Origin of the sequence: uncultured Fibrella sp., assembly GCF_964250085.1 — a bacterium.
In the GTDB taxonomy this organism is placed as follows: domain Bacteria; phylum Bacteroidota; class Bacteroidia; order Cytophagales; family Spirosomataceae; genus Fibrella.
Genome location: NZ_CAXUEC010000002.1, coordinates 1 through 115,343, shown reverse-complemented (window position 1 = coordinate 115,343; position 115,343 = coordinate 1). Strand labels below are relative to the sequence as shown.

The following is a 115,343-nucleotide window of genomic DNA, read 5'->3' as shown; positions in this document are numbered from 1 at the left end:
ACAATTAACGAATACATCGATATGGCAAAGAGCTACAGCACGCCCAAAAGCGGTACCTTTGTCAACGGAATTTTAGATAACTTGTCGGCCAAATTAACCGCCGACGGGACACTCCGAAAGAGTGGCCGTGGTTTGATCGATAACAAATAAGGAGGGTATGGCAGCGTGCGCACAGCCGGTCGATCTGGCAACGTACCTGCACTAACCACTGACAACTAACGACTAACGTAATGAGCAGATCAGGACGTGATTTGGCGTTTTTCCTAACCGGAATAGCCACAGGAACTATTGTAGGCCTTTTGTATGCCCCTGAAAAAGGCGAGATCACCCGCGACCGGCTATCATACCGGCTTTCCAAGTACCGGGAGCAACTCGAACAGGTACTGAACGAGTTGATGAACTCATCTGAGTTGCCCGAGAACTTTCAGAAATCAGAAGGGCAGCGCGTTGTGAATGATGCCCGCGAAAAAGCGGAGCGTCTGCTGGAAGATGTTGACCGATTGATGGCCCAAATTAAACAACAGGGCGCATAAGCTGCCATAACTATGACCTATTCATTGAGTCGGATGAGCTTACTGGCGGCACTGCTTGTGGGTTTACTTGGGCAAAGCGGCTGTAGTAACAAACGCGATGGTAATGGCCAGCCTGTTGGCGAGCAAAACGCCATTGCGGGTAAAGGAGCCAAAATCGAGTTTGTCGAGAAAGGAATTCATGACTTTGGGCAACTGACAGAAGGCGACACCGTCGAATACCTCTATAAATTTGTCAATAAAGGCGAGTTGCCGCTGGTGATCAACAACATCACGGCCTCCTGCGGTTGCACAACGCCCGACTGGCCCCGCGAGCCGGTGGCGCCCGGTGAAGAGTCGGCTGTTCGGGTACGTTTCAATAGCCGGGGTAAGCAGGGCGAACAGCACAAGACGGTAACCGTTTATGCCAATACCGAGCCGGCTACGACGAATATTGAATTCAAGGTGATGGTCAACCCCAAAACCGACACGGCAAAGAAAGCCAACTAAGCCTTACTTCCACCGCCCGTTGCCGCCATTTTGGGCCGTAACGGGCTTTTTATCTCCCAAACACAATGCACACGGTATTGGCGCAAGCCACCAGTCAGATTCCTCAGGGTATATTCACGTTCGCCCTGTGGGGTGGCGTGTTGGCGGTCATGTATTTCTTCATGATCCGGCCACAGCAGAAAAAAGCAAAAGATCAGAAGAACTTCGTCAGCAGCATGAAAAAGGGCGATTCGGTGGTGACCATCGGCGGCTTGCACGGTAAAATTGCATCGGTAGATGCGACTACCGTTACGCTGGAAGTAGATCGCGGCACCAAGCTGACGTTCGAGAAATCGGCCATCTCACGGGAAGCGACAGTAAAGCCTGACGGGGAGAAAACCTTGTAATAAACTTGTCATTAGTGGTCAGTTGGCTTTGTCGTCATTACTTGTCATTCGTAGTAGAAATGATCAATGACAAGTAATGACGGCAAAGCCAACTGACAGCGAAACGCACTGACCATTTATCCAAAGAATGAACGCTGAGGTAAACGTACCCAAACAGCCATTTAATCCGGGCAAGTGGCTGATCTGCTTTGTTGGTGCTGGCTTATTCTGGATCATGAACGCCCTGAATAAAGAAGGGTATTCGCTGAATGTTGAATACCCGGTTCACTTCCAGTTCAACGATCTGGAATATATCCCGACGACTGCCCTGCCCCGAACAGTTCGGGTCAATGTATCGGGCGATGGGTGGGATTTACTCCGTCTATCCTGGCTTCCCTTTCGGACAGAGCCGGTCAATTATGCAGTGAATAACCCGATGCGGGCCTCAATCATCAACACCTCGGCCATGACCGCCGCACTGGCTGATCAGGTTAAAAGCCTGAAAGTGAATTATGTAGTGGCCGATACACTCGAAATTAATTTTGATCATCGGATCACAAAGACAATTCGCCTGATTCCCGACAGTACACATATCGACTTGCTGCCCCGCTATGTAGTGTCGAGCGTGATCAATCTAACGCCCGCTACCATAACCGTTCAGGGACCGGCCCGTCTGTTAAGGGGATTCAGCGATACGTTGCTGGTTAAAATTCCTGGCCGTCGGGTTGCTGCAAACTACGACGAAGAACTGCCCATAACGGCTTACAAACATCCGCTGGTACAGCGTAGTTCCGATAAGGTATTTGTCAGCTTTGAAGTGGGCGAATTACTGTCGCCCTTACCTTCCGACAATAAAAAAGGTAACCGGTAACCAGAATCCTGTTGCCACAAAAATGGCTTCTCCTGCACAGGAGAAGCCATTTTTTACGACTAGACAAATCGAATTAGTATTACCTGGTAAATCTGGATTTGATCAATCCCTGCTTCTTGAGGCTCACATACACACCCAGGTTATCGGGGTATAAGTCGCCTTTATCGTAGGCGAAGGTGGTGCTGAGCACCGAACCGCCAAGCCAGTCCAGTTGCGAGACAAGTCCCAGGAAACCCGAAAACTGAGTTGCCGAGATAGGCTCATCATACGTACCTGCGTTCTGGCTGTACGAGAACCTGCCCGTGAAGCCAATCCCTGGTGCCACCGAGCCAGCCAGACCAATATGGTACACGTGTACCCGGTTATTATTGGTGAAGAAAGCACCCGGAAAACTAGCAGGCAAATCGGTTGCCGGGGCAATAAACGGCGTACCAATCGTACGCCCATGTGTCGACCAGCCATCGCGGTATTGACCGTGATTGAAGTAGTTGTCGCGGCCTCGCTTGTTAGGATCGCTCTCGGTGAATTCACCCCCTCCCTGGCTATACGTATTCAGGAATTCCAACACGGCCTTATCGAACCGGAACCCCCGCTGGTAGGGCCGTTTATTCTGGATCTTGATGCCGTTGAGGCCATCTTCAATATTGATGAGGTAAAACAGCGACCCGTCTTCATAAATACTTTGCCGGTAAAGCAGCACATCGAACGAACGAGCCCGGATGGTCATGCCAAGATCGATCGTGCCCAGGTGATTACCGATCCGGTTACCGGCATCGAAGGGGCTGTATTTGGTGGTGTCGACCCGGCGATTGCCCAGGCTGTTGCCCAGCGCAATGTCTATGTAGTCATGAAAACTGGCCGGAAGCTGGCTATTGCGGATGAATTCACCGGGAAGCGTTTCGTTATTTCCGCCCCATTGTACCTGGTGATTCATGCCACCATAGAAGGCCACTTTCCAGTTTGATTTGCCTAAGCGGAGGTAAAGCGCCTTCTGATGCAGCATCGACCCTTTAATGAATCGATCGTATTCAAACCAGCCCTGTGCCCAGAAAGCATTGATGGCCAGCGCTTTGCCAAGTGGCCGCCAGCCGTCTGTACCGAATTGGATTTTCAGCGGCGGCAGAGCGTTGCCCGACCAGATGTAGGAGCCGGAAGACACGGTTGAATCGACCAGGCCAATGATCTCGCGACGACGACCCGCATATAATTCTATACCCCGGTATTTCACTTTTGCGTAGGCTTCGGGTAGAATAAAAGAGACGTCACGGTTCAGGTTCGCACTGTTAAGGACCATATCAACGCCCCAGCCCCAGTCTACGCGTCGTCGAACCGCCCGAAGGCTGTCGATTTTTGTTTTTGGGGAGCCGTAATAGTCAACCCGAAGCCCGCCGCGAAGCGTTACGACGGGGGAGAAACTGGCCGCATCGGTTCTGGGAACGATGCCGTACTGGTTGGCCCGTTGCCAGAATGGAATCTCGCCCTGAACGGGCAGGTAGCTACCCAGTTCTAGCTGATAGCCAACGGGTTTGCGGGTTTGGCCAGCCGCTGTGAGGCTACAGAGGACTAGCAGGAGTAGAAGCCGCATGGAACTATTTTTCGATAAGATAGGTAATGGCGAGTACGTATTGCTCAACAAAGAGCAAGTTATAAGCGGTTGATTGGTAGCTGGTTAGCTAACTGCGCACGTTGGTTTTTTGGTCCTGTCCAAATCAGTCATGAGTAGGCGATGAGGGTGGTACAAAATCCAGGCCAAAGGGCTGGTCGATGCAGGACGGAACGGTCGGCTCGCTGAGTAATTCGATAAATGACCCCAATCTGCTTTTTGAGTGGGTAAAATGACTCAGTCGGGCATTGACTTTTCGAGCCTGTGGCCATACATAAATCGACCAAAAAAGTGCCGTGCGGGGCGTAAACTGTCGGAAGGCCGTCAATATTGACCTACCTTTGTTTAGCTGATTCGATCACCTGCCTGCCGCGTTACCACATGCGATTCAGGAAGTGGTCGGTGACGGCAAAAAAGTATGTCAACAACCAGAAAACCTGGTGGCCTGCGATCTGGCAGCCGGTGATCCCTGAGTAGCCTGCTGCCAGGGCTGGATGCGTACTTAACCAATTGACGGTCATTCATAAATAAGTAACGTTCTGCACAAATGGAACAACCCAATAACGACGAGCTGCTGCGAATCATCGATTTGCTCAACACCACATACGAAGGCGAAGAAGCCTGGCATGGCCCTTCGCTGGCCGAAGTCATGCGTGATGTAACGCCCGACATGGCTAGCCTCCGAATTTCGCCCAACACCCACTCGATCGCCGAGCTGCTGTTCCACATGACAAGCTGGCGGATCTTCTGCGTGAAAAAAATGCAGGGTGATGGCGAATTCGATATTCTGACGCCAGAAAAGAACTTTGGTCAACTGCCCGAAAAAATTGATGATTTCGAGTGGGAAGCCCTGCAAATGGAATTGAGCCTGAGCCAGGAAGAATTGATCAATGAACTCGACAAGCGCGACGACGACGAGTTTCTCGAAGAAATCGTGCCTGGTCGCGACTATACGTACTATGATCTGCTGCACGGGATCATCAACCACGATATCTACCACGGCGGTCAGGTGATGATTCTGAAAAAAGCACTGACATTCAAAGCCGCGGGGGCCAGCCGTTTCCGCGATGACGACGATGATTTCGGCTCATCTTATGAGCGTGAAGATTATTACTAGATTCAATGATCAGTTATCAATGATCAGACTTGCCTGGGTACGTTCCAGTACACAAAGTAGGCGCTCTTCAGCGGAACCATTGATAACTGATAATTGACATTGTTAATTGACGTTAACATTTCTGCCGCTTGCCAACTCAATTACATCGAACAGATTCTGCTTCGCTCGCCGCACCGTCGTTATATACGTTGCCATTCTGGCTGCTGTGTCTGAGTAACTTTCTATTTTCGGCCAGCTTCTCGATGATGATTCCCGAGCTGCCCGACTACCTGACCAGGCTCGGTGGCCGTGAATACATCGGGCTAATCATTGCGCTTTTTACGCTAACCGCAGGCATCTCCCGGCCATTTAGCGGTAAAATCACCGACACCGTGGGGCGCGTGCCCGTCATGGCCTTTGGCTCGGTGGTCTGCTTCCTCTGCGGGTTGCTCTATCCTTATCTGATCACGATTGCTGGTTTCCTGACCCTCCGTCTGGTTCATGGTTTCTCGACGGGCACCAAACCCACCGCCACCTCTGCCTACGTGGCCGACGTGGTTCCAGCCGACCGGCGGGGCGAGGCTATGGGCGCACTGGGCCTGTTCACCGCGACGGGTATGTCGCTGGGGCCGGTAATTGGTAGTTTTCTGGTGAATAATGCCAGCATGAATACCATGTTCTATACCTCGTCGGGCTTCGCACTGATGTCGATTGGTATTCTGTTACGCCTACCCGAAACGCTGGAGAACCGGCAGCCCTTCCGGTTCAGCCTGTTCAAGCTTCGCTCCGACGAATGGTTCGACATGGGAGTATTGCCGCCTTTTTTCGTGCAACTGCTTAATTCATTCGCGTCGGGCGTGGTCATTATTCTGGCCCCGGCCCTTAGCCAATCGGTGGGCGTGACCAACAAAGGCTGGTTTTTTGCCGTGTACACGCTGGCGTCTCTGGTGGTACGTCTGCTGCTTTCCAAATCGTCGGACCGGTATGGGCGGGTGCCCGTCATGATCGGCGCCACGTCGGTACTGGCGGTGGCAATGCTCATGCTGGCGCTAACCAATTCCGTAAGTTTATTTTACGCTTCGGCCATCGTGTATGGTATGGCCTGGGGAATGAACTCACCGACGCTGCAAGCCTGGGCCGTTGACCTTAGCGACGAAGCCACCCGTGGCCGCGCGATGGCTACGCTCTACATCGCCCTGGAGTTGGGCATCGGCTTAGGTGCGCTGGCGGCGGGCTGGTTCTTTACGCACATGGCGGCGCAGGCGCTCACCGTAGCCTTTAGCATTTCGGGAGGGTTAGCGGTGTTGGGCGTAGTGTATTTATTTACAGTGAAGTCTAAAGTCTACTGAGGTGTATTGACGTTCAATGCCTAAAGGCCAATGTTTAAAGCTGCTTTGCTTTACAGCCATCAGCGGAGCAACTTTGGCCCTTGGACTTTAACGATTAAACGTCAGGCTTCACACTCAATCTCAATTCCAATGATTCGTATTTTTCAGCAGGATGAAACCGCCGTACGAAAGATTCGGGATTTCGACTCATTTCAGGATACGGAACGTACACTTTGGGTGGACCTCCAAAATCCGACGCCCGACGAGATAAAAAGCGTGGAGGATAAGTTCGACGTTAGCTTTCAGTCGCAACAGGAGCAGGCCGAGATCGAAAGTAGTTCGCGCTACATCGAAGAAGAAGACCTGCTGGTGGCTAACTCCAACTTCCTGATTCCCACCCGGAACCACGAGTACAAGACGGTACCGGTCAATTTTCTGCTGAAAGATGATGTGCTGTTCACCTATCGCTTCGCCGATCTGAAGTCGTTTGCTGATATGGTGAAGAAGATCAAATCGAAACGGGCTGTTTTCAGCGATGGTGCCCAGATCATGATTGCCATCTTCGAATCCCGAATCGATTATGACGCCGACCTGGTTGAATCGCTCTCGTCGCGGGTGAAGGAGATTAACAAGCAGCTCGACCTCGATTCGAAACTGGATCGGGAAATGCTGCTGTTGATCAACGATTACCAGGAGCTTACCATGTCTATTCGGGAGAATGTGGTTGATAAGCAGCGTGTTATTTCGGCCATGATCCGGTCCAACGGCTGGTTTACGTCGGAAGAGCAAACCCGATTACGTACCGTGATCAAAGACATCAATTCGCTGATCGATCATACGAATTTTATCTTCGAGCGGCTCGAATTCCTGCAAAATACTTTTCTGGGTCTGGTGAATCTGGAGCAGAACAACATCATCAAAATATTCACCGTATTATCGCTGGTGCTGTTGCCGCCCACGCTCATTGCCAGCATTTACGGCATGAATTTCGCCAACATGCCGGAGGTAGGCTGGAAATACGGGTACGCCTTCGCCCTGGGCCTGATGGCCATTTCGTCGGGCCTGACGTACTATTTCTTCAAGAAGAAAAACTGGTTGTAACGAGCGGTCAGGTACGTTCCTGGCTGTAGTCAACTTCACGCGCCACCAGCACCTTTGCCGTAACAAGCAACTGACCCACATGCCGCATGGAATGTTCAGCGGCGTGGAAGAGTAATCCACCAACGGTTGAAGGGAGGCCAGCGCGGCCAACGGGGCGGAAATCGGGCAACGTACCTGGATCAACCGTGCTCAGGTACGTTACCGTGCGCTCGGTCTGGGTACGTAGTTGCGCAAGCAGATCGGCAACGGTTTGCGGCCCATCGCCTGGCTTGCCTTCCTGTTTCAGGTACGCAAATTGCGCTTCCGATAGGGCTTCGTGACGGGCGTAGGTGAGCATGCGGTCCTGAACGCCCGCTATATGGTGCAGGTGAAACCCCACCGAAGCCAGTCCGGCGGGGCGTTCCCAGAGCAACGTACCTGGGAAATCAATTAGTGCGTTTTCAGCGTCGAGGCAAACCTGCAACAGGGCGTGAGCAGCGGGTTGTAGCAGCGCAGGTACGTTTGGCAGTGGCCCCCGCAGCCATATTTCGGGTTGATTCATGGGGAATAGTTAATGTTTAACGTTTGAGCATGAACGTTAAACTTTTACCGTATACAAGCCGTTTCCTAAGTATATGGAAACGCTAGAAAAAATCCGTAAGGCATACACTGAGTACGTCCTTGAAAACGGCAAACAACCCACCTCCGTCTTCCAGTTCGCCAAGAAGCTGAAACTCTCAGAAGCCGAATTCTACGACTATTACGCATCCTTCGACGGCATTGAAGCCGATGTATGGCTCGCCTTTTTTGCCGATGCGAAAAAGGCCGTCGAAGCCGATGACACGTATCAGGCGTATTCGGTTCGCGAGAAACTGCTGGCGTTCTACTACACCTGGATCGAAATGCTGAAAGCCCAGCGCAGTTTTGTCGTCTATAGCTACGGCAGGCTGAGGAACACAGCCGACGACATGGCTGCTGCGTCGCCAATTGGCAAGGCAGGCATGATGGGACGTAGGCAGACGAGGAATCCACAGGTACTGATGCCTTTCAAGGAGGCCTTCTATGATTTCGCACGCGATTTGCTGGCCGAAGGCCGCGAAAGCCGCGAAGTAGAACCGCGCCCCTTCCTGACCGACCGTTATCCGAACGCCCTCTGGACACAAACTCTGTTCATCCTGGATTTCTGGGTACGTGACGCCAGCAAAGGATTCGAGAAAACCGATACAGCCATCGAAAAATCCGTCAACACAGCCTTCGACCTTATCGGTCGCTCACCCCTCGATACCCTGTTCGACTTCGCCAAGTTTGCCTATCAGAATCGATAATAAATAGTACGCGGGTTGGGCGGATTAACCGGATTTGCGCAGATTCTTGGATTAAAACAGATTTGCTTTGTTCCAGTCTGAAGAATCTGCTTAAAGCTAAAAAATCTGTGTACATCCGTTTTATCCGCCTACTCCGCGTACCATTAATCCGTCAGTAATTAGCCCTTTTGGCCTTATGAAAACCCAAAATTCAGTTCCGACCAGCAAAGTTGCCCGCGCCAGCCAGTTTGTTAAAGCCGGTGTGAAAGTGGGCGGCAACTACATTAAGCACTACTCGAAACGGCTTGTCGACCCGACCATGACGAAAGACGAGTTGCATAGTGACAATGCCGCCGACATCTACGATGCACTCAGCGAACTGAAAGGGTCGGCCCTGAAAATGGCGCAGATGCTGAGTATGGACCGGGGTATGCTGCCCACGGCCTACAGCGATAAGTTTGCCATGTCGCAGTACTCGGCACCGCCCCTGTCGGGACCGTTGGTGGTGAAGACATTCCGCACTTATTTCGGCAAATCGCCCAACGATCTGTTCGATAAGTTCGACATAAACTCGGTCAATGCGGCGAGTATCGGGCAGGTGCATTCTGCCTGGAAAGACGGTAAGAAACTGGCCGTTAAAGTACAATATCCTGGTGTTGCCGACAGCGTGACGTCGGACCTGCGCATTGCCAAACCGCTTGCCGTCCGTTTACTGAACCTTGACGAGCGTCAGATCGACCGGTTTATGGGCGAGGTGGAAAGCAAACTGCTGGAAGAGACCGACTACGACCTTGAGCTAAAACGATCGGTCGAAATATCGGAAGCCTGCGCGCACATTCAGGGGCTGGTATTTCCGAAGTATTACCCCGAACTGTCGAGTAAGCGTATTCTGACGATGGACTGGCTCGACGGCCTGCACCTCAAAGAATTTCTGGCGACGAACCCGAGCCAGGAAGTGCGTAACCGGATTGGGCAACTGCTTTGGGATTTCTACGATCATCAGATTCATACCCTTCGCCAGGTGCATGCCGATCCGCACCCTGGTAACTTCCTGATGCGGGCCGACGGTACGATGGGCGTGATCGACTTTGGCTGCGTGAAGGTGATTCCTGACTATTACTACGATAACTATTTCCAGCTCATCAACCCCGACACGCTGAAAGATGAAGCCCTGACCCAGCAGATTTTCCAGAATCTGGAGTTTTTGGTGCCGCAGGATTCGCCCCGTGACCGGAAGTTTTTCTCCGATCTGTTCATGCAGATGATCGATATGCTGGGCGAGCCGTTTGCAGTTGATCGGTTCGATTTTGGCAATGATCAGTACTTCACAAAGGTCTACGATTTTGCCGATAAGCTGTCCAAAATGGACGAATTGCGCTCGTCGAAAGTCGTGCGCGGCTCGCAGGATGGACTGTACGTAAACCGTACGTATTACGGCCTCTACGCCATGCTGAACGAGCTGAAAGCCGAGGTTATCACCAACAAGCCCGAGTGGTTGAAACCGAAAGAAGTAGCTACCGTTTAGCTGAATTGACACCCCGGCGAAAGCCCGCTAATCCGTGATTGGCGGGCTTTTCTGCATAAACAGGTTAATTAGTACCTTTACGCCCTACTGAATAGCACATGAAAAAGACCCTCCTTCTCCAGATTGCATTGCTTTTGTCGAGTTTATACCCGGCTTTCTCGCAAACCAATCCAGCCAAAGGCTGGGTAAGCCTGTTTGATGGCAAGACGCTGACTGGCTGGAAAGCGGCCGAAAATCCAGGTACGTTCAGCGTGCAGGATGGTGCTATCGTTGTGGCTGGCCCACGCGCACACCTGTTCTACGAGGGACCGGTGAATAATCATAACTTCAAGAATTTTGAGTGGAAGGCGCAGGTCAAGACCACGGCTGGGTCAAACTCAGGCATGTTTATTCACACCGCGTATCAGGAAACGGGCTGGCCTGGCAAAGGCTATGAAATTCAGGTGAACCAGACCCATACCGACTGGCGAAAAACGGGTAGCGTGTATGGCAAACAGGATGTAAAAGAAACGTTTGTCAAAGACGACGAATGGTATACCGAACAGATCATTGTAAAAGGTAATCAGGTGACCGTTCTGATCAACGACAAGGTGATCAACTCGTACACCGAACCCGACACTATCAGCCAGGGAACGGGCACGCAGAAGTTGAGCAGCGGCACCATTGCCCTGCAGGGACACGACCCGAAAAGTAAAGTTTATTTCAAAGATATTCAGGTGCGCGTCTTGCCCGACTAGTGCTGCTGTCTACTGCCCACCACCGATGAAGCCTCGATTCGACGATATTTTTATGGAATTGGCCGTGAATCTGGCCAAACGGTCCCATTGCATCAAAGCGCAGGTAGGGGCCGTGCTGACCAAGGAAACGCGCATTATATCCATCGGCTATAACGGTCCGCCCGCCGGGACGCACAACTGCGACGACGAGTTTCCCGAAGTGGGCTGTCCCCGCGACTCGAAAGGGTCTTGTTCATTGGCGCTGCACGCCGAGCAAAACGCCATTCTATATGCCGCAAAAAACGGTTCAGACATCGAAGGGGCAACGATCTACGTAACGTTATCGCCCTGTATTGCCTGTGCCCGGATCATCTACAGCATGAAAATCAGCCGGGTCCTGTACCTGCATTCCTACGCCGAATACAAAGGCATTGGCTCCGATGAAGGCGTCGACTTTCTGACGAAGTTTGGTGTGGAAGTGGAACGATACGTACCTACATCGGGCTTTTTATTGCAAGATCAGGCGCGACCGCCTCAGGTTCCGCTGGCCAGTGCACGTCCTGCATGAATATACTTGCCCATGCCTGGCTGTCGGGGCGGAACGACGACTACCTGATCGGTAATTTCATCGGTGATTTCATCAAAGGTGACCCGACCGCTCCCCGGCACAGCCTACAGCCACTCGAAGTCGACGGCATCCGCATTCACCGGGCCATCGACGCGTTTACCGACGCGCATTCTGAGGTACAGGCGGTGCGTACGCTGCTATACCCGCGCTGCCACAAGTATGCGGGGGTAGCCGTCGACGTGTTTTTCGACCATTTTCTGGCAACTCAATTCAAAGAAGTCACCGGCGATAACCTGGATGAGTTTGTCGGGTACGTCTACCAACTGCTACGTACCCGCGCCGATCGCCTGCCGCCCCGCGCCGCCCGCATGGCCCACTACATGATGGAACAGGACTGGCTACGACACTATAAAACCACGGCGGGCATCGACCGGGCGCTGTTGGGGCTATCTCGACGTACCCAGTTCCCGTCGGGCCTGGACACGGCTGTTGAGGATTTAGTGATCCATTACGACACCATCAACCTGCATTTCCTGCGTTTCTGGCCGCAGTTGATGGCACACATTCGGCAAACGATAGCTGAACTCACGTAAGCGATCGCCAAACCAGACTGGCTACGCCCCGACCAGGCGTCTGCGTTGCGTGGCATCGTTGCCGGGAACGATTGCGTAAAAAAAAGGCAACCGCTTCTTGAATAAGTGATGAGATAAGGGTCTCTTTAACATCCAGTTCTCCAACTAAATGGAGTGGACGGCACACGTTGTGCCCGGCGTACTCGTCTTTTGCTTCCCGACAATACCATGAAGAAACGCGTAGGATTTACCCTTTTGGTCGTTGCCATGGCCTTCCGTGCCGCCGCAGAGCGGGCACCGGAGCTGCCAAAAATAAGTGCTCCGACTTTTAAGAAAGACACCCTGTCAATTAGCCGTTTTGGCGCAGTCGCCGATGGACTGACAGTGAATACGGCGGCTTTCACCAAAGCAATTGACCAGTGCAGCAAAGCGGGTGGCGGTGTGGTGCTGGTGCCGCGCGGTCTCTGGCTGACTGGCCCGATCATGTTGAAAAATAACGTTAACCTGCATCTGGCCAAAGGAGCACTGCTGCAGTTCAGCAACCAGCGAGACGCGTACCCGTTGGTGGCGACAACCTGGGAAGGGGAGGACGCTATTCGCAATCAGGCTCCTGTTTCGGGTGTCGACCTCGAAAATATCGCTATCACCGGCGAGGGTATTCTGGATGGAGCCGGTGATGCCTGGCGCATGGTGAAGAAAAGCAAACTTACGGCCGACCAGTGGAAAAAACTGGTTGCTTCGGGAGGCGTGCTAAATGACAAGCAGGATACCTGGTATCCATCGGCCCAATCGCTCAAGGGTGGTTCCATGACGGTTAAAGGCGGTCAGGACAAGGCGTACTACGAGGATATCAAGGATTTTCTGCGGCCAAACATGGTTAGCCTGACGCGCTGCAAACGTATTCTGCTGGAAGGTGTGACATTCCAGAACTCACCGGCCTGGTGTTTGCATCCGCTTCTCTGTCAAGATATTACGCTGCGGAACGTAACGGTCAAAAATCCCTGGTATGCCCAGAACGGCGACGGTCTGGACCTGGAGTCGTGCAAAAACGGACTGGTCGAAAATTGTCTGTTCGATGTCGGCGATGATGGTATTTGCATCAAGTCGGGGCGGGATGAGCAGGGGCGCAAGCGCGGCGTGCCCACCGAAAATATTATTGTTCGGAATTGCAAAGTGTACCATGCCCACGGTGGGTTTGTGATTGGCAGCGAGATGTCGGGTGGGGTGAAGAACCTGTTTGTATCGAACTGCACCTTTATGGGTACCGACGTTGGCCTGCGTTTCAAAACGGCGCGGGGCCGGGGCGGTATCGTGGAAAATGTCTTTATCGACGGCATCGACATGACGGATATAGCCGGTGAAGCCATTCTGTTCGATATGTATTATGCCGCCAAAGACCCGGTGCCGCAGCATGGAGAATCGAATGAACTGCCTGCCATTCCGGCGCAGCCACTATCGGAGGGTACACCGCAGTTCCGGTCGTTCGAGATTCGGAACGTGACCTGCAAAGGGGCCGAAACCGGCATCATGGTTCGGGGCCTTCCCGAAATGGCGGTGCGTGATATCCTGATCGAAAACGCGGTCTTGCAAAGTCGGAAGGGGCTCATCTGCATCGAAGCCGAGCGGATTCAATTGAAAAACGTAGCCCTGATCACGCCCGCCAAAACGGTAATGCAAATTCAGAACAGCCGGAACCTGACCTTCGATACCATTCGCTACAACGAGGGCACAGACCTGCTAATGTACATTTCCGGCGACCGGTCGAAAGACATAAAGCTACTGAATACCAATACGTCGCGTGCCAAAAAGGTAGCCGAAGCCAGCGCCGGTGCTCCCGGCAACGCGCTGACGATGAAGTGATCTGTTGGTGGTTGATTGGTTATTGCTTCGCGCTACCTTGCCCGGACGCTGAGCCTGTCGAAGTGCCCGACGCGCGAAGCAATAACCAATTAATTAATAGCCTCAACCATACTGCGCTGTGATGATTCGCGAATGACCATCCGGGTTGGTATCCTGATGATGCCGGGCTGAGGAATTTTCTGCTTGCCTTCGATCATGTTGAATAAATGCTCGGCGGCAAGCTGGCCGATTTCCATCGCAGGCTGTTCCACGGTGCTCATAGACGGTGACAGGAGATTAGCGACGGTAATGTTGGTGAATCCGATCAGCGAAACCTGTTCAGGAATGGCAATTTTACGTTTCCGAAGGGCTTCCAGACAACCCAGCGCCAGCCGGTCACTGGCGGCGAAAAAAGCGTCGGGTGCCAGTTGAAGCAACTCATCTACAATAGGACCGACTTCATCCTGCCCAAAGCCAGCGTACCTGACCAGGGATTCATCATACGGAATACCATATTGCTCAAGGGCGGCCCGATAGCCCGCGAGCCGTTCCTGGGTGATCGAGATATAAGGCGGAATGGTCAGATGGGCAATGCGCCGCCGACCGGTCTGAATCAGGTGTTCCGTAGCGGCGAATGCCCCGGCAAAATTATCGGCGGTGACACTCGGCGAATCCAGTTCTTTCGATACCCGATCGAACAGGACGATCGGGAGCTTCTTTTCCTGCAACTCGCGCAGATGCGATACGTCGGACGTGCTACTCGACAGGGAGATCAGCAACCCATCGGCTTTCCTGGCAACGGCCTGCTGTACCGTCAGAATTTCCCGCTCATACGACTCATGGGTTTGAAAAATAATGACGTGGTAGCCCCGATTGTAGGCCACAGCTTCGATCCCGTTGATCGTCTGCGAAAAGAAATTATTCGCGATTTGAGGCACAATGACCCCGATTACCCGGCTGCGGTTTTCTTTCAAGCTAAGCGCAATCGGATTGGGGCGGTAGTTGAGTCGCTCGGCATATTCGATCACCAGTCGCTTGGTTTCCGGATTGATCTCATAGCTGTCCCGTAGGGCCCGCGACACGGTCGATGTCGACAGATTCAGCGCACGGGCAATGTCTTTTATGGTGATGGTGTCCAAGAGCGTATATTGGTAAAGTACAACTATGTACTTGTTGACGAAGTTATGATTAAATAAGGATTAGCACCAGATCAACTACTCATTTTAAGCCGCCTACGGCCATTTTCAAAATCCGGTAACGTTCCCGATAACGTTTGCATGAATAAATTTCCCAAATAATTTCTATCTAAACTAATAACTGTCTAATCTTATCCGGTTGCCAGATTACTTGGTGCTGTTATGTGATTTTTTTATTTCTCCAAAAAAGACAATTTGTCTAATTCATATTATGTACGCTACAGCTCAGTTGAAACACTGGCTGTTTGCACCTACCGGCATAAGACTTGCAAACCAGTATGAATAGTCTCTCCAAGCAATCGCTCTCAACCTTCGAGTTCCGACCGGACATCAGCCTTCCCGCCGAATCACTCTTTGCCTTACCCGAACGGGTGCTTCAGTTTGGAACGGGCGTGCTGCTTCGGGGCCTGCCCGACTACCTGATCGACAAGGCTAACCGGCAGGGAATTTTCAACGGTCGTATTGTGGTGGTAAAATCGACCGATGGGGGAGACATGACCGCTTTTGCCCGGCAGGATAATCTGTACACGCTCTGCATTCGGGGGGTAGATAATCAACGGCTCGTTGAAGAAAACGTAGTATGCTCAGCCATCAGCCGGGTGCTGTCGGCCAAACACCACTGGAACGAGGTGTTGCGGGTAGCTACTAGCCCCGATTTGCAGCTTGTTATTTCCAACACCACCGAAGTGGGTATTCAACTGGTTCAGGACGATATTTTGCAGGGGCCGCCGGTATCGTTTCCGGGCAAGCTACTGGCCGTTTTATACGCCCGATACAACGCGTTTGCAGGCGATCCAACCAAAGGGCTGGTCATCGTTCCAACCGAACTGATCCCCGATAACGGCACCAAACTCAATGATATTCTGCTTGAACTAGCCCATATCAACGGCCTGGACGGGGCCTTCATCGACTGGCTCGAAACGGCCAATACCTGCTGTAACTCGCTGGTAGACCGCATTGTACCCGGCCGACCCGATCCTGCCACGCAACACGCCCTGACCGAAATGCTGGGTTACGAAGACGATCTGCTCACCATTTCGGAGTCGTACCGATTGTGGGCGATCGAGGGCGACGAGCAGGTAAAAAACGTATTGTCGTTCCATCAGGCCGACGACGGCATTATCATTCGACCCAACATTGATCAGTTCCGTGAGCTCAAACTGAGGCTGCTCAATGGCACCCATACGCTCAGTTGCGGCCTGGCGTTCCTGAGCGGCATGGACACCGTTCGTGAAGCGATGGAAGACGATGTGCTGTCTGCGTTCATGCAGAGCGTTATGCTGGCCGAACTGATTCCTGGTATTCCCTACTCGGTCGATGAGAAAGTAGCACAACGATTTGGCTTTCAAGTACTTGACCGGTTCAGAAATCCCTTTATCGAGCACCGGTGGCTGGCGATTACCATGCAGTATTCGGCCAAAATGCAGATGCGGAACGTACCTACGTTGCTCCATTATTACCGCCAACTGAACGTAACGCCGCGGTACGTGACCATCGGTTTTGCGGCCTATCTGCTGTTTATGCGGGCCACTCATCAGCAGGACGATACCTGGTATGGCGAACGCAACGGCGAAACGTACCCCATTTACGACGATCAGGCCAGCTATTTCGCCGGTTTGTGGGCACGCCTCACACCGCAGGAACTCACCACAACCGTACTCCAGAACACATCGCTCTGGGGACATGATTTAACCCAGTTACCGGGCTTTGCCGTTGTCGTTGCGAGCCATCTGACGCAACTCGTAGAACGCGGTGTACGGGCAACATTATCCGGCTATTTTACTACGGCTGAAGCCGTAACCGTATGAGCATGAATGTAGTAAAAATTCACCCCGACGATTCGGTCCTGGTTGCACTTGCCGACCTGGAACCGGGCGAACGGGTACCCAATAATGGAACGTACCTGGCCGTGACAGAAGCGATTCCGGCCAAACATAAACTGACAATCAATGAATTAGCACCCGGTGACCCGATCACAATGTATGGCGTGCTGGTTGGTAAAGCGAAGCAGGCGATTCAGGCGGGCGGGCGGCTGACGACGTTTAATGTCCAACACGCCACCAACAGCTACGACCTGGGCACCGAACCGGCAACCTGGACAGCCCCGGCTGTTGACCACTGGCGCGACCAGACGTTTATGGGCTATCACCGCTCCGACGGGCGGGTGGGCACGGCCAACTACTGGCTGGTGATTCCGCTGGTGTTCTGCGAAAACCGGAACATTCAGGTGCTGAAAGAAGCGCTCGTAACCGACCTGGGGTATGGTCAGCAACGTACCTGGCAAACCCAAACGCAGGAGCTGATGGCACTGGTACAGGCTGGCCGAACCGTGGAAGAGGTATTACAGGCCGATTTGCAGGCGGCTGAGCAGTCGTCGGGTACAAAGCAGCGCTTGTTCCCAAACGTAGATGGTGTGAAATTTCTGTCGCACGAAGGCGGGTGCGGTGGTACCCGGCAGGATGCCCAGGCCCTATGCGGACTGCTGGCGGGCTACATCACGCACCCCAACGTGGCGGGGGCCACGGTGTTGAGCCTTGGTTGTCAGAATGCGCAGGCGACCATGTTGCAGGAAGAGATTCTGAAACGGAGCCCAACCTTCGATAAGCCGTTGTACATGCTTGAGCAACAGGCGATTGGCACCGAAGAGGCGTTGCTCGGTCAGGCATTGCGGCAAACATTTGCCGGGCTAATGCAGGCCAATACGCTGGTTCGTCAGCCCGCGCCCCTGAGTAAACTGGTCATTGGCCTCGAATGCGGCGGCTCCGACGGCTTTTCGGGAATTTCGGCGAATCCAGCCGTTGGGCACGCGTCTGATCTGGTTGTTGCCCTCGGCGGCACCGTCATTTTATCCGAATTCCCTGAACTATGCGGCGTTGAACAGGAACTCTGCGACCGCTGTGTAGATACGGAAACCGCCCGCCGGTTCCGCGAGCTGATGAGCACCTACGCCCTACGCGCCAAAGAAGCGGGGTCAGGATTCGACATGAATCCGTCGCCGGGCAACATCCGCGACGGGCTGATCACCGACGCTATGAAGTCGGCGGGGGCGGCGAAAAAAGGCGGTACGGCCCCCATCGTCGATGTGCTCGATTACCCTGAACTCGTCACGAAGCCGGGACTGAACCTGCTTTGCACACCCGGTAACGACGTAGAATCAACTACGGCCGAGGTTGCTTCCGGGGCCACTGTGGTGCTGTTCACAACGGGCCTGGGCACCCCGACGGGCAATCCCATTGCGCCGGTTGTTAAGATCGCCAGTAACACGGCCCTGGCTCGCCGAATGCCCGACATTATCGACATCAATACCGGCAGTATCATCGATGGTGAAGAAACCATTCAGCAGGCCGGCGAGCGGATGTTGGCGTACATCATTGGCGTGGCAAGCGGCAAAACCGAGGTTGCCGCCGTTCGCCACGGTCAGGATGATTTCATACCCTGGAAACGGGGCGTTTCCTTATAAAAATGAAAGGGTGAACGTACTCTTTATAGCCGACCACGTAACGCGGACTTTAGTCCGCATGGCCGCTCAAAAATGCGGACTAAAGTCCGCGTTACGTGGTCGGCTATAAAGAGCACGTTCATTTATGTATTCTCTCACGCTTTACTGATGAAAAAGCTATTTCTAAACGATACCGACTTTTTGCTGCAAACCGGCACGGCTCAGCAACTGTATCATTCATTCGCTAAGTCGATGCCCATTATCGACTACCATTGCCACCTGCCACCTGATCAGATTGCCGATGATAAGCAATTTGGAAATCTGACGCAGGCCTGGCTTTACGGCGACCATTATAAGTGGCGGGCTATGCGCACAAACGGGATCAACGAGCGGTTCTGTACCGGCGATGCACCTGACTTCGACAAGTTTCAGAAGTGGGCCGAAACGGTGCCCTACACCCTTCGGAATCCACTTTACCATTGGACGCACCTGGAGTTACAACGGTATTTCGGCATCAATGAAACGCTGACTGGCCAGAATGCCCGGCGCATTTATGAGACCTGCACCGAGCAACTGCAATCACCAACGCACTCGGTTCGGAATCTGCTGCGCCAGATGAACGTAGAAACCGTTTGCACCACCGACGATCCGGCCGATTCGCTCGAACATCATCGGAAAATCGCGGATGAGCAGGCGGCTGGTTCCGACTTTACGATCAATGTGCTGCCCACGTTCCGGCCCGACAAGTCGATGGCGGTTGAGCACGCGGCTGAATTCAACAGGTACGTTGCCCGGCTGGAGGCAGCCGACAACTCGTCGATTACTACGTTCGATGACTTTCTGGGTACGTTGGCCCGGCGGCACGATTACTTTGCCGGGATGGGCTGCAAACTGTCGGACCACGGTCTGGAGCAGATCTATGCCGCCGACTACACCGAAGCCGCCGTTCGCGCCATCTTCGATAAAGTGCGCTCTGGCGTAGACTTGTCTGGTCAGGACGTGCTGACGTTCAAATCGGCGATGCTGGTGTATCTGGCCGAAATGGACTGGGAGAAAGGCTGGACGCAGCAATTTCACCTTGGCGCGCTCCGTAACAACAACAGCCGTATGCTGGCGCAACTTGGCCCCGACACGGGCTGGGACAGCATCGGCGATTTCTCGCAGGCCCGCGCGCTGGCTCGTTTCCTCAACCGGCTGGATACCAGCGATAAGCTCGCCAAAACGATCCTGTACAACCTCAATCCCGCCGACAACGAGATTATGGCCACGATGATCGGCAACTTCAACGATGGCTCGGTGGCAGGCAAAGTACAATTCGGCTCTGGCTGGTGGTTCCTCGACCAGAAAGAGGGTATGGAACGCCAGATGAATGCGCTGTCTAACATGGGCTTACTGAGCCGATTCGTGGGTATGTTGACCGACTCCCGTTCTTTTCTCTCGTATCCCCGCCATGAGTATTTCCGGCGTATTCTCTGCAACCTGTTTGGCAATGATATGGAGAACGGCGAACTGCCCGACGACATGGAATGGATCGGTGAGGTGGTTCAGAACATCTGCTACGGAAATGCCAAAACGTATTTTGGCTTCAGCAGCAAGCCACTGGCGGCGGTCGTATAAATCAGTTCTTTTGTGGTCATATATGACCACAAAAGGAAGCACCCTTTCCTCTAAACCCTCATGACCAAACCTCTGGGAAACTACCGCTGGACTATTGTAGCGTTGCTGTTCTTTGCTACGACCATCAACTACCTCGACCGGCAGGTGGTTGGCTTATTAAAACCAGCCCTCGAAAAAGATTTCCACTGGTCGGAGCTGGACTTCAGCCGGATTGTGCAGGTTTTCTCGGCGGCCTATGCCGTTGGTCTGCTTGTATTCGGGCGCGTCATTGACCGCATTGGTACCAAACTGGGCTACACCATCTCCATCGTTTTCTGGAGCATTGCCGCCATGCTCCACGGACTGGCTACCAGCACGACCGGGTTTATCTTCGCCCGAATTGGGCTGGGTTTAGGCGAAGCGGGTAACTTTCCGGCGGCGATCAAAACCGTTGCCGAGTGGTTTCCAAAGCGTGAGCGAGCGCTGGCAACGGGTATTTTCAACTCCGGGGCCAATATCGGTGCGGTGGTAGCACCCATTGCTGTCCCCTGGATATTAGGGCTTTATGGCTGGGAAATGGCTTTCATCGCCACGGGAGCTGTTGGCTTCGTCTGGCTGATCTTCTGGCATTTTACCTACGAAATTCCGGCCAAACAGGCCAAACTGTCAAAAGCAGAATTCGATTACATTCATAGCGATAACGAAACTACGCCCGACGACGAAGCCGACCACGGCAAGCCCGTTTCGTGGGCCAGGCTCCTGAGCGTTCGCCAAACGTGGGCATTCGTATTTGGCAAAATGTTGACCGATCCCATCTGGTGGTTTTTCCTGTTCTGGCTGCAAGACTACTTCGCCACGACCTTCCACCTGGATGTGAAAAAACCTAACCTGTATCTGGCCGTTCTCTACACCCTGGTGAGTATTGGTAGTATTGGCGGCGGCTACCTGTCGTCGTGGCTCATTGGTCGCGGCTGGACCGTTTGGCGCGCGCGGAAAACGGCGATGTTCATTTTCGCCGTTCTGGTTCTGCCTGTTATCGCCGTCCGTTTCGGGCCGGGCATCTGGGGAGCCGTTGCGCTCATCGGCCTGGCCGGTGCTGCTCACCAGGCCTGGAGCGCCAACATTTTTACCACGGCTTCCGATATGTTTCCCAAGCGGACCATCAGTTCCATTGTTGGGATTGGCAGCATGGCCGGTTCGATTGGCGGGATTATTTTTCCGGAAATCGTTGGCCGTATTCTGGATACCTACAAAAAAGCGGGCGACGCGCAGGGTGGGTATGGCATTATCTTCCTGATGTGCGGATCGGCCTACATGGTTGCCTGGGTTGTGATGCACCTGCTCACGCCAACCATGAAGCCGGTTAACCTGGGCGAACCCGAATCTGAGCCAGTAGCTTAAGGCTGAAATGTAGACAACGTACCCGTATCGGTGTAACCCCCAACCCCCTGAAGGGGGCTAAAGCTCCGCATCATTACGTGGCGGAGCTTTAGCCCCCTTCAGGGGGTTGGGGGTTACACCGATACGGGTTAGGGGGTACGCCGATACGGCATATTAGAATAATTATATTCAAAAAAGGGTATCGATGCTACCTCGTCTGAAACCCTATATTATATTTTCATGCGGATCATCTACGATTATTCCCATAGATCCGTTGAAAATTTCTTTTTGGCATCGTTCCCGGCAACGATTGCGTAAAAAAAGTCAATAGTATACTTGTTCCTTACTATTCAACGGGCAAATTTTAATACTGTCATAATCTACATTAACTGCATCATCAACTCTGATAAGTACAACTTGTCAGCATGTCTGTCAGTCACCTGTATCTATCCGTTGTCCGCGTAAAAGGCGGTTACACTTATTGCCTTATGAATAAAACCATACGATTACTGGTACTGCTGCTGGGAATTTTACCAGCGGCCTACGCTCAACAGACCCGTCAGATCACCGGTCAGATCAAAGACAATGCCACGGGCACCACTTTGCCGGGTGTTTCAGTCGTGCTGAAAGGAACATCCGTGGGGGCCACGTCTGATGCCGACGGGAAATATAGTATCCGTGTGCCCGATAAAAGTGATGTCAAACTGTCGTTCAGTTTCATCGGCTACGTGTCGCAGGAAGCCAGCGTAGGCAACCGAAACACGCTCGATATGTCGCTGGTAACCGATGAGAAAACGCTGAACGAAGTGGTGGTCATTGGCTATGAGGCCGTTAACCGCCGCGATGTGACGGGCTCGGTATCGTCGGTCAATAGTCGGCAGATTCGGGACGTACCCATTACCAACGCCGCCGAAGCAATTACCGGCCGCCTGGCGGGCGTGCAGGTAACTACGGCGGAGGGTGGACCGGGTGCCGATATCCGCATCCGGGTACGTGGCGGTAACTCCATCACGCAGGATAACTCACCAATTTATGTGGTCGACGGTATTCAGTTGGATAATGCCCTCAACACGATCAGCCCGCAGGATATTGCCAGCATCGACGTGCTGAAAGACGCCTCGGCTACCGCCATCTACGGCGCGCGTGGTGCCAACGGGGTTGTAATCATCACCACCAAATCGGGTAAGACAAACACCCGAACGACGGTTACCTACAACGGGTCGTTTGGTTTCCGCGAGAACCTGAAGCAACTGCCCGTTCTGAAGCCCTACGATTATGTGCTCTATCAGTACGAACGTACCCGGGGCAACGCCACCGACAGCTCGACCTTTGCCCGGCAGTTCGGCTCAACGTTCGATACACTGCAGGTCTACAAAAACTCGCCATTCATCGACTGGCAGGATAAAGTATTTGGTCGCCGGGCTGGTTATCAAAACCATAACGTGTCGATCAACGGTGGTAACCAGCAGACGAGCTACAACCTCAGCCTGACGAATAACAAAGAAGACGGGATTCAACTCGGCTCGGCCTTCACCCGGAACCTGGCCAACTTCAAACTTGATCATTCGGTGAACAGCAAGTTCAAAGTGGGCGTGGTCGTGCGCTACATCGATCAGCGCATCGACGGAGCCGGAACAACCACCAGCGGAACGGCCGGTACGAACCGCCTTCGTCAGAGTATTCAGTACCAGCCACTTGATCTGCCTACGCGCCCTGCATCGAACATTGACTTCGACGAAGATTACTACATCGCCACCCGCCTCACCAACCCCGTTACGCTGACCGATGCGGAATACCAGAAGCGGTTTACCAACGGCATTAACCTGAGTGGCTATGCCAGTTACGAGATTCTGCCCGGCCTTATATTCCGAACAACGGCAGGCTACAGCAACAACGTGGACCGCACCGATCAGTTCTACAGCAAGATCACGGGTACAGCCCGTAACTACGCCGGTTTGCCCGTGGCGATCATTCGTAACAGCACGGCCATCACCATCAATAACTCGAACGTGCTGACTTACCGGAAATCAGGTTTTGGCGGTGGTAAGCACGACATCGACGCGCTGCTCGGTCAGGAAACGTACGAAACCAACGGGCGGTCTGTTGGCCTGGAAACGCGCTACTTCCCGTCGGAAATTTCGCCTCTGAAAGCACTGGCCAATATGAACCTGGGCTCGCCGCCAACCGGTGCCATTCAGCCACAGCCAACCAGCAGCGAATACCAGAACCGGCTGCTGTCGTTCTTCGGCCGCCTGAACTACACCTACGATAAAAAGTACCTGGCCACGGTAACCTTCCGGGGTGATGGATCGACCAAGTTTGCGCCGGAGAGCCGGTGGGCGTACTTCCCATCGGGGTCACTGGCCTGGCGTTTCTCGCAGGAGGAGTTCATGAAGTCGCTGAAGTTTGTGGATGATGCCAAACTCCGGGTGAGCTACGGGGCCGCCGGTAACAACCGCATTGGTGATTACCTGTACGCCCAGCTTTATAATACGTCGGCGCAATATGCGTTGGGCGAATCGGTGCTGCCTGCGTTCTCGCCGGTATCGCTGGCCCAGCCAAACCTGACCTGGGAAACGACCTATTCGCGCAACATTGGTCTTGACCTGAGCTTGCTGGGTGGTCGGGTTCAATTCTCAGCCGACTACTACCAGAACACGACCAAGAACCTGCTCGTGAACCTGCCCATTCCGTCAACGTCGGGCTACACCACGCAGATCAGGAACGTGGGAGCCACCTCCAACCGGGGTCTTGAATTTCAGTTGAGCGGCACGGTGCTTCGCGCCGGTGATTTCAACTGGACGGCCAACGCCAACATCTCCTTCAACCGCAATCAGGTCGACGATCTGGGGCCTGTGTTGCAGCAAACCACCAATTCGGGCTGGCAGGGTAGCGATGGCGCCGATGACTACATCCTGAAAGTGGGCCAGCCCGTTGGGTTGATGTACGGTTTCGTAACCGATGACTTCTATAAAGTGGATGACTTCACCTACAACGCCACCACACGTACCTACACCCTGAAAGAAGGTGTGCCTGATGGAACCTCAATTTTTGGTGCGCCACAGCCGGGCACGATCAAGCTAAAAGACCTGAACGGCGATAACAAGATACGGCTGGAAGACGACCGTACCGTTATTGGTGATGCAAATCCGAAGCATATCGGCGGTATGAATAACCAGTTCAGCTACAAAGGTTTCGATGCCAGTATCTTCGTAAACTGGGTGTATGGCAACAGCGTATACAACGCCAACAAAATCGAATTTACGTCGGGCTATTACACCAACATCAACATGCTGGAGGTGATGAACAACCGCTGGCGGACGATTGACGACAAAGGCGTTGTGGTGAAAGATCCGGCTGCATTGGCCGCCCTGAACGCCAACGCGCAAATCTGGCAGCCGATCACCAACAACCGGCCTTACCTGCACTCGTGGGCCGTTGAAGACGGGTCGTTCCTGCGCATCAACAACGTGACGCTCGGCTATTCGCTGCCGAAAGAGATCGTTCGTCGGGCGAAGGTTCAGAATGCCCGCTTCTACGCGACCGTCAACAACCTGGCTACGCTGACCGGCTATTCGGGATTCGACCCGGAAGTAAATGCCCGCCGGTTTAACCCGCTCACCCCGGGCGTTGATTTTGCGGCCTACCCCCGCGCCCGGACGTTTGTTTTTGGTGTTAACCTTACTTTCTAAAAATCTGCCAATAAGATTTTGATTTGACATGAAAATCAACCGATTATATAAAATTCTTATAGGGACTACGTTGTTTTGCTCGTCGCTGACGGCCTGCAAAAGCTACCTGGACCTGGAGCCCATTTCAGAGTTCGACAACCAGGCCGTTTTCTCGAATGTCAGCAATGCCACGCTGGCCGTTCTGGGGGCGTATGACCTGCTCTCGGGCGATAACACCTACGGTATTCGCATCAGCCTGTACTATCCCTACGATTCAGACGAAATGATGGTAAGCGGGGCGGTCGACAATGGCCGTCGCGGTATCGGGCGGTACAATGCGCTGGCGGGGAACACTGAAATTGCCAACCCCTGGAACAACCTGTATCAGGGCATCGAACGGGCCAACCTCTGCATCGACCAGATTCCGAAGATGGATCTGTACAAAACGGGTTCGGCGGCTGACCAGAAAGAACTGCGTCGGTTACACGGCGAAGCGCTCACCCTGCGGGCGCAGTATTACCTGGAACTGATTCGGAACTGGGGCGACGTACCTGCGCCGATGATTCCTGCTTATCAGCAAACCAACCTGTTCATAGAGAAAGAAGACCGCGACAAAGTATACGAGCAACTGATTGCTGATCTGAAAGTAGCGGCCGACCTGCTACCCTGGCGCACGGATGCCGGTGCCCGCAACGAACGCATTACGAAGGGAGCCGCTAAAGCCCTGCGCGCCCGCCTGGCCCTGTATCGGGGTGGCTACTCGCTCCGCCGTGAAAGTAAGGTGATGGAACGCCGCGCCGACTACGCTACCTATTACCAGATTGCCCGCGACGAAACCAACGACCTGATGCAACGCCGGGATCAGCACACGCTGAACACCGACTACGTAGCCCTGTTCAAAACGTATGTGAATGGCCTGGCGCCCGACCCTGCTGCCGAAATCATGTTTGAAGTAGGATCGGCCGGTGGTAGTGCCCAGTCGGATAGCAAACTGGGTTATTACAACGGCCCACGTCTGGATGCCGCCTCGCGCTACGGACAGGGCGGCGGCGGTATCAACCCGTTGCCAACCTATTTCTACGCGTTCGACTCAACCGACGTTCGGCGCGACGTGACGATTACGATTTACCAGGTGCTGGCTACCAACCTGAAAAGCCCACAGCGGTTGACCACCATCACCGACGGTAAATTCCGGCGCGACTGGCGGAACCCGATCCTGTCGGGTACGTCGCAGAACCTGGGTTACAACTGGCCGCTTATTCGCTTTTCGGATGTGTTGCTAATGTTTGCCGAAGCAGAAAACGAGTTGAAAGGTGGCCCAACGGCTCAGGCTATTGCGGCGTTTGAAGAAGTTCGGAAACGCGGTTATGCGGCAAAAACAGCCCTGATCGGTACGACACCCACCACGAAAGATGCGTTTTTCAACGCCATTGTAAACGAGCGGTTGCTGGAATTCGGGGGCGAAGGCATCCGTAAATACGACCTTATTCGCTGGAATCTGCTGAACACGAAGATTGTGGAAGCGCGCGCTAACCTGACCGATATGCAGGCGGCAAAGGGCAAATACGCCAACGTACCTCAGTACCTGTTCTGGAAAAATAACGGCGAAGAAATCCAGTTCCTGAATTCGTTCTACAAGGCAAACACAAGCACAGCCAACATAGCCGGCTGGACCCGGCTCGACTGGCGGCAGAATATTACGGCGACCTACATTACCTCGGTGGCGCAGTATTTCACGCCGAACAAAAGCGAGTTATTGCCCATTAACCAGTCGGCCCTGGACGCCAATCCAAAGCTGAAGCAGGACTACGGCTACTAAGCAACAGGCGTTGAACTGGCGCTATAGGCTTCGCGAGTCGTGCCCTTCGACTAGGCGTCCCCGACAGGCTCAGGGTGACAAGAAATTCAGGTACGTCCATGATGACCTTGAGTGGGATTGTCACCCTGAGCCTGTCGGGGACGCCTAGTCGAAGGGCACGACTCGCGAAGCCTGGGAAGCCAAGCTTCCCTCGTAACCGACGTGCTGCTTTCCCATCGAATAGCCGGATAAATACACTCACCTACAACTCTCTTCTATGCGCTACAAAGCAGGCCTGACAGTATTCGTAATGGCCAGCCTTCCGCTAGTCAATGCGGTGATGGGCGTTACCTTAGCTGCCTGTAAATCGGTGGCTTTACCTGCCGCACAAGCGCAGCTTGCCGAGGTAATTGTTGACTCAACCGCCGAGCGGATGCTGCTGTATCAACGCAATAACGGCGGCTGGCCGCAACCGGGCGGTAACGCCATCAAGTATGAGCTTGTGCTGACACCGGTGCAGACGAAAAAGCTGCTGGCCGACAAAGACAAGCTCGACACGACGATCGACGACAAGGCAACCACGCGCGAGATCAACTACCTGGTTGAGGCATACGGCAAAACCCGGAATGAAGCCTACCGAAAGGCGGCCGAGCAGGGCATAACGTACCTGCTTCAGGCACAGAATGCGAAAGGCGGCTGGGGACAGTTTTACCCCGATTCGAGTTCGTATCGCAAACAGATCACCTATAATGACAACGCGATGATCGATGTGATGTGGGTGATGAAGCGAACCGCCGAAAAGGCAAACTCCTTTGCGCTGCTGGATAAATCGCTGGCCCCCAAAGCCCAGCAGGCCGTTGACAAAGGCATTGAGTGCATTCTGAATTCACAGTATATCCAGCACGGAAAACGAACGGCCTGGTGCGCTCAGCACGACCGCATTACCCTACAGCCAGCAAACGCCCGCGCCTTTGAACTGGCTTCGCTCAGCGGGAGCGAAAGTGTGGGCATCACCGAGTTCCTGATGACGATACCAAACCCGTCTGACCGGGTCAAGCAGGCAATCCAGGCGGCGGTGACCTGGCTCGATTCGGTGAAGTTGACGGGTATCAATACAAAAACGATTCAGGACGCGAGCCAGAAATCAGGGAAGGATGTTGTGGTGGTTCAGGAGCCGGGCGCCGTTAAGTGGGCGCGTTTCTACGAACTTGACACCAACAAACCGTTCTTTTGCGGGCGTGATGGGGTAAAGAAATACAGCCTCGATCAGATCGAAAACGAACGTCGGGTGGGGTACGGCTGGTACGGCACCTGGCCCGCCAAACTCATCGCCAGCGACTATCCGGCCTGGCAGGCTAAATGGATGAAATAAGTGAGACGAAGCGGCCAATCAACCATGTTCAACAGTTGTAGAGTAGTAGATGTATTAGTTCTGAAACTGTGGTTTTGTCTGGCATTGTTGCCAGGTACGTTGCTGGCCCAGAAGCAGCGGATCACGGTGGCGCAGGATGGCAGCGGCGACTTCTCCACGGTCCAGGCTGCGCTCAATACGGTGCCCGCCAACAATAGCAACCGAATATTGATTCTCATCAAGAAAGGCACGTATAAGGAAAAGCTCCGGCTCGATTCGACGCAGCATATGGTGACCATCATTGGCGAAGACAAATCGACTACCGTGCTCACCTATGATGATTTTTCGGGAAAAACCATGCCCGATGGCACTAAACTCCGTACCTCGACATCGGGGTCTTTCTACATCTTCGGCAACGACTTCCGGGCCGAAAACATAACCTTCGAAAACACCGCCGGGCGTGTAGGGCAGGCCGTAGCTGCGTTCGTTACCGGCGACCGGGCGGTGTTCGTCAACTGCCGTTTTCTGGGCAATCAGGATACGCTCTACACCGGGATGCCCGGCCAGTATGGGCGGCAGTATTACAGGGATTGCTACATCGAAGGCACGGTCGACTTCATTTTCGGCTCAGCCACGGCGGTGTTCGATCACTGCACGATATTCAGCAAGAAAAACGGGTCGTATATCACGGCTGCCTCCACGCCTGAGGGCAAGCCGTTTGGGTATGTCTTTCTGGAGTGCACCTTGACCAGTGACGCGCCCAAAGCCAGCACGTACCTGGGCCGACCCTGGCGCGATTTCGCTAAAACGGCCTTCATCAACTGCCAGTTGGGCGAACACATCCGGCCCGAAGGCTGGCATAACTGGGATAAGCCCAACGCCGAGAAAACGACGTTATATGCCGAATACAGGTCGTCGGGGCCGGGCGGCGATGCCAGTCAGCGCGTGGCGTGGTCGAAGCAGTTGAGCCGCGATGAGGTTAGTTCGTACAAACCCGGTGTTATTCTGGCTGGAACCGATAACTGGAAACCAAATCTGAAAACCACGAAAGTTGCCTTCTGACGAAAGCACCAATCACCGTTTACGTTAATTGAAACAGCCATGATCCATCACCCTCTTTCCCGGTTCTGCGCCGCGCTTTGCCTACTGATATTGGTGGCGTTTACCCCCTTACCCGGCCACATTACGGTCTACCTGATCGGCGATTCTACGATGTCGATCAAGCAGGTGAAGGCTTACCCAGAAACGGGCTGGGGCATGCCCTTCGCCACGTTTTTCGACGAAAGCGTAACGGTCGATAACCGCGCGATGAATGGACGGAGCACGAGATCGTTCATCGAAGAAAACCGGTGGCAACCCGTGGCCGATCAACTGCACGAAGGCGACTACGTGTTTATTCAGTTCGGCCATAACGATGAGGTGAAAACAAAGAAGACCTACACCACAGAGGCCGACTACCGGACCAACCTGATTCGATTCATTACCGAAAGCCGGGCCAGAAAGGCGATTCCCATCTTGCTGACGCCCGTTGCCCGCCGCCAGTTCGACGAGGCGGGTAAGGTGCAGGAGACCCACGCGGTCTATTCTGAACTGGTGCGGGCGGTGGCCAATGAGTACAAAACACCACTTATCGACTTAGATAGGCAAAGTCAGGAATTGTTGCAACGTTTTGGCGTCGAAAATTCGAAGCTACTTTACCTCCAGGTTGAACCCGGTGAACATCCGAATTACCCTGAAGGCAAAGTAGACAACACGCATTTCAACGAACTCGGAGCCCGTAAGGTGGCGCAACTGGTGCTGGCCACTATCAAGTCGCTAAAACTCGAACTGGCCGACCGGATTGTGAAGAAAGACGTAAAGTGATTAGCTTAATGTAGTCTCGGGTTGGGGGTAAAACGGAAGGAAATCTGAGACATTAAGCGACTACTTACAAACGCATAAAACCAGTCATTATCAATGAGAAAGTTGAGTCGTCTGTTCTGGTTAGTGAGCCTCTGCTGCTGTGGAACAACTGCTTTTTCTCAGTCGGTGAACGGCCTGACCGGTAAGCGGGATACCTCGTTTACGACCTGGGGTTCGTACCAGAAAATAAAAGGTAGATTTCCCGATGTCCGCTTCGTTTCCACAACGCTGCCTGCCGGTGTAACGGCCAGAATGGACCTTGTCTATTGCCGACAGAATGGCCGCGAATTGCATCTGGACGCGTTTTATCCTACAAAAACAACCAGTCGTCAGCTACGGCCAGCCGTGTTGCTTATTCACGGTGGCGGGTGGCGTTCGGGCGACCGGTCGCAGCATGTTCCGATGGCGCAGCAGTTGGCCGCGGCTGGGTACGTTGCCGTAACGGCCGAATATCGGCTATCTACGGAGGCGCAGTATCCGGCGGCCGTGCATGACCTGAAAGCGGCCATTCGGTGGCTGCGTGCCAATGCCCGTCAGTACGCCATTGACACCAATCGAATAGCGACGCTTGGTTTTTCGGCGGGCGGGCAACTCGCGGCGTTGCTGGGTGCTTCGGGCAACGTACCTGCGCTGGAAGGAACCGACTGTAATCAGCGCCATTCCACGGCAGTGCAGGCAGTTGTGGACATGGATGGGCTGCTCGCCTTCGATCATCCTGAGTCAGGCGAGGGCGATGATAGCAAATCGACATCGGCGGCGACGTACTGGTTTGGTGGTCCGAAAGCGCAGACGCTGGCCTTATGGCACGAAGCGTCGGCGCTGACGTATGCGAAGCAACAAACCGCGCCAATCCTGTTCATCAACAGTTCGGTAGATCGTATGCATGCCGGACGCGACGACCTGCGCCGGGAGCTAACCGCCCGAGGTATTTATTCGGAGGTACACACATTCCCCGACGCGCCGCACGTATTTTGCCTGTTTCATCCCTGGTTCGAACCGACGATGGCCTACACCATTACCTTTTTGAACAAGGTATTAAAAGCAAAAAGCTGATCCGCCCGGATTCGGCAAACTGACGCTATTTTCTTTCTTTTTCCACTACGTATACAATGATGCTTAAAACCCGCCTTTTAGTTAGTTTGCTGTTTGTCAGCCAGTTTGTACTGGCCCAGTCCAAGCAGCCACAACCCTGGTCGCAGCGTATGCTGGCCACGATCATGACCAACAACCCCGATTCGCTGGCCTATGTGAAAGAAGGGAAAGACGCTCGCTGGGAGTATGAAATGGGCGTTATTCTGGAGGCCACCAAACAGGTCTGGTACCGCACGTCCGATGATCGGTATTTCAATTACATCCAGAAAAATATGGACAGGTACGTGTCTGCCGATGGGGATATACGTACCTACAAAAAGAGCAACTTCAACATCGACTACATCACGCCGGGCCGGTCGTTGCTGCTGCTGGCGCAGCAAACCTTACCGGGTAAAGAAAAGTACAAAAAAGCGGCCGACATGCTCAGGCAGCAACTAGCCGAGCATCCGCGGACGAAGGAAGGCGGCTTCTGGCATAAGAAGATTTACCCCAACCAGATGTGGCTCGATGGGCTGTACATGGCCGAGCCGTTCTACGCCGAATACACCCGGTTGTATGGCGGGGCCAATGAAGAACGCGATTTCAACGACATCGTGAATCAGTTTGTCTGGATGGAGGCGCACGGCCGTGACCCGAAAACGGGCTTGCTCTATCACGGTTGGGATGAAAGTCGCGAGCAGAAGTGGGCCAATAAAGAAACGGGTCAGTCGCCCAATTTCTGGAGCCGGGCAATGGGTTGGTACGCGATGGCCCTCGTTGATGTATTGGATTACATGCCGCCGACGTACCCACGCCGGGCCGAACTGATCGCCATTCTGAACCGCACGATGCCCGCCATTGTAAAATTCCAGGACCCCGCCTCGGGCTGCTGGTATCAGGTGACTAATCGCCTCGGTGATAAGGGAAACTACCTCGAAGCGTCGGGTACGGGCATGTTCGTCTACGCACTTGCCAAGGGTGTACGCATGGGCTACCTGCCTGCGTCGATGATGGTGCCGGCCCGGAAAGGCTACGACGGCATGCTGAAGCAATTCATATCGACCGACGAGAAAGGCCTGATTCACCTCGAAAAAACGGTGCTTGTCAGCGGCCTCGGCGGTACGCCATACCGCGACGGTAGCTACGAGTATTACCTGAGCGAAAAGCTTCGGCAGGACGATCTGAAGGGCGTTGGCCCCTTCATCATGGCCAGCGTGGAAATGGAGATTGCCCAGGAAAACAGCCTCGGAAAAGGCAAAACGGTGGCGGTCGATAACTACTTCAACCATGAGTTTCGCAAGGGTGCATTGGGCGAGCAGGAGCCTTTTCACTACCTCTGGGACGATAAAATGCACTCCGGTTTTTACTGGTGGGGAACGGCTTTCCGCAACCTGGGGGCCAAAACAACGACCATTGCGGCCGCGCCAACCGCCGCAAATTTGAAAGGGGTAGACGTCTACATTATCGTTGACCCGGATACGCAGAAAGAAACAGCGAAGCCAAATTTCGTCAGTGAAGCCGACAGCAAAGCCATTGCCGATTGGGTGAAAGCGGGCGGAACGCTGGTGTTGATGGCGAATGACACGGCCAACTGCGAACATCGGCATTTTAATCAGTTGGCGGCTCAGTTCGGTATGCAGTTTTTGCCCGCCAATATCAACATGGTGCAGGGGACCAAATGGGAGCAGGGCCTGGTCAACATTCCGGCAGGTACGTCGCTGTTTCCCGAAACCCGCTCGGTTTACATCAAAGAACTGTCGCCTATCGCCGTGTCTGGTCCTGCCAGAGCCGTGGTGTCGAACGCAGGGAACGTGATCATGGCGACGGCCAAGGTCGGCAAAGGAACCGTCTTTGCGGTGGGCGATCCCTGGCTCTACAACGAATACGTAGATGGCCGCCGGATTCCGGCCCAGTACGAAAACTACAAAGCAGCGAAAGAGCTGGCTGGCTGGTTGTTGAGTGGGAAGAAGTAGGTAACACGGACTTCAGTCCGTTTTTGTCTCTACAGAAACGGACTGAAGTCCGTGTTACAGTGGCGTTACCCGGATGTTTTTCTGCTCGATGCGGGACAGTTCGGGTAACTGGTTGGCTTCGTAACGTTTGTCATACGTACCTACCGAGGTTGTGTCTTTATCGTCGCCTTTGTAGTTGATGTAATCCTGAAAGCGAATGCCGCCCACGGTTTGCGGGTTGATGGCTTTGCGGAAACGGGGGCCACCTTCGCTGTAGGCCAGGTAGTCCATCGTGTGCGTTTGCTGATTGAACCAGTAAACGAACGTGTCGCCGTGGTCTTTGCCGCCACCGTCGGCCTTGAAACGTACCTGAACCTTATCGTAACGTTGCCCGCCAATCTGACTCTCGCCGACATACTCGGCCAGTACGGCGGGGTCGCGTAGTTTGAATGGCAACAGGACAAAATAGGCCACTGAGTTGACTGCCCGGCTGTATTTACCGATCTGGGCGGTGTCCAGCGTTTGAGGCTTGTTGTTCAGAAAGCGGGCAAACGAATCGTTGGTCAGCACCTCGCGGATGCGCACACCGGCCGAGTCACTGTGGGTACGTTCGTAGGTGAAGCGGCCGCCCTGTTGTTTAAGCGTCAGGTGAAACTGCCGAAAATCGAATTCGATGCGCTTGTTCTGCCAGGCATCGCCCCCGTGCGCCTCAATGGCTTCATCAATAATAGTTTGGGCGTTTTTGGTTGGCTTGCAGGCGCCAAACAGCAGCAGAGTCAGCACTGCAACGAGTAGATAACGAGTTGCGTGAACAGGCATAGATGAAATAGAAAAAAGGTAGGAAGCGCAATGAAAGATCACTCATTTAATCCGGCTGTCGAAGCGGAACGGTTCAACGGCGGTGATTTCAATAAACGCGAAATCGGGGTGCTGTGGATTCAGCAGGTAATTGTATTCGGCAGGCACAATGGCCGACGGCACCCGTAAAATGGCCGATTTGCGCGCTACGAGCCAGGCATCGCCCTGCTGCTGGCAATAGCTATACTGCTCGTAATCGTCCCAGTTGGGTGGTAACGTACCCAGCTCGATGGTCTGGATCGGTAGCATGTCGGGTACGTTGATGCAGATGGTACGGAAGTCGGCCTGAAGACCGCGCCCTGTTCGGTGTACCACGTTTTCGAGGCACGCCAAGGCCCTCGATGAGGCGGTGTAGATCATGAATCGGTCGGCGGAGTTCCAGCGGGCGGCCCGGCCTGAGGCAACCAGGCTATTGGCCCATTTCGCCAGTGTGATGCGGTAAATCTCCATTCAGATCAGGCCAGGGCACCAAATTCGATCCGCGTTAGCTCATCGTCGATCAGGTCAATGCCGCCAGATGTTTGCATCAGATCGAACGGTCGTTGATTGGCCAGGCCATAGGCGGGTGCGTCGAGCCAGCTTCTGAACTCGGCAATACTCCCGAAAATGGCTTCCCCATGTTGAAAGAGCGCCAGCATTTTCAGGGCCAGTTCACCGGTGGTGGGGCTTAGTTTACGCTTGGTTTCTTTATACCGCAACATGGTTTTCAGTGAGGTGTCGAACAACGGAGCGATCTCCTCCCGCTTATAGCCCGACAACTCAGCCAGATCGAAAAACAGTACGGCATCGACCCCCCGGCGCGACGACAGAACGATCGAAATTTTGTCGCGAATGAGCGGTTCGTAACGCCCGAAAACTGATTTACGCATTGCCTTAGTAGTCATTGTGTTATAGCCACAACGTGAAAATAGGGAAGTTTGTCCCAAAAAAAAAGACAAAAGTAAAGATCGTGCAGATCGTACCTTTGTAGCCTGATACCAATTGGTTACCACTAACGATTTCTGCTTTTGTCAGCTTCAGTAGATACGCTTCTCAAAGACATTCGCAACAAGCGAATTGCACCCGTTTACCTCATCCACGGCGACGAGCCGTTTTACCTCGACCGCATTGCCGACGAACTGGAGAAAGTGGTTGTACCGGTGGCCGAGCGGGGCTTCAACCAGTTTGTACTCTTCGGAAAAGATGCCGATATAGGGACGGTGCTGAATAATGCCCGCCGTTATCCGTTCATGGCCGACCGGCAACTGGTGCTGGTGAAAGAGGCGCAGCAACTGGTTGGTATTAAGGACAAATCGGGGCAGCAATTGCTGGAAAGCTATGCGATGGAACCGCTGGGCAGCACCGTTCTAGCCATTTTCCATCAGGAACCGCTCGACGAACGAAAGGGCTGGGTGAAAGCCTTTGCCAGCAAGGGTGTATTGCTGGGGGTGAAAAAGCTGTACGAAAACAAACTCGTGGATTGGGTGGGTGATTACTGCCGGGGGCGGGGCGTGAAGATCAGCCCCAAGGCCTGCCAGATGCTCGTTGAATCTATCGGGAATGACCTGAAACGGATGGCGAGCGAAGTGGATAAAATGCTGCTCAACCTGCGCGTCGACGAGGAGATTTCGGCCACTACCGTCGAGCGACTGGTTGGCATCAGTAAGGAATACAACGTTTTTGAACTCCAGAAAGCGCTGGCGCAGCGCGATGTGGTGAAGGCCAACCGCATTGTCGATTACTTTGGGCGTAATGCCAAAGACAACCCCGCCGTGGTGGTGCTGGCGCAGTTATACCAGTATTTCAGCCGGGTGTTGCTGGTGCAGGCGAGCAAAGACCAAAGCGAGCGCGGGCTGGCGTCGGCGCTGGGTGTGAACCCATTTTTCGTTAAAGATTACCTGTCGGCTGCCCGCGCCTATCCGCTGGTCAAAGTAGCGGATATTATTCACGCCATTCGTCGGGCCGACGCGCAATCGAAAGGAATTGACACGCCGACCCTCTCCGAGGGCGATATTCTTCGCGAACTGGTGTTTACTGTATTGCACTAAGTTGCTGATTCACAGCAGACCACGGGTTGTTGCAGCCACTTGGTATTGTTAGAGATGCCCGATCTTATCAGCGGTGGGTCTGGGGAAATTGTAGCGGAATATGGGCGGCAGTTCGTAGGTATGATCAATATTGATCAGTTCGGTTATCAGTCCTGTGTTCAGCCCGAATACCCAGCCATGAACGAGGGGGCGCTGGTCGTTGCGCCAGGCCAACTGAACAACTGCCGTACGAACAATATTCATGACCTGTGCTACCACGTTTAGTTCAACCAGCCGATTGCTACGGCCATCCTCCGTGTCGATGGCATTGATCTCCGCTTCATTGAGCGCGTAAACGTCCCGGATATTTTGTAACCATTTGTTAATCAGGCCCAGATCATCCTGCGTCATGGCTGCCTTGACACCCCCGCAACCATAATGGCCACAGACAATAATGTGTTCTACTTTCAGTACTTCTACCGCGTATTGCAACACGCTCTGGAGGTTCATGTCGGTATGAACGACCATATTGGCGATGTTGCGGTGTACAAAAATCTCACCTGGTTTTGCCCCCGTAATACTTTCGGCCGGTACGCGGCTGTCGGCACAGCCAATCCAGAGAAATTTAGGTTTTTGCCCCTCTGCCAGGGTGCTGAAATATGAATTGTCGGACTCTAACTGTTCCTGAACCCAGGCTTTATTCGCCAGTAATAGCTTCTCGTAAGCTTGTATGGTCTTTGGCATAATTCTGTTTTAAAAATACTTCGTTTAATTCGTAATGAATTCCCTGCATACTGGCTGTCTCCGTGAAATCGGTCAGCATATTTACGATATCATGGTCGATAAAACTTGCCTGACGGCCATCGACATACACGATATCTCCCTGTTTCAGGCCTCGAAGCGTCTCTTTTAACTGTGGTTTACTCAAAAAGTAAATGTCTTTCTGAAACTTGATGAGGACTTTATTGCCATCCCGAACCACCCGGAAAGTGGATTGCGAATTGGTGTAAAGCACGTATAATAACCCAATTACTGTACCGACCGAAATCCCGATGAGCAGATCGGTGAAGACAATCCCAATCACCGTGACAATGAAGGGAACAAACTGATTCATGCCATCGCGGTAGATGCTCATAAAGAGTGATGGCTTAGCCAGTTTGTAGCCCACAGTCATCAGCAGTGCGGCCAGGCAGGACAGGGGAATGTAGTTGAGCACCGACCCGGCCAGGGCTACTGCACTTAGCAGCAGCACGCCGTGCGTCATGGCCGACACTCGTGTTCTACCCCCGCCAAACACGTTGGCCGACGTGCGCACGACCACCGATGTGATCGGCAGGCCTCCAAGCATGCCCGACGTCAGGTTGCCAATACCTTGTGCTATCAACTCCTGATTGGGTGATGATGTTCGTCTAAGCGGGTCGAGCCGGTCGGCCGCTTCAAGATTCAGCAGGGTCTCCAGACTGGCAACCAGGCCAACCGTAGCAGCTACGGTGTATACGGCCGGGTTGGTGAGAATAGCGAAGTCTGGAAAACTGAATACAGCCGTTACCTTCTGCCCGACTTTAAACACCGGAATCCTGACCATATGCGCGTTGTTGTCGCCCAGATACCAGTCGGGATAGTATAGTAAGTACAGTTGATTGAGTGCTACCCCGATGAAAACAACCGTCAGCGCAGCGGGCAGGTTTTTGAAAAACTTCATGCCTCGTCCGGCGTTGCGTTCCCAGAATATGAGCACGATGATCGAGATAATACTGATCAGCACCGCTCCGGGACTAGCCGTAACGATAGCGCGGTAAATTTCGGAAATCGTGTTTTCGCCATCCGCCAGTTGACTGAATTCAAACTCGCCTTCGTAGTCATTATCGCGGCCCAGGGCGTGCGGAATTTGCTTGAGTATAATAACGATGCCAATTCCGACCAGCATGCCCTTGATGACACTATCGGGAAATAAGCTGCTGAAACGCCCGGCTTTTAGCAGGCCAAGGCCCAGTTGGAAGATTCCCGCCAGAATAACCGCTACCAGAAAGGCTTCGAATGAACCCAGCCTGATAATCGAATCGGCCACGATGACAGCCAGGCCTGCTGCCGGCCCGCTTACGCTTAGTTCAGAACCCGATAGCGCCCCCACAACCATACCGCCGATGATGCCTGCAACAAGCCCCGAGAATAAGGGCGCCCCAGACGCCAGGGCAATGCCCAGACACAGTGGCAAGGCAACCAGAAAGACAGAGATACCGGCTGGCAGATCATACTGAAGTGTTGACAGCGTATAGCGCCTCAGCGTTTTTAGTGGATTGACCAATTGCATAAGTAACCTGTCGAGTAAGGTGGGAGTCGACCCTTCATTTGGGTGAGCAAATTAAGCGAAGTAATCCATTATTAAAATAAGGTTAAAGCCAATCGGCTTTTAACTGATAAAATCTGATTTGATCAGACCTCAGGTACGTCTCTTCGCCAAAATGAGGCGTTAAAAATTAGGCGCAATGTTAATCTGGCTATATGCACATTTCTTTGTGCGGGCGTTATATCTTACTCTTTATATATGTAATTGATATGAATTTGGGCACAAAAAAGCCCCGGATCATGGAATCGGGGCTTTCTTTATTTCATTGGTTTAACCTTTCCCGTAACGTCAATTAAGACGTAACTGTTTTCGTACATACGTTGGATTTACCCGGTTTAGATGCCAGGCATATCGATTTTTTTTAGGTCACACGAAGTCTGATTGTTCCAAAAATACTTGGTTATGCGTTGTTGTCGGTGTTAAGTAGCGGTCTCATCATCCATAGGATCAAGACCGCAAATGCGGCGAAAGCTACTAGTTCATACATAACGTTTAAGGTTTATATGATAACGTAAAATTACTTTGCTGAATTACAGGCTACCAGAAAAACGGATTTTTTAAGCAAAGTTAACTAGCTATATATGCCACATATTCCGTGCCAGTGTATAGTAGTTATACTACAAATGGTATATAATAAAACATACGGAAAAATTAGTTTTGGAACGGTCTTTGATGTAGACACATAAAGATAGATTGTTTATAAGCTTTCTTCGCTTGACAGGAGCGACGTTGGTTTTACTGACCACATAAGCAGCCATTTATTCTGTGAGCACAGGTGTACAATGCCCCAAATGTCGATCTTATCAGTTGTCTGGCAAGATAATACGAATCGAAGGCCGACAGCGGGTAGAAGACATTGTGTTTACTGGTGGCATTGATTCACTGGCCGGGTTATACCATAACCGTAGCATTCAGGTGACGTGTATTACGTGTGCCTATGAGTGGTATCCGGCAAAATGGGTACTCAAAGAAAGACTTCGGAACCGTCAGCAAAAGTTTGACCATGAGAAGCGCTGGAAAACTGCTTTTTATAAAGCTGTAGAGCTGGACGATCGGAATGAAGCTGCCCGCCTTCTGGAGAAGGAACGCGCCCATCTATTTACTCAAATGGGGATTCGCCGAGCGTATTATACGCTGAAGAAGGAAGACCGATCTTCTCTCATCTTCATGGCTAGCTTCATGGTTCTATGTCTTAGTCTGGTTGCTGGTCTACTCTTTGGCTTCGCTACGTAGCTAGTTGGGTATTACTATCCGGGCGAAGGCTTACTTGTCGACTACAAGATACTTTCTTAATTCCTCCATCATTGGTGAACTGGGATAAAGAAGTTCTGCCGCCTCGGTGTATTCCTGAATCAGATAGTGCTGGTAAAGAAGAAAGCGCACCGCTCGTCTGATTGTCTCCTCGTCTAGTTTTGTCCGTTGGCTAATGTCGACAATACTGCCTGGCGAATCTCGTACAGACAGAAGAATCGCCCGTTCAATCGAGCTAAAAGTAGTTATGTCTCGCGTATTCATTTACTTATAGTTGGATCGCGAGTGAAGTGCAAATGACATGCCAGTGTCTGAAACTGGCAATATGTTCATCTTATGGAGTGATCGTTAAAGTTGATATATTCTATTGATAATGAGGAAATTAAGTATAAATAGTCCAGTGCTTTTTGATCAATTAAGTGCCATAAAATCAAATTATAATTGATTATAGACCACTGAAGGCCGACTGGAGGTGTTGTGGTGCAGTCGTTTAGGTAAGAAAGCGTACGTTTTGCAGGACAAGTAACGCCTGAGTTTGTTAGATAGGCAGGAAATCAACAACAGACAGACGACGAATGGAAACGACTACAATTATGCTTCTGATCCTGGCAATGCTAATTGGACTGGGCTATGCCGGGTACGTTTGGGCTAAACGTCGTACTACTGTTCGGTCAGATTTGGTTGATCTTGACCGGCAGGAAGATGCGTATAGGTACGGATTTCTTGATCGGCTAGGGCGACGGGTCAAGATGGTGAAGACGAGGTGGCTCAAACGGCGGAAAGCATGAACAAGACCAGCAGGCATACCTGGATTGGGAAGTATGCCCGCTGGCCAGGTACGTTATTCTTTCTCGTTTCTACGCAGCAGCAAAACAACCGCCGTGACGATACCCGCCCCAATTAGCGCCTTCTGAATCAGCCCTTTGCGGTCGTATTTCCAATCAGCTTTCATACCCTTTTCGGCAAAAATATTAGGCACGCGGCCTTGCTTCAGGTCGTCCAGGATACCTTCGACCACGTTGACCCGATCAGCAAGTAGAAGCGGGAGCCAGTGGGCATAGGATGATTCACTATACCTGAAGGCATACCGGCGGATGGCTCCACTCAAACCGGAAGGTGGCGTAGACGTACCAAATACGGCACTTACATTGGGCCGCTCAATGGATTGCAGTACTTCGATGTCGATCGGTTGCTGGGTTGGCCGTTCCCAGGTGTAGCCCCGTTGTTCGGCATCTGTACGATCTTTCATCGGGTACGTCGGATCGTTTTTTGGGTTTGCATCGATTCCCCAGCCCGGAATATGGGCGTAGTCGTTGGCTTTCTTTTGTGTCGTTTCCATAGTTGATCGGCTTCACTGGCGAGCAGAGGGAGGAATAAGTACGGGTTTAATGCAGTTGTCGAGCTTATTGGCGAATATGTTATACCCTTCGGCTACTTCTTCCAGCGGTATCCGATGGGTGATAAGTGCCTTCGGATTAAGGATACCGTTCTGCACGTGTTCGATGAGCCGGGGCAGGTGGCGCTTCACCGATGCCTGATTACCACGGATGGTCAGCCCTTTGTTTAGCACATTACCAATCGGTACCAGGTTGTCTGTTGGGCCATATACGCCCACAATAGACACGATTCCCCCTTTTTTGACCGAGTTGATTGCCCAGTGCAATGCAGTAGCTGAACCAGCCTGTAGCAGCGTTTTCCGGCCGGTAATCGTTTGCAGGGCACTGCCCGCTGCTTCGGCACCAACGGCGTCGATACAAACATCGGCACCCATCCAGTCGGTAGCTTTTTTGATGAACACAACCGGATCGTCAATTTCTGTAAAGTTGTACGCTTCGCAGGGGGCATAATTTCGGACGAACTCAAGCCGGTATTCGTACTGGTCGAAGACGATGACCCGGCCTGCCCCGAAGAGCCAGGAGCACCGGGCGGCCATAATACCCACCGGCCCTGCCCCGAAAACAACCACTGTGTCGCCGGGCTGAATACCGGCCATCTCGGCGGCCTGGTAGCCGGTGGGCACCACATCGGTCAGCAACACGGCATCATCGGGGTCCATACCTTGAGGAATAACGGTTGGCCCCACATTGGCATACGGCACCCGAACAAACTCGGCCTGCCCCCCGTCGTATCCCCCGGCGATGTGGGCGTATCCATAGAACCCACCTACGGCTGTTGCTTCCGGGTTGGACTCGTGGCAATTGCCGAATAAGCCTTGTTGGCAAAAATGACACTTACCACAGGCAATGTTGAAGGGCACGATCACCGTATCGCCCACTTTAACTTTGTGTACTTCCGGCCCAATCTCTTCGATTACTCCGATGAATTCGTGGCCGAAAGTCATGCCCACGCGCGTATCCGGCACATTGCCGTTATACAAATGCAGGTCGGACCCACAGATGCAGGAACGGGTCACCCGGACAATGGCATCCTCGGGATGCTTGATTGTGGGCATGGGCTTTTGATCGATGCGGACCCGTCGGGGGCCACGATAGTTCATAGCTAGCATAAGGCTAATCAGCTTGATTGTTAGGGGCTATCGGCAACACAGGCCTGTGTTGCTTTCAGTAACAAACCTGAATCAAAAGATCAGCGCCAATTCGCTCTGGAAAAGTAAGGCTATGGTACAGGCATCCAGGCTGGTTACCGACCGTCTACCGGTAGCCAGGTACGTTGTGACTGCATGCCTGGTCGACCAAGAATGCCAGTAGCTAAGCTGCTCCAGTTACTGATTAGGAACTGAGGCTCCTGCCGCCCGTAAGTGGGCTTGTATATGCTGAGCGTACGCGGCCTCGTCCAGCAGTTCAATCTCCTGCTGGCTGAAGAAACCGACGACTACATCGTTAAACTGGTTGTAATGGTATTCTTCCAGCCAGTTCTCTCCCTCGGTTTCACTCAATTCAAAGCTTACCAGTTGGGTACTCAGGCTGTAGTACAGTTTGAAGCGCCTGGTGTCGGTTGGGGGCAGGGGCTTACCCAGTTTGGCATTCTCAAAAGCGCTGCGCACTTGTTGCGCTATATGGGCTATTTGATCATCAGGTAGATTGTGGGCTGTCACAGGCTGCTGATTCAGGAATAAACGGAGCGGCTGGTAAGTAAGTCAACCAGCCGTGGTGTGTAGAACTTGATTACTAAAGGTAGGCTAAATGTTGCTCGTTGGTTCCTGTTTCTCAGGCAATAGCCAATTATTAGTGACGTATATAGGTAAACTAATGCGGTTTTATGTAGCATGATTAATCGGTTCATGTCTAACTAGAAGTCACCACGTGTAATAGGGGCCTGGTTTATCTTCATGAAAACATGTGCTTGAGCCACAATCAATTGAGAGAGATAAGTGTCTTAGTAACGAACGGCCTAACATCTGGCCAACTGCTGAATGTAGATCGTTATTTACCAGAAAGTAACCAGTACATTCTGCTCAGCGACGGCTCTGGTTGGGAGATACTTTTTACGTTGAATACGGGCCAGGTACGTTACTACATGGAAGACAAGCCAGCGCATCCACATAATATATTCCTGTTTGTTGACCGGTGCCGAGAGTTGGGCCTACTTTATTAATGCTTCTGGTATGGCGGATTCTAATTCGGTACGTTACCAAAAACAATGTCTGGTTTAAACAGTTATTTATGTACCTGAAAAGTAGACTAAGAAACCGGCGTCAAAAGCACCCGGCTTTTAACCATATTCATCCAACTACTTAAGACCAGTACAGTATCATAACGCCCCTGAAGGACACTTCCTTCAGGGGCGTTATGTGTTTATTGATTACTGAGGGCTGTAACTGATTGAGGTATATCCAGTTCATGTACTGTCGTCTCTTCTACCAAAACAGGCAATAATGCGCCCAATCGGATTGATAAAAAGCTGTAAATCAAGCTGGTATTTCCATACCTGGGAGCCTGTTTATTTCCTGATATAGCCAGCAATGACTAGGAGAGATGAACGGACAGCGTGTTGTTGAAGAAAGATGATAAATGCGGCGTCAACCGACGTATAAACCAGCCATCTTATTTAGTTTAGCCGATACCGGAGTTGTGTGCTAACAAAAAGACCGTTACGAATTTTAGTCGTAACGGTCTGATTATCAGTGTAGCGGGGAGCAGGATCGAACTGCCGACCTTAGGGTTATGAATCCTACTCTATTTGGTTTTATATGGTCTTATATGTTTTTATATGTCTAATAGTCAACAATTTATGAATTTATAAAACCATCAGAAACCAGATCAAATCGCTGTTTGTTGTACCTATGTTGTACCCAGTGAATTGTTGTACCAGCAAAATTTTGGGTCAGCTCTTTAAACTAGCGTCATACAATGGCTTCTTCAATCAAGATTGTCTTGCGTAAGAAACAAAATCAAGATGGCACTTTCCCCATCGCCATTCGCATTACCAAAGACCGTAAGTCAACCTATACTTATTTAGGTTATAGTGTGGCTGAGAACCAGTGGGATGCCAAAGAGCATAAGGTCAAAAAGAGCCATCCCAATTCAACCCGGTTGAACAACCTCATCGAGAAAAAGAAATCGGAACTCAGCGATAAGCTGATCGAACTGCAAGTTCAGCAAAAGGACACGTCGGTTGGTGCCATTCGCAAGCAGATCAAACCCAAACAAAACGGTTCCTTTTTTGCGCAGGCTAGTGCCTACATTGATAACATGCGTAAAGAGGGAAAATATAACCGGGTATTAACGGAAGAGGCCCGAATCAAGCACTTTAGATCGTTCTTGGATGAAGGGGATATTACCTTCCCGGAGATCGACGTTCCCTTGCTCAACCGCTTTCGTGCCTATCTGAAAAGTGAACGAAAAATCAGTGAGCGCACTATCATCAATCACCTGATACTCATCCGCACCGTCTATAATCAGGCGATTGCAGGCAATGTTGTGGACCGGAAACATTACCCGTTTGGCAAAGGGAAGATTGGCATCAAATTTCCAGATTCAATCAAACTCGGCCTGGTGCCAAAGGAGGTTAAGGCCGTAGAAACGCTTGATTTGTCGGATAATGCCTATCACAACCATGCGCGTAATATCTGGCTTATTGCTTTTTATTTTGCCGGGATGCGTGTATCAGACGTCTTACGATTAAAATGGGCCGATTTTCAAGACGACCGGCTGCATTATACAATGGGCAAGAATAAAAAAGCGGGTTCGCTGAAAACGCCAGACAAGGTCCTCAGCATTCTTAGCCAGTATCAGGATCACCCGAAGAAACATGATCTGATATTTCCCGAGTTAAAAGTCTTGGATGATTTTGGCGATACCTATAACGTTCAACGCAAAATTTCCTATGCCGTGAAACGGCTCAATGCAGCCTTAGAGGAAGTAGCCAAACGTGCTGAGATCAGCAAGCCATTGACGATGCACATTGCACGACATACATTTGGCAATATTTCGGGAGACAGGATACCCATCCAGAAACTGCAAGAACTGTATCGTCATTCCAGTGTCACCACCACAATTGGCTACCAGAGTAGTTTTATCAACAAGACTGTTGACGATGCGCTAGACGCGGTTCTGATGATGGAGTAGAGATCATTATTATTTAAGTTCGCTTTTACTGGATTTTCCAATTTGAAAAGCGTTTGTTAAAACCTTATTTTGATGCAGGTCATAAGGTTCCGGATAGGGAATGGGAACAGTTTTTTCTGATTTGAATCCTGATGATATGCCCATCTTACAAGCAGAGGGTCGGGGATTCGGATCCCTCAATTACCACACTGAAAATCAAGCACTTACGAGATAAAACTTGTAAGTGCTTTTTTATTTGCACAAGGGTTTAAGAACAATTTTAAAACTTATGCATGCCGTTGTATCCTTTCCTCATCCCTAAGACGACTGTGCGTTATTGGTCAATTTATACTTCAGAATAAATTGATCGGGAATGTACCAATAACATAAGGATTTTCAGTCCTTAAATAATTGGTTTCATGTGGTCTCATGTAACTGATTATGAGTACTTTAGTCATCACATAGAAGCACAAGATTCCGGGTCAAACCACCACTTGTTGTAGGATTGTCGTAGTAGCATGGCGACTGTCAAAATTATATTACGTAAGGAGTAGAAACAGGACGGCACGTTTCCGCTCGCCATACGGATCACCAAGAACCGTAAATCCTCTTACATTTATTTAGACTACAGCGTAAAAGATGATGATTGGGACGAGGATGCGCATCGCGTCAAAAAATCACATCCCAATTCAAAATGGCTCAATAACTTCCTCCTGAAGAAGCTGGCTGATGCCAATGACCTCTCGCTTGAGCTGGAATCCCAGAAATCGCATGTGTCCTCCCATGCAGTCAAACAGCGCATCAAACCATCCGCTGGCTCGACTTTCAACGCGCAGGCTGACCTTTACCTTCAGCGGTTGAAAGAAGCCGGAAAGTATAATCAGTACACAGCCGATAAACCACGGGTCAAGCATTTCAAAGAGTTTATCAAGGAAGATATTGGGTTTCCTGATATCACGGTATCAATCCTTGAACGGTTTCATGCTTACGTGAAAAACAAGCTCAACCTATCCGAACGGTCTGCTGTCAATCACCTTGTCATGATGCGTTCGGTATTCAGCCATGCCATCAAAGAAGGCATCGTTGATCAAAAAGTTCTACCCCTTTGGCAAGGGCAAGATGAAAATCAAGTTTCCCGATACATCCAAGGTTGGCCTCAGCCTCGATGAAATCCTACGCCTTGAAACCGTAGCACTTGATGGTGTACCCCATCATGCCCGCTGTTCTCATACTACTTCGCTCGAATGCGGATCAGTGATGTACTCCGTATCCGGTAGAGCGATTTTCAGAATGACCGTCTTTATTATGAGATGGGCAAGAATAATAAAGGAGGCTCACTCAAGACACCCGAGAAGGCTGCTCTGATTATTGAGCAGTATCAGGCATTCAAACGCAATAAGGATGATTTGATTTTACCGGAGTTGAAAGAGGTAGACTTTAGCAACCAGTTTATTGCATCTAGGACAATTGCGTTCAGAACAAGTGCGATTGATAAATGCCTTAAAAATTATGTTGCGCCAGCAGCGGAGATCGACAAAAAGCTGACCATGCATTTAGCCCGTCATTCCTTCGCGCAGGTTGCAGGAGATAAAATTCCCTTGCAGATATTGCAAAAGCTTTACCGGCATAGCAGCATTATCACAACAATGGGCTATCAGTCTAACTTTACGACACAGCAGGCTGATGAATCACTAGATAAAGTGTTGAACAATAAATAAACTAATGTAGACAGATTGTATACATGACTTTCTACTATAGGTACTTTACCTACGATCCTGTTGTATAAATGCACATAAATAAATGTTTATACTTTCAAATCTACCAGAATATAAGTTTAGATAGATCTAATTCGCTTTTGGGAAGATGACACAAAACGCTTAATTTACCTGCTCTAACTTCCACACGTATCCATGCAACCAAAAGTATTTGTTTCTTATTCAGAAAAAGGTCAATCTGAACTTATCAAGAAATTCATTGGAGAGATAAAGGGTGTAATCATTGATAATGACTGTGTACCAGTTGACCCTATGACTGACCGTGATATCGGTAGTATCAAGGAAAAGGTTGAAGAAGACATTCGTAGATCAGATATCCTATTTGTAGAGGGTACATTACAGATACCAAATGTCATGTACGAGATAGGGTATGCTGAAGCTTCCGGCAAACCTTATCTATTATTCGTGAACGACAATATATTGACTGACGAAAAACTTAGAGAGCATCGCGAATTTTTGGGTATTCAAAAAAGAAGAATGGCATCTGATTTAGGGGACAAAGAATATTTTAAATACCCTAGTAAAATAGATGATTCAGAAGGGTGGTCTAAATTTAAAAATGAAGTTGGAGAAATGCTCACTAAACTTAAAAAGCATGAGCTTTCTTCAAAAAAAATACAGTTAGTTAGAAGTCAGCAAGAGCTGAGGCTTGAAGTTGCAGAGATTGGTAAACTTCACAATCATTCACACCCAATTATTGGCCTTTTAGCTGGCTGGTTCGATCGGATTGTTAAAGACTTAAAAGATGGTGGAAGAGACTCATTTGAGATTGACTCAGATTATTACCAATCATGTCTATCTTATTTTAGTCGTGAAGGCGATAAAATAGTAGCTGTTGCTGATTTGGATTTCGAGCCTTTTTGGCTAGACAACCCAGACCCTCTCAATACAAGAGTTTCAGAGCGCATTTTTCTCTTAAAATGGAGTGATTTACATGACGATTATTTACTAGATAAGCAGTATAAAATTCTCGCGAGCCAAGCAAAAGAATATAATCTTTACGTTAGCTCAGCTCCCGAAATTTCACTGATTCAGAGATTCCTCCCCGACACCATCAGTTGGAATTTTTTGTTAATTGAGCCAGATCTAGTTGGCTATTATGTTTTGCAAAATGGGAGAAAACTTCTAAAAATCCGAAAAGACAGGAATATTTTCGAAGACATGAAAAGTGTTTACTCCGAACTTAAACAAGATGCTCTGAGAATTGAGCGGGGTAGAGACTATCTCTCACTAAAAAAAGCTTACATTGAAAAGAAGCAAATCGGAGCTTGGAAGGAGGAATATAGTCAGGAAGTTCAAGACAGACCATCTGAGTATTTTGATCTTTATAAAGAGCACATCATGTGCTGGATACCACAATATAATGGACTAATTGAGCATTGCTCAAACGTTACTCAAGTAGAAATTCTCAAGATACTTCGTGAAAGTGATACCAAACTTAAGGTTTTAGAGATTGGGTACGGTGACGGCGCCTTAACTGGTAAACTGCTAAATTGGATTGATACAATTAATCAACCAATGCATATCATGCAGGACAATATTATTCAATACATGGGAGTAGATCCAGCTCAACGCCGATGGATAAATAGTCTGCGTGAAAACTTGGGATTCGAATTATATGACCGTTACCACAATTCTTTTTTAGAAGGTGCAGCCTGGGATGCTTTAGACCCAATCACGATAGCCAATAAACCATACAACGTAATTTGTGGATCACTTGTATTACACGATATATTAGAACACGACAATTCGAGAATTAAGATAAATGAAATGCTTTCAAGCAGGATGTATGGTCATCTAGCTCAATCTGGAAGTGTCATTTTCGCAGACGTTTTCTTTGACGGAGATAAAAAGAGGCAAGATTACGAAGATTGGAAAAAGTGGATGAGGAAAAACTTACCAAACAACGAAGTTGAAAATTTCTTTGAGAGAAATCCGGAAATGATTAATTTCTTATCTACGGAAGAGTTTAGCAGTATCGCTAAAAGCCACAATTATGAGATTGAAGTAATTAAAATCCCTAGGCGACTGCGATGGAATCCATTTAAGGTAATTATCTTACGTGATAAGCGATAACAATCTTTCAACATCGTTCTAGCTCTTTCATCCTGTGTTATGCAAGTCATATGTCTAGAGGATGCTGCATTCTATGCCCTAATTGATGAAGTCGTGGTTCGGCTACGTGAACAGTATGGGCCGGCCAACGACAAGTGGGTCTCTGATGAAGAAGCTATGCACCTTCTGAATGTTAAATCGAAAACTACGCTGCAAAAACTACGCGACGAGGGGAAGATCCGCTTTTCACAGCCGCAAAAGAAAATCATTCTCTATGACCGCGATTCAATTAACGCCTATCTGGAACGAAACGCCCGCAACACATTTTAACGATGGACGAGCAAGAAAAAATAGAGCCCGACTATGTGAAGGGCTTCAATGAGGGCTATACCATCGCCAAACACATGCCGGAACTGGCTGAGCGATTAGCGAATATCGACAGTGATTTCGTCCGGTTGGCTGGCTTCAAGGCGGGACGAGAACAACATCAGGCTGAAATGACCCGTGAGCGTCTACCGGCCTGGCTGACTGGAGACCGTCCGCAAAAAGGTGATATCAACCCCTCAAAGGGAAAAGACCGCGATAGGGAACCCGACAAAGATTAATACCCAAATCCGTTAGTCACGTTCTTTATCAGTCTTACGGTTACGCATCGGCTCAGGTGTTTTCTCCGTTTTTTCGGTCGCTTTTGTGTAGCCTAGTGACATTGAGAAACGGGCCGACATCGACATGCCATCCTGCTCTTTTTTGTCGGGCGTGGGTAATGTCTCTTTGGATACCTCTTCACGCTTAGTCACAGCGAGAATGAGTTTGGCATCCATGTAATTCTGTAATTTCTCGATGTCTTTGGGAGCAGTTTGTTCTTGTGCCAACTCCTCTTTGCTCATACCGCGAAACGGATTGGGAAAGAGACTCTCGCGGACAGTGTCACGGACAACCCGACCAGCTTTGTTATCGCTATTCCGCGTATCCTGTTCTGTTTTTGCCAGCGTATCAGTTTTAAGCGTATCTATTTGCTGTTGTGCGAAGCTCACAGCCTGATCCCGCGACCCTGGCTGACGTGACCTCAAAAAGCCGGGCGGGCTCAGGGTTAAATCCGGCCCCCGATCCTGACGCATGTTCTTGATCTGCTCATCCAGTGCCTGGATGCGCTCTGTGGTTTCCGCTAAACGCGCTTCGGTATGTTCGTAACCTTCCGGAAAACGTGATTTTGTATCATCATTCTGGCTCATCTCCTCGATTGTTTTTAGTTGATGCTCAGTACGCTTATGCTAATATAGACATAAGCTTGATGCGTTTCGTACAGGGAGTGTAAAAATGAGTTGGCAGCAAACACTAACGGGCGTGAGCTTCAGTAGCGATGCGCAACACGCTCAGGTTCTTTCGAATGACGACGTTGAAGAAGGTCGTGTCGGCAGCGTAAAATGGAATGATCTGCTTGTTCATGCGACCGCATTCCCTGAGCTTAAAGATACAGCCCACGGCCTGATCAAGATTCATTTGGGCTACCTGCCGATGGAAAGCGTTCTTATGCCATTTGAGGCCTATTTGCGGGCTTTGATTCATCAGCATTGGCAAGGGGCAATCGAGCAGGAAGACTTCTTGGATCAGATCGAAGATCATATCAAACTGATCCGCAACGAGGATATGAAATACAACACGTGTCAGACCTATGACGAGGCCATCTACCGCAACTACGAGAATACTTATTTACCCTATGGGTATGTGGTCAGAGATCGTCTCAGTCAGTTTTTGGGATACGTGCCTCAACTTGAACACTCAGTGATCGCTGAATTATGGATGCGGGGTATTATGGCCGACGATACGTTTCAACTCGCTGACACGATTGATCCGGTTGATATTCGGGCAATGACGCTTATCAAATACCGCGAGGTGTTGCTTACACAAGGGCAAGTGCCCGCTGATGAGTCACCTCTTTGGGCATAACGGTGCCTGCTATGCTATAAAATTCGCCTAATACCGATTATGTGAAATTATTTGATAGACCCTTTTACCCATCCTTATCGAGTTGATCTCTTGCCGCATTTATCCTCTTAACCCACAATTTGTCGTTTACATGAACTCTCAAATAGTGTAGCGTGTTGCGCTACAGAATACAGAATAATAGAGAGCCCATGAAACAGCATGTTGTAACTGAAGAACACCCGGGCGAGTACGTTCGAGAAAATATCCTAAATCCTAAAAAGCTGACCGTTACCGGAGCGGCGAAAATATTGGGTATTGGAAGACCTGCTTTGTCGAATTTTCTGAATGGTAATGCGTCGCTTTCACCAGATATGGCGGGCCGACTTGAACGAGCCTTCGGCATTCCTGCACAAAAGCTGCACGATCTACAAGCTACCTTCGACGCTCAGAAAACAAAGGGTGCACCAGCTAACACGAAAGCATATGTGCCGCCATTTCTTAGTATCGTCGCAAATGAAATTGAGGCTTGGTCCTCCAGCATTGCGGCTCGTTCGCGCCTCTCTGTTCTTTTGCGTAGGCTGGTAAATTCAACCGGCATTGGACTAACCAAAGTCAATTTCCCTGGCAATGACGATTCACAGCGCCCTGGCTGGGATGGTTTTGTCAACGCGAATGAGGGGACACCGTGGATACCAGAAGGTGCCTCCGGCTGGGAATTTGGTTGTAATAAAGAACCTAAAAGCAAAGCCGATGATGATTATAAAAAGAGTGTAGAGGCTTTAGCGAAAACAGATCGCAGCCAGATCACATTTGTCTTTGTGACTCCGCGCCGCTGGCTTGGAAAAGAGCAGTGGGTCTTGGACCGAAAAAAGGAAGGCCATTGGAAAGATGTTCGTGCGTATGATGCGAGTGATCTTGAACAATGGCTGGAACAGTCAATTGCAGGTCAAGCTTGGTTTGCTAACGAAACAAAACGACCTGCAAATCATACGCGGTCGCTTGATCAGTGTTGGGCTGATTGGTCGGGTGCTGCTTTTTCTCTTTTGCCCGGTTCGCTGTTTAAAACGACGGTGGAAGAAACAAGAAAGCGTATTCAAGATAAACTGGCAAAGCCTCCTGGAGAGCCGATTGTAATTGCAGCTGATTCAACTGAGGAAGCTGTTGCCTTTTTAGCCGAAGTTTTTAATGACGCAAGCGAGGAGCTAACACCTTACCGTGATAAGGTTGTTGTTTTTGATCAGCCGGGAGTATTACCCAGATTGGCCACCGAATCACCGGGTTTTATTGCAGTCGCAACCACACGAGATGTTGAACGTGAGCTTGCACCTTTTTGTCGTGTTCTACACACTTTCGTTGTTTATCCTCGCAATGCAATAAACATCGAACCTGATGTTTTACTGGAGCCGGTAAATTACGACACGTTCCATGCCGCTCTGGAAGAAGCCGGATATGAACGGGATGACATCAATAGGCTCGAAAAAGAATCTGGCCGATCCTTAACTGTCTTGCGAAGAAGACTATCAAAAGTACCAGCTGTTCGTACTCCTGCTTGGGCTGTTGATCAGGTGACTGCAATGGGTATTATTCCCTTTATGTTCGCGGGGGCTTGGAGTTCCACTAACCGGTTTGATCAGGACATCTTGTCATTTCTGGCACAAAATACTGCTTATGGCGAACTTGAAAAGCGACTTCAAGGACTTGCACAATTGAATGATGCACCAGTTTGGTCAGCTGGTACGTATTGCGGTGTTGTTTCAAAGATTGATAGCCTATTCGCTATTAGTGGGATGATTACTCGGACTGAGCTGGAAACCTATTTCGAGGTTGCTGAACGAGTTCTTTCGGAAGATGACCCATCATTAGATCTCCCTGAAAAGGATCGTCTATTCGCCTCGCTACGGGGTAAAACCCGGGAGATTTCTGGGACGTTGCGGCAGGGAATTTGTGAAAGTCTTGTTCTACTGGCAGTTCACGGTAATACGCTCTTCCAAAAGCGGTTAGGGATTGATATCGAAGTAAAATCGATTTTGTTGATCCGTAAATTGCTTGGACATCCGCTCAGCGTTCGCACGTTGGAGTTGCATGATCGTGATCTACCAACCTATGCGGAAGTGGCACCTGATGAATTTCTCAAGATCATTGAAAAAGATTTAAAATCTTCCGAGCCTGCGTCATTAGCGCTTATGCGTCCTGCTGACACGGGAATTTTTGGTCGATGCCCCCGGACAGGTCTGTTATGGGCCTTAGAAAATCTAGCGTGGTCTCCGGTTACGCTATCGAGGACTATATTAATTCTCGCACGACTGGCCGAAGTTAAAATTGATGATAAGTGGGCTAACAAACCAATCTCCTCTCTTAAGTCAATTTTCCGTTCATGGATGCCCCAAACTGCTGCCAGCATCGATAAACGCATAGCGGCAATGGAGCTTTTGGCTAAACGTCATCCCAAGATCGCTTGGGATATATGTGTTGCTCAATTTGGTCATTCGGACAATACAGGTAGCTACACGCACAAGCCACGTTGGCGAGATGAAGCCCGCGGGTCTGGGAATCTCGCACCAGAACAAGAGCGGCACACCTTTGTGGTCAGGATGGTGAACATGGCTTTAAGTTGGCAGACGTATGATCAATCTATGCTAGGCGACCTGATCGAACGGCTTTACTCTGTGGAAGAGTCATGGCAAGAGGATATTTGGATGATCATCAAAAACTGGGCAGCTACAGCAAACGATTTCGAGAAAGCCTGGGTACGCGAGAAAATTCGAGTGACGATCATGTCTCGACGTGGTGTGGCGAAGAATAAAAAGAAAAATTTTGATGGGCTTCAAGCCACTGCCAAGGCGGCCTATACTGCTTTGGAACCGACGGATATACTGAGTAAATATGAATGGCTCTTCCGAGACGCATGGGTGCAAGAGTCATACGATGAACTGCATGATAGTGACCTCAACTATGAGCAAAGAGAAGAACGCATTGCGCAAATAAGGGCTAACGCTCTTCAAGAGGTACTGGCCGAACGGGGTATTGATGGTATTTTAACGCTGGCAGAAATGGGTAAAGCTCAATTCCAAATAGGAGCTATCACTTCCGCCAGGGTTTTATCCACTCTGGAGATCACAAACTTCATCATAGACCTGAGTAAATCGAGTGAAAACGCCGATTCTTGGACCTACAAAAGTTTAGTTACAGGTGCGCTTTGGAGTATTAGAGACGATGTTGCTAGAACGGAATTACTTTCCACGGCAAAAGGCAAATTGTCGTCAGAAGATTTTGTGAAGTTATTAGAACGAGCCCCTTTTTCATCGGCGACTTGGTTACTTGTTGATGAATTGGATGAATTGCATCAGAAAGTCTACTGGCGCGAGGTTGTTCCATCATGGAATGGTCAAAATGATGATGAACTAAACGAATTAGTCGATAGGCTTTTAGCCTACAAACGGCCCCGAGCTGCATTCAACTGTGTCCAGTACAAACTTAAAAGTCTAAGGCCTACAGTATTATTCCGATTGATGGAAGGCTTAGTGACAGATGGAGACGAATTAGAAGGCCACTATCAACTCGATTCCTATTACCTTGGAGAAGCTTTTGAGGTTTTAAATGCAAGCGCTACTTTCTCGGTGGAACAGATGGCTGGGCTTGAATTTTCTTATCTTGATATTCTTAGTCAGTCACGAGGAAGCAGTTCGAATCATGGTATTCCAAATCTAGAAAAGTACATTGAAGATCATCCTGAATTTTACGCTCAGGTTGTAGCTTGGCTTTACAAACGTGAGGATGGAAAAGACGATCCTGACGAACTTCAGCTAACTAATTTATCTGCTCGCCAACACCGAGCAAATAAAGCCTACAAGTTTATCGAAGCTCTAAGGCAGTTGCCAGGCCGAAACAAACAAGGTGATATCGATGCTAATTTTCTCTTGCGTTGGGTAAACGCCGTTCGTAAATTCTGTGAAGAATTGGGGCGTCAGGACGTTGGGGATCTGTCACTAGGTAGCTGGTTTGCAAAAGCTCCAAAGGGAGATGATGAAATTTGGCCCTGTGAGCCATTGCGACAGCTCTTAGAAGAGGTTCAGTCTGAAAAGATGTCAGATGGTATCACAATGGGCCTTTTTAATGCCCGTGGGGTCCACTTCCGAGGCGAAGGTGGTAATCAGGAACGCGAGTTGGCAGCTATGTATCGGCAATGGGCTTTGGCTCTGGAATTCTCGTTTCCTTTCGTTGCCTCATCTATTCTTGAGCGTATGGCAGAACGATACGACAATGATGCTCAAGATGAGGACATAAGGGCGGTTGTCAACAAACGGTTGATCTAACTATACCTATCATGAAGGCTTATTTTGTTCCAGAACGAGTGCAATATTCCAATCAATGCTAGATAAACGGTTTGCGATAGTTTGTAACGTTCTCAGCACGTCCGGGCCGGTTAGGAAATCGCCATATACCAGATTTGTGAATTCACCATTGTATAACCGATGGCTTAATCTGTCTATCTTATTGAAAGTCAAGACTTAGTTAACAGGCGTATTGGGATGGTTTCCTTAAACTTCCATCATTTTAGTTTGTCAGGATATTTCACCTCTTTACTCTTATTAAATTCTATAGAGGTTCTTCTGTCTGAAGCAATTCCCATAGATCTGTAGTAAATTTCTTCGTACGGCCGCCTATCGAACGTGAATTTACAAAACAGATGAGGTTCTGAGTAATATTCGTCGCCGTCTACTTTGTAGCCAACGATATTATAATACGGAACGCGACCAATACGCATGCCCCTAACGACTTTAAACTTAGAGTCGTTTCTACGTGCATCATTGCGATCCGTTAAAGCCTCCCATTGGCCATCGGCATTCATTAAAATATCAACACCAATGCCTGCACTCAACCAAAACTCAACCCCATTGTGATACGTATTATAAAAGAAAGTTGGAAACCAGGCAGATAAAGTTTCTTTCCACTCAGGGTAAGTAGTGTCGTCCACCGAATGAATAAAAACCTTCGTCGATATGAAGCGGTGGTAAGGTTCATACATTAATCTTTCCCATTGGTTTCTGTCTTTGACCCTAACATGGTTAATTATGTCTTTATGGAACTTCTTTTCCATCGATAGACCAGCTTTGATCTTAGTTGCATTATCTCTAACACTTTGCCCTAGCTTCACACCGAAATAAACGAATAACAAATCCTGGTGATCTTTATAAAGCCTAGCTTCCAGGGGACCTGCCGCCCAAACTTCAGTTTCCTGAATGCCTTTGCTCTTGGCATAGGTCTGGCAGTACTCATAGTTTGCCCTAGTCAAATCACAGGCAATTATGATCAATAGTTTATAAGGCAGTACCTCGTTTTTACTCACCTCATCAATGATGTGGGTAATATCTGTTTTTATAATGGCCGTGTATCGCTTGCATTGAATGAACCACACCCGGCTCTCTTGTCCAACTTGCTGGACAGCATGAATATCAACCCCGCCATCTGCGCCTTTGCGGCCAAAGTGATTGAGCTTTTTCCATTCGTAAAGGCGGGCGACTAGATTAAGACAGAGATCTTCAAACCGAAGGGGGTCAAGGTCTGTAAAATGTAACTTATTTATTGTTCGGGTTGGCTGATGAGCCATAAAGTGTACATTGCTAGTGAGTAAGCATCGGCTTGAAGATGACAAAAATAGTTAGCAAAGACCAGCCTGTTTCATAATATCCGTGAATAAGATGACTTTGTTGCGATCTGCTTTGCAGAACAGGAATGGATCCACATCTTTCGCCATATCATTCATATCCAACGTTTCGCAGTGAGCAAGTAACCGTTCTTTTAATAGTGTAAGATTCTCTATCCCCGCTTTTTGAACAAAGTAACGGTAATCCGGCTTGATGCCCAGACCAAGCAGAAACACAACATCATAGAAATCACGACCCTTGTTGCGTGGGCGGTTGAGGATGACGTAGAACTTCTGGGCCAGCATAATGTCTGTAGGCGTCGTAAAAATGCGGGCAATTGTATCGAAGCGATTGAGCAGGACGGTGTTTGGCTTAAAGTTGAATTGTTGCGCTTCCGTATCCAATTGGATCAGAATCTTTTCCTGTTCGTATCCCGATAACCTACGCTCAAACAGCATCTTGGGAAAACGGATGTAGCAATGATACGCGCCTTTATTAATGGTTTTAAACTCGACCGTATAGCCCTGAAGCTTTAGCCCTTCTGCGATGACGGCTAATCCTTGATCAAACTGTTCAGCGGTAATGTTGAAGTTGTCAAAATCTAAATCCTCTGAAAATCGCTGATAATCATGGATTAGCCGCAGGCACGTACCCCCAGAAACGCGAACTGATTGCGGAAATCACTGTTGAACAGAATTTCCAATATGCGGCATTGCAGGTACTCACGCAGCATTGACCGCTTGGCCTGTTGCACGTGACTTGGGAAGAACGGCTGGATAGATTGCAGGTTAAGCATTAGCTATCTGCCTTATAATGTAATGGGACAAGTCAGTCACCCGTTGGTTACCGTAGAAAGCCGCGTATTCTTCGATAATAGCTGTTCACGCAATATTTGCCAAAATGGACCAGTCAATGCGTAGTCCGTCAATGTCAGCCTTATCACGCCAGTGAGAATTGAGGTAGAGCGTGTCCAGAAGAGCCTTTCCCGGCTCGGCAATGAGTACGGGTTTATTCTCCCATCGCTCGATACGGTAACCAAAAAATAAGGCAGGCTTAATGTGCTTGTAAATTATCTCCCCTATCGGCGTCTCAAAGGACTTGGTCTTGTGAGTCGACACCGAATACGTCTGGTAGACACCCTCTGGGATCAGCCCGTAATGGCTCAAAGCTGTCCAGAGCGAAATATAGGAATTGCGATAAATCCGATTGGCCATATAGAACGCCAATTGTTCCGTTACGGGTTGATGCGTCCAGCGGTAAAACCTTTTGAATATAGTCTTTCTCCTGCCAGTCGCTCAAACGTCGGAGATGGAAGCCAGGAAACGCCTTTCTCGGTCCGCCTGTTGCTTCCTATAGTTTTGCATCATTATAAGGGCTTTATCCTGGCTTTCTGAAATGTCCGGTTTCTTCTCGGCCTGAGGCAGATCAGGCTCATTGAGATAGTTTTTTTTGCTCTTGTTCGAAAAGAGTTTGCATCGCGTCGCGCTGACGCTCGAAATCAGCTTGTAGCCGTTCCATTTAACCCTCATAACGCGTTTGGTCGAAATGATTGCCTTGCAGCTTTTTGATGGTAGCCTGATCGGCATAAAATCGCTGATGAAGCTTTCCAGCTCTTTGTCTTCCTGGGCTGAGAGGTCGCTATAGGCCATCACTGAATTCGGTCTGCGTGTCAACGACGATATAAGCAAACTGAGAGCTCTATTTATATCTACACCAATTTACTATACTCATGTGCTAGATACAATCATAGGACTTATTAGTTAAAGGATTGCCGTGATTTTCGCATGCGTTTCAATCTTCAATTGTCTAAACTCAAATTTTGGAAAGTGTTTTGATCCTATAAACTTGAAACGTATACCAATCATCTAGCTACGCAGTTGATAGCAGGCAGAGAGTAACTTACTCCTAACTGCCAATACAGAACGTAGTCTAAACCAATTTAGATGTTATCTTAGAAAATAAGACGGAATATAATTTTGGCCAAGATACTAAAAGGAGGTATTTATTTTGTTAGTCTTAAATAATTTAACTAATATTGAGCTATAAACGCTTTTAAAAGGCACAAAACACTACTATATCATGGAAAATAAAGTAGCTTCTAACAATCAGCAAGTCAATGAACTCGCTCAAACGCTAAAGCAACATGCACCATCTCATCCAGCTCTAAACAGGATGAAAGCTAAATTGGTAGGGACTGGGGGCATTCAAGCAATTTCAGGTTATGATCGCATGCATCACCGCCATAACCGCGCATAACACTCCAAGAAGTGTAAAATTAAAATTATGAGCTTGGCCGACAGCTTTGCTGTCGGCTTTTTTTCTACTATAGATGAACGCATTAGCTCCCTCTATTAATAGTTTTCTGATCAAAATTGCTTCACGGTGCAATTTGAACTGTGATTACTGCTATATGTATCAGCATTTAGATCAGAGCTGGAGGCAGCAACCTGCGATCATGAGCGAAGATGTGTTACGTCAGTTTGGTAATCAACTGGCCACTTATGTACAAGAAGTAGCTCTTCAACGTATCATCGTTATTTTTCACGGCGGCGAGCCACTGTTAGCCACTACAGTTAAATTGATCGAAGCTAGTGAGATTATTCGGCAGTCTTTACCCTCAACAGTTCAAGTTGACTTCACTATACAAACGAATGGCGTCTTGCTTACCCGTGTTGATGTCGAGCAATTTGCTAAAAATAATATTCAAGTATCTATAAGCTTAGATGGTCCAGCTTGGCTTAATGACCGACACCGTCCTGATCACAAAGGCCGTTCATCTTTTCAAAAAACGATGAACGCAATCACTCTTTTGCAACAATATCCGACTGTTTATGCTGGCTTGATAGCTGTCATTGATGCCGATAGTCAACCTGAAGAGATGCTAAGTTTCTTCTCAGTTTTAAATCCTCCATCATTAGATTTCTTATTGCCTGATGCGAATTACAGCACTCTACCCAAAAATCGCGATACGAATCCGGATTTGTATAAGGAGTGGCTACTTCGATGCTTCGACGTATGGTTCGATAGCTACTCACATCTGAGAATTCGCACCTTTGAAGCAATCTTAAATGGATTAATGGGTCTACCAAGCGAAACTGATGCCTTCGGTTTAGGCGATGTTAGCATGTTAACGCTAGAAACGGATGGCACATACCATGACTTAGATGTGCTGAAAATTACTGGGGAGGGGACCTCATTAAATATTGGCAACGTTTTTACAACTTCTATTTCTCAAGCTGCCAATTCCGCAGCTCTTCAAAAACACCGCTCGCTGCTAACCAAAGAGGGGCTATGTCAGAAATGCCAAGAATGTAGATGGGTAGAATTGTGTGGAGGTGGTGCAGTGCCACATCGTCATAGTTCTGAAGGTTTCAATAACCCAAGTATTTATTGTACAGAAATAATGGCATTGATTGAGCATGCTCAGCAACGCGTAGAACAGCAGCTTGCTGCCGAATTAGATGAAGCGTGTGATACTGGAGTAGAGTTAAGCACAGAGGATTTACGTATCTATGATCAAGAAGAAAATCGCAATCATTTAGTAAAATCCGTACATGAACAATGGCAGCAGAGTCAGCTCCCTCTTCTTGACCAAGCATTATTAGTTACACAGCAACATGGGAGTGAAGAGGAACAAGCAGTGGCGGCTCAGCTTTTGACATTTCCGCAACAAATACGTGCTCATTTATCTATACAGCCTTCTATCGTTGTTTGGACAGATCTAATCCTTAAAAAAGGCCGCAATATTACCGTACAATCAATTGATGGACAAGCGATAAAAGTTGATTATTCTTACATACATCAGGCCTTGCTTTTAACAAACTCATCGTCAGGAATAAAGATACATAGGCCCGACGTATACCTTCGGCTTCCCTTTGGCGAAAAGATTATATTTGAGCCTAGTTTAAATGCAGTTGAGAAAGAGTTAGTTGAAGAAGCATTTCAATTAATTGGCAAATGGAATCCAGCCTTATTGGATGAGATATATACACTCTCTCCTGAAATTCAGTTTATTATAGACCCTACAGCTCACGTCGATAAAGTTGTGTCTTTCAGCGATAACAGCGTTCCTGGATCATTGTACATTCAACTAAAGAGAGGTAACGGTAGCTTAATTAGTGTTTATGATCTTGCAGACTCAATCATTCATGAACACCGGCACCAAAAACTGTATCTCCTACAGCGTATAAGTCCGATTATGAAACGTGATTTTCCTCTGGTTCCTTCGCCTTGGCGAGAGGAACTCAGGCCACCAACTGGTTTATTTCATGCAATATTTGTATTCGTCAAATTGTATGAGTATTGGCAGTATTTAAGAGACACACACGTTGCAGAAGTTCGTCAGCAGGCCGAAATGGAGTGTCAAATGATCCTACAGAAGTTAAGCATAGGTTTTGAAACCGTTTATAGCTGTCCTCTAACAACAGCGGGCAACCAACTTCTCACAATTTTAGAACAGCGGATACATCATGAATACGCTCATAATTGACAAGAAAAAGCTCCCAGCAAATAAGTCTCAGAAAGAAGAGTTCCTTAATCAATATTTTAGCGGACTTCTTGTAGAAGCTTGTGATGTCGATAATCAAGTGAGCGTTTCACTAAGTTGGCCGAATAATATAACATATTTTGTAGATCCCGACTTACAGAAAGGTTTATCGTGGTGGAATAAAGACTTAAAACCAGAAAATATTCATCAACAATATCAACGATCTCCATTATATCAGTTATCTCTGACCGATAACTGGTCATTATACTCTTGGAGTCTATGGCTACAATCGAAAAACAATCAAGCTTCAACAGTTGATGTGATAATTCTACATGTAGATGACCATACTGATTTCATGTCACCACTACTCACCAAAGAAGGTGACATATGGGCTGATTTGATAACAGGCAATGCTTTTGATATTAATCAACCTGAGACTGTAAAAGCGGCTGTATTAAGCGGCGCAATTAGTGTAGGATCATTTATTGCCCCTTTTTTTCATGGTATTAGAAACATCACGTTTCGCCACCTCCGGAACAAGTACCGCACAGGAATTGCTGAATCAAAAACGTCACTTTACCCCTCGTTAACATATGATCAATTGTTAAGAGAGGGCCAGCTAAGACCCAGTATCAGCCTAAAATCTTTCAATTCTATAGGGCATCGCTCGGTTGACTATCAAGTTTCAGATAGTGCAACTGATTGGCTCAGCAACTTGCCAAAGAATATTCCTGTACTCCTTCACATTGATATGGATTATTTCAATAATCGTTTCGATGGTGATTCAGATTGGCAAGAGCGAGTCAACAAACTTGATCCCACTCAAGACGAGATATCAACGCAGATCAGATCACTATTTTCACATCTATGGCAAAAAGTTGAACGTTCACAAGTTGAGGACATCACCGTTGCCTTATCACCAGGGTTCTTCCCAGCTGAATACTGGCAACAATCTATTGAACTCTTGCATGAACAACTAATCCATGAGTAAACTTCTAGAACCGATCTCTTGCAATCAAGTGGAATTGCGTACAGGAAGAGGTAGTAAGGTAAAAGGAGGGGGTCCTGAAGGCCACTATTGGCATATTTATGTAAATGACAAGAGGGCGGGGAATGTTTACATTAATATTATTGACGATGAACGTTTGGGTCGACACCCTTCTATTCATCTATTTCTTAATCAACAAATGCGCGGAAAGCACATTGGAAGATGTGTTTATAAAATTGCTTGCGAGTTAAGTCAGTACGATGCTGTATACGCACATATGCGCAAGTCCAACGATGCTTCAAAGAAAGCTGCTTTAGAGGCTGGTTATTCCGTTCTTCAAAACTATAACGAACGACAGTTAACATTGATTTGGCGTCGGTAATTGTTCGTATGAATTTCAATTAAATAGCCGATTTCTTTCTGTTTAAGATATTGCTTCGTTTGTCTTTTTTAAACAAGCTGTTAACTAAATTCTAAATTAGATGTCTAACATAGTTTCAACAGAGCCTAAGAAAGAAACTTTACACAGATTATTAACATCAATTGCTCGTAATACTAAAGAAGAGCGAGAGGATCAACGATACTGTTTTATCTTAGGTGCAGGTGCTTCGAGATCGTCAGGGATCCCAATGGCTTCTGAACTTGCAGCTGATTGGCTTGCAACTGTAAAACTAGATCTAGGCGATTTAAGGTACGCAGAGTGGCGTATGAGTATTGGATTGGATGAGGAAAATTTAGCTGAACAATATTTTAGTATATATGCGAAAAGATTTGAATTAGACTTTTTAGAGGGCTATGCCTATCTAGAAAAAAAGATTGAGGTCGCAGAACCAAGTTGGGGATATTCAGTTTTAGCACAAGTGTTGTCTAAAACGAAGCATAATGTTGTCATTACGACGAATTTTGATTATCTAATTGAAGATGCACTATATACTTATGGTGATAAGAAGCCTTTAGTATGCGGTCATGAAAGTTTAAGCGGTTTTATCAAGCCGTTCACAACAAGGCCAATTATTGCGAAAGTTCATAGGGATCTACTTCTAGGACCTAAAAATACCGCTGAAGAAACCTCACAACTACCTGATGGATGGTCCACTGCGCTTGAAGGAATATTTCGATTTTATACGCCTATAGTAATAGGATATGGCGGTAATGATGGTAGTTTAATGAATCTTTTAGAGAAAACGTCTTATATAAACCGTGGAATTTTTTGGTGTTATCATGAGAGAAGTGGTGAGCCGAATGCTCGCATAAAATCTTTAGTAAGAGACCATGATGGATATTTGGTTCCAATCAATGGGTTTGACGAAATGATGATGTTATTTAACAAAAATCTTGACTACCCAACTTTAGAAGATCAAATTAATGAGGTCGCTCTCAAAAGGAGTAATTCTTATAGGGAAGAGCTCTCCAGACTACAAGGCAGTTCAAAATTGAAGAACAAAGAAGCTAAAGATGAAGTAAATAAATTAGTCGAAGAAGCTCCTTTGAAAGACGGATTGAGTTATCGGATGAAAGCGGAAGGAGAAAACGGTACAGAAAATCAAGATAGAGTATATATAGAAGGCATTGAGAGGTTTCCGGATAATTCAGAATTGAAATTAAGTTATGCTGAATTTCTCTGGAAAGAGAAAAAAGATAACGAATTGTCGGAACTAATGTTTAAAGATGTTCTACAGATCAATCCAAAAAACACTGATGCGCAAATTAGATATGCCGAGTTTCTCTGGATAGGGAAAAAGGAGTACGATAATGCTAATGATATTTATAAACAAGTCTTGTCTGAAGATTCCTCAGAATCTAGTTATCTTGTAAGCAACGCAGACTTTTTAAGCGAAGCTTATGCGAACTTGCAAGAAGCTAGAGATTTATATGAATTAGCAATAAAACTTGAGCCACTAGAAGTTTATTCTTACATAAAATTAGCAGAATTCTTATACGTGAAGTGTTCGGATTGTGAGGCGGCGGCCCATATATATAGTGTTGCCTTCGAAATTGATCCAGATGAACAACAGTTGATTTCAAGTTACGATGAATTCAAGGCTAGATGTACTGATCAAAAATAATTGACGAAAGCAAATAGAAATGTTAGGTAGGTATATTCAAACACTAAAGGTAAGCTCAACTCATTGATCAATGCCAATCGAGAATTATGACGATTTTAGATTTACCATCAATACTAATAAGCTCCATTTGATTTTGAGGAAATAACCCATTAGGGTTAAAGGTGACCTCTCCAATGAACTCATTCGATCCAATAGAGTCATAGTCCCAGAGCAGTAATTTGATTGGTGCATTAACGCTATAAGTTACATTATCACTAGATAAATTCCATGTAATAAAACCTTGTTTAAGCTCTTCTTCGCCTACGTTCTCTTTCCGTTTTGAAGGATCTAATGCATACAGGTTTGTGCCCTTCGTATCTGTAATCGTGAAGAACACGTCAGGTAAACCGACTAGACCCCCATCCCAATACTTACCGGATGGATCAAGAGATGGTAGTTTTGTAACAGTCAGTTGATTAATGGAGAACTGGCTTGGTTTGACCAACTGAGCATTTGTAAAATCATTGTAGTCGGTCGAGGCTCCCAATGTGACCAAACTGTTGTCTGAAAGGTAGCGGACTTGGTAAGAGATGGGTGCTCCTTTATCTGGGCTATTAGCCCCATCTTTAATCCACTTACTAATAGATTCAAGTGCTGTTAGCCCATTAGTCTTGACCAATACGTTTGTCGCACTGGCAGCGTCTCCACCCAAAACGGTGAGTTGCACGCTCGATTCCGCCAGCGTTTTCTTTAATTCGGTGCTTAGGCTCAAGCCCTGTTGTATGCCACTTAAGATTGATACTAAGAGTTGCTGCTTATCAGTGTTGATACTGGTTTTAAAATGAAGCTTGGCAAAAAGGAGTCTCCCATACGTTATTTCACTCACATAGCCGAGCGGATCATCAGGGTCAGTAGCAGTCCGTAATGCTGTTAAGTCAATAGAGGTTGTAAAGTAGTTTGCCGCACTCCCTGGATAATCCATTGTTACCGTGTGATAAATCTGCTTAAAGGCCACTACAATATCTTGCTGTTGCAAATCAGTAGAAGTACTGAATTGATTGGCAAACGTTACGGGTCCCCAACCAACATTGACCCCTTGGCTCATAAGAGCTTGCTCCGTCGTATTCATCACTGCTGCATCGTAGCTGATAGAAGCAACGACGTTGGCTGGCTGTTGTAGCCATTGATTCATCACAGTTTGATAAGCAGCCTTTCCGGGTTGTATTGCCTTGGGCGTAGAACCTGGCAAGCTGCTCGTTAGCGTTACCTGTTCACGCGCCGTAATGCCAATGGATGTAAGATTTCCTTGTTGACCAAATGATTTTAAGCGCACAATCGATCCCACATATAAGCCTTGTCCATTATTTGGATCAGCTTGATCAAAACCCGTTTCGTTGAGATGGGTGGAGAACCGCTTGGTTAGGCGAAAGGTACGTTTGCGCGTTGTGTAGCCAGACCCGTTAATGATTTGTGGGTAGGACGGCTCGTCACTCAGTAGCACAGTCCCCTCAGGTGCCGGTTCTGACAATTTAGTTTGTGCACCGACAATTTGGTTAATTTCTGCGCTGGGCTTGATTGCTGTTTCTGGCTGATGACAACCAAGAAAAATTAAACAAGTTAGTAGACTGCTTAAGAGCCGTGTTTGCATATGAACCAATGATATTCTCAAACATAATCATTTGCTAGTTAAGATACATACATGTATCATCACAGTTACAAAACTCTCGTAAGATGTGAGTGCCCAGTCAACCTAGTGGCTATATGTCTTTCCTAATGAGGAGGGCCCTCAATTTACTGATTTGTATTTAATAGCCTCTGCAACAGCTCATTTTTCTCCTTCTCAATTGATAGCATTCGTTCATACAGTGCAATCTTTTCGTTATACAGCTCTATGATTTTATCGACTGGGTTGAAGGTCGGATAGTAGTTGACTACACTGGCTTGATCGTGGTTATTAATTGTATTGGCAACAATATTGATGGCGGCTTCATCATTGAAGTTTTCAATCACGCCTTCTGCAATTCCTAGTGCTTTCGACACTTTTTGCAAAGCCACTTGGTCTAGTACGTCTTTCTGTTCCAGTTGAGAAATGGCCTGCTGACTCAACCCCAGCGAGCTTGCCAGAAACTCCTGTTTAATCCCCAGCATCTCGCGAATGCGCTTGACATTACGACCGTGATGGACGGTTGGTGGTAGCGTGTTCTCCATATACAAAGCTACACGTAACAGGACTAGTAAAAAACAAGTGTGGCGTTGTGCGATACAAGCGGTTCCACAGCATGTCGCCCAGTCGGAACAGGTATTTTAGCGAAGACAACATAAACACTCTTTCTCTATGATCTCGACAAATGCCTCGGCCATTCTATTCGATGATTTTGCCCTACTGACACAGCAATTAGGTCGTCAACGACTGGTTGCTACCTCCGTCAATACCAATTGTGACTGTGCTGGTTCACCATCTCTTAATGCCGACTGCGATTGTGCCGGTTCTCCTTTGACCTCACGCTATGACGACCGCCATACCAATCAAATCGCCCAGCCTGTTGCTTAGGCCTATTGAGGGTGACTATTTCTATGCGGTCAATTGCGCCTCTCCAAACTCGTTGCGGGTGTTAAACAGGACGCAGTACGACATTTTAAATGCCATTGACAACCAGACCAGCACACTGGCACTAGGTGACCAACTTGGCATTGCGCCCAGCGTATTAGATGGTTTTTTGGGTATGCTGACGCAAACCGAGATCATTCGGTTTGATAATCAATTCAGCCAACCGCAAAAACCTGATAATCCAACCTCACTCAATTTCTGGATTCACACCACTAACCGGTGCAATCTGTCTTGCGGCTATTGTTACATCTCGACGCTGAATACCAGTGGCGGCATGCCGGAGGCCATCAAAAAACAATTGTTGCACAAACTGGTGGAAACGGTTCGCAGCCGAAAACTCAACCGGGTGAAGTTTCGGTTAGCGGGCGGTGAACCGCTCACTCAGTTCAAGTCATGGCAACAGTTTCTCCCTAAAGCGCGACGCATTTTAGCTGAAGAAGGGTGCGCGTTGGATGTCTCATTCCTGACCAACCTGACTGTTCTCACTGACGAGATCGTCAATTTCTCGAAAGAGCAGGGTATCAGTTATGGGGTGTCATTAGATGGGGAGGGATCATACCATGATACCACGCGTTCGTTTCGATCTGGTGTTGGCACTTTTGACCGGGTCGATGCCAATTTGAAAAAGCTACTGGCACACGGCATTCCGGTCTCGACCAGTACGGTTGTCACCAACGCTAATCTGGCCGGGTTGCCTGATTTAACGCGCTACCTGATTGATCTGGATATTCCGTTTCGCTACTCGATTGTCAAAGGCGAAGCCATTGACGCAAACTTGTTAGAGCAGCATCTATCGGCGTCTTACGCCATTATGCGGGAAGCCATCGAAAATGGCTGGCAATTTTCCAGACGGCATCAATTCTGTGACCTCAAACCTAATGAGCTAGGTTTCCAAACCTGTGGGTCAGGGTTCTCCGGTGGAGCCATTTATGTCGATGGCACCGTTAATTATTGCCATGTTCATGTGGGCGATACGACGAAACAGGCCCACTCCATTTTTGATGACGGACTGGATTTAATCGAGATGATCCAGGCCGTGAGCCATTATGAAGGCCCGCGATCTAAAGACTGCCAGACCTGCCAGTTTAAATCCGTTTGCACCAGCGGTTGTCCGGTTTATAGGGTGGATGGCAAAGACCCGCAATGCAGCCTCTATCACCAGTTTATTCCGCTCATTTATGAACTTCAAGCACGGGAGCGATTGCAATTGCTGCGTGAATACCAGATGATATAGACCTTAATACATGCGCAGAGGTCAATTATCTTGTTGTCACTTGTTATATCCGTGTTCGCCCTGATTGCCACGATCTATCAATTATATCTGCTACGGGTTCATAACGAGAAATCGCTGAAGCCTTTGGGCCAGATTTTCTTCTGGGATCGTGCCGAAACCATTTCGGTGCAGGTTCAGAACAACGGCATAGGACCACTGATCATCGACCGGCTTACATTTAAGAAAAGTGATACTATATATTCCAATATCAAAGACTGTGTTGATCTTGACCCCAAGTCCTATATGCATCCTCCGTTGGATGATACGGTGCAACGAGTGATCTTACCGAATGGAAGTCTGATAATTTTTGAAGCCACGCGGGAAAATCATGAAGATGAACAGGCCATGAACCAAGTCAAAACAGCCTTAAGTCCAATAACCCTGATAGTGGATTACCGGGATATATACGACAATAAATTTACAGTTGAGCGAGATTTTAACTGGTTTTCCAGGCATATACTCGATGCAGGCCTTCCTCACTCTGAAAATTGTCAGGTCACTGATTCGCTTGGCTTAGGAGCGAACAAATTCATATAGCTTCGTATAATCGTGTTTGTCTATAACGCACCCAACCATTGTCTAATCAATGGTGAATACCTCAGCTGCTGATTGGCAATATATTAATGATGACCAAGTAGCAGTGTTGATGAGGTACAGCTCCCACACGGATCTGATTTTATTTAATGATAGTGTTAAAAGGAAACCGATGATTTAATGCAGGCAGCTACGCTATATACGAATTGATAAAGATAAATGAGAAGGGGTTGCGTTTTATGATTAAGATAATTTAGTAATAACTAACTAAGACCTATAAAGTAATCGTTTAGCGACGTTCCTCTATGTTATACCTTCGCAAAGTTTTCATCTAATTTTCGAGGCAGAAAAAAACCTTTGATGCAATTGGGATTGGAGATACACAATTGAATGTGATTTTTTCGGCGAAAACCAGCATGAGGATATAGTTCTTCTCCTTCACTAAACATAGCTCTTGTAGAATCAAATGGCTCTAATCCGGCTTCTGATTGAATGTCATGCGCTAGCGTTATAACAGCGCAATCTAATTCACGAAGCAGCAACTCCTGGGATTTTCCCACGAATCGGTTCTGAGGCAAATTAGACTTCTCTAAACTCTGCATTAAGAAATCATACGCATTTCTTATTACTTGTAAATTTTCGTAATCGAGCAGATCAAGACAGCGACCCAAATCAATCACAGCACCTATGACTGCGGGGTTTTTAATTTTCTCCTTAGCGCGAATCGGGTTTTTTTTCAACGATTCGGCGTATTCCAAAGCTCTGGAAGGGCTGTTTTCCCAGAAGTAGACACCCGGTCCTAACCAATCATACTTATTTTCACTCTTATTTAAAATTAGTTCATGATTTAAAACAGCTTTAGCCACTTCTTGATCGCATCCGTGAAAACCAAGAACTAATCCTGACCTTGTGGAATACATAAATGCTTAAATTCTTTAGCTATTCTACCTCTCGAGTTAACAATCCCTATTTTTTTAAGATAGGCAATAGACGCTTCAGGACTAGACGTAACCGCAGCCTTTTTCTCCTCTAAAAATTTCAAGAAGATCTCTCTTTCTTTCTTGTCCATAGCAATTTCTCCTTAATCTTTATGATGTGTCTTAAAACAGAAAATGTCCTATTTTATTATATTTTATCAACAGGTAAACGGATGAATTTAGCTGTTGCAGCTTGAATGATATCCTCAGCTTTCCTCGTTTGCAATGCTTTCATTAAATGTTCATCAGCTGCACCAAATTCATCTATAAAAAGCGTGCCAATTGTGCTTTGAATGAATTTACGAGGAAACTGTCTCGTCTTTAAATCAAGAAAGATTGCGTGCCTGACTCTCAGACAGTTGACATAGTACATATTGGATTTCCCATCATCACCACTTCTGCCATGAGCAACGTAGATGAAGTGTCTCTTCCAATTATTAAACGTTGCTTCGGCTGGGTCGCCGATGTACGCTAATGCTTCCTCTGTAGGTACAAGTTTTCCCAAATGAGACGTGCTATCCTGATCACTCATGAATCTAATCTATTAACTGTGCCAACGATCAATAAGTTGTAATAGGTATCGATAGCTATCAGTAATTGTCTTTGTTTGTTAATTACATGCGAAAGTAATCAGTAATATTCTATGATAATGCTGTGTTAATCAGTTTTTTAAAAAAAAAGTCACGATTCAATTATTAGGTGACATTTTTATTTACAATGTGAAGGCAGCATTGTGTTTGTGATTAACACTTTATTAGATGTTGAAACGTAAAATGGTTACACTGGCAAGCCGTTGCGTATATAACTAAGAATTTCTCTGTGGGCTATGTTGGGCCTTAAACGTTTGCCGGGGCCAAAGACGGCCTTCTTCCCCGGCACTCTTAGGCTTGAAAGGATGAGCAGGAGACGTGTTGAGACGGCAACTCCTATCTGCACTCACTATCTGAGCAGCAACTGATGGATGAGCACTTCGTACATACGCCCCTTTAAGAAGTCATTCAATTAGCCGTTCTATTTTGCTAGAAAGGCCAACACTTATTCCCCCGCGAAACTCCGTAAGGCGTTTTCACTTCCATCTGGCCATTGAGCTGGGCAATAGCAGTAGTTGTCTTGTTTGACTTTACAGACCTACTCATGGATCAATAACTTTAAGCGAGTGCGTCGGTGGCTGTGGTTACATTTGTCATAGTTCTTACACCTCTAAGTCAGGCAGCAACGAGGAAGACAAGGTGCACACATACCTGCTGAAAACCTGACTATCAATTCCCTATGTCAAGTCTATGGCACTGGCATCAAGTCCATTCTGTTGAATGCGGACTTTACTTATTAAGCTGTATTGTTGGAATGGTTTTGCCCTTATGTACCCTTGTGGGAGCTGTCCAACAGCCCGAATATAATCCTCTGACCACTGGCTTTCGAGTAGGCTTGTGCCCTGCCAAAACCTCAAATTGTCAACATCGACTAGGGTAAACAATATAAGCTTAAGCCATCGGAGGGAAATACGTAAAGAAAAGGGGCCTTACGACGTCTCAGGGTCATACTTGTAAGCTGTACTTTCTTTCAAGTTGAGCAATCTTACTGTACCGAATCATTGGACCGCTTCAGTATCTCGAGAATACAATCGGTTAATCTTATTGATAGAGAGGTAGATAGTACCTGTGTTGAAGGTAAAAAACCAGCTTATCTATTATCACATCTTTGGTCAGAAGATGTACATAGCGACCACAGTACGGGCTATAACACACCTTCCTACACAGTAGCAGTGTATGAATAATCAAGCCGAGATGGTCCTATTTAGCGAACGGTAACTAAGGGACTTTCTTGTAACTGATTCCCCTCCTGCCCCAATGCAAGACAAAGGTCCCGGCCATGACCGGGACCTTTGTCTTGCATTGGGCTTGTTAATCTACCTGTGTTATTTAATCAATCAGTATCTTTCGGGTGCCGCGCTGCTGACCACTGACCACCTCCAACAACAACATGCCATGCACGCTGACTGGTAACTTGATGGCTTCTTCATGCAGCAGACCCGTGCCCTCAATGGTCTGCGATGGTCGGACTGACCGACCGTTTACATCACTTAATCGCAACATGGCCACTTGTCCCGCTTGGGTCTGGAAACGGACTGTGAACTGGCCATCGTTGGGGTTAGGAGCCACAATTAATTCCAGGCTCATTGGATCGTTGGCCAGTTCTGCCATTCCCAATCGAGCCCCACAGGGTTCGTCCGAAAATTTGAGGCAATTGGCGATATCAGTGAGGTTGAACCCGGGGTTGGCAGTCACATAAGGCAGCCAGTCCCGGTTGACTGCCCCACTGCCGTCACTCCATACGGCCCGCTTGCAACCACCAGCTTCTGAAACGACAATCTTAACTGAAGGGTCGCCTGTTCCTGGAGAACGATAAGCCACTTGAGTACCGACAGTAAAAGCCGCACATGGATTTGTGCCTCCGCAACCCGACACATTGATGGCGACGGTGTTTTGTACAGGGTTACAACCAGTTTTAGAGGCCGTAATTGTGTAGGTATAGTTGCTGTTGTTACCAGGAACATTGAAGTTGATGGACGATCCGCTGCCGCTGATGCCATTACCGCTCCAACCATAAGTAACTACCCCACAATCAGCTCCTGAACAGTTGGCGTTAAGAGTAACAGCTTGACTACATGAGCGGTTGGGGTTGTTGTCGGATATAGTAGGTGTGAGCGCAAAATTACAGTTGCCACTAACAGAGCAATTCGTCGCCTCGAGGCGGAATGAACGGTATGAATAGAAGCTCTCGGATGTATTGCCGTAAATTTGAAGAGCAGGCAAGCTAGCATATCCTTGTAGGTCCCACGTATTGTTAGTGGTTGGTGAATATACCCGCCATTGATTAGTCGCTGATGGGTTAAACTGTAGAGCCCAGTGCTGGTAAGTACCTGTGTAGCCACCCAATGATATACCTACTCCGTCGGCAGGGTTACTATTTGCTTGAATCACGCGGCTAGTGCCATCCTGACTGGTGAAACTAACTTGCCCGTTGCCCCGGTCATCCAGTTTCCAAACCTGATTGGAGACATTGTTGATGGCTTGTTGTTGTACCGAGTTGTCGCCCATAGCTTGGAGGCGTTTGCCCGTTTGATCGACGTTAATGGTGTAACAGGCGTTCAAGGGGAGACTAACTGGGTTTGGACTACAACCTGATACATTAATCGTAATGGTACTGGATGCAGGATTACAGCCTGCTTTAGTGGCTGTAACCGTGTAGTCGTAGCTGCCATTCGTACTAGGAACATTGAAGCTAATAGAGGAGTTACTGCCACTGATGCCGTTACCGATCCAACTATAAGTAACCACACCACAATCCCCTCCTGAACAGTTGGCGTTAAGAGTAGTGGCCTGACCGCATGAGCGGTTGGTATCGTTATCGGTTGTGCTTGGCACGAGGGTGAAGTTGCATGTTCCACCACTGGTATTGGGACATGCTGTTGTCTCAAAGCGGAACGAACGGTGTGTGGCAAAGCTCTCCGATGTATTTCCATAGATTTGAAGTAAGGGGAGGGATGCGGATCCTTGAAGGTCCCAAGTGTTGTTCGTAGTTGGTGAATAAACCCGCCACTGATTGGTTGCTAATGGGTTAGATTGCAACGCCCAGTGTTGATAAGTTCCAGTGTAGCTACCGAGTGAGATGCCAACCCCTTCGGTTGGGTTACTCACTGTTTGAATCACCCGGCCCGTGCCATCTTGACTGGTGAAACTGACCTGGCCATTACCCCGGTCATCCAGCTTCCAGATCTGGTTGGGAGCGTTGCTGATAGTTTGCTGTTGCACTGAGTTGTCGCCCATCGCCTGGAGGCGTTTGCCCGTCTGGTCTACGTTGATCGTATAACAGGCATTAGGAGCAGATTGGACATCATTGACCACTCTAAACGGTAAATGCACGGTCTGCGTAACAATTCGGTTGCCTTGACCATTTGTCAGAACAGCCCGGTAGTCACCTGTACCCGAAAACGCATTTCCTATGGCGACTGGGTTCGTGAGGTCAAATCCACTGCCGTTATCGGCTACCCACCGGGTAGTATAACCTGGCATAGTCGTAGCGGTTACTCCATCGTCGCTGATCGATAATAGTTGTGGCAGAGTACCCATTCCATCTACAGTTACCGGAACAAGTGCGTTCGACGACAGCAATGGATGTAAATTATCAAACCAAGCGTTAGCAGCCTGAGCCAACCCATCAGTGCCGTTGGGGTCATTTGCATCGCGATGGCCAAAATGAACTACATCAAAGCGTCGAGCGGTCACGAACTGATCAGTGTCCGGGCCTCCAAAAACTTGTGCCAATCCCCTAGCAGTGGCTGTTGATACGGCCAGACTTTGCCCTGTCCGGACAATATCACTAAACTGGGGCTGGGCGCCTCCCGGGCGTTGCTGACTATCGTTGTAAGAGGTCTTCCCGACAACCCAAGGAACCGCGCCGAAATCCTGCCGAGTCTGCTGAATAATAGCATGTAATTTATCTCGGTATTCTTCGGCGTTTTGGATGCTCCGATCACCCCATGAAGCAACATCACCCAAAGCCTTGACGTCAGTTTCTCCCTGTAGCCACAAAACGGACCTCACGCCAAAACTAGAGCCGTAAAGATTAAGCGAAGCGCGTAAGAGCCTATATGGAGAACCCGGAGAATATCTTGGTGAGCCCGTGACAGGCCATCCCAGTGGCTGCGAGGTCCCGTCCTTAGACTCCTCCCAAGCTTTAATCGTCGTTCCTCCCCAGGCAGCATTATAAAAAGCAACCGGCACGCCATACTGAGCAGCCAAGCGTTCACCTACTCGCGCCCAGTACCATAGGGAGCCACCAGCTGGGGCAATGCCCTGATTTGTAGCTACATCTTTAGCTGCTACTGTAGGTTGCAAGTATTCTCTCCTGATGGCATCCACAGCCGTTGGACTTGCATAGTTCACAAATACATTCGGATCTACTGCATTAGGTTGAACGCGTACGGCATCATAACTAGGCAGTGGATAAGCAACGTTTAGATCATCGGGACCATTCGGTAAGCCCTGCGCGTTGGACTGCCCTGCAATAATGAACACTTCACCAATACCGACCTTGCCTGCATACAGGTAGTATATAGGTAAATTTTGCGCTAGCGGAAAAGCGGTGACGCTTAAAGCGTACCAACCTGCGGGTATGTTCTCCATGGAAAACCGAAACCCATTCCCCGTCACTTGAGCAACGCCACCGTCGATGCTACTTTTACTGATATCTGCCTGCCCTGATATTAATTGAAGGGGTGTTAACTCAGCCACGAACTGATAATCGCCAGTCTTAACGTAATATGAGTTGAGCGATCCCTGCACCACAAATTTACCGGTTCCACTGTTATTTCGTTGAAACACAGAGCCGCTGTAAGGCCAACTGACGACCAGCGAGGCTGGGTCTCGTGGAACGGTCATGGGTGGAAGGGGTGGCAGTCTCGTCGGATTAGGTCTGGTCGTTTGAGCTGTGCTCTGGGCGTGAAGTACGCCGTTGGCGCATAGGCATAGCAGTAGCCAGCCCGATGCTAAACATCGGAAAAGTAAAGAAAGCGGCATGTGTGAATTGGGGTTAAATTAAGAAAGAAACAAAGCGTTTACGGGCAAGAATAGCTGTAGTCAATCACGCTGATACCTCCCGTGAATAATTCGAAGGGCCAGCCTGGGTCCAGCGGAACGCCATAGCTAATGCTACGTCGTACTCGACCTTGAACATCGAACAGATAGACGTACTTGGTCGTGTATTTGTCACCGTCCCGGTAAAACGGACTAAGCCGTAATGACCACAATTGCTGAGCAACTAGCTGACGGCTTTGCTTACCAAAGAAGGGTGTGGTAGTAGGCACGTTGGGCCGGTCAACGTAGTGGAGATAGCGAAAATGGGTCTCTCCCCAATAATCTAACGAATCGGTGAGTTCCACCAGGTTACCGTTGATAACCTGTTGCCGAATCCGCCGAATCTGAGGATCCTGCTCACTAAAGTTTCCCACCGCTAAGAATCCGTCCTTATCATAATAACCATAGCGGTAACTTCTCGGGTCTTTTCGTGATAACCCTCTACTGTCAATGGGCAGTGTATCGCGCTGAATGATGCGCTTACTGTCCCAATATGAATTGGTATAGAGAATACGGGTAGGCTCATGAGAATAGCTGATTGTATCGCTGGGCCGGTCCCAGGGGCGGGTAATTTCTTCAATTAACCGGTTTGATGCATCATAACGCAACGTGACAGTGCGCTCAATAAACAAGGGATGATAGTCACTGTTTAAAGGCCACTTTGGGGTGCTCAATCCCTTAAGTGTGTAGATGTAGAGACGCTCCTGCCCGACGATTACTCCCTTTGCCTCCGTTTGGCTTGGCAATTTGAGGGTCCGATAGACCATCTGGGTAACGTGGCAGTTAGCCGGGGGCAGCGGTTGGGCTGGGTAGGTGACAGTCTTCATCTCATCAGGCCAAGTGACCGTCGTGGAGCGTACTCCTTCAACTACTTGGGTCTGTACTAATGAAGTTGAGACCAGCGACGTCAGATCAAAGGGGTCGGTAGGATCAACTGGGGTAGGACTCACACAACCAGGTACGGCGACAATCAAGGTAGTACAAAGAGTAATTAGCAAAAACAACGAGTAAAAGAGAGAGCGTAATTGCATAATTGAAAGTATTGCTGAGCCGTGATTCAATTCTTTCTCATTTACGGCGCTTGGAGGGAAATCAGCCTTCTTGGCGAGGAAAACTAACCGATGGATGAGCAAGGGCTACTTTTTAGCTAAACAGATAGATAGGCAACCTATGGCTTCACAAAGTTCATTAGTCAAAACATAAACGTTAAACTAAAACTCAATAAAAAATACTTAAATAGCAAAGACCGCTTAAGGATAATAAGTTGAGACAAATAATGATATGCAAGTATAAACAAAATACTATTTGATTGCCAATTATTTTACTATTATCTATCTCCAATTATATTAGGTTGGTATTCTCGCTTAAAGGCAGCTAATACGTCTTCAATGGACCATTCGTCTCGATCCATCTTGGAGTGTCTTTTATAAAAAAAAGACACATAGCCTAAGCTGATATTCGCACCTTGGAAGCAGTTTTAATAGATCTGCCTATAATCTGCCTACAAGTGGATACTGCTGGCACCGTATCTAATGATGATTCTTAAAAGCATTATTGATGCTTGATAGATCATGAAATGAATATTCAAATAAAAACTCATCAGAGGCGAGCTAAGCAAGCCGCTGACAAACCAATTTTCTTCACTTTATACTAACATGACTGGGTCAAATTCATCCGAGAAACCTTTGCCATGTTTACAGAAGTTGTGCATTAATCCGTCGCAGAAATCACGCTCAGAGCATGCTGCAATCAACGGTAATCTTAAATCATAATCTCTCAAGAAGATCCTCGACGGCCTAAATAGACACGCTCACCATTAATCATGCGTTGGATTGGCTAGTTCAATAGAAGTTGTGCTCATTCGAATAACTGAAAGCGTGGCTATGTTTTGCTCAAAGGGCCATGAGCGAGTTGCTCTAACTTATTAACGCAGTACAGTTAGTTGACCACGATATAAATGGCCAGCAGGTGCCGTTCGTATCAGATAGGTGTAAACGCCTGGCTCAACGGTTTGCTGTTTATACGTTCCATCCCAGTTTAGGTATGACCCGACGGACTGATAGATGAGCTCGCCCCAGCGGTTAAATACGGTGACCTCAGACGTTGGAAACGCGTCAAGATTAAGAATTCGCCAGCTGTCGTTTACCCCGTCGCCATTGGGTGAAAAGGCATTAGGAATATAGAGTCGGTCTACAACTGTCACACTCACCTCTATGCTGGCGCTGCAACCTGCGCTTGTTCCGGCCTGGACGGTATACTGTTGCGACTCGCCTGACTGATACAAAGGGGCAACTTGAAACGGATTGTCTAAATAAAGGGAGGGTTGCCACTCAATCCGAGTAATACTGATGTTCGGCGTTAATTGCAGCCGCGTGGTATCCCCCCGCTGAACCTGATACGAAAGAGGGCCATTGAGCAGTAATGGCGGTGTCGTTTCGATCCAGCGGACCGCTGTCGTTTGGCAACCGGCGGCATTCCTTACAGTGTACCTAATGGGGTGTAGTCCTACCCCAGCAGTCCTAGGGTCAAACTGTCCGCCCGTCACGCCTGGCCCTGACCAGAGGCCATTTGTGGGCCGCCCCTGTAGAGGAAAGCGGGCAGTGCTCGCACATACGGGCGCAATGGAATCTACGGCTACCTGCGGGCGTTCTAAAGCGGTCAGTGAGAGGGGTGTCGAAATTGCACTACAGCCAGCAGCATTCGTAATGGTTACCCGGACAGTGCCTGATTGCTTGACCCATTGCGTTGCCTGCGCGTTGGCTGTAACAGGGTCCCATCGATACTGGTAGGGTTGGTCATTCGTTGCCACTACGCTGACCGAATCACCAGCACAGAATTGCAGGGCCGAGGCGGTTATGACCGCCATTGGCTTAGGCTGAAACAGCAACTGGATCTCGTCGCTGGCCGCGCAGTCTGAGCCCTCCGGGGAAACGGTCAATCGGTAGGTCCCCGGTTTATTGGTTGTATACTGGGGGGCGTTTATGGCAACATCAACCTTGTCAGCCTCCCATGTATAAGTCAGTCCGGGTGACACTGTTGAGAGACTTAACAGCACAAAATCCCCTTCGCAGAGGGGGAGCTTCGCCGTTGACACGCCATCAGCTGCCAGTGTAACGAGCTTAGGCGTTGGCTTTTGAACGATAGATACCTGCGTTACAGGCGAGATCGTATCATTGGCGCAAGTGACCGAAAAGCTCTTGATGACCGTGTACTTCCCAGCTGTACTGACCGTAAGAGCCGATGTTGTACTACCGGTTAGATTTACGCCATCGCGTTGCCATTGATAATGCCACTTTGGATCAGGATCAGTCGTAAGCGTCAGAGAGGTACCCTCACAGAGTTTCGCCTCCTGAATAGGTTGCCCGTTCACACTAATTTCGGGAATAGGGGGCGTTGTACGGGAGCAATCGATTACAGGCAAAATAAAATCACGCCTGACTGACCCTATTTTCTTCCCACCCCGGTATTCCTCGCACTGGACGGTGAACAGAAAATAACCAACCTCGGTAGCCTTAACCGTAAGCTGCCCGGTTTTAGCATTAATCGTTAGCGCCGGATTACCAGGAATGGCGGCAGTCGCGCTATAGCCTGGCGTCCACCTGACAAGCGGGTAGCTTTGCCGTACCATGCCGTTATTATCCCAGGGGTCGGTTATGGTAGTGTACCCCTGAAACGGTGTCACCAGCGAGTAGCGCAACTCGTCGCCATCGGCATCCGTGGCGGCCGAACTTACCGTGAATACCTTATTTAAACAGATGTAGTTGCCGCGTGATGCAGTAAACGTTGGCGTTGAATTGGCTACGAATACGCCATTTTGGCTCAGGGGGGGAAACTCGGCATAAAATATCATGCCAACCCCATTTTCATTACCCAGATTTGTAATATTGTTACTCCGACAGCAGCGTTCCCAGACGATGTAGTAGCCGCTGGGATCACTGTAGATGGCCGGGTCGAGGGTATGGACGCCGTAAAATTGGGCAAGGTAGGTTTTGAGCTTTTTATCCCTGGCGCAGGCCTCGTTATCGTAAGGTAACAAGGTAGGAGGCGCGTCCCGGTCCAGATAGTAGGTAGCCATCTTTATTGGGTTTTGCTTCCTGAAAATGTGAACCTGTAGAAATGAATCAGCCTCGCCTGAGAAGGGATTATAGTCTTCCCAAAACTGGTTCATGCCAATTTTGACATGACCCGGTTTGTCTTTTAACGCCTCGATGTATAATTCGCCACCGACGATATGCTTAGCCCGCAACACCAACGGTAGAAACAGGATAAGAAAGAGACCGATAAACTGTTTCATAGGGGCCAGCCAAACGTTCAAGCGGATTGATTGAGCAACGTACCTATTTCAATTAAAGCCCGGTTAACCCTCGTACTTGCAGGGGAGATACCAGTGTACTCCCTAAACTGGTCTTCAATTTAGCCAATTCAGCCAAGGGGAGGCTTTTAAAGTTAGCCGATAGCTCGCGCAAATTTGTCAATTTGCCAATACTTTCCGGCAATTGTTGGACGGGATTGTCCAGCAGGCGAAGCGAGGATAGATTCTTCAGATCACCCAACGATTCGGGGAGCTTCGCCAGTTGATTCTGAGTCAGGTTCAACTGCTTCAGGTTCACTAGTTGTCCCAAGCTCTCTGGTAGGTTTGTGAGTACATTACCTGACAAATCCAGGCGTTTAAGGCTAGTCAACGTACCGATTTGCTCCGGTAACGCAGTTAGTTTGTTCAGGCCCAGATCCAGCGTCGAGAGGTTGGTTAGCTTTCCTAACTCAGCCGGTACCTGCGAAAGCTGATTATGTTGCAGGGTAAGCACCTTCAAATTGGTCAGCTTACCCAGTTCGGCGGGTAGACTGGATAGCCCGTTTTCGGATAAACCCAACTGTTTCAGATTGAGCATATTGCCTAGCTCAGTAGGCAGTGCTGTGAGTTTATTGGTGGTCAGCGTTAGCTCACTCAGGTTTACCAACTTACCCATACTCGCTGGTAGACCAGTCAGTTGGTTAGCCGACAGCCGGAGCGTTTGTAAGTTGGTCAGGTTACCCAGGCTTTCGGGCAGCTTCGTAAGTTTACAATTATACACCTCCAACGATTGCAGGTTGACTAAATCACCCAGGCTTGCGGGTAATTCCTGCAACGGATTAACCCCTACATTCAGCGATTTTAAGTTCGTCAACGTACCCAGCGATTCGGGAAGCTTGGTGAGCTGATTGTTGAGGACACTCAGGCTTTGCAGGTTTTTGAGGTTCCCCACTGACGCCGGCAATTGAGCCAGCATGTTATTATCGAGGCGTAGTTGTTGCAGATTGGTCAACATACCCAGCGACTCAGGCAACTCACTTGCGTTGGAGAGTGCCATGCGATACACCTGTTTAGGATTGGCCAGGGCGGCTTTCAGATCCGTTACAACAGGCGTTTTGAGCAGTTCCTCCGGGCTCAGCGGTAAGTTCGGAATGAGGTTTCCCCGTCGTTGGAGGTCAGTGAGTTTGGGTAATCCGGCCAGTATTTGTTCGGGCCAGGCCGTTAGCTGATTCCCCACCACATTGAGCGACTCCAGATTGGTGAGCTTACCGAGTTCACCCGGCAAAGACTTGAGTTGATTCCCTGCTGCCTGAAGCGATTGGAGGTTACTGAGTTGACCGATCTCGGCTGGTAGTTGGGCCAGTTTAGTGCTTTCGATTCGTAATCGTTTCAGGTTAACGAGTTTACCCACCGACGCTGGCAGCGAAGTCAACGTTCCACCTTCTATAACCAACGACTCCAGGTTCTTGAACACGCCTAAGTCGGCTGGTAACGCCGACACATTATGCAAAAGCAACTGCTTTACCTGCTTAGGGTGACGTAACGCTTTGGCCAGCGAAGTGAACGTACCTGGCTGCGTGGAGTCGGCAGGGGCTATTGACGGCAGATAGACCGCTAAGGCGGTTTGGGCCACGTCGACCACCGAAGAAGAGGTCGGCTGTCGGAGGGTCTGCGCCAGGGAGGGCATGGATAACCCAATGAGTAGAAGAGCGAAGCGCATAAGAATAAAGCCAGCCTGGCCGCTTGATTGTCAACAAATGTGGGGGTCAAACAGGCGGGATTCAATACCCCTCAAGGGGTATATTGGGGGTATATTAGGGGTAGGTAGCCGGTTCTCATTTTAGCCGTTGGTTGAGTTTATCGAGCAATTCGATTTGCCGCCGCTCGTTCCCTTTAGCGGGCAATGCCTCATACTCAGCCAGCAGATCGGGGTGCCCGGCCAGTAACGTACCCATACGGGCTTTATCGACCAGCATCACGCCTCCTGTTTCCATATCGAGCGCAATGCAATCATGCCGGTCGGCGGTGGCCGTGGCAGCTAGTGCGCCTAATACACCAAACGTGGCGCCCAACCCGATCTGCGTTGCCTGTTCGGCGGCGGTCAGGTAATTGTCGATCCAGAGCAGATACCGGCCAATGTGACGTACCTGCACATACTTACGGGCTACTGCCCCCGATTGATAGAGCGTGTTGCTGACGTACAGGTGTTGCCCATCGTAGAAGCCATAGAACCGAAACCGAGCTTTTGACCCGTTCGGCTTGCGGAGCGTAGCAAAGCCATTAAGGGCCTCTACATTCAATTGGCCGGTTAGGGATGGTCGGTTGCGGCGCAGATCATCAAAGTTCTGATAAATGCCCACCCGGCGCTCAGGACTTCGTAGCAGGTCGTCGGTTTCACCAACTGCTTCGGGGTACATCGTTTTGGAGAGGCCTAACACCTCAGCGGCATTGGCGGCTTCCAGATCGGCATCACTATAGCGGGGAGGCACCGTAGAAGGATTAGCCAGATACTCGTTAAATTTAAAAAATGCTTTGGTCAGGCTTTGCTTAAAGAGATCGGGTAGGTAGGTACTGCCCTCCTGATCGATTTCGGCCCTGAATACCGGGCGTAGTTGCCGGGCTGAATCACGTCGGGCAAAGGTGAGGGTAAGGGCAAGCCTGGCCGTACCGGGCTGCGCGGCAACCTCGAATTCATGGATCAGCAACGTGTAGGGCGTGAATTTATCGTCCAGATTGGGTATCGTCATAAACACCACATTAGTCAATGTGGGGAGGAAGCCATTACGAAACCGCACCTCGGCCAGTTTACCTGATGATTTTTGCAACGTACCCAGCCTCGACGAGGTATCGGTTCGCATGTCGGCCAGTGAATCGACACTAAATAACCGATTGGCTGGTGCCATCGCCAGATCATACAATAGATCAACGTAGCTCACAAGCGGCTTCGGTTGAGCGAACCCAACCACAGTGATCATGGAAAGCAGAACAATCAGGTAGTATCTGGAGATGGTGAGTTGCATTTTTATGCGGAGTTTTTTCAGGGCCAAATATAGACAAGAGAGCAGACTGCCAGCACCCGCCCCGCCGTGTCGGTGAGCACGTATTGCAGATAAGCAAGGGGCAGCTTCTGCTCCTGCCGGACGGTCTTCCTGCCCAGGGGTAGGGCCAACCCGCCCACCAGTCGCAGCTTGCTGCTAGTTACGCTGCCAAATTCGTCGTATTGCCGCTCGGTGCGCAGGAAGGGGAAGGGCCACCACCGCCGCTTCTGCTGGGTACGTTCCCGCTCCACCACGTGGCCCATTACCTGCATCTGTACCGTCTCGCCAGCCAGGACGCTCAACTCTTTGCCCGGACCAACGCCCGCTACCACCCGTGCCGAGTAGTTGCCTTCCCAGGCTTCGGTGCCATCCCGGTTTTCGGCTATGCCCGTAAACTGGGTTTGCTCACGGGTGGCAAACGTAGCACTGGTCAACGTACTGGCCGCTAACTGCCGATAGCTCACCCGCAGGTTGCCCAGATGGTCACGGTACTGGTATTCATACACGTAGCCCCGGAGCTATTCTTAGAGCGTGTTTAGGAATTGAGAAAGGTTGAGAGTCGTGTCAACTTTGTTGTCGCCAAACTACAGAGTCATGACCAAACAGTGGAAGCCACTGACCGACCCTCAAGGAGCCGCAATTTTGCCCTTTTTCAATCTGAAACGCAAGCGTAAGTATGAACTGCCGCACCGGCGGACCGGTTTGATCGTCGATATCATTTTATGGTTGCTACACACAGGATGTCAGTGGCGAAATTTATCTCCTGACTGGCCGCATTGGCAACTGGTCTACTACTACTTTGACCAATGGAAAGGTGATGGCACATTCGAGCAAATCAATGCGATGTTGAACCAAATGGATCGTCAACGAGCAAGACGTGAAGCATGCCCCTTTGTCTTATACATTGATTCACAGAACATTAAGCTACATCCTCTGATCTGGCAAGACCGTGGTTTTGATCGGCACAAATGTATCAATGGTCGTAAACGACCATTGATCGTTGATACACAGGGCCGGATTTGGCTAGTGGGTGTGCATGCTGCTCAGCAAGACGATGGACCAGCCGCCATGGCGTCGGTAGGTGATTTACTATGGCGTATAGGCGAGCGGTTAGAAAAAGTATATGGTGATCAAGTTACAATGGCGTTTTTGCTCGGGCATTATCCGAATGGAGTATCGATTTTGAGCGGGCCTCACGTCCCGAAACGGCTCAGGGTTTTGTTCCTGTAGCCAAACGATGGGTGGTAGAAAGAACTATTGCCAGGACGAATTTCTTCCGGCGGATAATCAAGACTATGAGTACACCATATCATATTCGGTGAATTGGCTGTATTTGGCCAACATTCAAATCATGCTACAACGAATTGACGCTTAATGCCAAACGTAATTCCCTAACACCCTCTTAAACTCTTATCTCACTTCTACTGTGTTGTACAGTATCCAAAGACTATCAATAAACATCTTATACTCAGGAAGATTTTCTTCTGATACTCGGTAAACTTTGTGATGCGTAAAATCAGTAACCGAATTTGATGTAATTGTCAGATTTATTGATTGACCATTTCTGGTTTTTGCGACACCGAAAATTACATTAATTCCCAATTTAGTATTATGTAAATTTCTGCAAGACGCTGTGGATAAAAAGTAATTTATTCTGCTCAATTGAGTGGAGTTGACCAGTACAAGATTCGCATTACTCAGTTTTAACTCCGAGAATTTACGTTCAGCAGATCCTGTTTTAAATCCGCTTCCACTTTGTTTACTGTATATTTGAACTTCTTTAAACTCCAAAATTGGATTATTCAGTGACGGCAACAAGAACAAAAATAAGGCGATCTTTTTCATTTTCGACCAATTAATTGATAAGAAAAAAGAGCTGGGCGGGCTCCTACACTCCTAAGATATGCTTGAATATGAAGCAAATATGGATGAATGCCTAAATTGAAAAAGCCTGCCATATTTAGAGCATTAGAAGTTTTAGTCACACAGCTACTGACTAAAAAATTGTATTTGCCTGGAGCGCTATTCAATTTTTGAGAATATTTAAATATAGTCTCAAAATTAATATCATCAATCTTGAGTTTTTGACCACCCCACATTTTTGCTTTTTCCAAAACAGAACCACTCTCGTATCCATTTGTTCCACCAACAAATTTATCAAAATCTCTGAGACCTTCCAATTGTTCTGTTGGCCCAAAATCAATTATAGGTTTGTCTCCGCTAGTTAACTGGGAGTGACTTATTACATCAATTTTCTTTCCTGGAGATGGTTCATTCTCAGTTCTAAGATCGACGTCTGTAGACAGGCGACCTGCTAAGGCATCTTGAACATTCGCCAGTAAACCGAGTCCGTAGCCTATGTTATCTAACACAGAATTACCTTTTTTGCCTAAAAAACCGAATTCTCCTTGCTTCCAGTCGAAAGAGAAAGCTCCAAAATGTGTCGTGATAGAGGTTTGACCGCCGCTCAAGATAGCAAAACCTGCCGAATTAAAAGTCGAAGCCGTTATCAAAGCAGCAGTTTTAGCATAGGCTATTCCAGATGTTGCGACAGCGTCTCCAATTCCACCTGATAAACCACCAATCGCAGCACCTCCCAATGTATACCAAAACCGCTGCCAACCTTTTGCTCCGTTAGCTTCGCCAAGCTTATAGCCACTATAGCCTCCTATTAGCGCGCCAATAAGTATAGGTATAAAGGCAAACCGCCCGTCGGGGTCAACTACCGTTGTCGGGGTGTTGCCCATACCCACATACCCAGAGGCAAACTGATCTGCCGGGTCAATATCGTGCCACCTTCCCAACTGGGGGTCGTACATCCTAGCCCCGAAGTCGTCCCATTCTAAGCTAAACTCGTCCTCGTGCTCTTTGCCCTGAAACTTATGGTCATCGTCGGGGTCACCCTCCGAGGTGATGCCCACCAATTCCATGCCCCAAGGGTCGTAGTGGGTTTCCTGTGAGACCACCGGCGGCTGCTGGCTGATGACCAGATTGTCGAAGTAGACAGGGACGTTTCCTTCATTGACGACGACCACCTTCAGCGTAGCCGCTACTTCGCTACGTACCGATAGTTCCAGGGGCTCCCAGCCCCCTTTGGCCGAATCGCTCAACGCCCTGCGCTCACTAGCCAGCACCCGCCCCGCCGTGTCGGTGAGCACGTATTGCAGATAAGCAAGGGGCAGCTTCTGCTCCTGCCGGACGGTCTTCCTGCCCAGGGGTAGGGCCAACCCGCCCACCAGTCGCAGCTTGCTGCTAGTTACGCTGCCAAATTCGTCGTATTGCCGCTCGGTGCGCAGGAAGGGGAAGGGCCACCACCGCCGCTTCTGCTGGGTACGTTCCCGCTCCACCACGTGGCCCATTACCTGCATCTGTACCGTCTCGCCAGCCAGGACGCTCAACTCTTTGCCCGGACCAACGCCCGCTACCACCCGTGCCGAGTAGTTGCCTTCCCAGGCTTCGGTGCCATCCCGGTTTTCGGCTACACCCGTAAATTGGGTTTGCTCGCGGGTGGCTTCCTTAGGCTCAAACGTAGCACTGGTCGAAGCACTGGCCGCTAACTGCCGATAGCTCACCCGCAGGTTGCCCAGATGGTCGCGGTACTGGTATTCATACACATACGTCCCCCCGCTGGGCAGCACCCGCCCTTCATCATGAGCAATGCTCCGAATGGTTTCGCCCTGGGTGCCTGTCAGTTCCAGATCACCCACATAGTGTAGGTAGCGTACACTGCCGCCATTGGTGATCTTCTTATAAAGCTTGGCTCCGGCCCCATCGTAGGCGTACTCGATGCGCCGGTTGTTCCCAAAATCGAGTAGGTCAATCTGGCCCTGCCGGTTGTAACGGATGCTCTGCAATTCTTTGTTGCTGTCCCGGTTGAGGCTCCCGTCAGCGTTGTAGCCATAGTCGTCTTCGCTATTATTGCGGTTCCGAAAGTCGATGGGCCGTTTGTCAAGGGGGAGCCCGGCATTGCCTGCTCCTTCAGCCACACCACTCAAGCGGTTTGAGTTGCCTCCATTGGTATACTGATAGGACAGGTTATCGATCTGTCCCCAGTTTGTGGGGTTACCGTTACGCTCGCCAGTGTTAGTTGCTGTCAGCCCGTTGCGCTGCATGCGCGTCAGGTTGCCGTTGTTATCGTACTGAATGTCCCAAACCCGGAAGTTCTCGCTGCCCTGTCCACTGTAGTTCGCCTCTGAAAGCCGGTTTTGGTCATCATAGCGGTAATTGAAACTTCGTATTTGGGGGCGAGTCTTACTCTGCCAGCTTTGCTGGGCCAGTAGTCCGTTGTAAAGGGTACGATTCTGGCTCTGCTGGTTAGGGTCGGGATGACGGCTTGGTACTTCATGATAGTCGAGCCTTAAAGCAAAGAGGTCATTCTGGCTGGCATCGAGGGTGGGGTCGCTGCTGTCGTTACCGTTGATACTTCGCAGTTGGCCGCGCACATTGTAGCGGTAATTGAGCGTTTGCAGGGCATCGGTTGTGCCAGTGCCTCCACCACCGTTGGTACTGATGCGGGCCGTATAAGCGGTTCCGCTAAAAGCCGTAAAGCCAGGTTGCAACACTACTCGTACGGTAGCCACGTCGGTCTGCTCGTTGCTGGCGTTGGTGTTGCGGTACAGTTCCTCAGGGGTAGAGGAGGTCGGAGTGCCGGTCTGGTATTGGCCGGGCTGGGTACGTTTGGTGACCAACCGACCCATGTCATCATACTCATAGCGGGCAATCTCCACCTCCTGCTCGCTGCCAGTCTTGTGCCAGGCGTTGGTTTTTCGCCCGACGTGGTCATAGGCGTATCGGCTGACTACTGTCAGATCGCTCCGCCCCTCACGCCTGTAGGTGACCGCCTCACTGGTTACCTCCCCGGCAAAATTATACTGGAAGTTGGTCTCGTTCCAGGCTCCCAGATGGTTCTGCGTCTTGCGGGTGGTGACCCGGTTGCGGTCGTTGTAATAGATGGCACTGGTGAGCCACTCGTTGTTGTCAGACCGACGAGCTTTGTTACCCGTAGCCAATCCTTTTGCATCCTGGTATCCACTGTGGCTACCTTCGCCAACGCCCCAACTGTAGTCGTCGTAGTAGTTCGCCGTCAGCACGTCACTATCACCGACTGAAGGCCAGCTCCCATTCGTGTAGCCTTGCCTGTTTCCTTCCCCGCCGCTGCGGCTTTCGTACTGCTGCGCCCAGCCATCGGCCTCAGTCTGTAGCTCGCCCCGGTTACGGGTTTCGCTCTTCACCCCCGTCAGGATGGTCCGCCCTAGGGCATCATACTTCACGAAACTCCATTGGTTTAGCCCCCGCTGCCGGGCATCCTGGCTCATGGCAGCTTGCCCCTGCTGATTGTAGACGTAGTAGGTCCAGCCGCCACCCGGCGTAAGTTTCTCGGTGAGCCGCCCCCGGTCGTCGTACTTGTACACGAACACCAGTTCGCCCACCGTTCCGTCATAGATATTGAACGTACCCATCGACGCGGCTTTGGGTGGAATCACAGCCCTTAGACGCCCGAGATCATCATAAACATATTGAGTGGTGAGGCCCTGGACGTCCTGGCGTAAGGTATGGCCTTCCTTGTCGGTGTAGGTGACGCTCTGTTGGTCTTGCTCGTTGTAGCTAATGGTTTTGATTAGTACGCCTCCCGGGTAATTCCCTAACTGGCTAATGGTGTTGCCATCGTCGCTGACGCCCCAGTTGACAACCTCGTTGCCTCCGGCTGTCCAGACCTCCTGGCGACTACCTCGATTGGCTGAGTGCCAGGTCTCGCCGGGACCAATCTGCCGTTCCAGCGTACCATTGTCCCGAAAGGAAGCTTTGCTGTAGGCGTTATTATCGCCGTAATAAAAGGATTTGACCGTATTTTGGTCGACATTGTCACGTAGGCGCCCCCGGCTGTTGTTGTCGGTGGGGGCGGCATAGGGCAGGTACGTCCGTTCGGGGCGGCCCAGGTGGTCAAACGTATTGGCCTGTACAAAATCTCTTAGCCGAGGGTTCTGATCAGGGGCCGGCCGTTGGTCAGGATTCGGATTTAGATTAGGATCTGGGCTGGCCCCTACCGCTACGCTTTGCAACACCCGGCCCGACGCATCCAGGTATTGCACCGAGGTAGCCCCGTTGCGCTGGATGGCGTTGGTATCATCGGTTTCGTTGCGAGGCGTATAGGTAATTACCCGGCTTTTGCCCCCAGTGGTGGGCTGTTGGGCCAGCAACGTACCTGCGTGAAGAAGTAACAACAGCAAAGAATAGACAGTACGGCGCATACCTATTGAAGAGATCAATGGTGATAGAGAGAAAAGAAGAAAACGCAGGGACGACTTTATTGATCTTTACGCTTGTATTCGATCCGTTTCAGTATCTGGTTATTTTGGTTGCGCTCCCCCTTAAGCCGCCCTATCCCATCATAGCTGTAATTCAAGCCGGTTCCATTGGGTAGTCGTTGGGTGGCCACGCCCCAGAGCGGGAAGTAGGTGTAGGAGGTGGTCATCGAGAGTCGCCCTTCCCCATGATCTTCCGTTACCGATATGGGTAGCAGATTATTGTGGTCATATACAATGCGGGTAGTCGTACCGTCGCCGTTGGTGCTTCGCACCCGCACAGGCATGCCGATATCGTTGTATTCGTCGTAAGATACGCGCTGTTTATGGCGACTATCTACAGCAATTTCGTCGTTACTCGCATTGTAGTAGGCTGGTGTAAAACCCGTAATCGGAAACTGGTTCAACGAATACACTCGGGTTGTGCGTCCATTGTAATAATTGAACGTCGAGTAGGTAGCCGCCAGGCATTTGCCGTTTTTCTGGGTATTGGTTTCCACCACGGTAGCCCCCATGTTCAAGAGCTTAAGTTGACGGATACCCTGTGCAGCTTCGGTAGCAGGTTGGCGGGGGCGCGTATACGTTACGTCGCGGCAATCGGGAGGACAACGGTCGCATACATCATAGTCGCATTCGCGCACCGTATAATTTTCCGTTCCAAATTCGAAGTCTGCAGCATAGAGCACTTGGTTCTCAATTGCTTGCCCTTTGGAATCCCATGTCTTGATTTTCACAGATTGATTATGCTTACCAGGGTATTTGGCCAGATAGGTACCGTCCATGTCTTCTTTATAATAATACTCAGTCCGGCTTTCAATCTGGTTGTTGCCATTTTGGTCAAATTGCCGATTAACCTGGCTTCGAATGCGGTATTTGTTAATGGAAGGTGAGTAGTTTTCTGATGTACCAACTGTGAGGTCATTATAAACCAGAATATTACGCGCCCCTGTACTGTAACCCGCCGACCGGGTGTCGTACGTGAGCTCGGTCTCAGTGATGCGCTGATCGGCCCGGTTACGCACCTGCTGTTTTTTCAAGCTACCGGCTCGCAAATCCTGATCGGGATGGTATTTCCAGGGCGTATGTGAGAAATCGACTGAGCCATCACACGTACCTACAGGGTTCTCGTCCTGGTCGAACCAGCTTGCTACCGATCCGGTTTTATAAAGTCCCCGATCAAACGTCACCGGGTTAAGGTCTGTGCCGCTATAGACCGTTTCCTTTACATAGGCATAGCCCACAATGGGTTTACCAGACCGGGCCAATGCCGACTGATAGAGGTACGAATTATAATAAACCTGACTCAAGTCATTGGCCTCCGAAAACCTGTATACCGGCTTCAGGCTCAGGAACCCCGATTGCCTGTAGCCATTCTCCGGGTCGCTGTAGTCATATTCTTTGATGGTCGTTAAATTGCTGATGGCATCTTTCGTGACGATCTGTTTGATCCGAATACCACCCACTTCGCCGTAATCGTGGGCTTGGTGGCTTTCGTAATTCAACTGTGTCTCAATACCTGACGAAAGAGTGATTTTTGACAGTGAACCGTAAATCGCCCAACTTAGTGTGGGGGTTCGGTTTGTAAACCAGTCAGGGTTTGTGTTCTGACAATCACCTTTACCGATTAGATGCCTGGGTTCAGTGCCATTAAAAAAGCCCCAGTGGTCGATACCCCGCACAAGTGTGCTGGGGAAGTCGTTCGTTTCATTGGCGTACGCAAACGAGCAGGTTGTTCCGTCAGGCATTGTGAAACCAGTCATTTTCAACCGTTTCAGGTGATTGTTTCCAACCTGATTGTAGGTATAACCCGCTGGCAGCGCGTTTCGTGGGGTACTGCTCGATCCTTCAAAATAGCCATAGTTGAAATAATAGTTCAGGTTACGGCCAGCATCGTGATTGTCGCGGATGTAGATCCGTTTCAGGATTTTCGGGAAAGCATCCGACGTCAACACCCAATTCTGAAGATCATAGCGGTTTACGTCCGGCGTGGGTGCACTGCAAACAGTTGGAATGGTAACGCCTGTCAGTTGATCATATTGGCTACATATGGACGTAGTCGTCGGGTTGAACTCGATAGTAGTATTGGCTCCTCGTATAGCCGTTATGATTTCCGACGACACATAGACCCGGTTGAGCGAGAGCGGCGGTGCATAGCCTGTACCCTGCAAGCCGTTTACTTGCTGATCGACCAACTGCGGATATGAGTAATAAACCCGGGCGTACTCAAAGGTGATTTGCTGCCCCTGCGCCGACCGTATACTCCGAAGATTCCAAGCCGTTGGCATCAGCAGTGAAGCATCGTTGGCACTGGGTACAGGATCGGTAAGCGGCTTCGATATCACATATTCCCAAAGCTCAACCGTAGGCTGATCGTAGCCGCCAAACCGATAAATCATCCCGTCGGGAAACGTAATCTTGAACCCACTAATCCAGCTCAGGCTACCATTAGCCCGATTCTGCCGCCAGCTTGCCTCAATCTTTACATCGGCATCGGGTATAGGCCGAAAAATCCGGTCAGCATCGAGCATAAATTTTACCACTTGCCCGTTACAGTTGGCGATAAATAAATCGGGTTCATGGTCGTCCTGGTTGTTGGCCGAATTCCAGCCAACTCGGTAGTATCCTTTAAACGTACCGCCGTTTGGGCTACCTTCATCGGGTAGGCCACGTACTTGCCGCGTTACCATACCACCCGCTTGTAGAGTCCAGCCTAGTCCACACCACGACGCTATGTCGTTGGCGCGTAGCCCGCCTCCCGTATAACCCAAACTAATGGGCACAGCTAACGCCCCTTCCTGCAAGGTATAGATAGGAAAATTGATGACAGGCGTACCCGTGTAGAGGTTTACAGGTACATCACTTAGTCGGTTCTGCGTAGCCGCTTCCGATGTGTTGCCTGCGTTAGGGCCTCTGTTACCAGGAAAGAACCCTACTGCCGCAGTCGATGCGGCAGTTGAACTTTTGGGATTATCTTGTCCAGTAGCCTTTTTAGCAGGCCACAGGACGGCTAGCAGGCCTAACATGAAGCCAGACAGCAATGTCAATCGTTTCATATATGCTGAGGATAAGCAGTGGACAGTTATCGACGACTGATTTGTCTAAGTTGCTTTTTTAGCCGTTCGATTTGCTTCTGTTGCTGAATTGCATAGAGCGTTAGTTCTTCTATTTTTTGAAGTAACAACGTCTGGCTCTTTCCTAAATCCACACCATTAGCCTGTATTTCTGTAGCTGGTGGAATACCTGGCAGATGCTTGTAACGCTTTATATGCCGCTCTACTGTCGATAGAGTAGACAACTTGTAATCCTGATCGAATACAAAATCGGACCATCCGGTTCGCACCCGAACTTCCTCAGCCAGCACCTTGCCTTTTACAGCAAGCCGGAACACTTCGCCGTCAGCCTTACTCCCTCCATTATTGAGTGTATTGATCCCTACGTATCCATTGATATTGGTTAGGTCAACCGTTCCTCCACCACAACCTGCTGGTGAGGAAGCCGTCTGTTGTGATGTACAACCCGCCGTCAGCGTGGCATAAATAGTTACATTACTCCCAGCCGGTACGCCTGTGACTTGGCTGCCCGCAGCATTAACATTACCTGCGGAGGCAGTCACAGTTACCCCGCTTTGTACGGTAAAATAGACTGTATACGAAGTGCCATTACAGGTCGTACTGTTTATTGTTAATTGTGGAGGGTTATTACATCCACCACCTCCATCCGGGCAGGACTGGTTCACAAACTGCAAACACTGCTGGATGGCAGCAAGGGTGAAGCCTGGCTTGGGTGTTATTAGCGGTATGAAGTCGGGATTCACCTGTTCATTGAGATTCACCCAATATGCCTGCTTGCAGTTGTTAACCGTCTGCACCCGAATATCGCCCGGCCAGGATCCCACCTGGGCCACAATCGTCCCCTCAGTAAAAGCCGTGCATTGACTGTTGGCTGAATGTGGATGTACGAGTAACCAGAAAAGAAAGCATCCCAGAAGTCGAAATGAGAGACGGAGTAAAGTAGTTACCATAGCTTAGGATCAATAAAAATGAAGGTAGTAGATAAGTAAACGGTCGTACTATTTTTGTTAAATATTCAGCCATAACCATCTGATTTACAAAAAACTATAGATGGTTTTTAGTTGTAATCCGAAGTTCGTACTGAGGCTAGGGCTCGGTTTCTGTTGGTTGCTCTGAACAAGAAGCTCAAAACGGTAACTTCCAAACCTGAAAGGATTACAGCCAGCCAATCAGTGAGTTTCGCTTGGCCCTTTGTCGACAGGCGCTAAACGGGTGAGGGTAACAGAGGAAACCAGGCTTTTAGGGTGCATATGCATTACTTGGCCTGGGCAATACAGGAGTAATAGGCTGTGAAAACAGGCTACGAAAAGGCTGTACTCGTGCAGGGATGAAGGGTGCTAGTGGGAATCGGTTGGTCGTCGTGAATGCAGCTTTATTTGTCATGATGTGATTACCGTTTTGCTTCGGCAAGCACGACAGAAGCAGCACTCAAAAAAATACCCCTCAAGGGGTAACTTAGGGGTATTTTGGGGGTATAAGAATTCCGTTAACTGCTCAAGTAGTAACGTACTACTCTCTGAAGAGCCCGTTTGCCAGAAAAGCCACTTTTACGAATAATGTTCTTTCTGTGTTTTTTAACCGTTTCTTCAGCAATGCCAAGACTTAACGCGATCTCTTTAGATGAATACTCTAAGCCAAGTAATTTGATAACGGATCGCTCCCTTGACGTGAAAACTTCGACTATGTCCTCAGAAGACGCTAATGTTCTCTCATTTACAGTAATCGTAGTATTGCTCATGTGAAATAGTATTGAGTTAGAACGTGTATTTTAGAAAAAATATAAAACGTTGCAATAAACCTATCAGTCCACTCTAATTAACTTACAGCTATTCAAATTTGCGTAAATATGCTATTACCTCTAATTCATAAACAAGAGTACTTTGGTCATTATCAAAAAGTTTATATTTACTGAATCCTATAAAATTGACAGTTTTACTTAAGTACAAATAGATTAAATTGAGATTATAGACTCAATAAACGAAATCAGCTTACTCAAGTTTTAAAGTATACATCTACCTACTTAAGTATACTCGATAATTAGAATCATTGAAAAATTATATAATGTCGATTTGTACCTTAGGGAGTCAACAGTCTGTTTGGTAAACAATTACAGTTTTGCGGGATCAGCCACTTGAGTGGAGGGCAAGGACTACCATGATGCCATTACACAAAGTATGCGTGGACAGGCCTACAGCTCAGCCTAACTCTGGCAGATGGTCAAGTCAATGGTCCACCAGATTCAACAACCTGATACGGTACCCATTCTGGATGACACCGTTGAAGCTAAGCTGTTCGTACAGGTCAATGACCTGATTCGATACAACTAGGATCACTACCTGAATAAAGCCGTCAAGGAGATCAATCAACGCACGGCCCGTATCATAGTGGCCCAAACTAATTGGCTGTTGGCTTCTAGTTGATCCACAGTGACCAGTAACGGGTAATGTCGAGTAGACCTCTTCGGTAAGCAAGCAGCCTTACTTCGGACAATTGGTGCATCAATATGATTCTGATCAATTGTCATGCAAATACGTGTCAGCCAGCCTACAGCCGTTAGAGAACAAACGTATTTTTTCCTGTTTTTTTAATCCGTGGGCTAGTGGACTGGATTGATAATAGCACACACAGTACACTCGCGCTTTTTCTCACTCAGGCCACCCTAGAAGAGGTGTATACATAAAATTCTTGTTGAGCGGGAGCCTGGTAATTTGGGCTTTTGGCTAGCCAAAAGCCCACACTGTGGACACCTGGCCTGCTTTTTTCAGTGACTATCCTATTTAGGAGGGATCACCGTCACCCCGAATAGCTTTTGGATGACCTCATGGACCCGGGGACGCACCCAGCTTTCACCCCGAAACCCGTGGGCCTGCGCGTCTTTATTCAACGCTAGTAGGAGTTGCTCGACTTGTTGTGGAGATAATTGACAGGCGGGCTTTGTAATCTTCCACCAGGCTAAGGCGTCTTGTCCATCTTGTCGATACTTCTTCAACGTGCGGCTAACCCTACCTTGGATTAATCCCGAGGCCTTACTAATCTTGTTTTGTGACCATCCATGTTCTTGAGTTGGGCTTATCGTCAGCGCGCGAGTTCGTAACCCGAAGGTTTGTATGTTGCCACATCACCCCAAACAGCCTCGTTTGCAATTCTACTCACGCATCAATAAATATAAATACCCACTAATAAGTTATTAGCTATTTGTATTTAATTTGCACTTAGTAGATTTATACGTATACCATGAATCAAAAGTTTACAGAATCCTCTTGGGCTATTTTTGGGGGATTAAGGTTTACATTGGCAATTACCGTTATGGTCTGCCACTTAATTTGGTTTGCACCCATACCGAAAGCACTTACCCCAGTCTTATCACTAGGTGGCAAAGCAGCCGTCTTGAGTTTCCTGTTAATATCTGGCGTATCGATTGGGTATTCATTTATTACTCAGCCAGACGGTTATTTTAAGCGAAGGTTCCTCCGTATATATCCGCTTTATTTCGCTTCTCTAGTTTTTACGGAGATCATTACGCTTTTACTAGGTTCTCCCTACAAATCACCTGGCGGATTAATATTCTCTGATTCTGGCTGGCAAACGCCAGTAGCTAATCTCTTTTTCATGCAGGGCATATTTGCGAATACCATTTCGTACAATAATCCTTTGTGGTCTTTAAGCCCTGAAGTACTGTATTATTTAATCGTACCATTACTCGTCAGGATGAGGACAGAAGCGCTATTAATCTTATTTTTGATATCGATACTTGCGTTTGCCTTTTATCCAATGGGGTGGTACTTTGGCTATTCAGCACTTCGGTATTTATGGCCTTGGCTTATTGGCTTTATTTATGCTACGGAAAACCAATCAAAGCTCACGGTAGTTCTTTTAACAAGTGGGCTCGGCATTATTATATTTATAGGTTCCGATGCTAGCACTCCACTTAGTTGGCTGACATTTAGTGTAACAGCAGTATCCTTATTTATTGTAAGCCGTAGCTATTTTCAATTACCAAACCTTTGTAGAGTTGTACTTAATTTTTTAGGTAATTTGTCATACCCTATCTATTTATTTCACATTCCGCTTTTACTGTTTTGGAGCCATTATTTTGATATCCGTAATCCATGGCTTCTCCTCTTCTTCGTTGTACTGTCAACAATTCCGATCAATTATATATTTGACAATTGGCTGAAAGCCATTTTTTGGAAACCGCTTGTTAGCAAAATAGGTAGTACGAAAAGATACGTAAGTTTTGCGCAGCAATCTATCATTAAGTAACGGCAAGCCTGCTGTTTATAGCCAGTTTAACGAAACCACCTAGATAGGCTCGCTCGCTAACCTGAATATACATTCAGGTTAGGGGACTCCCATTATTAATACGTAAAGCAGTTTAACAGTCAAATTTCTACTAGGCTTGTTAGAAGCATACATTTCATGTTCCTATCTCCACTTTACAGAATTACCCACGTATCAGTAAGCAGAACACTGTACACTGTAAATCTGATCATGTAGTCAACCACATAAAGTGCATAAGGGCCAGTTTACAATTACATGGACAAATTTATTCACCATACGCCGGTGCGGGCGGATCGTTAAACATTATGGATATCCCCTATCGTCTTAGGTGAGATGGCTGTATATAGCCGACATTCAACTGAAATTGGGAGCGCTTATACTGTAGCGTGTTTAACGGCTTTGCCCTATTTAATGTCCCAACACGTTCTAAGTATAATGGCATTCTACTATAGCTCCTCACAAGTTTTAGTTGCATAGAGGATGGCCAGCTGATAATCTATTTGACACGGACATTAATCGTAATTGGGGGCATAATTGGGGGCACTCAGGCGAATAATCCCTTTCAATACAAATAAATTCAATCACTTGGAAAGAAAATGGCGATGCGACATCCGGCACCATTTTTTATTTTACTGACATTATTAGTTCTTATCGAGGCAAGAATTATTCAATTCTGGCAACGGGTTAGAGCTATCATCCCTTTATCTACATTTTCTTGTCTTATACCCACAGTAACGCAAAGTGGGGGCACGGATGGGGGCATGAAATTGCTACTGGACGCTAAACGTCTGGGATCGCAAAAGCAGGAGGTGTAATCATGGCTTTGTCGAACATGACCTGTCAGACAGCAAAACCTAAAATTAAACGTTACAAGCTTGCAGACGGTGAAGGGTTGTATCTTGAAGTCACTCCGAATGGGACAAAATTCTGGCGGCTTAAATATCGCCTACATGGTAAGGAAAAAAGGATTTCAATTGGTGCTTATCCAGGCGTTTCGTTAATGGAGGCTCGTAAAGCCAAAGAAAAGTTTAAACGTGACATCAAAGTTGGCATCGATCCCGTCTTAAAACGTTTGCAAGCGATTCATACACAGGCCCTAACCCAAAACCTTGATTTCAAATCGATGGTCATGGAATGGTATGGGAAGCAAATTCCCTTATGGAAGCCAACACATGCCCAAATCATTAAACATCGATTTGAAAAATACATCCTTCCGGTGTTGGGTAACTTTGCGCTGGCAGACATTCAACCGATGATGATGTTGAATTGCCTGCAGAAAATTGAAAAAACAGCGCCCGATCTGTCGCGTCGTATGAAGGCTCTATGCAGCCATGTATTCAAATATGCGATGGCGACCGGCCGAGCAGAACGTGATCCTACTTATGGGTTAGAAGCGGCGATGAAGAAATTTAAGCGAGGCCATTACGCATCTATTTCTGTCGATGAATTTCCTGAATTTCTCGCTTGCCTTATGGATTATGAGGGGCATGTGAATCGTCAAACTTTCCTAGCCCTCAACTTATTGCTGCTGACGTTTGTGCGTACTTGTGAACTCGTGGAAGCAAGATGGGAAGAAATCAATTTTGAAAAAGCGATGTGGGTTATTCCTGCGGAACGGATGAAGATGAATCTCCCTCATATCGTTCCGGTGTCGCAACAGTCGCTAGCTATTTTTCGCGAGCTTAACGAATTGAATGCAAACCAGGAGTTTATCTTTCCCGGCTATTATAATACGAGGCGGCCTATGTGCAAAAACACGATGCTTGTTGCTATCAAGCGGATGGGCTATAACCGCAAAATGACTGGTCATGGATTTCGAGCCCTTGCCTTAGGCATTTTAAAAGAGAAGTTGGGCTACCCGCATGAAATTGCGGATCGGCAACTAGCGCACGTTCCTAAAAGCAGTGTTGATCGTGCTTATGACCGCGCCCTGTTTTTGCCGCAACGCACAAAAATGATGCAGGACTATGCAGATTACATTAGTAGGGTCTTATAAAAAGGAATTATTAGTTTTAGGCTAAGGCCGTTATATACCTAAGATGCTTTGTTGGTAAGGTAGAGGTCGAGAGTTCAATCCTCCTCGGCAGCACCATATTTCAAGTACTTAATTACAGTCGCGTTCCTTAAAAATTTTCCAGTGCTACCGTAAGAATTAATTTGGAACTTGTATTCATATACTACTATGTGCCAATACAAAATTGTCGATAGATCGTTTTCAGATGGCGTTAACAGGCCATATTACTACAAAAAAGCCGCTGATTTGATCCGTCAGCGACACGCCGCAGAAGCGGCCAGATAGCAGCATGCCGAAGCCAGGCGACGCCACAGCAAACCACTCGTGAAGCCTTGAGCAATGGTCGATAACATGATCCAGCCACTATCATCCCAGCCAGAACAGGTCAAGACTTATTCATATGGCTTTACAGTTGAGCAGCCTTTGTAGGTGGCCGCTACCCTTGCGCCAGAGCCTGCCGCCCAGCCGGATGTGCCGGACAAAGCCGCTGCCATGTTAGAGCAGTATCGCCAGCGACAGGCCGAGAAACAACGGGCTAAAGAGGCTAAGCAACAGGCGGCAGAGGACCAAGCTAACCTATCAAGCCGCCCAGATGTTGGCTGAATACCGCCGTAAGCAAGAGGAAAAGCAACGCCAGAAAACGCGTGATCGAGATGAGCCGGAGCCAATCTAATCAGGCCGTTTTGTGCCGTTTGACCCATGCCATCAAATCGGCCAAACAGTCCTGATCTGGGAGCCACGGCCTGTTAATGTGTTCGTAGATATAATGTACCACGTATTGACGTGGCCACTGATTAATGGGGGACGTCGTTGCCAATTCATTGGCGACCCCCACGCGGCTATATCGTGGCTGTTCATGTTAGGGGGTTTAATGGGTTTACCCGCTTTAACGTCTATCTTGAAGGCCATATTTCCCCCTTGTTATGACCATTGTACCATAACCCGAATCCTCATTTCAACATGTCTATCAACCGGGCGTATGACGATCTATTGGCGGCACAGGATCAACAGCTTAACAAACTGCACCAAGATCATTATGTGGCTTGTGAGCGTATCAAGCAGATGCAGGAACCCACTTTAATAAAGCTAAATACGCCGGAGAGTTAGAACGGCTGGAAAAGGCCCACACGCAGGAGATCAAAGACTGCGAAGCCCGTTTTGAAAAGGAAAAACAGGTGCTTCTAAAAGAGACACCCACCCCGGAGCATAAACCAGAGCCGCAGAAACCACCCGCCCCTGATATATGGGATAGTCAAGATCTAGCGGCCCAGATGCTGGCCAGGCACCGCCGTAAGCAGCAGGTGCGGCAACAGCAGAAAGGGCATGACCGCGACGTCCCAGAATTGTAAATTGAAGTTTGTTCTTGTAACGCGTAACGTTATGCGTTATCATTGGGTTATGATAGATAGTTTTCAGCATAAAGGTTTGCGCCTTTTCTTTGAACATGATGACCCCTCAAAGCTGCAACCCCATCATGTCGAGAAAATCCGCCGCATCCTTTACAAGCTGGATGAAGCCGCAGAGATCAATGATATGAACGTTGTTGGCTGGGGTTTGCACCCGCTATCAGGTAATTACAAAGGCTTTTGGGCCGTGAAAGTGAACGGTAATTGGCGGATTATATTCCGGTTTGCTAATGGCACCGCATCGGACATCGATTACTTAGATTACCATTAAAAGGAGGATGAGATGATAAAGAGAGGTATGAGACCGCCCCACGCCGGTTCAATGTTGCGTGATATGATGGAAGGCATCATGGAAGAAACTGGGCAGGAATTGACAATTCGCGAAGTGGCTAAAGGGTTAGGAACAACCCCGAAAACGTTGTCAAATATCTTGAACGAGCATCAGGGCATTAGCTCTGAAATGGCCATTCGCTTGGCGGAAGCGTTTGGTTCGACGCCTGACTTTTGGTTGAAATTACAGCGTGACTATGATCTATGGCATGCAGATAAAAAAGTGGATCGGTCTATTATTCAGCACTTTTGGCCCTTGCAAGATAAAGGATTACAACTAGCTTGATTTAACACGACATATAGCGATTTGAGCTATAGTTTTAATATTTGAAAACCGCTCAATAATAAAAACTTACGCTTAAAAATAGCACTGCTGAGTTACACACAATGGAATCTGACGAGCATACTCCTAATCAGGAAAAGTCATCTGCTTTTTCTGATTTCATATTCGGAATAAAATCTCTTGTGAAGAAGGTTATTTTCTTTGTGAAATTTTTTTTTGATTACCTTTTCAAAGCTGTCGTATACTTGCCGATAATTCTGGTATGCATGACAGTACTAGTATTTGCTGTACGCTTAGAAGAAGTTGATGAGATAGTTGTGTTATTTACTAGGTTGAATAACAAGGATTTGCCTAAGCCTCAAGAAATGGCGATAAACCTTACTATTGAATTAAACAAATATATTATTTCAATTGGGGCTGCACTTTTTGGTTTGGTAGGCTTCTATTTCAATAATTATGCACAACACTTTTCTATACGTTCAATCAAATTAGCTTTTTTGTCATCATTACTTTTATTAGGATTAGGCGGCTATTATGCCTTTATTATCTATTCTGATTTGACTAACAGCTTATCACAAGGTCTTTACCCGCTAAACCCTGGCAATAGTAAAGTTTTAGCTTATATTGAGCTAGAATTTATATTATGTTTGGGCGCATCTCTCTCTTTAGGAAGCATTTTTGTAGCTGCACAATTCGTTACTTCATTTGAGACAACATGAAAAAGAGAATGTATTTATTAGGTATATTTTTACTAGCGTGCATCAGCGTTAGAACAGCTCATGCACAAGAGAAACATAGATCAAAAAAGATTTGGCAGACTGATAAGGGAGTTCTTTACAAAGAAGACTTAGAATATATTCAAAAAATGTTAAATAAACATATTGATAAAATTGACAGCCAGGGTAATAAAAGATTGACACCTGATGCCTACGATTATTTCATGAAAGTTTTAGAAGAAATTAGTAAACAAAGTTTGGACAATGAAGAAAATAGGTACGAAATAATAAATGATAACGTAAGGCTAACTAAGGATGCCCTAGAGACTCAAATTGATCTTTTTGACCCAGTGCCTATGGGTATTGAAAAACCAGAGAAAGAAAAAGAAAGAGAAAAAGAAAAAAAAGCAAGACTAGCAAGACTAGATATTGAAAATCAAATAAGAAAAGAACTAGAGCTAGAGCGGCTAGAAAGAGAGAGAGACAAAACTTATATTAGTGAGTCAAGTTTAATTAAAAGAATGTCAACTCTATTCAGCACAATTATTGATTTAGAAGTAAGATCTTCACTTCCAGGTATTGAGGTGACAATTGAAAAAATTGATAATTTTTCTTCTAAGACAACATTTGTTCAACCATTAGAAAGTGGTAAAGAGTATGTTTTTCACTTCAACAGAAAAGGAGAAACTCCAATAATTCGTCACTTTTTTATCAAAAAATATCCAAAACGGCAAAGGCTGTTTCAGAACATAAAGCCTTAAATTATATAAATAAATGCGTAAGTAATCAAGCAGAATTAGGATTCACTTTGCTGATAGTATGTCTGCTCACACCTCAATAAGCGGAAGCTTAAGTGATCGTTGCAGAGGCGAGTTGCTTGCACCAATCTTTAAAATACAAAATCACTCTGTCAAACTCGTCATCGCTATCTACAGACAGCCCAGAATAGCCTGTCTTGCCTCATTTTGATCTAATATAAACGCCCGTTTACTTTAGATCAAAATGAGGGATTAGCCTATGATTATCTGTTATTAACAGGATCAGATTCTTGTTGCTTAACCCAGTGGATTCAGCATATCCTGAATATATTCCTACATAACCCTCTATGATAGGATTTTATTCGGAGGAGGCATCCATGACCCCAAAAATCATCGAACCACTGCTAGATCGTAAATCCGCCGCCCGGTATCTCCGCGTTTCCCCTGGTACACTGGCTGTCTGGGATTGCACCAAACGCTACGACCTCAAACCTATCAAGATTGGCCGCGCTGTGCGCTACCGCCAATCTGACCTAGACGCGTTCATCGAACAGCGTCTAGCACGCTAGCCGCCACAGCAACTTAGCCGCTCTTCAAAGTCTCTCTTTAATCCTGCTTACGGAGGTCGTTATGGACATTGCCCATGCGAATACGATACCCATTGCCCAGATTTTAGGCCAACTCGACATTCACCCTAAACGTACCACCGCTCACCGTCTGCTGTATCTCTCACCGGTACGTTTAGAGAAAACACCCAGCTTCTGGGTCTATCTTAAAACCAATCGCTGGCACGATTACGGCGATGGACGCGGCGGTGATCCAGTCGATCTGGTCTGTGCATACCTCAAATTCTGCCGCGAATCGCATACTGTTTCCGATGCCCTGCGCTGGATCAACAACATGGGCGTGGCACCCTACCAGTTCAAGCCGCCGGTCTTTGAGCAAACTCTACCCGATGCGCCAAGCCTTGTGCTTAAATCCCGCAAACCCATTCGGCATCTTGGTCTGATCCGTTATCTCGGTAAGCGTGGTATTCCGCTTGACATTGCCCACCAGCATCTAACAGAAATACATGTCCGCAACCAGAATACGCAGAAAAGCTTTTTTGCATTAGGCTTTGCCAATGAAGAGGGTGGCCATGAACTGCGCAATCCGTTCTTCAAAGGCTCTCTCGGTGCAAAAGCCATCAGCTTTATCCGAGGCACAGAGCCTAAGCCGGATGGCATCCATCTGTTTGAAGGGTTCATGGATTATCTATCAGCCGTCACTCAATTAAATGGCAAAGGGTTCAAGGGCGATGCGATTGTCACCAATTCGCTATCGTGTCTGAAGCAGGCCATTCCCTATATCCAGAATTACGGCTATCGCACGGCCTATACCTGGCTTGATAACGATCCAGCCGGTCAAAAGGCAACCGTCGCCCTTGATGAGTTCTTCAAGACGCAGGCCGATCTCACTCACACCCCGATGAACAAAATCTATGCGCCGCACAAGGATGTCAATGCGTGGCACATGCACCAACGCAATCTGACCTTGTAAGGAGGATTCATGACGCAACTTCATCTGCAAGACCTCTTCAAGGTCAACGAAGTCGAGATCATCTATCGCAACCGGATTCCATATCAGGACCGGATACAGATTACGCAGTCTGAAGTGTTACGATCCAACTGGGATGAAAACCGGCTGGAACTGGTCGAACAGTTCAAGATCCTGATGCTCGATCAAAAGAACAACTGCCTGGCAATCTCTGACATTGCAACGGGTGGTATGGCTGCCTGTCTGGCCGATCCCAAGATGATCTTTGCAACAGCCCTGAAAACCCGAGCCATCGGTATCATCCTGGCGCACAATCACCCCAGCGGAAATCTTCAGGCGAGCGGTGGTGATCTCACGTTGACGCGCAAACTGGTTGAGGGCGGCAAGCTGCTTAATATCAACGTGCTCGATCATCTGATTATCACGGCACACAACTGTACATCCCTTGCGGATGCTGGATTGATGCCCCGTTAGCAGATTCTGTCCCGCGTTTAGGTAGAGGAAATTTGGTCAACGGCACTGTGCCTCTTCATTTCATCAGGATTGCGGCTTGTGATGTACCCGACGCGCTCATTCCACCAACCACAATATTCGCCAGCGTTTCACGCTTTCCCCGCCCTACCAATATTCTGGCTGGTTCATTCGACTGAACACCGGGTTTTTCATCCCCATCATCCTTACAAACGAAAGGACAGCGCGATGACCAACACCATTCCCACCAAACCCCGTTTATCAACCGCACTACAGGAGGCGCAATTGACCCAAAGCAATCCACAACAGAATGACGTTTATGCCCGTATCACCAACAAGATCATCATGGATCTGGAGCAAGGCAATCTCACCTGGCGCAAACCGTGGAACGCCGAACATCTGGCGGGCCAGGTACAACGCCCCTTACGCTGGAACGGTATTCCGTACAGTGGCATCAACACCCTGATGTTGTGGGGCACGGCGGCTGAGCAAGGTTACACATCACCGTATTGGATGACCTACAAACAGGCCACCGAACTGAAAGCCAACGTTTGTAAAGGCGAGAAGGCGACACAGGTTGTGTATGCTGACAAAATCACTCGCGAAGGTGAGAACGACCAGGGCGAAAAAACCACCAGTCAGATCCCGTTCCTCAAATGCTACACGGTATTCAATGCCTCACAGATTGACGGCCTACCGGAAAACTTCCATCCAATCGTAACGCCTGCTGCTGTTGATGCCAAACAGCGCAACGCGGAACTGGATGCCTTCTTCAAGCAAACCAAAGCGGATATTTATACCGGGACGCAGGCGTCCTATTCCATCACCACCGACCGGGTGCAAATGCCCCCGTTTGAAAGCTTTGAGACCATCACCGATTATTACGCCGTTTTATCGCACGAGTTGACACACTGGACTCGTCATCCAACCCGGCTTGATCGTGACCTGGGCCGTAAAACCTACGGTGATGCTGGCTATGCCAAAGAAGAACTGGTTGCCGAACTGGGAGCCTGTTTCCTAGCGGCTGACTTAGGCTTTGAGCCAATGCCTGAGAAACAGCATGCGGCTTATATTCAATCGTGGTTACAGGCCTTGCAGGATGACAAGAAGCTGATCTTTACCGCAGCTTCCCACGCGCAGAAGGCCGTTGAATACATCCACAGGCTTACTCAGCCCTAAACGATGCGTGTTCTTTAACCCAGATGTATTGGCTGGTTGACATTGTTTCGTTTCGATCAACGACGCTCCTCTGTTTGTCGGTTGATATACAATGTTAGCTTAGCCCAACCATCCGTGACGACGCTATCCCTCCTTTTTGACACGTCAAAAAGGCTCTGACGACTCAGGCACAAATAGACACTGCGTATCAATTTGTGCCTTCAGGGAGCTGTCACGGCCACTCGGGCTTGGTCAGCTTCCATTATCAACATCAAACAAAGGAGACTTGCTGATGACAACTCAAACCGAAACCAATTCCAAAGTCCCAACCCATACGGTTTATGTGGTGAAACTCAAGGACGGCGCAGATAAGCCGGACTGGATCAAGGTCGGGGCTGCCTGGGAACACGGTGATAAAGATGGCTTGAATCTATCCCTAACAATCCTTGGTCAGGATGTTCCAGTCACCATTCGTAAGAACAAGCCTAAAGCGAATTAAGCAAAAGAGTATCTACCATGAGAAGGCCGGGCATTAAATAGGGTTCGGCCTTCATAAATGGGTTAGTAGCGATAAAAATACTGGTTTATAGTTTATACGACATGGCTCGTTTACCCAATCTTTCACCAAAGCGGCTTGGCCAGATAGGGGTAAAGACAGTCCAACTAGCGAATATCTTACCGGATATTAAATAATCAGTTGTGCAGTACGCTTGGATATCAATGAATGCTTCAATCAACTTTTCTTTCTGTCGCCAGTCAATCCTAACAAGAACTTTAAAGTTTGCTACTTTTTAATAAGTCAAAAACGAATCTAATTGGTATGATTACACTTAACCCGGAATTAGATTCTGAAAAGGTTTCTAAATTTACAATCGATTCAATTAGTTGCTTTATTTCAGGGTTTGATGATGATTTATATAATTGTAATAAATTTTTATATTCGTCGTTTGCTGTATTTATCAATATCCTTTCAGGTTGCGCAGGTTTAAAAGCCACTGCGACACCTATAATTTCACCTGATGTAGTAGAAAATACAGGACCACCACTGTTACCGTGATTAATTTGCATATCTGCATAATAGGCTGAATCATCGAAATAGTAGGCTGACCTATCGAATGAAAAATCTCCGTCTCCCTTGAAATTTGCAGGCCAGAAATCTTTATACTGATATTTGCCGAACGTGCTTGAGATAATACCGCTGTTTGTAATGAATGTTGGTTCGTTTAACGGGTAACCTAAGGCAAATATCGCTAGGCCTTCAGATAGATCGTATTTGGAAAATTTGGGTAACCCATACATAAAAGTTCTCTTTTTTCCATCGAGTGTATTAAATGGCAATTTTTCCTTAAATGGATTTACCCTTAATTTTAGTATAGCTATATCATGAATCGAATCTATCGCTGCTATCGTTCCATTGACATGAAGGAAATGACCAATAAGTCTGAAACTCCCGTTTATATAGTTGGGCATAGCTAACCCAATTACGATGCTAGTTTTAGCCTTATAAGCATTCTCAATTACATGGTAATTGGTAGCAATATATCCCTCGTTACTAATGAAAAATCCCGTACCGCTTCCACCTTCCGTTAGTACTTTTACGATGCATTTTTTGTTGCGATTAATTTGCAACGACAATTTCGTTTCTTGAACTGTCTTATTCACGGTGTTCTTTTTACTACCGGGTCTATTTGAGAACACAATCAATTGTGCATATGCGCCTACTGAAAGAAACATCAATAAGCTGAGTAAGGCTGCTTTCATTGGCTATTGTTGTTCGGTTTTGTGTAATCTAACTGTAAAATTAAGTAGTATACACTCTGCTCTAGAAACTTACTTTTGTAGTTTCTAGAGCAGAGTTGTGATTGTAGATGTTTTTGTTGCAAGTGGTCTATAGGCTATCGACTGGGTCTAAAAAGCTCTGCCCTCTGCAAGTAAAATCTACCGATCGTACGTTCCTTTATTCAATAGGTTACCGTACTATAACTTGTTCCAATAGCACAGGAATCCGTTAATAAACGGGGTCGATCTTGTGCTATTAAAACGGCCATATGTTAGCTGACACTTGGGATTTTGAATGTCCCAGCGAACCGAAGCATATCTACAATTCTATAATCAGCAGGATCTTTTCCGTTTAGGCCAAATTGTGGTTGCCAGTCTACTGCTTCTTTTCCAAGGATTGAATCCTTGCTATCAGCTAGTATGCGTAAGAAAACCTCAGCAATTATACGACCGCCAACTGGTCCAAGCTGATCCCCACTCTGAATTACTTCTGCCTCTTTGAGAATGTAATACCACAATGGGGTCTGCTTCACCAAAAACTCGTTATTGGCTTGCATCAAATCAACAACTTGTTGATGGTTCATTTGTTGTTCAGGAGTAGGGCTTGCAAACGGACTACTAAGAAGTTGTTCCCTGGTTAATGGTCGAACCTTCATGCGCTTAGCAATGGCCTGACCCGTTGGCACGCCGAGTGCCATGCCACGGACCAAATTTCGAGCTGACAGAATCGCGAACATTGAACCAGGAGAGGTGCCTGGGGCAGTTGGTAGATTGCCCATGCTAAAGGCAACTCGTGTATCAATCTTACGAGCTTTGTTAGCAGCTTCACGTCCTGCTTCACTAAAGAATCCCGACCAATCAACAACCCAACTACCAGGGACACTTGACTTCGTAAATCCAAATGCATTAAAGAAATCCGCGTTGGTGAAGTTTCGATTAAACCGGTAGAGATTTCGGATCTGACTGTGACCAAACCGATAGGCGGCTACCGAAAATTCAACCGGCATGAAGAATTTGCGGAATTTCTTTTGACTAAAGTACTTCAAGCCATTGTCGAGCACGTCATTAATCATATCTGCCCCCACGATAGTGCGTAGAAAGTCATGAACAACCACCCATTGGTAGTGTCTCCGCACTTCTGTTTGAGCACGCTGGAACAACTCAGACGCAGAGAGTCCAGGCAACTGTCGGCGGAGTTCGTCAACGACAGCATTGTGAAAGCGCAACATGCTCATGTGCAATTGCGCCACGAATAGATTCTCATCATTCCGTGGATCGCCGATGATCGCAGTTCCAGCCAGTGTACGGGGTAAGTCAAACTCGTTTCCCATGCTGCCTACGACAAGCTCTACGTGTTCCGCATCATACATAAATGGACTGACAGCCGGTCCGTCCCCATATACCGCATCCAGGTCGAGGTTAGGTGTTCGGTAATTGGTCAGTCGTTTTGCGTCTTGTAGGTTATCTAAAACCGAATCTACGTCGAGCGTAAGATCATGATCGACAAACTGGCCGAAGTAGGTATATCCCGCATCAATCGCGCTGAACTCCGAAGGGTTTTCTGCGCTTGTTACGTCGACCATACTGCGCCCAAGCTTTTCCAATAAATCGCGATGGTCGCTTGTAAAGGGAGTACCTAACGCGTTGGCAAACAAATAGCCATATTTATCATCGCTGCTATTCTTTTTAAAAGACGGAGAGAATCCAAATAAAGTACGTTTGAAGCCGTGGGCCAGCTGCCCCCCAGGGTTCGTTGAACCGGGGAGATTTTCACTTGGTGGTTGCATTCTAGAAAGTGCTTTAAGATGAAAGAAGCCGCCTTCCAATAGAAGGCGGCTGATTAGACTTAGGCGTTTACAACAGTTAGGTCGACTATGGGTGCCAATGGCGCATTTGCTTTGACGGATGCAATCCCAATTTCCCGGGCCGCTAATGTCGTATACATTTCACTACGACCAAGTGGCTCACCATTAGAGGCTTCTAGCGTAAAATAGAGGTTGGCTGCTTGACCTAACCGGTTATAATACTGCTCTTGAGTCGCATGCTTCCGCACAGACGTTACGCCACTCAGGCAATCAGACTTCCGTATGTAGCCCTCACTACTGAAGATAGGTTCGCTATTTTCAGCCCGTAGCCGAAAATAGAATTGGTTGTTAACGGTGCTTCTAAACACCTCAAACTTGCACTTCAAACTTGTGTTAGTAGACATTTTCTTAAACTGATTAACTAAAGAGATAAAAACTGATTAGCCATTAGAAGACCTATGGCTGAAGCTGTAGTTACAGCCCGATGTGCGAGTTCTTTTAGCCTTTAATCAATGTTTAGTGAGCGATACAGATCTACAGACAATCATATAGTCGACTCTAGTTGAAACCAATCCTATGGCTTGCAGTCTACTAAAGCAGGGCGTACCTTTGAGGTGTCAAGCTTAGAGTTCGCAAAAGCAGGCTATGCTTTTGTTTCCTTCTTTAGTATCCGTAAGCCAGGTGGTTACCACCTGGTTTTTTTATATCAACTCGTTAACGAGTTCGATATCAAGCGTAATCCCTTGAAATGCTAATTCGTGGACTAATTGACCAACCAACCACTGTTTATTTTGGGCTGAAATCAGAGATATCTGAGCCACATCACGGAGCACCTCATCTTCACTGATTAGCGTAGCGTTTGTCATCTGGGCCAATAATAATGCCGATACAATCCTGATTGTAAATTTTGGCTTGAACTGCTTAAAGAGAGCATACAGACGTGTCATTTGTGTATCATCGAAAGACTTCACTCGTAAAAACCCCTGTTTCTTCATACGTTCGGCAAAACTCTTATCGTGCTGGTTATAAACAGTTTGAGGGTAATTGTAATCAAAACCGATATCCGATATCAGGAATTGAAACTCCTCAGGGGAGTAGTACTTCAACAAACCAGACCGGACCAGTCTCGCTGCTAAATGAACATCGGTTAGGACTACAGGTCTCATCTTAGAATTCTGATTGTTGTACGTAATGTTCTCTTAATTCGGCTTCGTCCCAGCCTGCAAGCTGAGCGGCCTTGTCGAAGCCAATTTTCTTTTCACTTAAACAGCGATATAGCATTTGAAGAAAGCGTTGCGGCTCTTCTGTGCCTTGGTATTGCCCATGGTCTTGGTTCGACGTAGAGGTTTGTTGCCAACCTTGATAAACATCAGAGGAAATTAGACCAATGACCCGTGACCGTACCATAATGGCTTGAATTGAGATGCCGTATAGTTCTTTGATCCGTCGAAGTTCCGGCATAACGATAAGAGTTCGATTCCTGCCAAGCTCCAACGCTAATGTATCAGCAGGTAGCAATACGGCCCCCGCAAAAGCGTCACACAACCGCTCGACGACATCAAGAGTAAGGTTATCTTCAGTCATCAGTAGTAAGTGCCCTAACTCATGCAGCATCGTGAAACGTACACGTGCTGTATCCTGTTGCCGTGCATTTAATACGATAACTGGAATGCGCTTCTGCTCGGCCCAACCAGAAAGACCTTCATGCCGGTAGGAAAACCCGAAATCAATCTTGATAATGCGAACACCTTTACGTTCCAGAAAAGTGGAAATGTTGTGCACCGGACCATCTCCCATCTTCCATTGTTTTCGAAGTTCTTTGGCCGCTTTCTCTGCGTCTTGTGAGTTGTTGACTTTGATGTTTTCAATTGGATTGCTAAACTCGATGCAGGATTTTGCAATCGTTTCTAATTCCAAATAGTCGCTGAGCTTAGCACTGGTTTGCTCTTCAACCGATGTGCGTTGCGTTTTACTTAGTAGCATTCCTTCTCTGTAGCTTACACTGTTTAGCTCAAACGCGACATTATAACTGTCGTAGAATGAGTCTATGCCTGTATCCAGAGCCTTAGCGATTGACAGTAACGTCTGGCTGTCAGGATGGCGTTGTCCGCTTTCATACAAGCTAATGGCTTGTTTTGTGCAGCCGACCATTCGAGCGAGTTCGTCCATGGTCAATCCACGAGCTTGGCGGATCCGGGTAAGATTAGTGCCGACAGGTGTGATCATGTTATTATCTGATTCATGTTGACAAATGTATAAAAATAGTTTTTGTCAACAGTGTATGGCGAAAGAATTTATGCTTCGGCACCAACAGCTTAAAACCCGTTACAGATACATCAGTCTACCGTCGGTGAAGCCTCGAAGCTAAGTAGAATGCAACAATCAGGCAATCAAGGCAGATAACAGCGCTCCTTATTCAGTCCGCTTTTATCTCATTCCAAATGTAAAAGACGATGGCTGTGGTTAACTCAGCACTGAGAGTACAGCGTGGATCAATAGCAATAATGATTCGAGACGGGTGATCAAGCAACGCCATGAACAGGGATTTGAGTCTATACACACCTTCTGTGCCCAGACGAAAGCAGATATTTATAGGGGGTCAAAAGCGCCTTACTCCATCATCACTAATAGTGTGCAGATGTCACCGTTTGAGAACTTTCAAACTGAAATCGATTAATGCAGGGTATGCTAAAGAAGAACTATTGGCGCAACTGGGAGCCTGTTTCATAGTGGCTGACTTAAGCTTTGAACTAATGCCCGAAAAGCAGCATGCCACTCCTGGTTGCAAGCCTTGCAGGATGACCAGAAGCTGATCTTTACTGCCACCTCCCATGCGCAAAAGCCGTTGAATCCATTCATGGTCTAGCCCAGCCTTAAGCATTGATTATATTTATAATTATAGGTTGGATAAATATCTGACCTATAATCCTAGAATTTCTAACTGGAAAGTGTTTCGCCTGTGTTAAGTTGACTGGTGCGTTGTAAGGGTCTCCCTAGTGCAGCTTTTGCGGCATATCTAAACAGGACTACATCAGTAAGTGGATAATCGTCACGTTCAAACACAACTTTGTATTTGTGCATATTTCGATCATAGCCGAGCATACTAGCTCCCACCCCAACCATTTCTTTTAATGTCTCTACGGTCTTGTTCTCGGTAATGACTAGAGAACCCTTACCAACTGAATGGCAACTTGTAAAAATGGATGGGTGTGTATTGCTTTCAGAGGAGACATAGATGCGAAAAGGTTCTGATAATAGTTTTTCCTCAAGAGGCTTACTCATCAAGCCAATGATCTCATCATATTTGTTGATAAACTCTACGACTCCATCCTCATTGAAGCTCACCACGCCGCCATACTCTGTGACATGCTCACTGCCTAATGCATAGATCTTTTTAGCGGTTTCGTCAGGAGATGCGGTGTTATGACTGGTTTTCAAACCATTTGTTGAATGGGAGGAAGTAGTATCAGTTGGCTCATTTTTAAGGGACATGTTAAACACCTTGTTCCAGCGTGCTGTAGATGTTTTGTATTGTCATAAAAGTAAGCTCTGGAGTCAAGCCTTTTTTCATTGTACAGAAAGCTTGGCGAACAGATGGATGATACTCCTTAACACCACATCTCACGCGCAGAAGGCCGTTGAATACATCCACAGGCTTACTCAGCCCTAAACGATGCGTGTTCTTTAACCCAGATGTATTGGCTGGTTGACATTGTTTCGTTTCAATCAACGACGCTCCTCTGTCTGTCAGTTGATATACGATGTCAGCTTAGCCCAACCATCCGTGACGACGCTTATCCCTCCTTTTTGACACGTCAAGAAGGATCTGACGACTCAGGCATAAATAGACACTGTGTATCTATTTATGGTCTTTGAGGAACTGGCACTGGGTTTGAACTTCAGTCCGCTTCTATCATCAACAGCAAACAAAGGAGACTCGCTGATGACAACTCAAAAAGAAACCACTTCCAAAGCCCCAACCCATACCGTTTACGTGGTGAAACTCAAGGACGGCGCTGATGAGCCGGACTGGATTAAAGTTGGAGCGGCCTGGGAACATGGTGATAAAGACGGCTTGAATCTGTCCCTGACAATCCTGGGGCAGGCCGTTCCCGTCACCAGCCGTAGGAATAAACCCAAGACGGATTGATAGTATAAAGACGGGCAGATTATGTCTGCCCGTCTTTCATTTATACAAACCGCAAAGACGGATAGTCGGTTAATGCTACTCTTTAGCAGGCTCTTTAAGTAACTAATTGCAGCTATACTTTTTCCCGTAAATGAATTGGTAAGTGCCACTATTAGTGTCGAATGTAATAACAGCCTTTAGCTGCTTAACTCCAATTTTGCAGTATCCTCCATCTTGACGTGGTGGGATAGTTATTGTTTTGACTTCCACCCAACCGTTTGTGGATGACGTAGAGTTGTTGTAATAAAATGTGACAGTTAGTGGAGCACTCGATTGGTTGTAAACGGAAACATAGGTATCGGGAAAAAACGTATACCTGGTGTCAGTGCGCAACCGTGGAGTAATCAATTTGGCACCGCTGTTGCTGGCTTTTGCCGTAGCGATATTCTCTACATTGGTACCGCACCCTAATAGGGTGTTGATAATCAGCATAATACCGAAAATCATGCTTACCTTCAAAAGTGTTTTCATGATTACAATGGATTAAGACTGTTGATAAATTTAATTATTTGTGTATTATAAATCTCGGTTTGTAATACACAAACATACAGATGTATTTTTACACCGCAACTAGTTTGACATTAAATTTTTAGGTCAGGGGTAGACTTCTCTACGTTATTATGGTATGACTGCAAACAACACCCACTTCTTCCTCAAACAAAGTATCCAGTTGTTTTCTGGCTATGTTAGATTCAGTCAAACCGGCCAGGTTCTACCCGGCTCTGCATCGGACGGAACAGCACAGCATGAGGTCAAGCAGGATGAAGGCTCCGGTCACTCTGACACTCATAAAACAAGGTTTGTAGTTCGAGTCAGCTATACCAATCGGCACATTGACCTGCTACCATATCTCAAAGAGAGGGATCGACAATTGTCCGAGTTAGAGCATAAGCTTAGAGAGAATGGCTATGACGTAAAGGTCTTTCGCATGGCTACCCTGGACGATGTATTGGATGCGATTGTGAATAATAAGATCATCGAGCGGACAAACATCACTGAGCGCATGCAAGAGCCTAATTTCCGGTTTGTGACAGCTTTCGATCCCGATCATTCATTAAAAGTGTCTCATGCTCTGTCGGCTTTCTTAAAACATTATAAATCGCACGAGGCCAGCAGAGCCTCTGTCTCAGGCGTTAAGCAGCGGCAATCAAACGCGGATGAGTTTGCTATTAACATGTATCACATCGTTGAGGCGATCAAAGAAGAGCAGCAGATATCTAGCTATAGAGATGTTGTCCAAGCCCTCAACGAAGCCAAGATTGATACATATCAAAAACAAGACAGCAAAGGCGGTCGACGGAGCTGGCACCTAAGCACACTGCAAAAATTGACGAAACGTTGGCAAGAACTCGGCTTAACTGGATAAGGTTAAGCACAGTTTTGTTTTTATCGGCATTATTAACCACCTCTGATTTTTGCTTGCGCTCGTTGTTCTGCTATCGGCCGAACCTAGTAAGAAGTCAAATTCCTTGTTGTGTTATGGATAAAGAATTTGTAAGCTCGTGAGATCGCGCGTATGGTTTCACGGTGTTACACGGCAAGTCATTATCTGTATGATAAAAACCAACCCTGACGGGCGGATTTTGCCAACAGACGCTTGACTGGAGACGAATTTTAGGCACATTTGGGAAAAAACCCAAAAGTACCTATGAATAAGAGATCCGAGAAGGCGAGAACGACCGGGGCGAGAAGACCACAGCCAAATCCCATTTCTCAAATGCTACACCGTCTTCAACGCCTCACAGATTGACGGTTTGCCTGAGAGTTTCCATCCAGTCCCGACGCCAACTGTTGTCGATACCAAACATCGAAATGCTGAACTGGATGCGTTCTTCAAGCAGACCAAAGCAGATATTTACACCGGGACCCAAGCATCCTATTCCGTTACTACAGATAGAGTTCAAATGCCCCCGTTTAAGAGCTTCGAGACCGTAACAGACTACTATGCAGTATTGTCGCATGAACTCACGCACTGGACACGTCACCCAACCCGCCTGGATCGTGACCTTGGTCGTAAAACATACGGTGATTCGGGCTGCGCCAAAGAAGAACTGGTTGCCGAACTGGGAGCCTGTTTTCTGGTCGCTGATCTGGGCTTTGAGCCGATGCCTGAGAAACAGCATGCCGCTTACATCTAATCCTGGCTACAAGCATTGCAAGATGACAGGAAGTTGATTTTCTCTGCTGAATCCCATGCCCCAAGAACCGTTGAAAACCTTCACGGGCTTGCCCAGCCCTAAACGCTGCGTGTCCTTTAACCCAGATGTGTTGGCTGGTTGACATTGTTTCGATTCAATCAACGACGCTCCTTTGTTTGTCCGTTGATATACGATGTCAGCTTAGCCCAACCATCCGTGACGACGCTTATCCCTCCTTTTTGACGCGTCAAAAAGGATCTGACGACTCAGGCAAAAATAGACACTGCGTATCGATTTGTGCCTTCGGGGAGCTGTCACGGACAGTCGGGCTTTGCCCGCTTCCATCATCAACAGCAAACAAAGGAGACTAGCTGATGACAAACCAAACCGAAACCAAAGCCCCAACCCACACGATTTACGTGGTCGAAGCCAAAGAGGGCAATGCCAAGTCCGACTGGCTGAAAATCGGCGTTGCTTGGGAGCACAGCGATAAAGAGGGCCTGAATTTATCGATCAATACCTTGGGTGCCGCCTACTTACAAACCAAAGGCCAGGAAGCCACCTTAAGCGTCCGGCGCAACAAACCGCAGGAATAACATCTAAAAGCCGGGCAGAGAT

Annotated in this window: 100 protein-coding genes and 2 pseudogenes (1 of these 102 running past the window's edge); 62 read left to right on the top strand and 40 right to left on the bottom strand. The window is 48.2% G+C overall.

Annotated features, from left to right (window positions below; translation table 11 throughout):
• From nusB to ACFE8Q_RS05930, 5 genes are all read left to right on the top strand, one after another.
• Positions 1 to 150 carry the final stretch of a transcription antitermination factor NusB gene (gene nusB, locus ACFE8Q_RS05950; RefSeq protein ID WP_375444454.1) on the top strand. It extends 1,059 nt beyond the left edge of the window, so the window shows 150 of its 1,209 coding nt (coding positions 1,060-1,209); its start codon lies beyond the left edge, outside the window; the stop codon is at positions 148 to 150.
• 80 nt (positions 151 to 230) lie between these two features.
• Positions 231 to 533, top strand: coding sequence for a YtxH domain-containing protein (locus ACFE8Q_RS05945; RefSeq protein WP_375444453.1), 303 nt, complete (start codon positions 231 to 233; stop codon positions 531 to 533).
• 12 nt (positions 534 to 545) lie between these two features.
• Entirely contained in the window at positions 546 to 1,019 is a 474-nt protein-coding gene (locus ACFE8Q_RS05940; RefSeq protein WP_375444452.1) for a DUF1573 domain-containing protein, read from the top strand.
• Positions 1,020 to 1,084: 65 nt separating this feature from the next.
• Positions 1,085 to 1,405 carry a preprotein translocase subunit YajC gene (gene yajC / locus ACFE8Q_RS05935; protein ID WP_375444451.1) on the top strand — a complete coding sequence of 107 codons (321 nt, stop codon included), beginning with the start codon at positions 1,085 to 1,087 and terminating at the stop codon, positions 1,403 to 1,405.
• A 127-nt stretch (positions 1,406 to 1,532) separates the two neighbouring features.
• A complete protein-coding gene (locus ACFE8Q_RS05930; protein WP_375444450.1) occupies positions 1,533 to 2,255 on the top strand; it encodes a hypothetical protein in 723 nt (240 codons plus the stop codon).
• A 79-nt stretch (positions 2,256 to 2,334) separates the two neighbouring features.
• On the opposite strand, the gene ACFE8Q_RS05925 is transcribed toward ACFE8Q_RS05930, so the two are convergent.
• Positions 2,335 to 3,840, bottom strand: a complete 1,506-nt coding sequence (locus ACFE8Q_RS05925; RefSeq protein WP_375444449.1) for a capsule assembly Wzi family protein — start codon at positions 3,838 to 3,840, stop codon at positions 2,335 to 2,337.
• Between the two features lie 565 nt (positions 3,841 to 4,405).
• On the opposite strand from ACFE8Q_RS05925, the gene ACFE8Q_RS05920 reads away from it, so the two are divergent.
• The 3 genes from ACFE8Q_RS05920 to corA all read left to right on the top strand — a co-directional run bounded on the left by ACFE8Q_RS05920 (position 4,406) and on the right by corA (position 7,383).
• Positions 4,406 to 4,975, top strand: a complete 570-nt coding sequence (locus ACFE8Q_RS05920) for a DinB family protein (protein WP_375444448.1) — start codon at positions 4,406 to 4,408, stop codon at positions 4,973 to 4,975.
• A gap of 128 nt (positions 4,976 to 5,103) precedes the next feature.
• Entirely contained in the window at positions 5,104 to 6,303 is a 1,200-nt protein-coding gene (locus ACFE8Q_RS05915) for an MFS transporter (RefSeq protein ID WP_375444447.1), read from the top strand.
• A gap of 129 nt (positions 6,304 to 6,432) precedes the next feature.
• The gene (corA, locus tag ACFE8Q_RS05910) at positions 6,433 to 7,383 is read left to right on the top strand and encodes a magnesium/cobalt transporter CorA (RefSeq protein ID WP_375444446.1); all 951 of its coding nucleotides are present in this window, start codon (positions 6,433 to 6,435) and stop codon (positions 7,381 to 7,383) included.
• 7 nt (positions 7,384 to 7,390) lie between these two features.
• On the opposite strand, the gene ACFE8Q_RS05905 is transcribed toward corA, so the two are convergent.
• Positions 7,391 to 7,924 (bottom strand): DinB family protein, encoded by a 534-nt coding sequence (locus ACFE8Q_RS05905; RefSeq protein ID WP_375444445.1) that lies wholly within the window; start codon positions 7,922 to 7,924, stop codon positions 7,391 to 7,393.
• A gap of 73 nt (positions 7,925 to 7,997) precedes the next feature.
• On the opposite strand from ACFE8Q_RS05905, the gene ACFE8Q_RS05900 reads away from it, so the two are divergent.
• The 6 genes from ACFE8Q_RS05900 to ACFE8Q_RS05875 all read left to right on the top strand — a co-directional run bounded on the left by ACFE8Q_RS05900 (position 7,998) and on the right by ACFE8Q_RS05875 (position 13,907).
• A complete protein-coding gene (locus ACFE8Q_RS05900) occupies positions 7,998 to 8,687 on the top strand; it encodes a TetR/AcrR family transcriptional regulator (RefSeq protein ID WP_375444444.1) in 690 nt (229 codons plus the stop codon).
• A gap of 175 nt (positions 8,688 to 8,862) precedes the next feature.
• Positions 8,863 to 10,191, top strand: a complete 1,329-nt coding sequence (locus tag ACFE8Q_RS05895) for an ABC1 kinase family protein (protein ID WP_375444443.1) — start codon at positions 8,863 to 8,865, stop codon at positions 10,189 to 10,191.
• 98 nt (positions 10,192 to 10,289) lie between these two features.
• A complete protein-coding gene (locus ACFE8Q_RS05890) occupies positions 10,290 to 10,928 on the top strand; it encodes a DUF1080 domain-containing protein (RefSeq protein WP_375444442.1) in 639 nt (212 codons plus the stop codon).
• 25 nt (positions 10,929 to 10,953) lie between these two features.
• Complete coding sequence (locus tag ACFE8Q_RS05885; protein ID WP_375444441.1) at positions 10,954 to 11,475, top strand: cytidine/deoxycytidylate deaminase family protein; 522 nt, start codon at positions 10,954 to 10,956, stop codon at positions 11,473 to 11,475.
• A complete protein-coding gene (locus tag ACFE8Q_RS05880; protein ID WP_375444440.1) occupies positions 11,472 to 12,068 on the top strand; it encodes an ACP phosphodiesterase in 597 nt (198 codons plus the stop codon). Before ACFE8Q_RS05885 ends, ACFE8Q_RS05880 begins: the two co-directional genes overlap by 4 nt.
• 207 nt (positions 12,069 to 12,275) lie before the next feature.
• Positions 12,276 to 13,907 (top strand): glycoside hydrolase family 28 protein, encoded by a 1,632-nt coding sequence (locus ACFE8Q_RS05875; protein ID WP_375444439.1) that lies wholly within the window; start codon positions 12,276 to 12,278, stop codon positions 13,905 to 13,907.
• A gap of 89 nt (positions 13,908 to 13,996) precedes the next feature.
• Here the strand turns inward: ACFE8Q_RS05875 and ACFE8Q_RS05870 are convergent, their stop codons facing one another.
• Positions 13,997 to 15,025 (bottom strand): LacI family DNA-binding transcriptional regulator, encoded by a 1,029-nt coding sequence (locus ACFE8Q_RS05870; protein WP_375444438.1) that lies wholly within the window; start codon positions 15,023 to 15,025, stop codon positions 13,997 to 13,999.
• A gap of 335 nt (positions 15,026 to 15,360) precedes the next feature.
• On the opposite strand from ACFE8Q_RS05870, the gene ACFE8Q_RS05865 reads away from it, so the two are divergent.
• The 11 genes from ACFE8Q_RS05865 (at position 15,361) to ACFE8Q_RS05815 (ending at position 33,263) form a co-directional block, all read left to right on the top strand.
• Positions 15,361 to 16,890: a tagaturonate reductase gene (locus ACFE8Q_RS05865; protein ID WP_375444437.1), complete on the top strand. Its 1,530-nt coding sequence runs from the start codon at positions 15,361 to 15,363 to the stop codon at positions 16,888 to 16,890.
• Positions 16,887 to 18,542, top strand: a complete 1,656-nt coding sequence (locus tag ACFE8Q_RS05860; protein ID WP_375444436.1) for a UxaA family hydrolase — start codon at positions 16,887 to 16,889, stop codon at positions 18,540 to 18,542. The genes ACFE8Q_RS05865 and ACFE8Q_RS05860 overlap by 4 nt, the downstream gene beginning before the upstream one ends.
• A 147-nt stretch (positions 18,543 to 18,689) precedes the next feature.
• Positions 18,690 to 20,138 carry a glucuronate isomerase gene (gene uxaC / locus ACFE8Q_RS05855; protein ID WP_375444435.1) on the top strand — a complete coding sequence of 483 codons (1,449 nt, stop codon included), beginning with the start codon at positions 18,690 to 18,692 and terminating at the stop codon, positions 20,136 to 20,138.
• A 60-nt stretch (positions 20,139 to 20,198) separates the two neighbouring features.
• Positions 20,199 to 21,518 (top strand): MFS transporter, encoded by a 1,320-nt coding sequence (locus ACFE8Q_RS05850; protein ID WP_375444434.1) that lies wholly within the window; start codon positions 20,199 to 20,201, stop codon positions 21,516 to 21,518.
• Positions 21,519 to 21,985: 467 nt separating this feature from the next.
• Positions 21,986 to 25,189, top strand: a complete 3,204-nt coding sequence (locus ACFE8Q_RS05845; protein ID WP_375444433.1) for a SusC/RagA family TonB-linked outer membrane protein — start codon at positions 21,986 to 21,988, stop codon at positions 25,187 to 25,189.
• 28 nt (positions 25,190 to 25,217) lie between these two features.
• Positions 25,218 to 26,987: a RagB/SusD family nutrient uptake outer membrane protein gene (locus tag ACFE8Q_RS05840; protein ID WP_375444432.1), complete on the top strand. Its 1,770-nt coding sequence runs from the start codon at positions 25,218 to 25,220 to the stop codon at positions 26,985 to 26,987.
• Between the two features lie 256 nt (positions 26,988 to 27,243).
• Entirely contained in the window at positions 27,244 to 28,338 is a 1,095-nt protein-coding gene (pelA, locus tag ACFE8Q_RS05835) for a pectate lyase (protein ID WP_375444431.1), read from the top strand.
• Between the two features lie 24 nt (positions 28,339 to 28,362).
• Entirely contained in the window at positions 28,363 to 29,379 is a 1,017-nt protein-coding gene (locus ACFE8Q_RS05830; protein WP_375444430.1) for a pectinesterase family protein, read from the top strand.
• A gap of 39 nt (positions 29,380 to 29,418) precedes the next feature.
• The gene (locus ACFE8Q_RS05825; protein ID WP_375444429.1) at positions 29,419 to 30,180 is read left to right on the top strand and encodes a rhamnogalacturonan acetylesterase; all 762 of its coding nucleotides are present in this window, start codon (positions 29,419 to 29,421) and stop codon (positions 30,178 to 30,180) included.
• A 93-nt stretch (positions 30,181 to 30,273) separates the two neighbouring features.
• Entirely contained in the window at positions 30,274 to 31,272 is a 999-nt protein-coding gene (locus ACFE8Q_RS05820) for an alpha/beta hydrolase fold domain-containing protein (protein ID WP_375444428.1), read from the top strand.
• A gap of 59 nt (positions 31,273 to 31,331) precedes the next feature.
• Positions 31,332 to 33,263 carry a glycoside hydrolase family 88 protein gene (locus ACFE8Q_RS05815; protein ID WP_375445138.1) on the top strand — a complete coding sequence of 644 codons (1,932 nt, stop codon included), beginning with the start codon at positions 31,332 to 31,334 and terminating at the stop codon, positions 33,261 to 33,263.
• 54 nt (positions 33,264 to 33,317) lie between these two features.
• Here ACFE8Q_RS05815 and ACFE8Q_RS05810 read toward each other — a convergent pair whose 3' ends face one another.
• The 3 genes from ACFE8Q_RS05810 to ACFE8Q_RS05800 are packed head-to-tail and all read right to left on the bottom strand — an operon-like array spanning position 33,318 to position 34,969.
• Positions 33,318 to 34,061 (bottom strand): DUF6503 family protein, encoded by a 744-nt coding sequence (locus ACFE8Q_RS05810; RefSeq protein WP_375444427.1) that lies wholly within the window; start codon positions 34,059 to 34,061, stop codon positions 33,318 to 33,320.
• Positions 34,062 to 34,103: 42 nt separating this feature from the next.
• Positions 34,104 to 34,550 (bottom strand): RES family NAD+ phosphorylase, encoded by a 447-nt coding sequence (locus tag ACFE8Q_RS05805; RefSeq protein WP_375444426.1) that lies wholly within the window; start codon positions 34,548 to 34,550, stop codon positions 34,104 to 34,106.
• A gap of 5 nt (positions 34,551 to 34,555) precedes the next feature.
• Complete coding sequence (locus tag ACFE8Q_RS05800) at positions 34,556 to 34,969, bottom strand: antitoxin Xre/MbcA/ParS toxin-binding domain-containing protein (protein ID WP_085413341.1); 414 nt, start codon at positions 34,967 to 34,969, stop codon at positions 34,556 to 34,558.
• A gap of 138 nt (positions 34,970 to 35,107) precedes the next feature.
• On the opposite strand from ACFE8Q_RS05800, the gene holA reads away from it, so the two are divergent.
• Positions 35,108 to 36,127: a DNA polymerase III subunit delta gene (gene holA, locus ACFE8Q_RS05795; RefSeq protein WP_375444425.1), complete on the top strand. Its 1,020-nt coding sequence runs from the start codon at positions 35,108 to 35,110 to the stop codon at positions 36,125 to 36,127.
• Between the two features lie 48 nt (positions 36,128 to 36,175).
• On the opposite strand, the gene ACFE8Q_RS05790 is transcribed toward holA, so the two are convergent.
• Positions 36,176 to 36,850 carry a carbonic anhydrase gene (locus ACFE8Q_RS05790; RefSeq protein WP_375444424.1) on the bottom strand — a complete coding sequence of 225 codons (675 nt, stop codon included), beginning with the start codon at positions 36,848 to 36,850 and terminating at the stop codon, positions 36,176 to 36,178.
• The gene (locus ACFE8Q_RS05785) at positions 36,804 to 38,417 is read right to left on the bottom strand and encodes a SulP family inorganic anion transporter (protein ID WP_375444423.1); all 1,614 of its coding nucleotides are present in this window, start codon (positions 38,415 to 38,417) and stop codon (positions 36,804 to 36,806) included. The genes ACFE8Q_RS05790 and ACFE8Q_RS05785 overlap by 47 nt, the downstream gene beginning before the upstream one ends.
• Before the next feature lie 843 nt (positions 38,418 to 39,260).
• On the opposite strand from ACFE8Q_RS05785, the gene ACFE8Q_RS05780 reads away from it, so the two are divergent.
• Together ACFE8Q_RS05780 and ACFE8Q_RS05775 are read left to right on the top strand one after the other, a co-directional pair.
• A complete protein-coding gene (locus ACFE8Q_RS05780) occupies positions 39,261 to 39,686 on the top strand; it encodes a hypothetical protein (RefSeq protein ID WP_375444422.1) in 426 nt (141 codons plus the stop codon).
• A gap of 593 nt (positions 39,687 to 40,279) precedes the next feature.
• Positions 40,280 to 40,492 carry a hypothetical protein gene (locus ACFE8Q_RS05775; protein ID WP_375444421.1) on the top strand — a complete coding sequence of 71 codons (213 nt, stop codon included), beginning with the start codon at positions 40,280 to 40,282 and terminating at the stop codon, positions 40,490 to 40,492.
• Between the two features lie 53 nt (positions 40,493 to 40,545).
• On the opposite strand, the gene ACFE8Q_RS05770 is transcribed toward ACFE8Q_RS05775, so the two are convergent.
• The 3 genes from ACFE8Q_RS05770 to ACFE8Q_RS05760 all read right to left on the bottom strand — a co-directional run bounded on the left by ACFE8Q_RS05770 (position 40,546) and on the right by ACFE8Q_RS05760 (position 42,708).
• On the bottom strand, positions 40,546 to 41,043 hold the full coding sequence (locus ACFE8Q_RS05770) for a hypothetical protein (protein WP_375444420.1): 498 nt from the start codon (positions 41,041 to 41,043) through the stop codon (positions 40,546 to 40,548).
• 12 nt (positions 41,044 to 41,055) lie between these two features.
• Positions 41,056 to 42,210, bottom strand: coding sequence for a zinc-dependent alcohol dehydrogenase (locus ACFE8Q_RS05765; RefSeq protein WP_375444419.1), 1,155 nt, complete (start codon positions 42,208 to 42,210; stop codon positions 41,056 to 41,058).
• 216 nt (positions 42,211 to 42,426) lie between these two features.
• Positions 42,427 to 42,708 (bottom strand): hypothetical protein, encoded by a 282-nt coding sequence (locus tag ACFE8Q_RS05760; protein ID WP_375444418.1) that lies wholly within the window; start codon positions 42,706 to 42,708, stop codon positions 42,427 to 42,429.
• 1,306 nt (positions 42,709 to 44,014) lie between these two features.
• On the opposite strand from ACFE8Q_RS05760, the gene ACFE8Q_RS05755 reads away from it, so the two are divergent.
• From ACFE8Q_RS05755 to ACFE8Q_RS05725, 7 genes and pseudogenes are all read left to right on the top strand, one after another.
• Positions 44,015 to 45,232, top strand: a complete 1,218-nt coding sequence (locus tag ACFE8Q_RS05755; RefSeq protein ID WP_375444417.1) for a phage integrase SAM-like domain-containing protein — start codon at positions 44,015 to 44,017, stop codon at positions 45,230 to 45,232.
• Positions 45,233 to 45,780: 548 nt separating this feature from the next.
• Positions 45,781 to 45,981: pseudogene (locus ACFE8Q_RS05750) on the top strand (Arm DNA-binding domain-containing protein); the annotation flags it as partial.
• 3 nt (positions 45,982 to 45,984) lie between these two features.
• Positions 45,985 to 46,380 carry a phage integrase SAM-like domain-containing protein gene (locus tag ACFE8Q_RS05745; RefSeq protein WP_375444416.1) on the top strand — a complete coding sequence of 132 codons (396 nt, stop codon included), beginning with the start codon at positions 45,985 to 45,987 and terminating at the stop codon, positions 46,378 to 46,380.
• 123 nt (positions 46,381 to 46,503) lie between these two features.
• Positions 46,504 to 46,929: pseudogene (locus ACFE8Q_RS05740) on the top strand (tyrosine-type recombinase/integrase); the annotation flags it as partial.
• A 192-nt stretch (positions 46,930 to 47,121) separates the two neighbouring features.
• Complete coding sequence (locus ACFE8Q_RS05735; protein ID WP_375444415.1) at positions 47,122 to 49,062, top strand: hypothetical protein; 1,941 nt, start codon at positions 47,122 to 47,124, stop codon at positions 49,060 to 49,062.
• Positions 49,063 to 49,101: 39 nt separating this feature from the next.
• Positions 49,102 to 49,371 carry a helix-turn-helix domain-containing protein gene (locus ACFE8Q_RS05730; RefSeq protein WP_375444414.1) on the top strand — a complete coding sequence of 90 codons (270 nt, stop codon included), beginning with the start codon at positions 49,102 to 49,104 and terminating at the stop codon, positions 49,369 to 49,371.
• A 2-nt stretch (positions 49,372 to 49,373) separates the two neighbouring features.
• Positions 49,374 to 49,646 (top strand): hypothetical protein, encoded by a 273-nt coding sequence (locus ACFE8Q_RS05725; RefSeq protein WP_375444413.1) that lies wholly within the window; start codon positions 49,374 to 49,376, stop codon positions 49,644 to 49,646.
• Between the two features lie 12 nt (positions 49,647 to 49,658).
• Here the strand turns inward: ACFE8Q_RS05725 and ACFE8Q_RS05720 are convergent, their stop codons facing one another.
• On the bottom strand, positions 49,659 to 50,273 hold the full coding sequence (locus ACFE8Q_RS05720) for a hypothetical protein (RefSeq protein WP_375444412.1): 615 nt from the start codon (positions 50,271 to 50,273) through the stop codon (positions 49,659 to 49,661).
• Positions 50,274 to 50,385: 112 nt separating this feature from the next.
• On the opposite strand from ACFE8Q_RS05720, the gene ACFE8Q_RS05715 reads away from it, so the two are divergent.
• Both ACFE8Q_RS05715 and ACFE8Q_RS05710 read left to right on the top strand, forming a co-directional pair.
• The gene (locus ACFE8Q_RS05715; protein WP_375444411.1) at positions 50,386 to 50,988 is read left to right on the top strand and encodes a hypothetical protein; all 603 of its coding nucleotides are present in this window, start codon (positions 50,386 to 50,388) and stop codon (positions 50,986 to 50,988) included.
• A gap of 188 nt (positions 50,989 to 51,176) precedes the next feature.
• Complete coding sequence (locus tag ACFE8Q_RS05710) at positions 51,177 to 55,280, top strand: HigA family addiction module antitoxin (protein ID WP_375444410.1); 4,104 nt, start codon at positions 51,177 to 51,179, stop codon at positions 55,278 to 55,280.
• A gap of 236 nt (positions 55,281 to 55,516) precedes the next feature.
• Here ACFE8Q_RS05710 and ACFE8Q_RS05705 read toward each other — a convergent pair whose 3' ends face one another.
• The 5 genes from ACFE8Q_RS05705 to ACFE8Q_RS05685 all read right to left on the bottom strand — a co-directional run bounded on the left by ACFE8Q_RS05705 (position 55,517) and on the right by ACFE8Q_RS05685 (position 58,261).
• The gene (locus ACFE8Q_RS05705) at positions 55,517 to 56,575 is read right to left on the bottom strand and encodes a restriction endonuclease (protein WP_375444409.1); all 1,059 of its coding nucleotides are present in this window, start codon (positions 56,573 to 56,575) and stop codon (positions 55,517 to 55,519) included.
• Between the two features lie 51 nt (positions 56,576 to 56,626).
• Positions 56,627 to 57,247, bottom strand: a complete 621-nt coding sequence (locus ACFE8Q_RS05700) for a nucleotidyl transferase AbiEii/AbiGii toxin family protein (protein ID WP_375445137.1) — start codon at positions 57,245 to 57,247, stop codon at positions 56,627 to 56,629.
• Positions 57,247 to 57,408, bottom strand: a complete 162-nt coding sequence (locus tag ACFE8Q_RS05695) for a hypothetical protein (RefSeq protein ID WP_375444408.1) — start codon at positions 57,406 to 57,408, stop codon at positions 57,247 to 57,249. The genes ACFE8Q_RS05700 and ACFE8Q_RS05695 overlap by 1 nt, the downstream gene beginning before the upstream one ends.
• Before the next feature lie 85 nt (positions 57,409 to 57,493).
• Positions 57,494 to 57,826 (bottom strand): hypothetical protein, encoded by a 333-nt coding sequence (locus tag ACFE8Q_RS05690; RefSeq protein ID WP_375444407.1) that lies wholly within the window; start codon positions 57,824 to 57,826, stop codon positions 57,494 to 57,496.
• A gap of 81 nt (positions 57,827 to 57,907) precedes the next feature.
• Positions 57,908 to 58,261 carry a hypothetical protein gene (locus ACFE8Q_RS05685; protein WP_375444406.1) on the bottom strand — a complete coding sequence of 118 codons (354 nt, stop codon included), beginning with the start codon at positions 58,259 to 58,261 and terminating at the stop codon, positions 57,908 to 57,910.
• Between the two features lie 430 nt (positions 58,262 to 58,691).
• Between ACFE8Q_RS05685 and yhhA the strand changes: the two genes are divergently transcribed.
• The 5 genes from yhhA (at position 58,692) to ACFE8Q_RS05660 (ending at position 64,152) form a co-directional block, all read left to right on the top strand.
• A complete protein-coding gene (yhhA, locus tag ACFE8Q_RS05680; RefSeq protein WP_375444405.1) occupies positions 58,692 to 58,868 on the top strand; it encodes a YhhA family cyclophane-containing RiPP in 177 nt (58 codons plus the stop codon).
• Between the two features lie 73 nt (positions 58,869 to 58,941).
• Positions 58,942 to 61,101, top strand: a complete 2,160-nt coding sequence (gene yhhB, locus ACFE8Q_RS05675; RefSeq protein ID WP_375444404.1) for a cyclophane-forming radical SAM/SPASM peptide maturase YhhB — start codon at positions 58,942 to 58,944, stop codon at positions 61,099 to 61,101.
• Positions 61,082 to 62,089: a hypothetical protein gene (locus ACFE8Q_RS05670; protein WP_375444403.1), complete on the top strand. Its 1,008-nt coding sequence runs from the start codon at positions 61,082 to 61,084 to the stop codon at positions 62,087 to 62,089. Before yhhB ends, ACFE8Q_RS05670 begins: the two co-directional genes overlap by 20 nt.
• The gene (locus ACFE8Q_RS05665) at positions 62,082 to 62,468 is read left to right on the top strand and encodes a hypothetical protein (protein ID WP_375444402.1); all 387 of its coding nucleotides are present in this window, start codon (positions 62,082 to 62,084) and stop codon (positions 62,466 to 62,468) included. The genes ACFE8Q_RS05670 and ACFE8Q_RS05665 overlap by 8 nt, the downstream gene beginning before the upstream one ends.
• 100 nt (positions 62,469 to 62,568) lie before the next feature.
• Positions 62,569 to 64,152, top strand: coding sequence for a hypothetical protein (locus ACFE8Q_RS05660; protein ID WP_375444401.1), 1,584 nt, complete (start codon positions 62,569 to 62,571; stop codon positions 64,150 to 64,152).
• A 67-nt stretch (positions 64,153 to 64,219) separates the two neighbouring features.
• On the opposite strand, the gene ACFE8Q_RS05655 is transcribed toward ACFE8Q_RS05660, so the two are convergent.
• Together ACFE8Q_RS05655 and ACFE8Q_RS05650 are read right to left on the bottom strand one after the other, a co-directional pair.
• Complete coding sequence (locus ACFE8Q_RS05655) at positions 64,220 to 65,779, bottom strand: thiol-activated cytolysin family protein (RefSeq protein WP_375444400.1); 1,560 nt, start codon at positions 65,777 to 65,779, stop codon at positions 64,220 to 64,222.
• A 143-nt stretch (positions 65,780 to 65,922) separates the two neighbouring features.
• Positions 65,923 to 66,339 carry a helix-turn-helix domain-containing protein gene (locus tag ACFE8Q_RS05650; RefSeq protein ID WP_375444399.1) on the bottom strand — a complete coding sequence of 139 codons (417 nt, stop codon included), beginning with the start codon at positions 66,337 to 66,339 and terminating at the stop codon, positions 65,923 to 65,925.
• Positions 66,340 to 66,466: 127 nt separating this feature from the next.
• Between ACFE8Q_RS05650 and ACFE8Q_RS05645 the strand changes: the two genes are divergently transcribed.
• From ACFE8Q_RS05645 to ACFE8Q_RS05635, 3 genes are read left to right on the top strand one after another with little or no spacing between them, the layout of a single operon-like run.
• Positions 66,467 to 66,682 carry a hypothetical protein gene (locus ACFE8Q_RS05645; RefSeq protein WP_375444398.1) on the top strand — a complete coding sequence of 72 codons (216 nt, stop codon included), beginning with the start codon at positions 66,467 to 66,469 and terminating at the stop codon, positions 66,680 to 66,682.
• Complete coding sequence (locus ACFE8Q_RS05640; protein WP_375444397.1) at positions 66,639 to 67,973, top strand: radical SAM protein; 1,335 nt, start codon at positions 66,639 to 66,641, stop codon at positions 67,971 to 67,973. Before ACFE8Q_RS05645 ends, ACFE8Q_RS05640 begins: the two co-directional genes overlap by 44 nt.
• Before the next feature lie 51 nt (positions 67,974 to 68,024).
• Positions 68,025 to 68,549 carry a hypothetical protein gene (locus tag ACFE8Q_RS05635; RefSeq protein ID WP_375444396.1) on the top strand — a complete coding sequence of 175 codons (525 nt, stop codon included), beginning with the start codon at positions 68,025 to 68,027 and terminating at the stop codon, positions 68,547 to 68,549.
• Positions 68,550 to 68,854: 305 nt separating this feature from the next.
• Here ACFE8Q_RS05635 and ACFE8Q_RS05630 read toward each other — a convergent pair whose 3' ends face one another.
• From ACFE8Q_RS05630 to ACFE8Q_RS05590, 9 genes are all read right to left on the bottom strand, one after another.
• A complete protein-coding gene (locus ACFE8Q_RS05630) occupies positions 68,855 to 69,466 on the bottom strand; it encodes a hypothetical protein (protein WP_375444395.1) in 612 nt (203 codons plus the stop codon).
• On the bottom strand, positions 69,442 to 69,615 hold the full coding sequence (locus ACFE8Q_RS05625; RefSeq protein WP_375444394.1) for a hypothetical protein: 174 nt from the start codon (positions 69,613 to 69,615) through the stop codon (positions 69,442 to 69,444). Before ACFE8Q_RS05625 ends, ACFE8Q_RS05630 begins: the two co-directional genes overlap by 25 nt.
• Positions 69,616 to 69,671: 56 nt before the next feature.
• A complete protein-coding gene (locus ACFE8Q_RS05620; RefSeq protein ID WP_375444393.1) occupies positions 69,672 to 70,055 on the bottom strand; it encodes a hypothetical protein in 384 nt (127 codons plus the stop codon).
• A 1,387-nt stretch (positions 70,056 to 71,442) separates the two neighbouring features.
• Positions 71,443 to 74,964 (bottom strand): sialate O-acetylesterase, encoded by a 3,522-nt coding sequence (locus ACFE8Q_RS05615; protein WP_375444392.1) that lies wholly within the window; start codon positions 74,962 to 74,964, stop codon positions 71,443 to 71,445.
• Between the two features lie 176 nt (positions 74,965 to 75,140).
• On the bottom strand, positions 75,141 to 75,986 hold the full coding sequence (locus ACFE8Q_RS05610; protein WP_375444391.1) for a hypothetical protein: 846 nt from the start codon (positions 75,984 to 75,986) through the stop codon (positions 75,141 to 75,143).
• Between the two features lie 1,097 nt (positions 75,987 to 77,083).
• Positions 77,084 to 79,453, bottom strand: a complete 2,370-nt coding sequence (locus ACFE8Q_RS05605) for a gliding motility-associated C-terminal domain-containing protein (protein ID WP_375444390.1) — start codon at positions 79,451 to 79,453, stop codon at positions 77,084 to 77,086.
• 52 nt (positions 79,454 to 79,505) lie between these two features.
• Complete coding sequence (locus ACFE8Q_RS05600; RefSeq protein WP_375444389.1) at positions 79,506 to 81,170, bottom strand: leucine-rich repeat domain-containing protein; 1,665 nt, start codon at positions 81,168 to 81,170, stop codon at positions 79,506 to 79,508.
• Positions 81,171 to 81,285: 115 nt separating this feature from the next.
• Entirely contained in the window at positions 81,286 to 82,470 is a 1,185-nt protein-coding gene (locus tag ACFE8Q_RS05595) for a DUF6563 family protein (RefSeq protein WP_375444388.1), read from the bottom strand.
• Positions 82,471 to 82,487: 17 nt separating this feature from the next.
• Entirely contained in the window at positions 82,488 to 82,994 is a 507-nt protein-coding gene (locus ACFE8Q_RS05590; RefSeq protein ID WP_375444387.1) for a hypothetical protein, read from the bottom strand.
• A gap of 88 nt (positions 82,995 to 83,082) precedes the next feature.
• Between ACFE8Q_RS05590 and ACFE8Q_RS05585 the strand changes: the two genes are divergently transcribed.
• Positions 83,083 to 83,718, top strand: a complete 636-nt coding sequence (locus ACFE8Q_RS05585; RefSeq protein ID WP_375444386.1) for a transposase — start codon at positions 83,083 to 83,085, stop codon at positions 83,716 to 83,718.
• A 180-nt stretch (positions 83,719 to 83,898) separates the two neighbouring features.
• On the opposite strand, the gene ACFE8Q_RS05580 is transcribed toward ACFE8Q_RS05585, so the two are convergent.
• The 5 genes from ACFE8Q_RS05580 to ACFE8Q_RS05560 form a co-directional block, all read right to left on the bottom strand.
• Positions 83,899 to 84,333 carry a hypothetical protein gene (locus tag ACFE8Q_RS05580; protein WP_375444385.1) on the bottom strand — a complete coding sequence of 145 codons (435 nt, stop codon included), beginning with the start codon at positions 84,331 to 84,333 and terminating at the stop codon, positions 83,899 to 83,901.
• Positions 84,330 to 88,736: a DUF6443 domain-containing protein gene (locus ACFE8Q_RS05575; protein ID WP_375444384.1), complete on the bottom strand. Its 4,407-nt coding sequence runs from the start codon at positions 88,734 to 88,736 to the stop codon at positions 84,330 to 84,332. Before ACFE8Q_RS05575 ends, ACFE8Q_RS05580 begins: the two co-directional genes overlap by 4 nt.
• 56 nt (positions 88,737 to 88,792) lie before the next feature.
• Positions 88,793 to 91,843 carry a hypothetical protein gene (locus ACFE8Q_RS05570; protein ID WP_375444383.1) on the bottom strand — a complete coding sequence of 1,017 codons (3,051 nt, stop codon included), beginning with the start codon at positions 91,841 to 91,843 and terminating at the stop codon, positions 88,793 to 88,795.
• 26 nt (positions 91,844 to 91,869) lie between these two features.
• Positions 91,870 to 92,811, bottom strand: coding sequence for a hypothetical protein (locus tag ACFE8Q_RS05565; RefSeq protein ID WP_375444382.1), 942 nt, complete (start codon positions 92,809 to 92,811; stop codon positions 91,870 to 91,872).
• A gap of 536 nt (positions 92,812 to 93,347) precedes the next feature.
• The gene (locus ACFE8Q_RS05560) at positions 93,348 to 93,599 is read right to left on the bottom strand and encodes a response regulator transcription factor (protein ID WP_375444381.1); all 252 of its coding nucleotides are present in this window, start codon (positions 93,597 to 93,599) and stop codon (positions 93,348 to 93,350) included.
• Positions 93,600 to 95,095: 1,496 nt separating this feature from the next.
• Here ACFE8Q_RS05560 and ACFE8Q_RS05555 point away from each other — a divergent pair.
• From ACFE8Q_RS05555 to ACFE8Q_RS05500, 12 genes are all read left to right on the top strand, one after another.
• Positions 95,096 to 96,124: an acyltransferase family protein gene (locus ACFE8Q_RS05555; protein ID WP_375444380.1), complete on the top strand. Its 1,029-nt coding sequence runs from the start codon at positions 95,096 to 95,098 to the stop codon at positions 96,122 to 96,124.
• Positions 96,125 to 96,974: 850 nt separating this feature from the next.
• Positions 96,975 to 98,138 carry a tyrosine-type recombinase/integrase gene (locus ACFE8Q_RS05550; protein WP_375444379.1) on the top strand — a complete coding sequence of 388 codons (1,164 nt, stop codon included), beginning with the start codon at positions 96,975 to 96,977 and terminating at the stop codon, positions 98,136 to 98,138.
• Positions 98,139 to 99,536: 1,398 nt separating this feature from the next.
• Entirely contained in the window at positions 99,537 to 99,833 is a 297-nt protein-coding gene (locus tag ACFE8Q_RS05545) for a type II toxin-antitoxin system RelE/ParE family toxin (protein ID WP_375444378.1), read from the top strand.
• Between the two features lie 12 nt (positions 99,834 to 99,845).
• Positions 99,846 to 100,178, top strand: coding sequence for a HigA family addiction module antitoxin (locus ACFE8Q_RS05540; protein ID WP_375444377.1), 333 nt, complete (start codon positions 99,846 to 99,848; stop codon positions 100,176 to 100,178).
• A gap of 101 nt (positions 100,179 to 100,279) precedes the next feature.
• Positions 100,280 to 100,894: a hypothetical protein gene (locus ACFE8Q_RS05535; protein WP_375444376.1), complete on the top strand. Its 615-nt coding sequence runs from the start codon at positions 100,280 to 100,282 to the stop codon at positions 100,892 to 100,894.
• Positions 100,891 to 101,652, top strand: a complete 762-nt coding sequence (locus tag ACFE8Q_RS05530; protein ID WP_375444375.1) for a hypothetical protein — start codon at positions 100,891 to 100,893, stop codon at positions 101,650 to 101,652. The genes ACFE8Q_RS05535 and ACFE8Q_RS05530 overlap by 4 nt, the downstream gene beginning before the upstream one ends.
• A gap of 344 nt (positions 101,653 to 101,996) precedes the next feature.
• The gene (locus ACFE8Q_RS05525) at positions 101,997 to 102,218 is read left to right on the top strand and encodes a helix-turn-helix domain-containing protein (RefSeq protein ID WP_375444374.1); all 222 of its coding nucleotides are present in this window, start codon (positions 101,997 to 101,999) and stop codon (positions 102,216 to 102,218) included.
• Positions 102,219 to 102,279: 61 nt separating this feature from the next.
• On the top strand, positions 102,280 to 103,188 hold the full coding sequence (locus ACFE8Q_RS05520; protein ID WP_375444373.1) for a toprim domain-containing protein: 909 nt from the start codon (positions 102,280 to 102,282) through the stop codon (positions 103,186 to 103,188).
• Positions 103,189 to 103,197: 9 nt separating this feature from the next.
• A complete protein-coding gene (locus tag ACFE8Q_RS05515) occupies positions 103,198 to 103,659 on the top strand; it encodes a JAB domain-containing protein (protein WP_375444372.1) in 462 nt (153 codons plus the stop codon).
• A gap of 47 nt (positions 103,660 to 103,706) precedes the next feature.
• Positions 103,707 to 103,835, top strand: coding sequence for a hypothetical protein (locus ACFE8Q_RS05510; RefSeq protein WP_375444371.1), 129 nt, complete (start codon positions 103,707 to 103,709; stop codon positions 103,833 to 103,835).
• 49 nt (positions 103,836 to 103,884) lie between these two features.
• Entirely contained in the window at positions 103,885 to 104,835 is a 951-nt protein-coding gene (locus ACFE8Q_RS05505; protein WP_375444370.1) for an ArdC family protein, read from the top strand.
• Between the two features lie 271 nt (positions 104,836 to 105,106).
• On the top strand, positions 105,107 to 105,313 hold the full coding sequence (locus tag ACFE8Q_RS05500; RefSeq protein WP_375444369.1) for a hypothetical protein: 207 nt from the start codon (positions 105,107 to 105,109) through the stop codon (positions 105,311 to 105,313).
• 275 nt (positions 105,314 to 105,588) lie between these two features.
• Here ACFE8Q_RS05500 and ACFE8Q_RS05495 read toward each other — a convergent pair whose 3' ends face one another.
• The 6 genes from ACFE8Q_RS05495 to ACFE8Q_RS05470 form a co-directional block, all read right to left on the bottom strand.
• Complete coding sequence (locus tag ACFE8Q_RS05495; RefSeq protein WP_375444368.1) at positions 105,589 to 106,575, bottom strand: serine protease; 987 nt, start codon at positions 106,573 to 106,575, stop codon at positions 105,589 to 105,591.
• Between the two features lie 290 nt (positions 106,576 to 106,865).
• A complete protein-coding gene (locus tag ACFE8Q_RS05490) occupies positions 106,866 to 108,380 on the bottom strand; it encodes a heme peroxidase family protein (protein ID WP_375444367.1) in 1,515 nt (504 codons plus the stop codon).
• A gap of 59 nt (positions 108,381 to 108,439) precedes the next feature.
• Positions 108,440 to 108,802, bottom strand: a complete 363-nt coding sequence (locus ACFE8Q_RS05485) for a YegP family protein (RefSeq protein WP_375444366.1) — start codon at positions 108,800 to 108,802, stop codon at positions 108,440 to 108,442.
• A gap of 297 nt (positions 108,803 to 109,099) precedes the next feature.
• Positions 109,100 to 109,564 carry a hypothetical protein gene (locus ACFE8Q_RS05480; RefSeq protein ID WP_375444365.1) on the bottom strand — a complete coding sequence of 155 codons (465 nt, stop codon included), beginning with the start codon at positions 109,562 to 109,564 and terminating at the stop codon, positions 109,100 to 109,102.
• Position 109,565: 1 nt separating this feature from the next.
• On the bottom strand, positions 109,566 to 110,624 hold the full coding sequence (locus tag ACFE8Q_RS05475) for a helix-turn-helix domain-containing protein (protein WP_375443699.1): 1,059 nt from the start codon (positions 110,622 to 110,624) through the stop codon (positions 109,566 to 109,568).
• Between the two features lie 711 nt (positions 110,625 to 111,335).
• The gene (locus ACFE8Q_RS05470) at positions 111,336 to 111,890 is read right to left on the bottom strand and encodes a hypothetical protein (protein ID WP_375444364.1); all 555 of its coding nucleotides are present in this window, start codon (positions 111,888 to 111,890) and stop codon (positions 111,336 to 111,338) included.
• Positions 111,891 to 112,263: 373 nt separating this feature from the next.
• Between ACFE8Q_RS05470 and ACFE8Q_RS05465 the strand changes: the two genes are divergently transcribed.
• On the top strand, positions 112,264 to 112,548 hold the full coding sequence (locus ACFE8Q_RS05465) for a hypothetical protein (protein ID WP_375444363.1): 285 nt from the start codon (positions 112,264 to 112,266) through the stop codon (positions 112,546 to 112,548).
• Between the two features lie 102 nt (positions 112,549 to 112,650).
• Here ACFE8Q_RS05465 and ACFE8Q_RS05460 read toward each other — a convergent pair whose 3' ends face one another.
• Complete coding sequence (locus tag ACFE8Q_RS05460) at positions 112,651 to 113,058, bottom strand: hypothetical protein (RefSeq protein WP_375444362.1); 408 nt, start codon at positions 113,056 to 113,058, stop codon at positions 112,651 to 112,653.
• Positions 113,059 to 113,212: 154 nt separating this feature from the next.
• Here ACFE8Q_RS05460 and ACFE8Q_RS05455 point away from each other — a divergent pair, with 154 nt between their 5' ends.
• The 3 genes from ACFE8Q_RS05455 (at position 113,213) to ACFE8Q_RS05445 (ending at position 115,321) form a co-directional block, all read left to right on the top strand.
• Complete coding sequence (locus ACFE8Q_RS05455) at positions 113,213 to 113,953, top strand: hypothetical protein (protein ID WP_375444361.1); 741 nt, start codon at positions 113,213 to 113,215, stop codon at positions 113,951 to 113,953.
• A 388-nt stretch (positions 113,954 to 114,341) separates the two neighbouring features.
• A complete protein-coding gene (locus ACFE8Q_RS05450) occupies positions 114,342 to 114,725 on the top strand; it encodes a zincin-like metallopeptidase domain-containing protein (protein ID WP_375444360.1) in 384 nt (127 codons plus the stop codon).
• A 374-nt stretch (positions 114,726 to 115,099) separates the two neighbouring features.
• Positions 115,100 to 115,321, top strand: a complete 222-nt coding sequence (locus ACFE8Q_RS05445; protein WP_375444359.1) for a hypothetical protein — start codon at positions 115,100 to 115,102, stop codon at positions 115,319 to 115,321.
• The last annotated feature ends 22 nt before the right edge of the window (positions 115,322 to 115,343 follow it).

Excerpts from the sequence above, each read along its gene's own strand:
- ACFE8Q_RS05945 (WP_375444453.1), top strand. The coding sequence starts at position 231 with ATGAGCAGATCAGGACGTGATTTGGCGTTTTTCCTAACCGGAATAGCC.
- ACFE8Q_RS05940 (WP_375444452.1), top strand. The coding sequence starts at position 546 with ATGACCTATTCATTGAGTCGGATGAGCTTACTGGCGGCACTGCTTGTG.
- yajC (WP_375444451.1), top strand. The coding sequence starts at position 1,085 with ATGCACACGGTATTGGCGCAAGCCACCAGTCAGATTCCTCAGGGTATA.
- ACFE8Q_RS05930 (WP_375444450.1), top strand. The coding sequence starts at position 1,533 with ATGAACGCTGAGGTAAACGTACCCAAACAGCCATTTAATCCGGGCAAG.
- ACFE8Q_RS05925 (WP_375444449.1), bottom strand. The coding sequence starts at position 3,840 with ATGCGGCTTCTACTCCTGCTAGTCCTCTGTAGCCTCACAGCGGCTGGC.
- ACFE8Q_RS05920 (WP_375444448.1), top strand. The coding sequence starts at position 4,406 with ATGGAACAACCCAATAACGACGAGCTGCTGCGAATCATCGATTTGCTC.
- corA (WP_375444446.1), top strand. The coding sequence starts at position 6,433 with ATGATTCGTATTTTTCAGCAGGATGAAACCGCCGTACGAAAGATTCGG.
- ACFE8Q_RS05905 (WP_375444445.1), bottom strand. The coding sequence starts at position 7,924 with ATGAATCAACCCGAAATATGGCTGCGGGGGCCACTGCCAAACGTACCT.
- ACFE8Q_RS05900 (WP_375444444.1), top strand. The coding sequence starts at position 7,998 with ATGGAAACGCTAGAAAAAATCCGTAAGGCATACACTGAGTACGTCCTT.
- ACFE8Q_RS05895 (WP_375444443.1), top strand. The coding sequence starts at position 8,863 with ATGAAAACCCAAAATTCAGTTCCGACCAGCAAAGTTGCCCGCGCCAGC.
- ACFE8Q_RS05890 (WP_375444442.1), top strand. The coding sequence starts at position 10,290 with ATGAAAAAGACCCTCCTTCTCCAGATTGCATTGCTTTTGTCGAGTTTA.
- ACFE8Q_RS05885 (WP_375444441.1), top strand. The coding sequence starts at position 10,954 with ATGAAGCCTCGATTCGACGATATTTTTATGGAATTGGCCGTGAATCTG.
- ACFE8Q_RS05880 (WP_375444440.1), top strand. The coding sequence starts at position 11,472 with ATGAATATACTTGCCCATGCCTGGCTGTCGGGGCGGAACGACGACTAC.
- ACFE8Q_RS05875 (WP_375444439.1), top strand. The coding sequence starts at position 12,276 with ATGAAGAAACGCGTAGGATTTACCCTTTTGGTCGTTGCCATGGCCTTC.
- ACFE8Q_RS05865 (WP_375444437.1), top strand. The coding sequence starts at position 15,361 with ATGAATAGTCTCTCCAAGCAATCGCTCTCAACCTTCGAGTTCCGACCG.
- ACFE8Q_RS05860 (WP_375444436.1), top strand. The coding sequence starts at position 16,887 with ATGAGCATGAATGTAGTAAAAATTCACCCCGACGATTCGGTCCTGGTT.
- uxaC (WP_375444435.1), top strand. The coding sequence starts at position 18,690 with ATGAAAAAGCTATTTCTAAACGATACCGACTTTTTGCTGCAAACCGGC.
- ACFE8Q_RS05850 (WP_375444434.1), top strand. The coding sequence starts at position 20,199 with ATGACCAAACCTCTGGGAAACTACCGCTGGACTATTGTAGCGTTGCTG.
- ACFE8Q_RS05845 (WP_375444433.1), top strand. The coding sequence starts at position 21,986 with ATGAATAAAACCATACGATTACTGGTACTGCTGCTGGGAATTTTACCA.
- ACFE8Q_RS05840 (WP_375444432.1), top strand. The coding sequence starts at position 25,218 with ATGAAAATCAACCGATTATATAAAATTCTTATAGGGACTACGTTGTTT.
- pelA (WP_375444431.1), top strand. The coding sequence starts at position 27,244 with ATGCGCTACAAAGCAGGCCTGACAGTATTCGTAATGGCCAGCCTTCCG.
- ACFE8Q_RS05830 (WP_375444430.1), top strand. The coding sequence starts at position 28,363 with ATGTTCAACAGTTGTAGAGTAGTAGATGTATTAGTTCTGAAACTGTGG.
- ACFE8Q_RS05825 (WP_375444429.1), top strand. The coding sequence starts at position 29,419 with ATGATCCATCACCCTCTTTCCCGGTTCTGCGCCGCGCTTTGCCTACTG.
- ACFE8Q_RS05820 (WP_375444428.1), top strand. The coding sequence starts at position 30,274 with ATGAGAAAGTTGAGTCGTCTGTTCTGGTTAGTGAGCCTCTGCTGCTGT.
- ACFE8Q_RS05815 (WP_375445138.1), top strand. The coding sequence starts at position 31,332 with ATGCTTAAAACCCGCCTTTTAGTTAGTTTGCTGTTTGTCAGCCAGTTT.
- ACFE8Q_RS05810 (WP_375444427.1), bottom strand. The coding sequence starts at position 34,061 with ATGCCTGTTCACGCAACTCGTTATCTACTCGTTGCAGTGCTGACTCTG.
- ACFE8Q_RS05805 (WP_375444426.1), bottom strand. The coding sequence starts at position 34,550 with ATGGAGATTTACCGCATCACACTGGCGAAATGGGCCAATAGCCTGGTT.
- ACFE8Q_RS05800 (WP_085413341.1), bottom strand. The coding sequence starts at position 34,969 with ATGCGTAAATCAGTTTTCGGGCGTTACGAACCGCTCATTCGCGACAAA.
- ACFE8Q_RS05790 (WP_375444424.1), bottom strand. The coding sequence starts at position 36,850 with ATGCCAAAGACCATACAAGCTTACGAGAAGCTATTACTGGCGAATAAA.
- ACFE8Q_RS05785 (WP_375444423.1), bottom strand. The coding sequence starts at position 38,417 with ATGCAATTGGTCAATCCACTAAAAACGCTGAGGCGCTATACGCTGTCA.
- ACFE8Q_RS05775 (WP_375444421.1), top strand. The coding sequence starts at position 40,280 with ATGGAAACGACTACAATTATGCTTCTGATCCTGGCAATGCTAATTGGA.
- ACFE8Q_RS05770 (WP_375444420.1), bottom strand. The coding sequence starts at position 41,043 with ATGGAAACGACACAAAAGAAAGCCAACGACTACGCCCATATTCCGGGC.
- ACFE8Q_RS05765 (WP_375444419.1), bottom strand. The coding sequence starts at position 42,210 with ATGCTAGCTATGAACTATCGTGGCCCCCGACGGGTCCGCATCGATCAA.
- ACFE8Q_RS05755 (WP_375444417.1), top strand. The coding sequence starts at position 44,015 with ATGGCTTCTTCAATCAAGATTGTCTTGCGTAAGAAACAAAATCAAGAT.
- ACFE8Q_RS05735 (WP_375444415.1), top strand. The coding sequence starts at position 47,122 with ATGCAACCAAAAGTATTTGTTTCTTATTCAGAAAAAGGTCAATCTGAA.
- ACFE8Q_RS05730 (WP_375444414.1), top strand. The coding sequence starts at position 49,102 with ATGCAAGTCATATGTCTAGAGGATGCTGCATTCTATGCCCTAATTGAT.
- ACFE8Q_RS05725 (WP_375444413.1), top strand. The coding sequence starts at position 49,374 with ATGGACGAGCAAGAAAAAATAGAGCCCGACTATGTGAAGGGCTTCAAT.
- ACFE8Q_RS05720 (WP_375444412.1), bottom strand. The coding sequence starts at position 50,273 with ATGAGCCAGAATGATGATACAAAATCACGTTTTCCGGAAGGTTACGAA.
- ACFE8Q_RS05710 (WP_375444410.1), top strand. The coding sequence starts at position 51,177 with ATGAAACAGCATGTTGTAACTGAAGAACACCCGGGCGAGTACGTTCGA.
- ACFE8Q_RS05705 (WP_375444409.1), bottom strand. The coding sequence starts at position 56,575 with ATGGCTCATCAGCCAACCCGAACAATAAATAAGTTACATTTTACAGAC.
- ACFE8Q_RS05695 (WP_375444408.1), bottom strand. The coding sequence starts at position 57,408 with ATGCTTAACCTGCAATCTATCCAGCCGTTCTTCCCAAGTCACGTGCAA.
- ACFE8Q_RS05690 (WP_375444407.1), bottom strand. The coding sequence starts at position 57,826 with ATGGCCAATCGGATTTATCGCAATTCCTATATTTCGCTCTGGACAGCT.
- ACFE8Q_RS05685 (WP_375444406.1), bottom strand. The coding sequence starts at position 58,261 with ATGGCCTATAGCGACCTCTCAGCCCAGGAAGACAAAGAGCTGGAAAGC.
- yhhA (WP_375444405.1), top strand. The coding sequence starts at position 58,692 with ATGGAAAATAAAGTAGCTTCTAACAATCAGCAAGTCAATGAACTCGCT.
- yhhB (WP_375444404.1), top strand. The coding sequence starts at position 58,942 with ATGAACGCATTAGCTCCCTCTATTAATAGTTTTCTGATCAAAATTGCT.
- ACFE8Q_RS05670 (WP_375444403.1), top strand. The coding sequence starts at position 61,082 with ATGAATACGCTCATAATTGACAAGAAAAAGCTCCCAGCAAATAAGTCT.
- ACFE8Q_RS05665 (WP_375444402.1), top strand. The coding sequence starts at position 62,082 with ATGAGTAAACTTCTAGAACCGATCTCTTGCAATCAAGTGGAATTGCGT.
- ACFE8Q_RS05660 (WP_375444401.1), top strand. The coding sequence starts at position 62,569 with ATGTCTAACATAGTTTCAACAGAGCCTAAGAAAGAAACTTTACACAGA.
- ACFE8Q_RS05655 (WP_375444400.1), bottom strand. The coding sequence starts at position 65,779 with ATGCAAACACGGCTCTTAAGCAGTCTACTAACTTGTTTAATTTTTCTT.
- ACFE8Q_RS05650 (WP_375444399.1), bottom strand. The coding sequence starts at position 66,339 with ATGGAGAACACGCTACCACCAACCGTCCATCACGGTCGTAATGTCAAG.
- ACFE8Q_RS05645 (WP_375444398.1), top strand. The coding sequence starts at position 66,467 with ATGATCTCGACAAATGCCTCGGCCATTCTATTCGATGATTTTGCCCTA.
- ACFE8Q_RS05640 (WP_375444397.1), top strand. The coding sequence starts at position 66,639 with ATGACGACCGCCATACCAATCAAATCGCCCAGCCTGTTGCTTAGGCCT.
- ACFE8Q_RS05630 (WP_375444395.1), bottom strand. The coding sequence starts at position 69,466 with ATGTATTCCACAAGGTCAGGATTAGTTCTTGGTTTTCACGGATGCGAT.
- ACFE8Q_RS05625 (WP_375444394.1), bottom strand. The coding sequence starts at position 69,615 with ATGGACAAGAAAGAAAGAGAGATCTTCTTGAAATTTTTAGAGGAGAAA.
- ACFE8Q_RS05620 (WP_375444393.1), bottom strand. The coding sequence starts at position 70,055 with ATGAGTGATCAGGATAGCACGTCTCATTTGGGAAAACTTGTACCTACA.
- ACFE8Q_RS05615 (WP_375444392.1), bottom strand. The coding sequence starts at position 74,964 with ATGACCGTTCCACGAGACCCAGCCTCGCTGGTCGTCAGTTGGCCTTAC.
- ACFE8Q_RS05610 (WP_375444391.1), bottom strand. The coding sequence starts at position 75,986 with ATGAAGACTGTCACCTACCCAGCCCAACCGCTGCCCCCGGCTAACTGC.
- ACFE8Q_RS05605 (WP_375444390.1), bottom strand. The coding sequence starts at position 79,453 with ATGAAACAGTTTATCGGTCTCTTTCTTATCCTGTTTCTACCGTTGGTG.
- ACFE8Q_RS05600 (WP_375444389.1), bottom strand. The coding sequence starts at position 81,170 with ATGCGCTTCGCTCTTCTACTCATTGGGTTATCCATGCCCTCCCTGGCG.
- ACFE8Q_RS05595 (WP_375444388.1), bottom strand. The coding sequence starts at position 82,470 with ATGCAACTCACCATCTCCAGATACTACCTGATTGTTCTGCTTTCCATG.
- ACFE8Q_RS05585 (WP_375444386.1), top strand. The coding sequence starts at position 83,083 with ATGACCAAACAGTGGAAGCCACTGACCGACCCTCAAGGAGCCGCAATT.
- ACFE8Q_RS05580 (WP_375444385.1), bottom strand. The coding sequence starts at position 84,333 with ATGAAAAAGATCGCCTTATTTTTGTTCTTGTTGCCGTCACTGAATAAT.
- ACFE8Q_RS05575 (WP_375444384.1), bottom strand. The coding sequence starts at position 88,736 with ATGCGCCGTACTGTCTATTCTTTGCTGTTGTTACTTCTTCACGCAGGT.
- ACFE8Q_RS05570 (WP_375444383.1), bottom strand. The coding sequence starts at position 91,843 with ATGAAACGATTGACATTGCTGTCTGGCTTCATGTTAGGCCTGCTAGCC.
- ACFE8Q_RS05565 (WP_375444382.1), bottom strand. The coding sequence starts at position 92,811 with ATGGTAACTACTTTACTCCGTCTCTCATTTCGACTTCTGGGATGCTTT.
- ACFE8Q_RS05560 (WP_375444381.1), bottom strand. The coding sequence starts at position 93,599 with ATGAGCAATACTACGATTACTGTAAATGAGAGAACATTAGCGTCTTCT.
- ACFE8Q_RS05555 (WP_375444380.1), top strand. The coding sequence starts at position 95,096 with ATGAATCAAAAGTTTACAGAATCCTCTTGGGCTATTTTTGGGGGATTA.
- ACFE8Q_RS05550 (WP_375444379.1), top strand. The coding sequence starts at position 96,975 with ATGACCTGTCAGACAGCAAAACCTAAAATTAAACGTTACAAGCTTGCA.
- ACFE8Q_RS05545 (WP_375444378.1), top strand. The coding sequence starts at position 99,537 with ATGCGTTATCATTGGGTTATGATAGATAGTTTTCAGCATAAAGGTTTG.
- ACFE8Q_RS05540 (WP_375444377.1), top strand. The coding sequence starts at position 99,846 with ATGATAAAGAGAGGTATGAGACCGCCCCACGCCGGTTCAATGTTGCGT.
- ACFE8Q_RS05535 (WP_375444376.1), top strand. The coding sequence starts at position 100,280 with ATGGAATCTGACGAGCATACTCCTAATCAGGAAAAGTCATCTGCTTTT.
- ACFE8Q_RS05530 (WP_375444375.1), top strand. The coding sequence starts at position 100,891 with ATGAAAAAGAGAATGTATTTATTAGGTATATTTTTACTAGCGTGCATC.
- ACFE8Q_RS05525 (WP_375444374.1), top strand. The coding sequence starts at position 101,997 with ATGATAGGATTTTATTCGGAGGAGGCATCCATGACCCCAAAAATCATC.
- ACFE8Q_RS05520 (WP_375444373.1), top strand. The coding sequence starts at position 102,280 with ATGGACATTGCCCATGCGAATACGATACCCATTGCCCAGATTTTAGGC.
- ACFE8Q_RS05515 (WP_375444372.1), top strand. The coding sequence starts at position 103,198 with ATGACGCAACTTCATCTGCAAGACCTCTTCAAGGTCAACGAAGTCGAG.
- ACFE8Q_RS05505 (WP_375444370.1), top strand. The coding sequence starts at position 103,885 with ATGACCAACACCATTCCCACCAAACCCCGTTTATCAACCGCACTACAG.
- ACFE8Q_RS05500 (WP_375444369.1), top strand. The coding sequence starts at position 105,107 with ATGACAACTCAAACCGAAACCAATTCCAAAGTCCCAACCCATACGGTT.
- ACFE8Q_RS05495 (WP_375444368.1), bottom strand. The coding sequence starts at position 106,575 with ATGAAAGCAGCCTTACTCAGCTTATTGATGTTTCTTTCAGTAGGCGCA.
- ACFE8Q_RS05490 (WP_375444367.1), bottom strand. The coding sequence starts at position 108,380 with ATGCAACCACCAAGTGAAAATCTCCCCGGTTCAACGAACCCTGGGGGG.
- ACFE8Q_RS05485 (WP_375444366.1), bottom strand. The coding sequence starts at position 108,802 with ATGTCTACTAACACAAGTTTGAAGTGCAAGTTTGAGGTGTTTAGAAGC.
- ACFE8Q_RS05480 (WP_375444365.1), bottom strand. The coding sequence starts at position 109,564 with ATGAGACCTGTAGTCCTAACCGATGTTCATTTAGCAGCGAGACTGGTC.
- ACFE8Q_RS05475 (WP_375443699.1), bottom strand. The coding sequence starts at position 110,624 with ATGATCACACCTGTCGGCACTAATCTTACCCGGATCCGCCAAGCTCGT.
- ACFE8Q_RS05470 (WP_375444364.1), bottom strand. The coding sequence starts at position 111,890 with ATGTCCCTTAAAAATGAGCCAACTGATACTACTTCCTCCCATTCAACA.
- ACFE8Q_RS05465 (WP_375444363.1), top strand. The coding sequence starts at position 112,264 with ATGGTCTTTGAGGAACTGGCACTGGGTTTGAACTTCAGTCCGCTTCTA.
- ACFE8Q_RS05460 (WP_375444362.1), bottom strand. The coding sequence starts at position 113,058 with ATGAAAACACTTTTGAAGGTAAGCATGATTTTCGGTATTATGCTGATT.
- ACFE8Q_RS05455 (WP_375444361.1), top strand. The coding sequence starts at position 113,213 with ATGACTGCAAACAACACCCACTTCTTCCTCAAACAAAGTATCCAGTTG.
- ACFE8Q_RS05445 (WP_375444359.1), top strand. The coding sequence starts at position 115,100 with ATGACAAACCAAACCGAAACCAAAGCCCCAACCCACACGATTTACGTG.